General features: G+C 44.7%; 103 protein-coding genes, 1 tRNA gene, 2 pseudogenes, 1 riboswitch and 2 other annotated features (1 of these 109 running past the window's edge). Of the genes and pseudogenes, 14 read left to right on the forward strand and 92 right to left on the reverse strand.

Annotated elements, in window-relative coordinates; all coding sequences use genetic code 11:
- From AXI57_RS12385 to hemA, 7 genes and pseudogenes are all read right to left on the reverse strand, one after another.
- Window positions 1-1,098 (reverse strand): annotated as a pseudogene (locus tag AXI57_RS12385) (hypothetical protein); the annotation flags it as partial.
- A gap of 131 nt (window positions 1,099-1,229) precedes the next feature.
- Window positions 1,230-2,522: a glutamate-1-semialdehyde 2,1-aminomutase gene (hemL, locus tag AXI57_RS12390; protein ID WP_061572651.1), complete on the reverse strand. Its 1,293-nt coding sequence runs from the start codon at window positions 2,520-2,522 to the stop codon at window positions 1,230-1,232.
- Between the two features lie 28 nt (window positions 2,523-2,550).
- Entirely contained in the window at window positions 2,551-3,525 is a 975-nt protein-coding gene (gene hemB, locus AXI57_RS12395) for a porphobilinogen synthase (protein ID WP_003325221.1), read from the reverse strand.
- The gene (locus tag AXI57_RS12400) at window positions 3,522-4,313 is read right to left on the reverse strand and encodes a uroporphyrinogen-III synthase (protein WP_061670254.1); all 792 of its coding nucleotides are present in this window, start codon (window positions 4,311-4,313) and stop codon (window positions 3,522-3,524) included. The genes hemB and AXI57_RS12400 overlap by 4 nt, the downstream gene beginning before the upstream one ends.
- A complete protein-coding gene (gene hemC, locus AXI57_RS12405; protein WP_061670255.1) occupies window positions 4,303-5,244 on the reverse strand; it encodes a hydroxymethylbilane synthase in 942 nt (313 codons plus the stop codon). The genes AXI57_RS12400 and hemC overlap by 11 nt, the downstream gene beginning before the upstream one ends.
- Before the next feature lie 37 nt (window positions 5,245-5,281).
- Complete coding sequence (locus AXI57_RS12410) at window positions 5,282-6,112, reverse strand: cytochrome c biogenesis protein (protein ID WP_061670256.1); 831 nt, start codon at window positions 6,110-6,112, stop codon at window positions 5,282-5,284.
- 7 nt (window positions 6,113-6,119) lie between these two features.
- Window positions 6,120-7,487: a glutamyl-tRNA reductase gene (gene hemA, locus AXI57_RS12415; RefSeq protein ID WP_061670257.1), complete on the reverse strand. Its 1,368-nt coding sequence runs from the start codon at window positions 7,485-7,487 to the stop codon at window positions 6,120-6,122.
- A gap of 228 nt (window positions 7,488-7,715) precedes the next feature.
- Here hemA and AXI57_RS12420 point away from each other — a divergent pair, with 228 nt between their 5' ends.
- Entirely contained in the window at window positions 7,716-8,210 is a 495-nt protein-coding gene (locus AXI57_RS12420; RefSeq protein WP_061670258.1) for a hypothetical protein, read from the forward strand.
- A 24-nt stretch (window positions 8,211-8,234) separates the two neighbouring features.
- Here the strand turns inward: AXI57_RS12420 and yihA are convergent, their stop codons facing one another.
- The 13 genes from yihA to ilvB form a co-directional block, all read right to left on the reverse strand.
- Complete coding sequence (gene yihA / locus AXI57_RS12425) at window positions 8,235-8,822, reverse strand: ribosome biogenesis GTP-binding protein YihA/YsxC (RefSeq protein ID WP_010789392.1); 588 nt, start codon at window positions 8,820-8,822, stop codon at window positions 8,235-8,237.
- Window positions 8,819-11,143, reverse strand: coding sequence for an endopeptidase La (gene lon / locus AXI57_RS12430; RefSeq protein ID WP_061670259.1), 2,325 nt, complete (start codon window positions 11,141-11,143; stop codon window positions 8,819-8,821). Before lon ends, yihA begins: the two co-directional genes overlap by 4 nt.
- A 213-nt stretch (window positions 11,144-11,356) precedes the next feature.
- Window positions 11,357-13,015, reverse strand: a complete 1,659-nt coding sequence (lonB, locus tag AXI57_RS12435; protein ID WP_061670260.1) for an ATP-dependent protease LonB — start codon at window positions 13,013-13,015, stop codon at window positions 11,357-11,359.
- Window positions 13,016-13,167: 152 nt separating this feature from the next.
- Window positions 13,168-14,430 carry an ATP-dependent protease ATP-binding subunit ClpX gene (gene clpX / locus AXI57_RS12440; protein ID WP_003325212.1) on the reverse strand — a complete coding sequence of 421 codons (1,263 nt, stop codon included), beginning with the start codon at window positions 14,428-14,430 and terminating at the stop codon, window positions 13,168-13,170.
- A 272-nt stretch (window positions 14,431-14,702) separates the two neighbouring features.
- Complete coding sequence (tig, locus tag AXI57_RS12445; protein WP_003325210.1) at window positions 14,703-15,977, reverse strand: trigger factor; 1,275 nt, start codon at window positions 15,975-15,977, stop codon at window positions 14,703-14,705.
- 216 nt (window positions 15,978-16,193) lie between these two features.
- Window positions 16,194-17,198, reverse strand: a complete 1,005-nt coding sequence (gene ddcA / locus AXI57_RS12450) for a DNA damage checkpoint antagonist DdcA (protein ID WP_061670261.1) — start codon at window positions 17,196-17,198, stop codon at window positions 16,194-16,196.
- 122 nt (window positions 17,199-17,320) lie between these two features.
- Window positions 17,321-17,920 (reverse strand): 3-isopropylmalate dehydratase small subunit, encoded by a 600-nt coding sequence (gene leuD / locus AXI57_RS12455; protein WP_061670262.1) that lies wholly within the window; start codon window positions 17,918-17,920, stop codon window positions 17,321-17,323.
- A 12-nt stretch (window positions 17,921-17,932) separates the two neighbouring features.
- Window positions 17,933-19,351, reverse strand: a complete 1,419-nt coding sequence (leuC, locus tag AXI57_RS12460) for a 3-isopropylmalate dehydratase large subunit (protein WP_061670263.1) — start codon at window positions 19,349-19,351, stop codon at window positions 17,933-17,935.
- Window positions 19,352-19,402: 51 nt separating this feature from the next.
- Entirely contained in the window at window positions 19,403-20,500 is a 1,098-nt protein-coding gene (gene leuB / locus AXI57_RS12465) for a 3-isopropylmalate dehydrogenase (protein WP_061670264.1), read from the reverse strand.
- A 20-nt stretch (window positions 20,501-20,520) separates the two neighbouring features.
- On the reverse strand, window positions 20,521-22,077 hold the full coding sequence (locus AXI57_RS12470) for a 2-isopropylmalate synthase (protein WP_061670265.1): 1,557 nt from the start codon (window positions 22,075-22,077) through the stop codon (window positions 20,521-20,523).
- Window positions 22,064-23,092, reverse strand: a complete 1,029-nt coding sequence (gene ilvC, locus AXI57_RS12475) for a ketol-acid reductoisomerase (protein WP_061670266.1) — start codon at window positions 23,090-23,092, stop codon at window positions 22,064-22,066. The genes AXI57_RS12470 and ilvC overlap by 14 nt, the downstream gene beginning before the upstream one ends.
- A gap of 22 nt (window positions 23,093-23,114) precedes the next feature.
- Entirely contained in the window at window positions 23,115-23,633 is a 519-nt protein-coding gene (gene ilvN, locus AXI57_RS12480; RefSeq protein WP_003325202.1) for an acetolactate synthase small subunit, read from the reverse strand.
- The gene (gene ilvB / locus AXI57_RS12485; protein WP_003325201.1) at window positions 23,630-25,354 is read right to left on the reverse strand and encodes an acetolactate synthase large subunit; all 1,725 of its coding nucleotides are present in this window, start codon (window positions 25,352-25,354) and stop codon (window positions 23,630-23,632) included. Before ilvB ends, ilvN begins: the two co-directional genes overlap by 4 nt.
- A gap of 117 nt (window positions 25,355-25,471) precedes the next feature.
- Window positions 25,472-25,721 (reverse strand) — a binding site (T-box leader).
- 1,026 nt (window positions 25,722-26,747) lie between these two features.
- Here ilvB and AXI57_RS12495 point away from each other — a divergent pair.
- Complete coding sequence (locus AXI57_RS12495; RefSeq protein WP_061670268.1) at window positions 26,748-27,203, forward strand: GNAT family N-acetyltransferase; 456 nt, start codon at window positions 26,748-26,750, stop codon at window positions 27,201-27,203.
- Window positions 27,204-27,586: 383 nt separating this feature from the next.
- Window positions 27,587-28,432 (forward strand): YsnF/AvaK domain-containing protein, encoded by an 846-nt coding sequence (locus tag AXI57_RS12500; RefSeq protein WP_061670269.1) that lies wholly within the window; start codon window positions 27,587-27,589, stop codon window positions 28,430-28,432.
- A gap of 132 nt (window positions 28,433-28,564) precedes the next feature.
- Here AXI57_RS12500 and AXI57_RS12505 read toward each other — a convergent pair.
- From AXI57_RS12505 to sdhC, 12 genes are all read right to left on the reverse strand, one after another.
- Window positions 28,565-28,638 (reverse strand) — tRNA-Arg (locus tag AXI57_RS12505).
- Between the two features lie 119 nt (window positions 28,639-28,757).
- On the reverse strand, window positions 28,758-29,273 hold the full coding sequence (locus tag AXI57_RS12510; protein WP_003325197.1) for a YfcE family phosphodiesterase: 516 nt from the start codon (window positions 29,271-29,273) through the stop codon (window positions 28,758-28,760).
- Between the two features lie 15 nt (window positions 29,274-29,288).
- Window positions 29,289-29,885 carry an XTP/dITP diphosphatase gene (locus AXI57_RS12515; protein ID WP_117588361.1) on the reverse strand — a complete coding sequence of 199 codons (597 nt, stop codon included), beginning with the start codon at window positions 29,883-29,885 and terminating at the stop codon, window positions 29,289-29,291.
- Window positions 29,886-29,897: 12 nt separating this feature from the next.
- Window positions 29,898-30,635: a ribonuclease PH gene (gene rph / locus AXI57_RS12520; RefSeq protein WP_003325195.1), complete on the reverse strand. Its 738-nt coding sequence runs from the start codon at window positions 30,633-30,635 to the stop codon at window positions 29,898-29,900.
- Window positions 30,636-30,745: 110 nt separating this feature from the next.
- Window positions 30,746-31,831 carry a GerMN domain-containing protein gene (locus AXI57_RS12525; protein WP_061670270.1) on the reverse strand — a complete coding sequence of 362 codons (1,086 nt, stop codon included), beginning with the start codon at window positions 31,829-31,831 and terminating at the stop codon, window positions 30,746-30,748.
- Between the two features lie 140 nt (window positions 31,832-31,971).
- The gene (racE, locus tag AXI57_RS12530) at window positions 31,972-32,790 is read right to left on the reverse strand and encodes a glutamate racemase (protein WP_141292176.1); all 819 of its coding nucleotides are present in this window, start codon (window positions 32,788-32,790) and stop codon (window positions 31,972-31,974) included.
- Between the two features lie 7 nt (window positions 32,791-32,797).
- Window positions 32,798-33,238, reverse strand: a complete 441-nt coding sequence (locus AXI57_RS12535; RefSeq protein WP_003325192.1) for a MarR family winged helix-turn-helix transcriptional regulator — start codon at window positions 33,236-33,238, stop codon at window positions 32,798-32,800.
- Between the two features lie 163 nt (window positions 33,239-33,401).
- A complete protein-coding gene (gerE, locus tag AXI57_RS12540; protein ID WP_003184172.1) occupies window positions 33,402-33,626 on the reverse strand; it encodes a spore germination transcription factor GerE in 225 nt (74 codons plus the stop codon).
- A gap of 122 nt (window positions 33,627-33,748) precedes the next feature.
- Entirely contained in the window at window positions 33,749-34,186 is a 438-nt protein-coding gene (locus AXI57_RS12545) for an acyl-CoA thioesterase (protein WP_003325191.1), read from the reverse strand.
- A gap of 60 nt (window positions 34,187-34,246) precedes the next feature.
- Window positions 34,247-35,008, reverse strand: a complete 762-nt coding sequence (gene sdhB, locus AXI57_RS12550) for a succinate dehydrogenase iron-sulfur subunit (RefSeq protein WP_003325190.1) — start codon at window positions 35,006-35,008, stop codon at window positions 34,247-34,249.
- 2 nt (window positions 35,009-35,010) lie between these two features.
- A complete protein-coding gene (gene sdhA, locus AXI57_RS12555) occupies window positions 35,011-36,771 on the reverse strand; it encodes a succinate dehydrogenase flavoprotein subunit (RefSeq protein WP_003325189.1) in 1,761 nt (586 codons plus the stop codon).
- Between the two features lie 33 nt (window positions 36,772-36,804).
- Window positions 36,805-37,413: a succinate dehydrogenase cytochrome B558 gene (gene sdhC, locus AXI57_RS12560; RefSeq protein WP_003325188.1), complete on the reverse strand. Its 609-nt coding sequence runs from the start codon at window positions 37,411-37,413 to the stop codon at window positions 36,805-36,807.
- A 294-nt stretch (window positions 37,414-37,707) separates the two neighbouring features.
- On the opposite strand from sdhC, the gene AXI57_RS12565 reads away from it, so the two are divergent.
- Complete coding sequence (locus AXI57_RS12565; RefSeq protein ID WP_003325187.1) at window positions 37,708-38,154, forward strand: YslB family protein; 447 nt, start codon at window positions 37,708-37,710, stop codon at window positions 38,152-38,154.
- Window positions 38,155-38,201: 47 nt separating this feature from the next.
- Here the strand turns inward: AXI57_RS12565 and AXI57_RS12570 are convergent, their stop codons facing one another.
- From AXI57_RS12570 to zapA, 14 genes are all read right to left on the reverse strand, one after another.
- A complete protein-coding gene (locus tag AXI57_RS12570) occupies window positions 38,202-39,431 on the reverse strand; it encodes an aspartate kinase (protein ID WP_061670272.1) in 1,230 nt (409 codons plus the stop codon).
- 125 nt (window positions 39,432-39,556) lie between these two features.
- A riboswitch (Lysine riboswitch) is annotated at window positions 39,557-39,736 on the reverse strand.
- 65 nt (window positions 39,737-39,801) lie between these two features.
- Window positions 39,802-41,574, reverse strand: a complete 1,773-nt coding sequence (gene uvrC, locus AXI57_RS12575; protein WP_061572627.1) for an excinuclease ABC subunit UvrC — start codon at window positions 41,572-41,574, stop codon at window positions 39,802-39,804.
- Between the two features lie 139 nt (window positions 41,575-41,713).
- Complete coding sequence (gene trxA, locus AXI57_RS12580) at window positions 41,714-42,028, reverse strand: thioredoxin (protein ID WP_003325184.1); 315 nt, start codon at window positions 42,026-42,028, stop codon at window positions 41,714-41,716.
- A 330-nt stretch (window positions 42,029-42,358) separates the two neighbouring features.
- Window positions 42,359-43,840, reverse strand: a complete 1,482-nt coding sequence (locus AXI57_RS12585) for an alpha-N-arabinofuranosidase (RefSeq protein ID WP_061670273.1) — start codon at window positions 43,838-43,840, stop codon at window positions 42,359-42,361.
- Window positions 43,841-44,069: 229 nt separating this feature from the next.
- Window positions 44,070-45,047 carry an electron transfer flavoprotein subunit alpha/FixB family protein gene (locus tag AXI57_RS12590; protein ID WP_061670274.1) on the reverse strand — a complete coding sequence of 326 codons (978 nt, stop codon included), beginning with the start codon at window positions 45,045-45,047 and terminating at the stop codon, window positions 44,070-44,072.
- A 44-nt stretch (window positions 45,048-45,091) separates the two neighbouring features.
- Window positions 45,092-45,865 carry an electron transfer flavoprotein subunit beta/FixA family protein gene (locus AXI57_RS12595; RefSeq protein WP_061572624.1) on the reverse strand — a complete coding sequence of 258 codons (774 nt, stop codon included), beginning with the start codon at window positions 45,863-45,865 and terminating at the stop codon, window positions 45,092-45,094.
- Window positions 45,866-45,892: 27 nt separating this feature from the next.
- On the reverse strand, window positions 45,893-46,669 hold the full coding sequence (locus AXI57_RS12600; protein ID WP_061670275.1) for an enoyl-CoA hydratase: 777 nt from the start codon (window positions 46,667-46,669) through the stop codon (window positions 45,893-45,895).
- Window positions 46,670-46,685: 16 nt separating this feature from the next.
- Complete coding sequence (locus tag AXI57_RS12605; RefSeq protein ID WP_061670276.1) at window positions 46,686-47,270, reverse strand: TetR/AcrR family transcriptional regulator; 585 nt, start codon at window positions 47,268-47,270, stop codon at window positions 46,686-46,688.
- Window positions 47,271-47,403: 133 nt separating this feature from the next.
- Entirely contained in the window at window positions 47,404-49,092 is a 1,689-nt protein-coding gene (locus AXI57_RS12610) for an AMP-binding protein (RefSeq protein ID WP_061670277.1), read from the reverse strand.
- A 193-nt stretch (window positions 49,093-49,285) separates the two neighbouring features.
- Window positions 49,286-49,690, reverse strand: a complete 405-nt coding sequence (locus tag AXI57_RS12615) for a DUF350 domain-containing protein (RefSeq protein ID WP_003325177.1) — start codon at window positions 49,688-49,690, stop codon at window positions 49,286-49,288.
- A 14-nt stretch (window positions 49,691-49,704) separates the two neighbouring features.
- Window positions 49,705-52,062, reverse strand: a complete 2,358-nt coding sequence (locus AXI57_RS12620; RefSeq protein WP_003325176.1) for an endonuclease MutS2 — start codon at window positions 52,060-52,062, stop codon at window positions 49,705-49,707.
- A 20-nt stretch (window positions 52,063-52,082) separates the two neighbouring features.
- Window positions 52,083-53,795, reverse strand: a complete 1,713-nt coding sequence (gene polX / locus AXI57_RS12625; RefSeq protein ID WP_010789420.1) for a DNA polymerase/3'-5' exonuclease PolX — start codon at window positions 53,793-53,795, stop codon at window positions 52,083-52,085.
- A gap of 121 nt (window positions 53,796-53,916) precedes the next feature.
- The gene (locus tag AXI57_RS12630; RefSeq protein WP_003325174.1) at window positions 53,917-54,450 is read right to left on the reverse strand and encodes a CvpA family protein; all 534 of its coding nucleotides are present in this window, start codon (window positions 54,448-54,450) and stop codon (window positions 53,917-53,919) included.
- A gap of 6 nt (window positions 54,451-54,456) precedes the next feature.
- Window positions 54,457-54,714: a cell division protein ZapA gene (gene zapA, locus AXI57_RS12635; RefSeq protein ID WP_003325173.1), complete on the reverse strand. Its 258-nt coding sequence runs from the start codon at window positions 54,712-54,714 to the stop codon at window positions 54,457-54,459.
- A 133-nt stretch (window positions 54,715-54,847) separates the two neighbouring features.
- Between zapA and rnhC the strand changes: the two genes are divergently transcribed.
- Window positions 54,848-55,789, forward strand: coding sequence for a ribonuclease HIII (gene rnhC / locus AXI57_RS12640; RefSeq protein WP_003325172.1), 942 nt, complete (start codon window positions 54,848-54,850; stop codon window positions 55,787-55,789).
- A 41-nt stretch (window positions 55,790-55,830) separates the two neighbouring features.
- Here rnhC and pheT read toward each other — a convergent pair whose 3' ends face one another.
- From pheT to AXI57_RS12655, 3 genes are all read right to left on the reverse strand, one after another.
- The gene (gene pheT, locus AXI57_RS12645; RefSeq protein ID WP_061670278.1) at window positions 55,831-58,245 is read right to left on the reverse strand and encodes a phenylalanine--tRNA ligase subunit beta; all 2,415 of its coding nucleotides are present in this window, start codon (window positions 58,243-58,245) and stop codon (window positions 55,831-55,833) included.
- Between the two features lie 15 nt (window positions 58,246-58,260).
- On the reverse strand, window positions 58,261-59,295 hold the full coding sequence (gene pheS, locus AXI57_RS12650) for a phenylalanine--tRNA ligase subunit alpha (protein ID WP_003325170.1): 1,035 nt from the start codon (window positions 59,293-59,295) through the stop codon (window positions 58,261-58,263).
- Window positions 59,296-59,654: 359 nt separating this feature from the next.
- Window positions 59,655-60,401 (reverse strand): TrmH family RNA methyltransferase, encoded by a 747-nt coding sequence (locus AXI57_RS12655; protein ID WP_061670279.1) that lies wholly within the window; start codon window positions 60,399-60,401, stop codon window positions 59,655-59,657.
- Window positions 60,402-60,520: 119 nt separating this feature from the next.
- Here AXI57_RS12655 and sspI point away from each other — a divergent pair, with 119 nt between their 5' ends.
- The 4 genes from sspI (at window position 60,521) to AXI57_RS12675 (ending at window position 64,799) form a co-directional block, all read left to right on the forward strand.
- Complete coding sequence (sspI, locus tag AXI57_RS12660; protein WP_003325168.1) at window positions 60,521-60,733, forward strand: small acid-soluble spore protein SspI; 213 nt, start codon at window positions 60,521-60,523, stop codon at window positions 60,731-60,733.
- 83 nt (window positions 60,734-60,816) lie between these two features.
- Entirely contained in the window at window positions 60,817-61,971 is a 1,155-nt protein-coding gene (locus AXI57_RS12665; protein WP_061670280.1) for a CdaR family transcriptional regulator, read from the forward strand.
- A 63-nt stretch (window positions 61,972-62,034) separates the two neighbouring features.
- Window positions 62,035-63,447, forward strand: a complete 1,413-nt coding sequence (gene glcD / locus AXI57_RS12670) for a glycolate oxidase subunit GlcD (RefSeq protein ID WP_061670281.1) — start codon at window positions 62,035-62,037, stop codon at window positions 63,445-63,447.
- Complete coding sequence (locus AXI57_RS12675) at window positions 63,444-64,799, forward strand: (Fe-S)-binding protein (protein WP_061670282.1); 1,356 nt, start codon at window positions 63,444-63,446, stop codon at window positions 64,797-64,799. Before glcD ends, AXI57_RS12675 begins: the two co-directional genes overlap by 4 nt.
- Window positions 64,800-64,856: 57 nt before the next feature.
- Here AXI57_RS12675 and AXI57_RS12680 read toward each other — a convergent pair whose 3' ends face one another.
- The 17 genes and pseudogenes from AXI57_RS12680 to AXI57_RS12760 all read right to left on the reverse strand — a co-directional run bounded on the left by AXI57_RS12680 (window position 64,857) and on the right by AXI57_RS12760 (window position 83,959).
- Window positions 64,857-65,168, reverse strand: a complete 312-nt coding sequence (locus tag AXI57_RS12680; protein WP_371845833.1) for a VOC family protein — start codon at window positions 65,166-65,168, stop codon at window positions 64,857-64,859.
- 232 nt (window positions 65,169-65,400) lie between these two features.
- Window positions 65,401-67,198, reverse strand: a pseudogene (cstA, locus tag AXI57_RS12685) (carbon starvation protein CstA).
- A gap of 124 nt (window positions 67,199-67,322) precedes the next feature.
- Complete coding sequence (gene arfA / locus AXI57_RS12690) at window positions 67,323-68,819, reverse strand: arabinosylfuranosidase ArfA (protein ID WP_061670284.1); 1,497 nt, start codon at window positions 68,817-68,819, stop codon at window positions 67,323-67,325.
- A 21-nt stretch (window positions 68,820-68,840) separates the two neighbouring features.
- Window positions 68,841-69,683 carry an arabinooligosaccharides ABC transporter permease AraQ gene (locus tag AXI57_RS12695; protein WP_010789431.1) on the reverse strand — a complete coding sequence of 281 codons (843 nt, stop codon included), beginning with the start codon at window positions 69,681-69,683 and terminating at the stop codon, window positions 68,841-68,843.
- A gap of 3 nt (window positions 69,684-69,686) precedes the next feature.
- Window positions 69,687-70,628, reverse strand: coding sequence for an arabinooligosaccharides ABC transporter permease AraP (locus tag AXI57_RS12700; RefSeq protein WP_061670285.1), 942 nt, complete (start codon window positions 70,626-70,628; stop codon window positions 69,687-69,689).
- A gap of 36 nt (window positions 70,629-70,664) precedes the next feature.
- The gene (locus AXI57_RS12705) at window positions 70,665-71,966 is read right to left on the reverse strand and encodes an arabinooligosaccharides ABC transporter substrate-binding protein AraN (RefSeq protein WP_061670286.1); all 1,302 of its coding nucleotides are present in this window, start codon (window positions 71,964-71,966) and stop codon (window positions 70,665-70,667) included.
- A 30-nt stretch (window positions 71,967-71,996) separates the two neighbouring features.
- The gene (locus AXI57_RS12710; RefSeq protein WP_061670287.1) at window positions 71,997-73,181 is read right to left on the reverse strand and encodes a sn-glycerol-1-phosphate dehydrogenase; all 1,185 of its coding nucleotides are present in this window, start codon (window positions 73,179-73,181) and stop codon (window positions 71,997-71,999) included.
- Window positions 73,178-73,996 carry an HAD-IIA family hydrolase gene (locus AXI57_RS12715; RefSeq protein WP_141292175.1) on the reverse strand — a complete coding sequence of 273 codons (819 nt, stop codon included), beginning with the start codon at window positions 73,994-73,996 and terminating at the stop codon, window positions 73,178-73,180. Before AXI57_RS12715 ends, AXI57_RS12710 begins: the two co-directional genes overlap by 4 nt.
- A complete protein-coding gene (araD, locus tag AXI57_RS12720) occupies window positions 73,974-74,663 on the reverse strand; it encodes an L-ribulose-5-phosphate 4-epimerase (protein WP_061572605.1) in 690 nt (229 codons plus the stop codon). The genes AXI57_RS12715 and araD overlap by 23 nt, the downstream gene beginning before the upstream one ends.
- Window positions 74,656-76,359: a ribulokinase gene (gene araB / locus AXI57_RS12725; RefSeq protein WP_061670289.1), complete on the reverse strand. Its 1,704-nt coding sequence runs from the start codon at window positions 76,357-76,359 to the stop codon at window positions 74,656-74,658. Before araB ends, araD begins: the two co-directional genes overlap by 8 nt.
- A gap of 11 nt (window positions 76,360-76,370) precedes the next feature.
- Window positions 76,371-77,861 carry an L-arabinose isomerase gene (gene araA / locus AXI57_RS12730; protein ID WP_061670377.1) on the reverse strand — a complete coding sequence of 497 codons (1,491 nt, stop codon included), beginning with the start codon at window positions 77,859-77,861 and terminating at the stop codon, window positions 76,371-76,373.
- A gap of 328 nt (window positions 77,862-78,189) precedes the next feature.
- A complete protein-coding gene (aiiA, locus tag AXI57_RS12735) occupies window positions 78,190-78,948 on the reverse strand; it encodes a quorum-quenching N-acyl homoserine lactonase AiiA (RefSeq protein ID WP_061670290.1) in 759 nt (252 codons plus the stop codon).
- 83 nt (window positions 78,949-79,031) lie between these two features.
- Window positions 79,032-79,229, reverse strand: a complete 198-nt coding sequence (locus AXI57_RS12740; protein WP_061670291.1) for a hypothetical protein — start codon at window positions 79,227-79,229, stop codon at window positions 79,032-79,034.
- A 41-nt stretch (window positions 79,230-79,270) separates the two neighbouring features.
- Window positions 79,271-80,677, reverse strand: a complete 1,407-nt coding sequence (locus tag AXI57_RS12745) for an Asp-tRNA(Asn)/Glu-tRNA(Gln) amidotransferase GatCAB subunit A (protein ID WP_061670292.1) — start codon at window positions 80,675-80,677, stop codon at window positions 79,271-79,273.
- 242 nt (window positions 80,678-80,919) lie between these two features.
- A complete protein-coding gene (locus tag AXI57_RS12750; protein ID WP_061670293.1) occupies window positions 80,920-81,513 on the reverse strand; it encodes a TetR/AcrR family transcriptional regulator in 594 nt (197 codons plus the stop codon).
- A 190-nt stretch (window positions 81,514-81,703) separates the two neighbouring features.
- Window positions 81,704-82,672, reverse strand: a complete 969-nt coding sequence (locus tag AXI57_RS12755) for an arabinan endo-1,5-alpha-L-arabinosidase AbnA (RefSeq protein ID WP_061670294.1) — start codon at window positions 82,670-82,672, stop codon at window positions 81,704-81,706.
- Window positions 82,673-82,873: 201 nt separating this feature from the next.
- The gene (locus AXI57_RS12760; protein WP_013390618.1) at window positions 82,874-83,959 is read right to left on the reverse strand and encodes a M42 family metallopeptidase; all 1,086 of its coding nucleotides are present in this window, start codon (window positions 83,957-83,959) and stop codon (window positions 82,874-82,876) included.
- Between the two features lie 190 nt (window positions 83,960-84,149).
- Between AXI57_RS12760 and AXI57_RS12765 the strand changes: the two genes are divergently transcribed.
- Window positions 84,150-84,548 carry a hypothetical protein gene (locus tag AXI57_RS12765; RefSeq protein ID WP_003325143.1) on the forward strand — a complete coding sequence of 133 codons (399 nt, stop codon included), beginning with the start codon at window positions 84,150-84,152 and terminating at the stop codon, window positions 84,546-84,548.
- Window positions 84,549-84,564: 16 nt separating this feature from the next.
- Here AXI57_RS12765 and AXI57_RS12770 read toward each other — a convergent pair whose 3' ends face one another.
- From AXI57_RS12770 to infC, 4 genes are read right to left on the reverse strand one after another with little or no spacing between them, the layout of a single operon-like run.
- A complete protein-coding gene (locus tag AXI57_RS12770; RefSeq protein ID WP_003325141.1) occupies window positions 84,565-84,834 on the reverse strand; it encodes a DUF1294 domain-containing protein in 270 nt (89 codons plus the stop codon).
- A gap of 54 nt (window positions 84,835-84,888) precedes the next feature.
- A complete protein-coding gene (gene rplT, locus AXI57_RS12775) occupies window positions 84,889-85,248 on the reverse strand; it encodes a 50S ribosomal protein L20 (protein WP_003152495.1) in 360 nt (119 codons plus the stop codon).
- A gap of 31 nt (window positions 85,249-85,279) precedes the next feature.
- Entirely contained in the window at window positions 85,280-85,480 is a 201-nt protein-coding gene (gene rpmI, locus AXI57_RS12780) for a 50S ribosomal protein L35 (protein WP_003325140.1), read from the reverse strand.
- Window positions 85,481-85,492: 12 nt separating this feature from the next.
- A complete protein-coding gene (gene infC / locus AXI57_RS12785) occupies window positions 85,493-86,014 on the reverse strand; it encodes a translation initiation factor IF-3 (RefSeq protein ID WP_071543361.1) in 522 nt (173 codons plus the stop codon).
- A gap of 59 nt (window positions 86,015-86,073) precedes the next feature.
- Window positions 86,074-86,204, reverse strand: a sequence feature (ribosomal protein L20 leader region).
- Between the two features lie 632 nt (window positions 86,205-86,836).
- Between infC and AXI57_RS22085 the strand changes: the two genes are divergently transcribed.
- Complete coding sequence (locus AXI57_RS22085; RefSeq protein WP_238380187.1) at window positions 86,837-87,370, forward strand: hypothetical protein; 534 nt, start codon at window positions 86,837-86,839, stop codon at window positions 87,368-87,370.
- A 28-nt stretch (window positions 87,371-87,398) separates the two neighbouring features.
- On the opposite strand, the gene lrgB is transcribed toward AXI57_RS22085, so the two are convergent.
- The 4 genes from lrgB to AXI57_RS12815 all read right to left on the reverse strand — a co-directional run bounded on the left by lrgB (window position 87,399) and on the right by AXI57_RS12815 (window position 91,173).
- Window positions 87,399-88,094: an antiholin-like protein LrgB gene (lrgB, locus tag AXI57_RS12800; protein WP_003325137.1), complete on the reverse strand. Its 696-nt coding sequence runs from the start codon at window positions 88,092-88,094 to the stop codon at window positions 87,399-87,401.
- Between the two features lie 20 nt (window positions 88,095-88,114).
- Complete coding sequence (gene lrgA, locus AXI57_RS12805) at window positions 88,115-88,552, reverse strand: antiholin-like murein hydrolase modulator LrgA (RefSeq protein WP_003325136.1); 438 nt, start codon at window positions 88,550-88,552, stop codon at window positions 88,115-88,117.
- Between the two features lie 133 nt (window positions 88,553-88,685).
- Window positions 88,686-89,414, reverse strand: coding sequence for a LytR/AlgR family response regulator transcription factor (locus AXI57_RS12810; protein ID WP_003325135.1), 729 nt, complete (start codon window positions 89,412-89,414; stop codon window positions 88,686-88,688).
- Window positions 89,392-91,173, reverse strand: a complete 1,782-nt coding sequence (locus tag AXI57_RS12815) for a sensor histidine kinase (RefSeq protein WP_003325134.1) — start codon at window positions 91,171-91,173, stop codon at window positions 89,392-89,394. Before AXI57_RS12815 ends, AXI57_RS12810 begins: the two co-directional genes overlap by 23 nt.
- A gap of 208 nt (window positions 91,174-91,381) precedes the next feature.
- Between AXI57_RS12815 and AXI57_RS12820 the strand changes: the two genes are divergently transcribed.
- Entirely contained in the window at window positions 91,382-92,167 is a 786-nt protein-coding gene (locus tag AXI57_RS12820) for an HAD family hydrolase (RefSeq protein WP_061670295.1), read from the forward strand.
- A gap of 196 nt (window positions 92,168-92,363) precedes the next feature.
- On the opposite strand, the gene thrS is transcribed toward AXI57_RS12820, so the two are convergent.
- The 9 genes from thrS to AXI57_RS12865 form a co-directional block, all read right to left on the reverse strand.
- The gene (thrS, locus tag AXI57_RS12825) at window positions 92,364-94,295 is read right to left on the reverse strand and encodes a threonine--tRNA ligase (RefSeq protein ID WP_061670380.1); all 1,932 of its coding nucleotides are present in this window, start codon (window positions 94,293-94,295) and stop codon (window positions 92,364-92,366) included.
- 408 nt (window positions 94,296-94,703) lie between these two features.
- The gene (ytxC, locus tag AXI57_RS12830) at window positions 94,704-95,534 is read right to left on the reverse strand and encodes a putative sporulation protein YtxC (protein ID WP_061670296.1); all 831 of its coding nucleotides are present in this window, start codon (window positions 95,532-95,534) and stop codon (window positions 94,704-94,706) included.
- Window positions 95,535-95,622: 88 nt separating this feature from the next.
- Window positions 95,623-96,255, reverse strand: a complete 633-nt coding sequence (locus AXI57_RS12835; protein ID WP_003325129.1) for a TVP38/TMEM64 family protein — start codon at window positions 96,253-96,255, stop codon at window positions 95,623-95,625.
- A 33-nt stretch (window positions 96,256-96,288) separates the two neighbouring features.
- Window positions 96,289-97,221 carry a primosomal protein DnaI gene (gene dnaI, locus AXI57_RS12840; RefSeq protein WP_010789455.1) on the reverse strand — a complete coding sequence of 311 codons (933 nt, stop codon included), beginning with the start codon at window positions 97,219-97,221 and terminating at the stop codon, window positions 96,289-96,291.
- Between the two features lie 27 nt (window positions 97,222-97,248).
- Window positions 97,249-98,667 (reverse strand): replicative helicase loading/DNA remodeling protein DnaB, encoded by a 1,419-nt coding sequence (dnaB, locus tag AXI57_RS12845; protein WP_061670297.1) that lies wholly within the window; start codon window positions 98,665-98,667, stop codon window positions 97,249-97,251.
- Window positions 98,668-98,778: 111 nt separating this feature from the next.
- The gene (gene nrdR / locus AXI57_RS12850; RefSeq protein ID WP_003325126.1) at window positions 98,779-99,237 is read right to left on the reverse strand and encodes a transcriptional regulator NrdR; all 459 of its coding nucleotides are present in this window, start codon (window positions 99,235-99,237) and stop codon (window positions 98,779-98,781) included.
- A 290-nt stretch (window positions 99,238-99,527) separates the two neighbouring features.
- The gene (speD, locus tag AXI57_RS12855) at window positions 99,528-99,908 is read right to left on the reverse strand and encodes an adenosylmethionine decarboxylase (protein ID WP_003223584.1); all 381 of its coding nucleotides are present in this window, start codon (window positions 99,906-99,908) and stop codon (window positions 99,528-99,530) included.
- 234 nt (window positions 99,909-100,142) lie between these two features.
- Window positions 100,143-101,165 carry a glyceraldehyde-3-phosphate dehydrogenase gene (locus AXI57_RS12860; protein ID WP_003325124.1) on the reverse strand — a complete coding sequence of 341 codons (1,023 nt, stop codon included), beginning with the start codon at window positions 101,163-101,165 and terminating at the stop codon, window positions 100,143-100,145.
- A gap of 242 nt (window positions 101,166-101,407) precedes the next feature.
- The gene (locus tag AXI57_RS12865; protein ID WP_061670298.1) at window positions 101,408-101,788 is read right to left on the reverse strand and encodes a winged helix-turn-helix transcriptional regulator; all 381 of its coding nucleotides are present in this window, start codon (window positions 101,786-101,788) and stop codon (window positions 101,408-101,410) included.
- Window positions 101,789-101,974: 186 nt separating this feature from the next.
- Here AXI57_RS12865 and AXI57_RS12870 point away from each other — a divergent pair, with 186 nt between their 5' ends.
- Both AXI57_RS12870 and AXI57_RS12875 read left to right on the forward strand, forming a co-directional pair.
- On the forward strand, window positions 101,975-103,171 hold the full coding sequence (locus tag AXI57_RS12870; RefSeq protein WP_061670299.1) for an MFS transporter: 1,197 nt from the start codon (window positions 101,975-101,977) through the stop codon (window positions 103,169-103,171).
- A 90-nt stretch (window positions 103,172-103,261) separates the two neighbouring features.
- Window positions 103,262-104,104: an aldo/keto reductase gene (locus tag AXI57_RS12875; protein ID WP_061670300.1), complete on the forward strand. Its 843-nt coding sequence runs from the start codon at window positions 103,262-103,264 to the stop codon at window positions 104,102-104,104.
- Window positions 104,105-104,148: 44 nt separating this feature from the next.
- On the opposite strand, the gene coaE is transcribed toward AXI57_RS12875, so the two are convergent.
- The 9 genes from coaE to citZ all read right to left on the reverse strand — a co-directional run.
- Window positions 104,149-104,742 (reverse strand): dephospho-CoA kinase, encoded by a 594-nt coding sequence (coaE, locus tag AXI57_RS12880; protein WP_061670301.1) that lies wholly within the window; start codon window positions 104,740-104,742, stop codon window positions 104,149-104,151.
- A 16-nt stretch (window positions 104,743-104,758) separates the two neighbouring features.
- On the reverse strand, window positions 104,759-105,391 hold the full coding sequence (ytaF, locus tag AXI57_RS12885) for a sporulation membrane protein YtaF (protein ID WP_003325118.1): 633 nt from the start codon (window positions 105,389-105,391) through the stop codon (window positions 104,759-104,761).
- Between the two features lie 175 nt (window positions 105,392-105,566).
- Complete coding sequence (mutM, locus tag AXI57_RS12890; protein ID WP_003325117.1) at window positions 105,567-106,394, reverse strand: DNA-formamidopyrimidine glycosylase; 828 nt, start codon at window positions 106,392-106,394, stop codon at window positions 105,567-105,569.
- Window positions 106,395-106,420: 26 nt separating this feature from the next.
- Entirely contained in the window at window positions 106,421-109,063 is a 2,643-nt protein-coding gene (gene polA / locus AXI57_RS12895) for a DNA polymerase I (protein WP_010789464.1), read from the reverse strand.
- Window positions 109,064-109,315: 252 nt separating this feature from the next.
- Entirely contained in the window at window positions 109,316-111,052 is a 1,737-nt protein-coding gene (gene pnpS, locus AXI57_RS12900) for a two-component system histidine kinase PnpS (protein WP_061670302.1), read from the reverse strand.
- Entirely contained in the window at window positions 111,045-111,767 is a 723-nt protein-coding gene (locus tag AXI57_RS12905) for a response regulator transcription factor (RefSeq protein ID WP_003325114.1), read from the reverse strand. The genes pnpS and AXI57_RS12905 overlap by 8 nt, the downstream gene beginning before the upstream one ends.
- Before the next feature lie 224 nt (window positions 111,768-111,991).
- Window positions 111,992-112,930 (reverse strand): malate dehydrogenase, encoded by a 939-nt coding sequence (gene mdh / locus AXI57_RS12910; protein ID WP_003325113.1) that lies wholly within the window; start codon window positions 112,928-112,930, stop codon window positions 111,992-111,994.
- 34 nt (window positions 112,931-112,964) lie between these two features.
- A complete protein-coding gene (gene icd / locus AXI57_RS12915) occupies window positions 112,965-114,236 on the reverse strand; it encodes an NADP-dependent isocitrate dehydrogenase (RefSeq protein WP_003325111.1) in 1,272 nt (423 codons plus the stop codon).
- A 165-nt stretch (window positions 114,237-114,401) separates the two neighbouring features.
- A protein-coding gene (gene citZ / locus AXI57_RS12920) for a citrate synthase (protein ID WP_061670303.1) crosses the window boundary here: on the reverse strand, window positions 114,402-115,343 show its 3' portion. The gene runs 177 nt beyond the window's last position; 942 of the gene's 1,119 nt are visible here — the last part of the coding sequence; the start codon falls outside the window, past its right edge; its stop codon occupies window positions 114,402-114,404.

Here is a 115,343-nt window from a genome sequence, read left to right on the forward strand (position 1 = left end):
CTCTTCCGCTGCACTCATTTCCGCTGTTTCTTCAGTCTCTTGACGCAGTACTGTTTCTGGCGGCGCGGCAGTGATTTCTCCTGCTTGCTTTTCTGCTTCGGCCTCTTGGCGCAGCTCTGCTTCCGGCACTGACGGCGCGGCCTCTTCCGCTGCACTCATTTCCGCTGTTTCTTCCGGCTCTTGACGCAGTGCTGCTTCTGGCGGCGTGGCAGTGATTTCTCCTGCTTGCTTTTCTGCTTCGGCCTCTTGGTGCAGCTCTGCTTCTCGAACCGGCGGCGAGGCCTCTTCCGCTGCACTCATTTTCGTTGTTTCTTCCAGCTCTTGACGCAGTGCTGTTTCTGGCGGCGCGGCAGTGATTTCTCCTGCCTGCTTTTCTGCTTCGGCCTCTTGGCGCAGCTCTGCTTCTGGCACCGGCGGCGCGGCCTCTTCCGATTCTAGATGCAGACCCGCTTCTGGGGCGAGCGATGCCAAATCTTCCGCTGCATTCTCTTCTGCTTCTTCCGACTCTTGACGAAGTACAGCTTCGGGAGTTGGCGGGGGGGAGTCTTCCGCTTGATTTTCATCAGTTTCTGGCTCTCGATTATTTAGTGACGGCGACTCAGATGTATGGTTATCCTCATCTTTGCCCTGCAAAAATTCCGGCGCAGCATACAGAGGAGCTTCAGGCTGCCTGATCTCATTTTCATCAAGCAGACCCTCAATGGCTAAATCAGCTTGGATGGTTAAAAGGCGTGACTCCGATAATTGATAATCAAACGCATCAATAAACACAAACACATCATTCAAATGGCTCACTTTATTTTTCGGAATGGTGATGTCAACAGGGAAGCAATGGGTCAGCTCTGCCGTTCCGTCCTCTCTGGTCCTGACTTCCTCTACAAACCTCTTTTCCGTAATCAGTTCTTCAAAATCTCTGCTTTGATCTATGTTGTACTCACCTGTAAGTTCTAGCGATCCTCTGATTGATACGTAATCATTTACTTCCTGCACCCTAATATCAGGATCTAATGAAATGGAAAGCAATTCAGAAACTTCCTGTCCTTTTTGGAAACAGATTGATTCTTCTACAGAAAATTGCAAACGATGATTTTGCGGCAAGTTCATATCCTCCTTTCACCTAATCCTTAAAATTAGATGTCACTAAAGGTGTATGTCTGAAGGGGGGGAAATATGAATGGGGAATACAGAAAAAACCGGTACAAGGAAGGCCTTATACCGGTTTTGATAGCTTACGCCCGACTGATATCAGCAAATACTTTTTCAGCCGCTTGGATTGTTTTTTCAATGTCTTCATCAGAATGCGCAGTCGACAGGAAGAGTCCCTCAAACTGTGATGGCGGGAGGAACACACCTTCGTTTGCCATTCCTTTATAATACTTGGCGAACAGCTTCAAATCAGATGATTTGGCTGCCTCATAGTTAACAACAGGGTCGTTAGTAAAGAAGAAACCGATCATCGAACCGGCGCGGTTAAACGTATGCGGAATTCCGTAAGTTTCAGCCGCTTTTGAAATGCCTTCTTCCAGTCTGTCGCCTTTTTTGATAAATGCTTTATAGGAGTCAGGAGTGAGCTGCTTTAACGTTTCAAGTCCCGCGGTCATAGCGAGCGGGTTGCCTGATAACGTGCCGGCCTGATAAATCGGACCGCTTGGTGCAATCTGCTCCATGATTTCCGCTTTTCCGCCATATGCGCCGACTGGAAGGCCGCCGCCGATGACCTTGCCTAAACACGTCAAATCAGGCGTCACGCCAAAATAGCCTTGCGCACACTGGTAGTCCACTCTAAATCCAGTCATGACTTCATCAAAGATCAACAGCGAGCCGTGCTGTTCAGTGATATCGCGCAACCCTTGAAGGAAGCCTTCACGCGGAGGAACAACCCCCATATTTCCGGCTACCGGCTCAACGATGACACCGGCGATATCTTCACCGTACTCTTGAAAAGCAAGTTTAACACTTTCCATATCATTGTACGGCACAGTAATTGTATTTTTTGCCACGCCTTCCGGAACCCCCGGGCTGTCAGGCAGACCGAGCGTCGCTACACCGGAACCCGCTTTAATAAGCAGAGAATCGCCATGCCCGTGGTAGCATCCTTCAAATTTGAGAATTTTATTTCTTCCCGTATAACCCCTTGCCAAACGGAGTGCACTCATAGTCGCTTCGGTTCCCGAGCTGACCATCCGAACGATTTCCAATGAAGGCACACGGTCTATGACCAGCTTCGCAAGTTCATTTTCCACCTCTGTCGATGCCCCGAAGCTCGTCCCGTATTCTGCCACTTTTTTAAGGCTTTCCACAACCTGATCGTTTGTGTGCCCAAGAATTAAAGGACCCCAAGACAGGACATAATCAATATATTCGTTTCCATCAATGTCAAAGATTTTTGATCCTTTTCCACGCTCCATAAAGATAGGGTCCATGTCCACAGATTTAAAGGCGCGCACAGGGCTGTTCACCCCGCCCGGCATTAGTTTTAGAGCTTCCTTAAAAGCGGCTTTTGATTTTTCATAGCTTCTCATCTGCCTCAACTCCCGTCAAATGAAATAATTACTCCGCAAGCCATTTGGCTGCGTCTTTTGCATGGTACGTCATAATAAGGTCCGCGCCTGCACGCTTCATGCTTGTTAAAATTTCTAACACCATTTCTTTTTCTTTGATCCAGCCGTTTTGTGCCGCAGCCTTCACCATCGAATACTCCCCGCTTACATTATAAGCCACAAGCGGCAGGTTATATTGATTTTTCACGTCACGCATGATGTCTAAATAAGACATAGACGGCTTGACGATTAAAAAGTCTGCGCCTTCGGCAACGTCTGATTCCGCTTCACGAAGCGCTTCCAGACGGTTGGCAGGATCCATTTGATACGTTTTACGGTCGCCGAATTGCGGTGTGCTGTCAGCCGCATCACGGAACGGGCCGTAAAATTCACTTGAATATTTTACAGCATAAGACATGATCGGAATATTGACGAATCCTTCTTGATCGAGCGCTTCTCTGATAACTGCGACAAAGCCGTCCATCATGTTTGATGGCGCAATAATGTCCGCACCCGCTTTAGCTTGGCTTACCGCGGTTTGCGCTAACAGCTCAAGCGATTCATCATTCAGAATTTCCCCCTCTTTGACAAGGCCGCAATGCCCGTGATCCGTATACTCACATAAACAAGTATCAGCGATGACGACAAGCTCAGGAAAATGCTTTTTGATTTCGGCAATGGCTTTTTGCACAATTCCGTGATCATGGAAAGCCTGAGTGCCGCAGCTGTCTTTTTCTTCCGGGATTCCGAAAACGATGACAGACTTAATGCCGAGATTGACAAGCTCAGCCATTTCGTCCTTCAGTATATCTAATGATACGTGATAAACGTCCGGCATTGAAGGGACGGCTTTTTTTCCCTCAAGCCCTTCCACGACAAAAATCGGATAAATAAAATCCGACGGGTGCAAACGTGTTTCCTTTACTAATTCTCTCATACTTGCGTTTGCGCGCAAACGGCGGTGTCTGTTAAACGTTTGATTCATCTTAATCCTTCCTTTCTTGACATGCTGCACATCAATGTCAGCATTCCTTCTACCGTGAATGTTTCGGGGATATGAGACGAAATGCCGTACTGCATCAGTGCCTCCTGTGTTAAAGGGCCGATGCTGATATAATTCGTCCTGTCATTCTCCCAGACTCTTTCTCCATTTCCCAGCGCGTGCATAAATGTATGCACAGAGGATGAGCTTGTAAATGTAATATAATCAAATGAAGAACGGCCAGCAGCTTGTCTCAGCTCAGCTATGCCTTGTTCATCGGGAACGGTATTGTACAACACCCATTCTCTGACCTGAAAGCCAAGAGGCTCCAGCTCTGTTTTTATCACACCCCGTGATAAATTGCCTTTTATGACCGTGACCCGATCACTTATTAATGCATGCTTCTTTAATGTATCAGCCAAGCACTCCGCAATATATGTATCCGGCATTACATCCACCGTTACATCACGGGTTTGCAAGTACCTGGCCGTCTTCTCGCCGACAGCGGCAATCTTTTTCTGCGCCGGATGAGGCAGTCCGTTTTCCTTCAGGTAGGAAAAAAAGAATTGAGCGCCATTTACACTGGTAAAGACAAGCCAGCCCGGTTCAGAAAGATCCTTTTGAAGCTTGTTTGCATATTCATTGGGTAAAGCTTTCTGAAATGTAATAAGCGAAGCTGAAACAGCCGATCCGCCGAGCGCCTCTACTTTCTGTTGAAACGAAGCCGCCTGCGCTTTGTTGCGGGTGACAAGCACGGTCTTTCTTTCTAAAGGAAGATCATCACTCCGCATCCTGATCAAGCTCCTGTTTGACACGATCGATTAATGCTTTGGCTCCTTTATCCGACATAAGCGCCGCACAACGTTTGCCGATTTCTTCTGGATCGTTTCCAGCCACCTTCTCTTTGAAAATCGTTTTTCCGTCAGGTGAAGCCACAAGCCCTGTTAACTGAACTTCATCTTGATCATTTATTGTCGCATAACCGGCGATCGGAACCTGACAGCCGCCTTCCATTGCATTCAGAAAGGCTCTTTCGGCTAATACAGTGCGTTTTGTATATTCGTCGGTAAATTGAGAGAACAGCCGCAGCAGCTCTTCATCCGATTCTCTGCACTCAATCGCAAGCGCGCCTTGGCCGACAGCAGGGAGACAGCGCTCCGGCTCGAGAAATTCCGTGACGACATCATCCTTCCAGCCCATTCTGGACAGACCGGCGGCAGCTAAAATGATCGCATCGTAATCTTCTGTTTCCAGCTTATGAAGCCTCGTATCTATGTTGCCTCTAATCCACTTAATTGTAAGATCCGGACGCTCGACTAACAGCTGAGCGCTTCTTCTCAGACTGCTTGTGCCGATCACTCCGCCTTCCTTAATGTCAGAAAGTTTTTGATGACGTTTTGATATCAGCGCATCACGCGGGTCCTCCCGTTTCGGGATACACCCGATAGTAAGACCTTCCGGCAGTGAAGCCGGCATGTCCTTCATGCTGTGGACCGCCATATCAATGTCTTCGTTCAAAAGCGCTTGCTCGATTTCTTTCACAAACAGCCCTTTGCCGCCCACTTTTGACAATGTGACATCAAGGATACGGTCGCCTTTCGTCACAATTTCTTTAATTTCAAATGTATAGGAGGGTTCTATTTCCTCCAGTTTTTTAATCACCCATTTTGTTTGGGTCATCGCGAGTTTGCTCCGTCTGGAACCTACCTTAATCGTTCTCATTTATCTTTCCTCCCGAATCTGTTTGGGAACCGTTATTTTAGCTGAACCAATGGAATTGCGACAGGCTTCCGAGCAGAAAGTAATTAATCATCAGCACGAGAAAACAAGCAGTATTCCACAGCGCTGCTACTTTTCCCTGAAGCTCTTTAATCAATCTGATATATAAGTAGTAGCTGTATAAAAGCAGCACGATAAACGAGCCCATCACCTTGGCGTCAAACCAATATAGCGTTTCAATCGAGACATATGCCCAAATTACGCCGAGAATCAAGCTCAGCAAAAGCATCGGAACCCCGATGACATTCAGAACATATGCCATATAATCGAGCTTTGATAAATCCTCAATCCTCAGCAGCCATTTTCCCCACTTTTTCTTTTTCAACAAATTGTATTGAAATAGGTAAAGCACTGAAAACACAAAGGAAAGCGAAAAGGCCCCGTACGAGAGGATCGCCATTGTAATATGGATAACCAAAAGCTCCGAGACAAGCTGTCCGGAAAAAGCCGCAGAATGTTGCTCCGTCGGTGAAAACGTATGAATGGCTATCATAGAAAATCCGATAACGTTAGTAAAAAACACAATAAAGTCCACACGCAAAAGCTTTGTCAGCACAAGAGACAAGGTGACAAGCACCCACGCGTAAAAATAAAGGGCTTCTGTCACATTTAAGACCGGGAACCTTCCTGTCACCCACATAAAGTAAGTAAGATAGACAGTTTGAAGAGTCCAGACAATAGAAAGCAACCAGAAGGCCATTTTTCCAGCCTTCCGGTTGTGTTGAAGAAAGTCTATAAAATAAAAGAGTACGCTAAGTGCATAAATGACAATGGTGCCCTCATTAAGTCTTGCCATTGCTGTATCAATCATTGAGCCTTCACTCACTTACAAGTGGGGCAAAGCCCGCTTTTGATTCAGCCTGTTTAAACGTATGGACCGGTTGACGGCCATCCGCGCTTTTCTCCGTTTGCCGCCCTGATGCTTCTTCAATATCAAAAATTTGCATGAACAAAGCAAGCTTTTCCTCTGAATCAGCCTCAGCCGCAAGCTCTTTCGCTTTCAAAATCGGATCACGGAGCATTTGATTAATAATGCTTTTTGTATGTTTATTCAGCAATTTCTTCTCTCTCGTGCTCAAATGGGGCAGCTTTCGTTCAATGCTGTTCATTGTATCTGATTGAATGGAAAGCGCCTTTTCTCGCAACGCCGAAATGACCGGAACCACACCGAGTGTATTCAGCCATTGTTTAAACTCAACAATCTCCGCTTCAATAAACAGTTCAACCTTTTCAGCTGTTTCACGGCGCTCCTTCAAGTTGGCTTCGACGATTCCTTCAAGGTCGTCAATGTCATAAAGGAAAACGCCCTCGACATCGCTTAAAGCAGGATCAAGGTCTCTCGGCACAGCGATATCCACCATAAATAACGGACGCCCTTTTCGAAGTTTATTCGCCCGTTCCATCATTTCTTTTGACACGACAAAATCATTCGCACCAGTAGAACTGATTAAAATATCGGCTTTTGATAGCGCGCTTTCAAGCTGGTTCAAGCTTTGCGCTTCTCCGGAAAAACGGTCTGCAAGTTCTTTTGCTTTCATATATGTTCGGTTAATGACTGTCACCTTGCCGATTCCCTGCCCGTGAAGATTTTCAGCGGCCAGCTCGCCCATTTTTCCCGCACCGAGAATTAAAATGTGCTTCCCGGAAAGAGAGCCAAAGATTTTCTTTGCAAGTTCAACGGCAGCATAACTGACTGAAACCGCGTTTGAGCCGATGTCTGTTTCAGCATGAGTCCGTTTGCCCACCGTTACAGCCTGTTTAAACAGCGCATTGAAAACGGTGCCAATCGTTTTCTCTTCTTGGGCCGCCTTAAAACTCGCACGAACTTGACCGAGAATCTGTGTTTCGCCGATGATCATGGAATCAAGTCCGCAGGCCACCCGGAATAAATGCTCTACAGCCGCATCGCTTTCATAAAAGGTTAAAAACGGCGATAGATCTTCTTTGCTTAGCCCAAACCACTCGGCTAAAAATCTTTTTATATAATAACGGCCGGTATGAAGCTGGTCCACGACCGCATAAATTTCAGTGCGGTTGCAGGTCGACACAATGATATTTTCTAGGATGCTCTTTTCTTCTTTTAATTGAAGCATCGCTTCTGCCAGCTCATCCGGCTGAAAACTTACTTTTTCACGTATTTCAATTGGGGCTGATTTATAATCTACTCCCACAACAAGAATATGCATAGCCTTTTATTGCACCCCCAACACCCAACTTTTATTTATAATCATTCTAACATAGAATTCATTATTTATAATGATTATAACATAGTTTCTTTTAGAAAATGTGAACAGATTTCAAAAATGTTATGCTATATTATAAAAAGCTTCACGAAGGAAGCAGGTTCCTATTGAAAATACCAAAAACAGCAGAGATTTACCAAAAATCCGCTCAACAAACAAGAAGGTGATCCAATGAAAAAATCAATTTTAATTCCTTGTCTGCTGCTGGCCTCGTCATTATACGCATGGCTTCAAAGCGGTCAATTAGAATTATTTTCAGGCCAGGATCAATGGCCCGTTCTTCTTATGCTATTAGGCGCCGCGTTTATTTATCAAGGTAAAAAAGAAGCGGCAGCCTCTCATTTCTTTATTGGCATGGTTCTTTTCGGAATCGGTTTGCACTTTTTCGCGAAACCGTCATTAGACTGGTGGCCGGACGATTTTGAAATGATCATATTCGTTATTGGCTTCTCTCTGCTTGCGTCAACCATTCAAAAAAAAGAATATGTATATGAAGCCGTTTCGATGATTTGTTTTTCCCTGTTTCTGTACTTTTTTAAACAGATTACAGCTTGGCTTGATTCTGCGCACATCCCGACGGCGCTTTTTAAAGAGTACTGGCCGTTTGTGTTTATTGCGATCAGTTTATTGTTATTATTAATAAAAAGAAAAAAAACTATACGATAAATAAAAAACCGGCAGAGAAATTCTCTACCGGTTTATCATTTTTTTAATGGCTCCCCACGCTTCATCTTTCCCCTTTTTCGTTTCAGAGGAAAACAGAATCAGCTCGTCTTCCGGCTCGATATTAAGCGTTTGTCTGACCACTTTTGCGTGTTTATCCCATTTCCCTTTCGGAATCTTGTCCGCTTTCGTAGCGATAATAATCACAGGAATGCCATAATGCTTTAAGAAATCATACATTGACACGTCATCTGCTGACGGGGCGTGCCTCAAATCAACGATCTGCACCACTGCTTTCAATTCCTCACGTGTGGTGATATAGGTTTCAATCATTCTGCCCCACGCTTCACGCTCTGTTTTTGAGACTTTGGCAAAGCCATAACCAGGTACATCCACGAAATGAAGTTCATCGTTTATGATATAAAAATTCAAGGTTTGTGTTTTTCCCGGTTTAGATGATGTTCTGGCAAGATTTTTACGATTGATTAATGAATTGATAAAAGATGACTTTCCTACGTTTGATCTTCCGGCCAGCGCAATTTCCGGAAGGCCCCCCTCAGGGTACTGTTCCGGTTTTACTGCGCTGATCACGATATCTGACTTTGTTACTTTCATGTTTTCTCTCCCACTAAAGCATACTCCAAAACTTCGTCTAGATGTGACGCTAACACAAAGGTTAACCCTTCTCTGACGCTTTCGGGTATGTCTTCTATATCTTTTTCGTTGTCTTTCGGCGCAATGATTGTGGTTATACCCGCACGATGTGCGCCGAGCGCTTTTTCTTTCAGTCCGCCGATCGGCAGCACGCGGCCTCTCAGCGTAATTTCTCCTGTCATCCCGACTTCCCGGGATACCGGGCGCCCTGTTAAAGCGGAAACAAGCGCTGTGGCCATTGTTATTCCCGCTGACGGCCCGTCTTTAGGTACCGCTCCTTCCGGAACATGGATGTGAATATCATATTTCTCATGAAAATCAGGTTTGATTCCGAGCTCTTCAGCTTTTGAACGGACATAACTGAATGCCGCCTGTGCCGATTCTCTCATCACATCCCCAAGCTTTCCGGTCAAAATGAGCTTGCCTTTCCCAGGTGATAACGATACTTCAATGGACAGCGTGTCTCCTCCGACCGTCGTGTAGGCCAATCCCGTGACTACTCCCACCTGATCTTCCTTTTCCGCTTGGCCGTATCTGAAAATCCGTTTGCCGATAAAATCCTGAAGATTTTTTTCAGTCACCGTAATCCGCTTTCTTTCCTTTGCTACAATTGATTTGGCAGCTTTACGGCAAATTGCGGCAAGCTGGCGTTCAAGGCTTCTGACCCCTGCTTCTCTCGTATAGTAACGGATGATATCAAGAATCGCCTGATCGCGTATTTGCAAGTTTCCTTTTTTCAGCCCGTGCTCTTTAAGCTGTTTCGGCAGTAAATGATCTTTTACAATTTCAAGCTTCTCTATTTCAGTGTATCCTGATATATTGATGATTTCCATTCTGTCTCTGAGAGGGCCCGGAATCGTTGCCAGATTATTAGCCGTTGCGATAAAAAGAACTTTCGATAAATCAAAGTTTTCTTCGATGTAGTGATCACTGAATGTGCTGTTTTGTTCCGGATCCAGCACTTCAAGCATAGCAGACGAAGGGTCGCCTTTGAAATCCGAAGACATCTTATCAATTTCATCTAACAAGAAAACCGGATTCCGCTTGCCGGCTTTTTTCATTCCCTGAATAATACGCCCCGGCATCGCACCGACATAAGTTCGTCTGTGTCCGCGGATTTCTGATTCATCACGAACACCGCCAAGCGAGATTCTCACAAAGCTGCGGCCCATGCTTTTTGCAATGGACTTTGCCAGAGATGTTTTCCCGACTCCCGGAGGTCCCGCCAGACAAAGAATCGGACCTTTTAATGATTTTGTCAGCTGCTGAACGGCTAAGTATTCCAAAATCCGTTCTTTTACTTTCTCAAGTCCGTGATGCTCTTCATCTAAAAGATCACCGGCTGCTTTTATGTCAAGCTTATCTTCTGTCGCATCCGTCCAAGGGAGCGCAATAAGCCAGTCGATATAATTGCGGATCACAGAGCTTTCCGCGGAACTGGACGGGACTTTTTCGTAACGGCTTAATTCTTTCAGCGCCGTTTCTTTGACATGGTCCGGCATGCCCGCTTGTTCAATTTTTTCTGTCAAGGTTTGGACCTCGCCCGTTTTCCCTTCTTTATCGCCAAGTTCTTTTTGAATCGCCTTCATCTGTTCGCGCAAATAATATTCCTTTTGCGTGCGCTCCATCGACCGTTTGACGCGCTGGCCGATTTTCTTCTCAATTTCAAGCACTTCTTTTTCATTATTGATCAAATCAATTACTTTGTTCAGCCTGTCTTTTACAGCAGCCGTTTCTAAAATATCCTGTTTGTCCTTTAATTTCAGCGGAAGATGCGAAGCGACGATGTCCGCCATTCTGCCGGGCTCTTCAATATCAGTAACAGCGGCATAGGTTTCAGCCGATATTTTTTTAGAAATTTTTATGTACTGGTCAAAATGATCCAACAAGGTACGCATCAAGGCTTCGTCTTCTACGTCTTTCGAATCATCTTCGTGAATGAGCTGAATATCAACTGTTGTATACTCTTCCAGTTCCGTGTATTCAGTGATTTGCGCGCGTTGTATCCCCTCAACCAGAACTCGGATTGTTCCGTTCGGAAGTTTCAGCATCTGTTTGATTTTTGTATAGGTGCCGACAGTAAAAATTTCATTTTCACCCGGTTCGTCTATAGAAATATCCTGCTGAGTGGCTAAAAATATCATATGATCATGCATCATTGCCTGTTCAAGAGCCTGAACCGACTTATCACGGCCCACATCTAAATGCAAAACCATCGTCGGGTACACCAATAAGCCTCTTAAAGGGAGGAGCGGGATGCTGCGTTTTAATTCTTCTGCCATGTGACTGACACCTCCGTGACTTTAGTATGAACCATTATAATACAACTTTTTCATCCTTGTACAATTCCAGGATTTCATAGTTCCGAAATTGACAACATGTATCCATCCGGTTCGATTTTCTAAAAAGCAGTCTCCTCGTAGTATACCCTTTCTTTCTAATCTGAAAAAGGAAAAGATGACCTTCATGAAAAAAACCCTATTATTATAATAGGGTTAAACGGATTCTTTATTGATTTCGATGGGAAATGGTTTTTGCTCAGAAGGCGGATCAATCAACGCCGCATCCAGCACCTCTTGGAACGTTTTGACCGTTATAATAGTGATGCCATCAATTTGTTTGAGAATCGACTGCTTATTGTCATAAGGAATAATGACCTTCTGTGCACCGGAGTGTTTCGCCGCTTTAATTTTAGGAATTACACCGCCGATTGGCTTTACAAGCCCGTTCAAGCTGATTTCTCCTGTCATCGCAACCTTATTGTCGATCGGAATCTTATGAATCGCAGAAAAAATCCCCGCCGCCATCGCTATACCCGCGGAAGGTCCGTCAATCGGAATGCCGCCGGGAAAATTGATATGAATATCATAATCCGTCGGTTTGATTCCCATTGTGCGGAGAACGGTTAACACGTTTTCCACTGAGCCTTTCGCCATGCTTTTCCGGCGAATTGATTTTGACTGGCTGCCGATGCTTTCTTCTTCCGCAATCCCGGTGATGTTAATTGATCCCTTATCCTGAGCAGCTGTTACATTCACTTCAATTTCGAGCAATGAGCCGCTGTTAGGTCCGTAAACAGCAAGTCCGTTTACGATCCCGACTTGCGGGGCGGAACCGATTTTCTGTTCGTGTTTAGGAGTCAGCTGACTGGAATGGACGACCCATTCAACATCTTCAATGGTAATGTCTTTCCGTTCTTCAGTGACTGCCATACCGGCAGCGATTTGAATCATATTGACAACTTCCCGCCCGTTTCGTGTATAGCTCGTTAATAAATCAAGCCCCTTGTCAGAAATGTCTTTTTGAATCTTATCTGCCGCGGTTTTCGCAACTGCTTTCAGCTCGTCTTTCTCAAGTTCCCGGAAAAACACTTCTAAACAGCGGGAACGAATCGCCGGCGGAATCTCGTTCGGCATTCTCGTTGTCGCCCCAATAAGGCGAAAATCAGCCGGAAGCCCGTTTTGAAAAATATCATGGATGTGATTGGGGATTTGCGTATTCTCTTCACTGTAATAAGCGCTGTCCAAGAACACTTTGCGATCCTCAAGCACCTTGAGCATTTTATTCATTTGAATAGGGTGCAGCTCACCAATTTCATCAATAAACAGCACCCCACCGTGGGCATGCGTCACAGCCCCCTGCTTCGGCTGCGGAATTCCGGCCTGCCCCATTGCACCCGCTCCTTGATAAATCGGATCATGCACTGAGCCGATAAGCGGATCTGCAATTCCCCTTTCGTCAAAACGGGCTGTCGTCGCATCCAATTCTACAAAAACAGCTTGTTCATTAAAGGGTGATTGTTTATGTTTTTTTGCTTCTTCCAGCACAAGACGGGCTGCTGCTGTTTTGCCGACGCCCGGAGGCCCGTAGATGATAACGTGCTGCGGATTAGGCCCGCACAATGCAGCTTTTAAAGCTTTAATCCCATCTTCCTGTCCGACAATATCCTGAAAGCTTTTAGGCCGAACTTTTTCTGATAAAGGCTCCGATAAGCGGATAGAGCGCATTTTACGCAGCTGCTCCATCTCCTTTTTCGATTCTTTATCTATTGTAACCTTCTGTGTCCTTTGGTTTTTCAGCAAATTCCAAAAATATAATCCGATGACAATCCCAAAAAACAGCTGTATAAATAATGCGATCCCTGTCCAACTCATGATGGTCCCTCCTGAAAAAACGATTTATGTATCAATTTATTCCTCTGCCTGCTAGTATCTCCCAGACAAGAGCTGAATAAACGTTTTTGAGAAGAGTTTACACGAGAAAAAAGCCTCCTGAATGTCACCACTCAGGAGGCTTTTTAGACGCATTATGCAGATGTTTTATCTTCATTAATAACTGTGCCGTCTTTTAACACAAGACGCGGCGCTTCACCGTCTGCCACTGTTGCTCCGGTGATGACACATTTTTCGATATCATCACGGGAAGGCAGATCAAACATTACATCAAGCATGATGCCTTCAATAATAGAACGAAGTCCGCGCGCGCCTGTTTTGCGCTCGATCGCTTTTTTGGCAATTTCAGCTAAAGCGTCTTCTTCAAACTCAAGCTCAACGTCATCAAGCTCAAGCATTTTCTTATATTGTTTGACAAGAGCGTTTTTCGGTTTAGTTAAAATTTCAACCAACGCTGTTTCGTCAAGCTGTTCAAGGCTTGCAATGACTGGAAGACGACCGATAAATTCAGGAATTAACCCGAAACGAAGCAAATCTTCAGGAAGTACTTTTGAGAGAAGTTCTTCTTTTTCCAGATCTGCAACTTTGTTATCCGATCCGAATCCGATCACTTTTTGGCCTAAACGGCGTTTAATGATCTGTTCGATACCGTCAAAGGCACCGCCGCAAATAAACAGAATGTTTGTTGTGTCGATTTGGATAAACTCCTGATGCGGGTGTTTACGTCCGCCTTGAGGCGGCACGCTTGCCACTGTGCCTTCAAGGATTTTCAGCAATGCCTGCTGCACACCTTCACCGGACACATCACGTGTAATAGACGGATTCTCAGATTTTCTTGCAACTTTATCAATTTCGTCAATATAGATAATGCCTTTTTCCGCTTTTTCGACATCATAATCGGCTGCTTGGATGAGCTTTAATAGGATGTTTTCAACATCTTCACCGACATATCCGGCTTCCGTTAATGATGTAGCGTCAGCAATGGCAAACGGTACATTTAATATACGGGCCAGTGTTTGGGCAAGAAGGGTTTTACCGCTTCCTGTCGGTCCGATCATTGAAATGTTACTTTTTGACAGCTCGACATCGTCCACTTTGCTGTTAGAGTTGATACGCTTGTAGTGGTTATAAACCGCAACAGCCAGTGATTTTTTCGCTTGTTCCTGTCCGATAACATATTCGTTGAGAATTTCACGAATTTCCTGCGGCTTCGGAACGTCCTTAAATTCCACTTCTTCTTCTGTTCCGAGTTCCTCTTCTACAATCTCCGTGCAGAGCTCGATACATTCGTCGCATATATAAACACCAGGTCCGGCAACCAGCTTACGAACCTGGTCCTGTGTTTTTCCGCAGAACGAGCATTTTAATTGTCCTTTTTCCTCGTTGAATTTAAACATTCTTTCACCCCTTAATCTTGTCTCACTTTTTTCTTTTACCAGAAGAGCAAAAGAAAATGATTCTTGAAACGATCGAGTATGTATTGCATTTTACCATACTTTCCAAAAAGACGGTAACGATGTGTTTCTTACTTGCACATTCTATATGTATGACAAAAAACAGCCCGGCATTAACTATCTTGCCCCAAGAAAAAGAGATATATCATAATTGTACAAAACAAGGCACGAATTATTCGCGCCCTGTTTTGTTATAACTATTATTATGCACCATCTTAGCGGTTTTCTACAAGAAAATCAATTGCTTTGCGAACTTTTAAATCTTCTTTCATTGCGTCAGTTGAACCGATCGCTTGTTTGATGTTTTCAACAGGCATGTTGTATGCTTCAGCCATTTTAGTAAGCTCAGCATCTACTTCCTCATCTGTTACTTCAAGATTTTCCGCTTGAGCGATTGCTTCAAGAGTCAGGTTAGATTTTACGCGTTTTGCAGCATCTTCTTTCATTTGCTCTTTTAACGCGTTTTCGTCTTGTCCTGAGAATTGAGTGTAAAGCTCAAGGTTCATACCTTGCATTTGCAGACGCTGTTCGAATTCTTTCATCATGCGGTCAAGCTCAGTGTCAATCATAGCCTGAGGCACGTCAGCTTCAGCATTTTCAGAAGCTTTCAGAACAAGCTCTTCACGCAATTTAGCGTCAGCTTCGTTTTCTTTCGCTTCTTCTAAACGTTTCTTTGTTTTTTCAGTCAATTCAGCAAGAGTTTCAACTTCTTCGTCTACGTCTTTTGCGAACTCGTCATCAAGCTCAGGAAGTTCTTTTGCTTTGATTTCATGGATTTTCACTTTGAAAACAGCAGGCTTTCCGGCAAGGTCTTCAGCATGGTACTCTTCAGGGAATGTCACTTCAACATCCTTTTCAGCGCCAGCTTCAAGGCCTGTAAGCTGCTCTTCGAAACCAGGAATGAATGAGCCTGAACCAACTTCAAGTGAGTAGTTCTCAGCTTTTCCGCCTTCGAATGCTTCTCCGTCTACGAATCCTTCGAAATCAAGAACAACTGTGTTTCCTTCTTCTACAGTGCCTTCTTCTTTTACGACAAGCTCAGCTTGACGCTCTTGAAGTGCTTTCAATTCGTTTTGGACGTCTTCGTCAGTTACAGCCGTTTCATCTTTTTCAACGTTGAGGCCTTTGTAATCGCCAAGCTTCACTTCAGGTTTAACAGTCACTTTAGCAGTGAAGATCAAGCTTTCGCCTTTTTCGATTTTTTCAACGTCGATTTCCGGACGGTCTACAGGCTCGATACCCGCTTCTTCAATTGCTTTAGGGTATTCTACAGGAAGTAAAATATCCAAAGCATCTTGGTAAAGAGCTTCAACGCCAAAGCGCTGTTCGAATAATCCGCGAGGAATTTTTCCTTTACGGAAGCCTGGAATTGATACTTGCTTCACTACTTTTTTAAATGCATCATCAAGAGCTGTTTTAAACGTTTCAGCATCAACTTCAACCGTTAAAACGCCTTCGTTTCCTTCTTGTTTTTCCCATTTTACAGACATGTGTTTCCCTCCAAAAATCTATTCAGGTTGTGTCGGTTCTCCATTCTAAAGCAATGTAACGGCTTCGTCCAACAAAAACAAAGCTGCTAAAGATCAGAATCATTATGTACAATGAAAGCCTGTCCAACCATATTTCCTATTCTTTAACCCGTTATACACAAATACAACCATTATATTATAACATAACACATAACGCTTTCAACTATATGGCGCGATTTACAAATAAGAAATTTCTTCAATATCTTTGATCATCTTACACGCTTCTTCAAGTTCTCTGTCGGTGAACTCATACATCATGTGCAGTTCTTCTCTGTCAATTTCAATTCCGTGCAGCTCATAACCGACTTTATGCAGAGCAGCCGCCCACAGGTCGGCACTAAGCAATTTGGGCTGAAACGGATATAAAACGTACAGATGCCTTCTCCACAGCTCCTCAACGGCAGCGTAAAGGGTCGGATTCTCATTTCCGAGCGTCTCATCAAGCAAGCGGAGCACACGGTGTAAAATAGGCGCGGCTTCAGGCTGTACAGCTTCGCTCGGAAGAGTCGTCATGGATTCGCCAAACTTGGTGATATGGACCGGTTTGTTATAGTCATGCTCCGCCATTAAATGGAGAATCATTGTTTTGATGACCGGATGCGCGGCGGGATCCTGAAGGATTGTTTTTAACAGTCCTGTATGGCTGGCCAGATTGCGGTCTTTTAATGAATGGATCAAATTCATTTGTTCCTCAGGGCTTGATAACAGTTTCTCTGTGTCCAGGCCGTCCTCGTCTTCTTCAGCCCAGGCCTCGTCCTGACGCTCCGGATCAGTCATTTTCCGGCTGAAATCAAGCAGCTTATAAAACTGTTCTGCGCTTTCCGCCGGAAGCTGATTTTCTTCCAGAACGGCTTCAATCGTGCTTTTCACTTCTTCATATTGCTTTAGCTGAATCAAAATGGTCATGTAGACCTGTAAAACGGTAAAATAATGGCCGTATCCTTCTTTCAGCATTTTCTCACACACGTTTTTTGCATCTTCCAGTTCGCCAAGCTCTAAAAAACAGATAGCCATTCCTAAATGAAGATCGGATTCTTTATCTTCATAGTGCATGGCTTCTGAAAACAGCTGAAGGGCTTCCTGATACTTTTTTTCCTTCAAAGCAGCCATTCCCTTATCCACAAGCCGGTCTTTCAGATTAGGAAAAGGAATAATCTTTGCGTTTTTCTTGTCATGCGTCATACCTATATTCCTTTCAGGCACTTATTTTTTTCAAGTGTAACAACACACGTTCATAAACACAAGAAAGGAAAGGCTTGTCATTGATAAAAAAAGCTGCCGATCAAATGTCGGGCAGCTTTTTTTCAGGCTTGAAGCCAAGAACTTCTTTTCGTTTCAAATTGATTGATTTCATCTTCAAGCAAAAGCGTTAATGAAATTTCATCATGTCCGTTTACAAGCATCTCTTTCCAATGCGGATCAACATCAAAGGAAATCTCGTTCCCCTCGCTGTCATGAATCAGCTGATTTTCAAGATCAACAGTCATTGTCAAAGACTGATTTTCATACTGACCGGCGAGTTCCTTCCAGTTTTCATATGGCATACGAATCGGCAACATACCGTTTTTAAAGCAGTTTTGATGAAAAATGTCGGCAAATGACGGTGCGATGATAATCTTAAAGCCGTAATCATCAAGCGCCCATGGAGCATGTTCGCGTGATGATCCGCAGCCGAAGTTTTCTCCGGCTATTAAAATGGATGCTCCCTGGTAAGCCGGCTGGTTTAATTCAAAATCCGGATTCGGCTCTCCGTCAGCTGAGTATCTCCAGTCGAAAAATGCAAATCGGCCGTAACCCGTTCTTTCAATTCTTTTCAAAAACTGTTTCGGAATAATCTGGTCCGTGTCCACGTTAATTCGGTTTAATACGGCCGTTTTTCCTGTATGGGTTTTTAAAGGTTCCATCTCGCGCACTCCTTACACAACTGTTTTTTCCTGATAATACTTCCTTACATCAACGAAGCGGCCGTGAATGGCGGCCATAGCAGCCATTGCCGGGCTGACGAGATGAGTTTTGGCGCCTTTCCCCTGTCTTCCTTCGAAGTTGCGGTTGGATGTCGACGCACAGCGTTCTCCCTCAGGGACAACATCATTATTCATGCTTAAACACATGCTGCATCCTGACTCTCTCCACTCAAACCCGGCTTCCAGGAAAATATGATGAAGCCCTTCTTTCTCAGCCTCCAGCTTTACGCTTTGGGAGCCGGGAACAACGATTGCTCTGACTTTATCAGATACCTTTTGGCCCTTGATCATTTCGGCGGCCTGACGAAGATCCGTCATGCGAGAATTGGTGCATGATCCGATAAACACATGCTCCACTATAATGTCTTCTATTTTTTGATGAGGCGTAACACCCATGTATTCATATGCGCGGATTGCTTCTTTCTTATCGTCTTCCGCCGCAAAGCTTTCAGGCGCCGGGATTTCTGAATCCACAGGAAGAACCATTCCAGGATTGATTCCCCATGTCACCATCGGAGAAATCTCGTTTCCATCCAGGACGATTGATTTATCGTACACAGCACCATGGTCTGTTCTTAACGCTTTCCATTCATCTACCGCTTTATCAAACTCTTCGCCTTTAGGCGTGTACTTGCGGTTTTTGCAATACTCAAATGTAATCTCATCGGGCGCAATCATGCCTGCTCTGGCACCTGCTTCGATCGACATGTTGCAAACAGTCATCCGCTCATCCATCGACATGTTTCTGAATACTTCCCCAGTGTATTCAATGACATATCCCGTGCCGAATTTCACGCCGTATTTACCGATGACGGCAAGAATGACATCCTTCGCCGTTACCCCTTTTTGAAGCGTTCCATCTACACGGACTTCAAGCGTTTTCGGTCGCTGCTGCCAAAGTGTCTGTGTGGAAAGAACATGTTCAACCTCACTCGTGCCGATACCAAAAGCCAGTGCACCGAATGCTCCGTGAGTTGATGTATGGCTGTCGCCGCACACAATGGTTTTACCCGGCAGCGTCAATCCGAGCTCAGGTCCGACCACATGGACAATTCCTTGATCCACGCTGTGAAGATCGGCAAGGCGGACGCCAAATTCTTCACAATTCCGTTCCAGCGCAGTCACCTGACGCTTCGCAACTTCATCCTTAATCTCAAAGCGATTCACGGTAGGAATATTATGATCCATTGTCGCAAACGTATTTTGAGGCCTTCTGACCTTTCTTCCTTTTTGTCTCAAGCCTTCAAAGGCCTGAGGAGATGTCACCTCATGAATAAGGTGCAAATCAATATAGAGAAGATCCGGTTTTTCCTCACCATTTTTTACTACATGCCGATCCCAAATCTTTTCGATGATCGTTCGAGGCATCATCTTTATTTCCTCCCTCTACCTATGAACTAAGACCGCTTATTTTTCAAGCTGTCACACTATAGAAATTGTATTTTCCCCGGCTAACGCAGCCTTAACTTCCTCAGTAATCGTCTGAGTGTTGCTATACTCTTGATTTTTCGTTAAATCTCTTGTTCTTTTGCCAGCAGCGAGTACTTTGTTTACCGCATTTTCTACCGCTTTTGCTTCGTCTTCCAGACCGAAAGATGTTCTCAAAAGCATTGCCGCTGACAAAATGGCCGCAAAAGGATTTGCCATTCCCTTACCTGCGATATCAGGAGCAGAGCCATGGACAGGTTCAAATAAATGAAGACCGGAGCTTGATAAGCTGGCTGATGGGAGCATTCCGAGAGAACCCGTCAGCATGGAAGCTTCGTCACTTAAAATGTCTCCGAACATATTTTCTGTCACGACCACATCAAATTGGCTCGGCTCGTAGATCAGCTGCATCGCCGCATTATCGACGAGCATATGCTCAAGCTTCACATCTGGAAATTCTTTAACGACATCTTCAGCCACTTCACGCCACAAACGGCTGGATTCAAGAACATTCGCTTTATCGACAGACGTTACTTTGCCTTTTCTCCCTTGGGCCATTTTAAAGCCTTCTCTGATCACACGTTCAATCTCTTCCCGCTTATAAAAGAGAGTGTCTACAGCCTCTTGTGCTCCTTCGCTGTTTACGTATCGTTTGCTCGGCTGACCGAAATATAAACCGCCTGTCAGCTCTCGCACAATAACGAAATCAACGTTATCAATGTATTCCTGTTTTAAAGGAGACGCGTCAGCAAGGCTATCAAACACTTTCACAGGACGCAGGTTCGCAAAAAGATCAAGCTGTTTTCTGATGCCGAGCAAGCCTTTCTCAGGTCTAAGCTCTGAAGGGTTTTGATCCCATTTTGGGCCGCCGACAGCGCCCAGCAAAATCGCGTCCGCATTTTTACAAACGGTGACCGTTTCTTCTGGCAGAGGATTGTTATGTTCATCAATCGCGGCTCCTCCAATCAGGCCGTATTCGAATACAAACTCATGGCTGAACCTTTCGGCAACACTTTTCAATACGTCTACCGCTGATTCAAGTACTTCTGGGCCGATCCCGTCTCCGGGTAAAAGAGCAATTCTTTTCTTCAAGTTAACCGTTCTCCTTTCTGCTACGATCCGACAGCTGTATAGTTCTTTAATCCGCTCATATTAGATTGAAAGACCAATTGGCGATTGACTGCGTTTAAATAGGCTTTTGCGGAAGCTTCCAGCACATCCTGTGCGATGCCCCGCCCAGCTGATTCTTTACCATTAACAAGCACTCTCACATAAACTTGCGCAAATGCGTCTTCGCCTTTTCTATTAGACTGAATCCGATAATCAAGCAGTTCTATATCTTTATCCATACAGCGCTCAAGTGTGTTATAGATCGCTTCTACGCTTCCGGCTCCCGTAGCAGCTTCCTGTATCAGTTCGTCAGTTTCTTGATTTTTTAATGACACAGTCGCAGTCGGCACTTGTGATGTTCCATAATGAACTTGAAGAGAAAGAAAGTCATAGCCAATCTTGCGGTCTGTTACTTTTTCTTCTAAAATAAGAGAGACAAGATCCTCATCTGTGATTTCCTTTTTCTTCTCTGTCAGGTCTTTAAACATCGTAAAGAATTTATTAATTTCCTCATGTTCAAACTGGAACCCTAAAGTGACAAGTCTGTCTTTAAACGCATGGCGTCCGGAGTGCTTTCCTAACACTAAAGCGTCAACCGTGACACCGACCAGCTCAGGTGAGATAATTTCATAAGTGGATTTTTCTTTCAAGAAGCCGTCCTGGTGAATGCCTGATTCGTGGGCGAATGCATTGTCTCCAACAACTGCTTTGTTGCGCGGAACCGCCATTCCGGTCAACTTGCTCACCAAATCACTTGTACGCTTTACTTCATTTAAAGTAATAGATGACTCAGCGTTGTAGTAATCTTTTCTGATGTGGAGGGCAACTGCGACTTCTTCAAGCGCTGCATTTCCGGCTCTTTCACCGATTCCGTTAATGGCACATTCAATTTGATCCGCACCGTTTTCAATTGCGGCGAGCGAATTCGCAACCGCCATTCCCAAATCATCGTGGCAGTGAGCGGAAAGCTTCACTTTATCAATGTTCGGAACGTTTTCTTTCATATATTTAAAGATTTTTCCGTACTCTGCAGGAGCTAAATAACCGACAGTATCAGGAAGGTTAATGACACTCGCCCCGGCATCTATCACTTTTTCAACAATCTGCGCTAAAAATGGAAGCTCAGTCCGGCACGCATCCTCTGCGGACCATTGGACAACCGGGAAGCGTTCCTTCGCATATTTCACCATCGCAACCGCTTTTTCAACGACCTCATCACGGGTCATTTTCAGTTTGTGCTTCAAATGGATGTCAGATGTGGCGATAAACACGTGTATCCTTGGAAAAGCTCCGTCTTTTAATGCGTCCCAAGCCGCGTCGATGTCCCCTTTAACAGCGCGGGCAAGCCCGGTGACTGAACATTGCTTAACAGTTCTTGCAATTTCCTGAACAGCTAAGAAATCCCCTCGGGATGAAGCGGGAAACCCCGCTTCGATTACATCTGCCCCGAGTCTTTCAAGCTGCTTTGCAATGGCTAGCTTCTCTTGAGCGTTTAAGTTCACGCCGGGAGACTGTTCACCGTCACGAAGCGTCGTGTCAAAGAAATTAATTTTGCGCAACGGAGACCACCGCTTCCTTCTTCTTGCCTTGTTTGACAAACGGCATCATTTCACGAAGCTTTCTGCCGACGATTTCAATTTGATGCTCGTTTTCACTCGTATTAATTGCGTTGAAGCGAGGGCGGTTCACTTGATTTTCTACGATCCATTCTTTTGCGAATGTTCCGTTTTGGATGTCTTTTAAGACTTCTTTCATAGATTCTTTTACACTTTCGTCTACAACGCGAGGTCCTGATACGAAGTCTCCCCACTGCGCAGTGTCAGAGATAGAATATCTCATTCCAGCCAAACCTTCTTCATACATAAGGTCTACGATTAATTTCAACTCATGAAGACACTCGAAGTATGCAAGTTCAGGCTGATAACCAGCTTCTGTCAACGTTTCAAAACCTGCTTTCACAAGTGCTGATAATCCTCCGCAAAGGACTGCCTGCTCACCGAAAAGATCTGTTTCCGTTTCTTCTTTAAATGTTGTTTCCAATACACCCGCTCTTGCTCCGCCGATTCCTTTTGCATAAGCTAGCGCAGTGTCTTTCGCTTCGCCTGTAACGTCTTGATAGATAGCGAACAATGCAGGTACGCCGGCGCCTTGCTCATATGTTCTTCTTACAAGATGCCCCGGTCCTTTTGGAGCTACAAGGAATACGTCTACATCTGCCGGAGGGACGATCTGGTGGAAATGAACGTTGAACCCGTGGGCGAATACCAATGATTTCCCTGCTGTTAATTCATCTTTGATTTCAGCTTCATATACTTTTTGCTGCTGCTCATCCGGAAGAAGAACCATGATGATATCTGCTTGCGCCGCTGCTTCTTTTACCGAACATACCTTGTGGCCGTCTTCTTGAGCCTGAGTAAAGGACTTACCTTGTCTTACGCCGACTACAACGTCAATTCCGCTTTCTTTTAAGTTCAAAGCATGCGCGTGTCCTTGCGAACCGTAACCGATAATCGCTACTTTTTTGCCATTCAATACGTTTTCTTTGATATCACCGTTATAATATACTTTTACCATTTCAAACTCTCCCTTGTTTGTTTTATACAATAGATATTGTTTTATTGGATGACGGTTTTTGCTGGGTTCCCCTGGCAAAAGCCGTTGTGCCTGTTCTCGCTACTTCTTTGATGCCATAAGGTTTTAACAATTCAATCAGCGCTTCAATTTTATTTGATTCGCCAGTCACCTGGACGACCAAACTGTCTCTGCTGACATCGACAACAGAGGCGCGGAACGGTTCTATTATCCCGTTAATCTCCGTCCTTGTTGACGGCGCTGATACGACCTTGATTAAAGCCAGCTCGCGCTGTACGATAGATTGATTTGTAATATCAGTAACTTTTAATACATCAATCTGTTTGTTTAGCTGCTTTGTCAGCTGTTCAACGTCGTTTTCCCCTTCTACGTGGACAACGAATGTAATTCTTGAGACTCCGGCTGTTTCTGTGTGCCCGACTGTAATGCTTTCAATGTTATAGTGTCTTTTTGAGAAAAGGCCGGTAATTCGATTTAACACGCCGGAGCGGTTAACCACAGTCAGTGTAATAATTCTTTTCAAGGTTTCACCCCCACCATTTCATGCAGCCCTTTACCCGGCGCTATCATTGGAAATACTTTTTCGTCTCTTGCAACCCGGACATCAATGACGACCGGTTCATTCGAGGTTAAGGCCTCTTCCAGTTTTTCTTTCGCTTCCGCTTCAGATGTAATTCTGATTCCTTTGATTCCGTACGCCTCTGACAGCTTAACGAAGTCCGGCTGAGAAGAGAATTTAGACTCTGAATAACGTTCTTCATAGAAAATTTCCTGCCATTGTCTTACCATTCCGAGACACTCATTATTTAAAATGATGACTTTAACCGGAAGATGTAATTGGCGGATGACATCTAATTCTTGAAGGGTCATTTGGAATCCGCCGTCACCGAGCACCGCCACCACTGTGGCATCTTTGTCGGCAAGCTGTGCCCCGATCGCTGCCGGAAGGCCAAATCCCATTGTTCCCAAACCGCCGGATGTCACCCATCTGTCAGCCTTTTGCAAAGGATAGAATTGAGCTGACCACATTTGATGCTGGCCGACATCAGTGGCTACAATCGCTTCGCCTTTTGTAAATTGGTGAATGTACTCAATCAGCTTCTGCGGTTTAAAGCCCTCTTCCTCATTGTCTACGTACCATAGAGGATACTCTTCCTTCCAATCAGCCAGCTGCTTTTTCCATTCGTCTGAATTGCTCTGCTTGCCGTTTTGTTTCATCAGCTCGCTCAAGACAATTTTGCTGTCGCCGACCACCGGGATTTGCGTTTCAATATTTTTTCCGATTTCAGCCGGGTCAATATCGATATGGGCGACTTTCGCGTATTTTGCAAAGTGTTTCAGATTTCCGGTGACACGGTCGTCAAATCGAGCACCGATACTGATCAGCAGATCACAATGATAGAGAGCCATGTTGGCTGTATAAGTGCCGTGCATGCCTGCCATTCCTAAGAAAAGAGGATGATCGGCAGGGAATCCGCCAAGTCCCAGAAGTGTATGAGCAACCGGGATTTGCTGCTGTTCAGCATAATTTTTTAATTCTTCTGACGCTTTTCCGTGCAAAACGCCCGCGCCCGCTAAAATGACTGGCTTCTTCGCGCTGCTTACGGCTTCTACCAGCTTGCGGATCTGTAAATAGTTAGGCTCTTTCGTCGGCTGGTATCCCGGGAGGTCAAGTTCATGATCGTAACTGAATTCACCTTCAATTGAAGCGACATCTTTCGGTATGTCGATCAATACCGGTCCCGGTCTTCCCGTTGTTGCGATATGAAAAGCCTCTTTGATGATTCTCGGCAGATCTTCCGGCTCACGCACTTGGTAGCTATGTTTTGTGACCGGCATCGTAATTCCCAAAATATCAGCTTCTTGGAAAGCATCGCTTCCGATAACAGAAGTCGCGACCTGGCCGGTAAAGACCACCAAAGGCAAGGAATCAATCATAGCGTCCGCAAGCCCTGTAACTAAATTTGTCGCTCCCGGCCCTGAAGTCGCGATGACAACACCAGGTTTGCCTGATACTCTCGCATAGCCTTCTGCCGCATGAATGGCCCCCTGTTCGTGACGGGGAAGAATATGTACCATTCCCGAGTTATAAAGCTTGTCATAGATCGGAAGGACGGCTCCGCCCGGATACCCAAAAATCATTTCAACTTTTTCTTTCTTTAATGATTCAATCAGCATCAGTGCCCCGTTCATCGTCTGTGTACATTTGGCAGAGGCAGAATCCACCTGTACATTTGTCCCCATTTGATTTCCTCCTTTTAGTTGCGAATCCTCCATAGATCAACATCTATTGATATAGCTGATTATTCAAATAAAAAAGCCTTTCCGCCCACAATTGGTCACGCAATGCCTGCGTTAGCCAAAAGGGGCGAAAAGGCTTTTCTTTCCGCGGTACCACCCTTGTTTACGGCCGTAAAATAGCCGTCTCATGGATATTTCTATCCGTTTTGGTAACGAGTAAACACCAATGTTCACTCGGCCAAGTCCTACTCTCATTTCAGACCGGCACTCTGAGGCGAGTTCACTCTGTGAAGTTCCGCCGGTTCTCAGCAATTCCCGGCTCTCTGTGGAAAACTTTTTCAAAGCTACTTATCCTCATCTACGTTTTGATTATTCAGACTAATTGGATAACATGTTCTCAAAGGTTCAAAAAGTTAATGTGTATGGTTTGTTTTACAGCATCATATTAAGGTCTTTCAAAGTGTGAAACATGCATTTATCTTTTGTTTGAACTCATCTTACGCCGCTTTGAACGCAGTGTCAACAGCATTTTTAAAATTATTAGACAATTTAGATTAATCAATCTTATTTGTATACGCTTACATTATTGATGTATAAGGACCTATAAAAAGTAAAAGTTTTTATAATTTTTTTATTAATCTATTAACATTACCTCATCATTTTTCAAATTCCTATCAATATGTCACATTTTATAACGCAATATATAGCATTAGAAACTTTTCTGACAGATACAAGCAAAAAGATTTTCAAAAAGAAAAGCTCTTCGTCAGAAAATAGGCATAAACTGTTGTTATCTTGTATAGAAAAGGTAATTTTATGAATAAAGCGTATGCAGATATCCACGGATTGCCGGCCGGCTTCCCTTCTTTTCCAGGCGGATATCAGCAGGGATATCATCCTTGCGGTTCCCGTACAGTCCATACAGTGGTGGCCAGCTTCAATCTCAACTCCTTTATGGCTCAGAATGCTATGGACAGCATTTCGGAGCTATGGATTTTCGGCCCCACGGCGGGGACGGACACAGCTTCGCGGAGGGCATGGCGGGTTTAGGCAGGTTTTCGGTTAACAAACTTCGGGAGAACCACAGAAAACTTTTCTTATCGGACACATAAAAAACTGAAAACGCCAAATCGTCCTCAACAGTTTAGAATTTTTTACATATATTTCAACTGAAAAATAGATAATAAATGACCTCCTAGTAGAGATTCTGAACTCCCGACCGATGGGCTTAGAAGGCCGCTCTTTATATAGATGCCATATGTAAACCGATAGTTTTGTGAGTTTTCCTGTCATCATGCTTGGAAGTAAGATTGTATATATATAGATTTAATTTAACATGTAACAGTGTAATCCAATTTACTGCTTACCAAATGGAGTATTACGGAGGGATTTTGTTATGAATATTAAAATAGATGATGTAACCAGTTTTGAAGTGGCAGAATTAGTGAGAGAACATTTACATAGCATGTCGCTAATTTCTCCGCCGGAAAGTATACATGCATTAAATCTTGATGAATTGAAAAGGCCGGAGATGACCTTCTGGAGCGCATGGGAAGAAGATGAATTAATTGGGTGCGGGGCGCTTAAGGAACTTGATGGTCTGCATGGAGAAATAAAATCAATGCGAACATCTTCGTCACATTTAAGAAAGGGTGTTGCAAAACAACTTCTTCAGCACATCATTGAAGAGGCCAAGCAACGCGGCTATCGGCGGTTAAGTTTGGAAACGGGCTCAATGGTCTCTTTCGAACCGGCAAGAAGCCTTTATGCCAGTTTTGGGTTCCAGTATTGCGAGCCGTTTTCGGACTATACTGATGACCCCAATAGTGTCTTTATGACAAGGGAATTATGAGCTTGTTTTTAACTAAAAGGAACGTACTTTAATAGCTTAGACATAAAATTGTCGCAGGAAATCGTACAAAAAAGGAGAGATAAAGCAGGTAATCATTGCTTTATCTCTCCTTATCTTTTATCTATAACCGTATACGCGCCAGCGCTTTCGTATCTAGTTCACCAGACTATGATGAATCGGCCGCGCAAATGTGCTTTTCATGCCGTTCCAGTTCTCTTAAATACGGTGCAGAAGACCATACTAACCTTTTAATTGAATTAATAACGTTCTATAAAAATTCGGACAGTATGCTGTTATGTTTTTTATTTTGTTTATTTTAAAGAGTAACGGGAATTAAAGACGACATGAACGATAATATTTAAAATTTAAAGGAGGAGATCCATATGACTAAAAGTGTAGTAGGTATCTATGAAACGCCAAGAGAAACGGTTGCAGCCATTGAAGGATTAAAGACCAGAGGGTATGATTCTGACAATATTTCTGTCGTTACGAATCGTAAAGATACAGATTATTTAGAGTCTCAGACAGGGACACAAGTAAAGCAAGCAGCTGATACAAATGATAGCGACTCAGAATCATTTTTCGATAAACTAAAAGATTATTTCACTATGGACGACTCTGGAACAAATCAAAACAAATTATCCGATTTAGATATTGCAAATGAAGATGCAGAGCGGTATCAAGAAGAATTAAATGACGGGAAAATTTTATTAGCAGTTGATACAGATGCAGAGTTAGACAACTCAACTATTGATAATGGACATGTTCTTTCAGGCGGATTTTCAAATGCACGCACATCTGATGAGATGACAGATTATACGACTAAAGAAGAAAAAACAATGCCGATCAGAGAAGAAGAATTAAATGTAAATAAGGAAGATGTTCAAACTGGTGAAGTAGAAATAGGCAAAGACGTCAAAACAGAACAAAGGGATATGGATATACCTGTGAAGCATGATGAAATTTATGTAGAACGCCGTCCAGTGAATGATAATACTGGTGAAGCTTCTCCTGTAAATGACTCAGAAACAATCAGAGTCCCGATCGTTGAAGAACAAGTAGAAGTAACAAAAAAACCGGTTGTAACCGATGAAGTCGTTATCGGAAAACGAACTGTGGAAGAGAATGAGCATGTATCAGAAACAGTGAAGAAAGAAGAGCCTCGTCTCAATAAAGAAGGACATGTCCGGAATCTAGATGATGATGACGATGCTTTAAATCATAAATAACTCTGTATCAGCGTAAAAAGACTGATCTAAAAGATATTTTAGGTCAGTCTTTTTTTAGGATAAACATTCATATCTATACAAAAAACCTCAAACCCTTGTTTAACCAAGAAGTTTGAGGTTTTTCTTTCGGTACGTCCCAGGAGAGATTCGAACTCCCGACCGACGGCTTAGAAGGCCGTTGCTCTATCCTGCTGAGCTACTGGGACATGTTTTTGTTTTTTTTGCTTTAAGTATCAGCGACAAGATTTATTATATTAGGATTACAACAATAAGTCAACAGGTTTTTAGAATTTTTTTCATGAGGAAGAAATATTTCTCCCTCATGCTATGTTTCAAATGTAAAATGGCTTTGTAAGCCGGTGATTTCTTGCCCTGTTTGGTCGTAAAATGTTACTGTCGCTTCGTTTTCTGCTAGAGTCAGTATAGCATAGCTTTTTACGTTCCGCACCCGCGGCAGACGTATGCTGCCCGGGTTGATCATGAGTTTTCCGCGCAGCATTTCGCTTCCTGCGATATGTGAGTGTCCGAAGCAGATAATGTCTGCTCCCAGCTCCTCGGCACGATAGTAAACGGTTAAGAGAGACTGTTTAATGCCGTGCAGATGGCCGTGCACAACCAGAATGCGCTTTGACCCGGCTGACAGGATCAGCTCTTCCTCAAAATTACCGGTAAAGTCGCAATTGCCTTTCACAACGGAAAAAGGCCCTAATGCCGGATTCTCCGATTCAAGCTCAGAGTCGCCGCAATGAATCATGAGATCAACTTCTTTTTCATGGCGTTTTGCGATCATGTTAAGCTCTTCTTCCAGCCCGTGGCTGTCGCTGATGATCAGAACTTTCATTCTGCAAGCTCCCCCTTATCCCTCAAGCAGCTGTGACAACTTTTTCAGTGCGTTGGCTCTGTGGCTGATTTTATTTTTTTCATCGCTGGTCAGCTCTGCCATTGTTTTATCTTTATCCTTTACGATAAAGATCGGATCATAGCCAAAGCCGTTTTCGCCTTTCGGCTCCTCTGCAATGTAGCCCTCGACATGCCCTTCGACTGTTTTTGTCTCTTCACCCGGAATACTGACGGCAAGCGCGCAGCGGAATCGGGCCGTACGCTGTTCTTTTTCAATGCCTTTCAGTTCCTGAAGCACTTTATTGATATTGGCCGTGTCATCTTTTTGTTCGCCTGCATATCGGGCCGAATAAACGCCCGGGCTTCCGCCTAGATTGTCCACAGATAAACCCGAATCATCAGCAATGACCATTTTGTTCACTGCCTTGGCGACGGCTTCAGCTTTGAGAACCGCATTTTCTTCAAACGTGTGGCCGGTTTCTTCGATTTCTTCCAAAAATCCGATATCCGCTAACGATTTGACGTCGTACCCTTTTGGCGCAAGAATGTCTTTGAACTCTTTCACTTTTCCCGGATTGTGCGTTGCAATAATCGCTTCTTTCATGATGATCAAGCCTTTCTGTCTTTATTTCAGTTCTGGCAGGTAATCCCCCAGCACCGCTTTTTGCTTGTCAATCAGCTCTTGGATTCCTTTTTCTGCGAGGCTGAGAAGCCCGTCCAAATCCTCGCGTGAAAACGTCGCTTCCTCTCCGGTTCCCTGAAGCTCAACAAAGCGGCCGCTTCCCGTCATGATGACGTTCATATCTACTTCCGCGGCGGAATCCTCCGTATAATTTAAATCTAACAGAAGTCCCTGCTCCTTATCAATTCCGACAGAAATCGCTGCTAAAAAGTCAGTGACTGGAGTCTTTTTGAGCACACCTGATTTTACTAGTTTTCCGATTGCGATACCCATTGCAAGAAACGCGCCTGTAATGGAGGCTGTTCTTGTCCCGCCGTCCGCCTGAATGACATCACAGTCTATCCAGATCGTCCTTTCACCGAGCTTTTCCAAATCGACGACCGCACGCAGCGCACGTCCGATCAGACGCTGAATTTCCATCGTTCTTCCGGTAACTTTCCCTTTTGAAGATTCTCTGATCGTCCTTTGATTGGTTGCCCGCGGCAGCATGCTGTATTCCGCCGTAATCCACCCTTTGCCTTCTCCGCGCAAAAATGGCGGAACGCGGTCTTCCACAGATGCATTGCAGATCACTTTCGTGTTTCCCGCTGTAATTAAAACAGAACCTTCCGGATGGCTGATAAAATCCAGATCAAATGTGATCGGCCGCAGCTCATCGTGTTGTCTTCCGTCGTGTCTCATGTTTTACCTCCGATTGTATGTACATAAACCTTTTTTGTCCCGGAACTGAATAAAGAAAGAGGCAGCCGGAACGCTAACCTCTTTCTTACTAGTATATCAAAAATCCTAAATTAAAAACTACCCGTATTCACTTGCGACGGTCTTGATACCGGTTTTGAGAGCTTTTCACCTTTTTCATTGACCAGCTCCGCCTTACCATTCACTTTTACAGACACGCTCTTCACATCGGGTTGCTCCGTTAATGTCAACACGATGCTGTTTAAGACCTCTGATGAGATCATCTTTGTCTTTTCGTCGGCACTTCCGTAAATCGAGCTGTTAAAATCAAGCGTAACATGGCCCTCTTTGAGCTTTGGTTTGCTCACGAGCTTCACGTTTTCTTGGAAATCCGTTAAAAGGCCGCTTGCCTTGCTCGGGCCATCCGCCAGCTCATTGATTGCGGCTGTAATGTCATTTGTCTCTGAATTGTCGATTCGTTTTGTCACAGGCACATAGTACTCGCTGTCATCTGTTTCTGCTAAATAATAGACTGTCACCGGGTGTGTAGCCGTCATGTCATTGACCCCGGCTGTCTCGATATTAATGCCGTCTTTTCTGCTTAAATCGTCTGAAATCGGAGTGCCGCCCACAGGCATTTCTTTCAGCTCATGCCCGTTAATTCTCATCTTCACTTTATCTACTGAACTAAACTGAGTGAGCGTCCATGTCACCGATTGGACAATTTTTTGTTCATCTTCTTTTTTATAATTTTTAAATTCATTGGAGAAATCAGCTACCGCAGTGCCGTCTTTTTTGATATCAACATTTACCGTTGTATCAGCCGGCAGAACAGCTCTGAACCCATTCGGCAGCATTTCTGTCACAGGTCCGCCTTGAACGAGGTATTCAAGGGCCTGTTTAGCGGTTCCCTCACTTTTTGGAAGGGGCAGCGTCTGTGCTACGACATATCCATTTTTATCAATCAGATAAAGCTCCCTCATGACTGTGGATGATTCTTGATCCGCTTTAGAGGTATCGCTTTTTTTGCTGTCGGTTTTATTTAAATCCGCCCCTGCTTCATCCTTTACATATGAAACATCTTGCGGCGGATCAATTTCCTCGGCTGTTTTATCGGATTGAAACAAACCGCATCCAGATAAAAGCAAGGCAGAGGTGAGACATGTTGCGGCGATGACAGTAGATCCTTTTTTCAGCATACTTTTCCCTCCTAAGGCTGTTTGTACTACTATGTATACGAGCCCTTTCGGGAAATAGACCGTAATCTTTGAATTTATGGCATAAGAAATAAAAAGAAGCGGCAAAAACCCCGCAGCACTTATGCTGCGGGGTATACAAACTATCTATTTACCGGTTCTTGAAGAGAGATGCATTCTACATGACCCACTTCATGGCCGAACCAATCATCAGCAATTTTTGCAAAACGGCTGCGCTCTCCGGTTGTGAGGAATTGATGTTCCGCCGCAAACGGAGACTGATTTAATAAGCCTTTATACGAAAGGATCGTGCTCACTTCCCGTGCGGTTTCATCGCCGGAAGAAATGATTTTCACATGCTCTCCCATGTATCTCTGAATCGGATCTTTTAAAATTGGGTAATGAGTGCATCCTAAAATAAGCGTATCAATGGTTGTGTTTTTCAGCGGGTGCAGTGATGTCTCGACAATTTCATCAGCTGTTTTGTCAAGAAATTTCCCGCTTTCTACAAACGGCACGAGCAGCGGGCAGGCAAGATTTTCTACCTTTAGCTCTGTATTTAAAGCCACAAGCGCTTCTTCATAGGCGCCGCTTTTAATCGTATTCTCCGTGCCGATCACACCGATTGTTTGATTCTTCGTTACTTTGATCGCCGTTCTCGCTCCTGGCTGAATGACGCCGACAACAGGAATATCCACTTCACGTTTAATCGTGTCTAAAGCGATCGCTGTTGCGGTGTTGCAGGCAATTACAAGCATCTTAATATGATGGCTGTTTAATAAGTACTGCGTTAATTCCCGCGTATATTGTAATACTTCTTCTTCAGGACGCGGGCCGTACGGGCAGCGTTTCGTATCCCCTACGTATATGATATTTTCTTTTGGTAGCTGTCTTATGATTTCCTTAGCAACGGTTAACCCGCCAACCCCGGAATCAATGACTCCAATTGGTTGATCCAACAAAATCGCCTCATTTTCTTTTCATTTCTTGCTGCAGTTTCAACAATGATGTTTCGAAAACGACCACTTCGTCTTCTGAAAACGTCTCAAACATATCGCACAGGTATTCCTGTCTTTTTTTGATCACTTCTTGAATAATGCGTTCTCCTTCAGGCAGCAGGTGAATTCTGACGACGCGTCTGTCCGACGGGTCCTTTACCCGCTCGACAAGCGCATTTTTTTGCATACGGTCAATAAGGTCTGTTGTCGTGCTGCATGCCAGATACATTTTCCCCGACAGCTCTCCTATTGTCATGTCTCCAAGCTCATAAAGCCATTGCAGACCGACAAATTGAGGCGGTGTGATCGCATATTGATTAAGGATTTCTCTTCCTTTTTGTTTAATGATCGCGGCAATGTGGCGGAGTGACTTTTCAATGTCCGCAACATGCTCCAACTGTTTTGATGTCATATGTCCATCCCTCACTCAAGGATTTCTTGACGCAAATAAGCGTTCCGTGTCTATTTTCCTTCTTTTTTAAATAAAATGCAAGACTGATGAAGAAAAAGACGGGGTTTTCAGACAAATGACAAATAACCGGTTCCCTCTTGTAAAGAAGGAATACCGGCAAGAATTAGAGCTCTAGCTCACCCATTCTAAGAAGCTCAACAACGGCTTGCGAACGCCCTTTCACACCCAATTTCTGCATGGCATTTGAAATATGGTTACGAACGGTTTTCTCACTGATAAATAGCTCGCTTGCAATCTCCTTTGTTGTCTTATCTTGAACGAGCAATTCGAACACTTCTCTTTCTCTTTTTGTTAGCAGCGGCTTTGATTGAAATTCTTTCTCCTTCAAGTATTGTAACCCTCCTTGCTAAGGTGAGAGCGAATCTGAAACGAATGGGTTTTGATATAGTCAAGATATCTTATGTAAGGAGCGCGCGGGAGGTGACGTTTACACGAGAAATAGTTCATTGTTTATGCAAGGAGGTTTGCTTTTTCATCTTCTGTCCAGCTGACAGCCTTGCCGCTTTTCTTGGAAATCTGCACCATGACAACTGAACCCGTAAAGCAAGGCTCGCCTTCTTGATTTTCTCCGAGGTAATGCAAGGTAAGAGATGCATTGCCGACAGCGCTTGTTTTCACAAAAATACGCAGCGCCTCATAAGGCATAACCTGCCTCAAATAATCGCATTGCTGGCTGGCTACGACAGTCATTGTTTCTCGATTTTCATTCATCATGTGCAGCTTCTTGAAATAGGAAATCCTGGCTTCTTCAAAATAAATGAAAGGGGTTACATTATTCATATGGCCAAACATGTCTGTTTCTGAAAACCGAACTGATACTTCATCATAAAAGGAAAAGGACGCTCTCCATTGTTCAAACGGTCTATCTATATAAGCCGGCAGTTTCACTGCATTCATCTCCTTTTTATCAAAAATAAGCCTCTTCCATGCGGAAGAGGCTTATAATTCTTATACTCTGTCGCTTCCGAAGAAATTGCGGAATGCTTGTAAATTCGTATCTCTGTTTAAGGCTGCAATAGAAGTTGTCAGCGGGATGCCTTTCGGACAGGATTGAACACAGTTTTGTGAGTTCCCGCAGTCTGCAAGACCCCCGTCTTCCATGAGCGCTTCCAAACGGTCGGATTTATTCATCGCCCCTGTTGGATGAGCGTTAAAGAGGCGAACCTGAGACATAGGAGCCGGCCCCATGAAATCAGATTTGCTGTTTACATTCGGGCAAGCTTCAAGACAGACGCCGCATGTCATGCATTTAGATAATTCATATGCCCATTGGCGGCGTTTTTCCGGCATTCTCGGACCGGGTCCTAAATCGTATGTTCCGTCAATCGGAACCCACGCTTTTACTTTTTTCAATGAATCAAACATTCTGCTGCGGTCTACTTGCAAATCGCGCACAACCGGGAATGTTTTCATCGGCTTTAAGCGGATCGGCTGTTCAAGCTGGTCAACAAGCGCCGTACAGGACTGGCGCGGCTTTCCGTTAATGACCATTGAGCATGCGCCGCATACTTCCTCAAGACAGTTCATGTCCCATGTGACAGGAGTTGTTTTTTCCCCTTTCACGTTGACCGGATTTCTGCGGATTTCCATTAAAGCTGAAATCACATTCAGATTCGGACGATAACCGATTTCAAATTCTTCATCATAAGGCGTGCTGTCGGCTGTATCTTGACGGGTGATAATAAACCGTATTGTCTTTTTTTCACTCATGATTATTTCGCCACCTTTTTCTTCGAGTAATCCCGTTTACGAGGTGTGATCAGTGAAACATCGACATCCTGATAATCAAATTCCGGCGCCTCAAACTGCCCAACGTGCTTAGCCATTGTTGTTTTGAGCCACTCATCGTCGTTACGCTCAGGATAATCCGGTTTATAATGCGCACCCCTGCTTTCGTTACGGTTATAAGCGCCGAGTGTAATGACCCTGGCCAGCTGCAGCATATTCGAGAGTTGGCGGGTAAACATCGCACCCTGGTTGCTCCATTTTGTGGTGTCATTGATATTGATTTTTTGGTACCGTTCCATTAATTCCTGAATCTTGTCATCGGTTTTCAAAAGCTTGTCATTATGACGGACAACCGTTACGTTGGCAGTCATCCATTCACCAAGCTCCCTGTGAAGCACATAAGCATTCTCGTCGCCGTCCATGCTCATAATATTGGCCCATTTTTCTTCTTCTTTTTTCGTGTGGGCATCAAATAAAGCTGAAGACATATCTTCGACTGAAGATTCCAGGCCGTTTACGTATTTAACCGCATTCGGACCTGCTACCATGCCTCCGTAAATGGCGGAGAGAAGAGAGTTCGCCCCTAAGCGGTTTCCTCCATGCATAGAGTAATCACATTCACCGGCTGCAAAAAGGCCCGGGATATTTGTCATTTGATCGTAATCCACCCATAATCCGCCCATTGAGTAATGGACTGCAGGGAAGATTTTCATCGGAAGCTTGCGCGGGTCGTCGCCCATAAATTTTTCATAGATTTCAATGATGCCGCCAAGCTTGATATCAAGCTCTTTCGGATCTTTATGAGATAGGTCGAGATACACCATGTTTTCGCCGTTAATGCCGAGTTTTTGATTGACGCATACATCAAATATTTCGCGTGTCGCAATATCCCGGGGCACAAGGTTTCCGTACGCCGGATATTTTTCTTCAAGGAAATACCACGGTTTCCCGTCTTTATATGTCCACACACGTCCGCCTTCACCGCGCGCTGATTCACTCATCAGTCTCAGCTTATCATCACCCGGTATTGCTGTCGGATGAATTTGGATAAATTCTCCGTTCGCGTAATATGCACCCTGCTGATACACGATTGAAGCGGCAGAGCCTGTGTTGATCATAGAGTTCGTTGACTTTCCGAATACAATGCCCGGTCCGCCCGTTGCCATGATGACAGCGTCTGAACGGAACGACTCAATTTGCATATTTGTCAAATTTTGCGCGACAATCCCGCGGCATGTTCTGTCATCATCTAAGACAGCGCCAAGGAATTCCCAGCCTTCGTATTTCGTAACAAGGCCTGCGACTTCATATCTGCGGACCTGCTCGTCCAGCGCATATAACAGCTGCTGTCCAGTCGTCGCGCCCGCATATGCAGTTCTGTGATGCTGAGTGCCTCCAAAACGGCGGAAATCAAGAAGTCCTTCAGGCGTACGGTTAAACATAACGCCCATCCGGTCCATTAAATGGATGATTGACGGCGCCGCGTCACACATTGCTTTTACCGGCGGCTGATTCGCGAGAAAGTCTCCGCCGTACACTGTGTCATCGAAATGCTCCCATGGAGAGTCGCCTTCCCCTTTTGTATTAACCGCTCCGTTTATTCCGCCTTGCGCACAAACTGAGTGTGAGCGTTTGACGGGAACTATAGAAAAAAGCTTAACTGCCGTTCCGGATTCCGCTGCTTTAATTGTCGCCATAAGGCCGGCCAGACCCCCGCCGACTACGATAATACTTGATTGACTCATGATAGCCCCTCTCCCTCTAGTAATCTAATACTCTTATACAAATGCCAAAATCGCTTTTAATCCTACGTAAGACAATGCAACAAAAATGATCAGCGTTACGTACGTCGAAATTTTTTGAGAACGCGGTGTTACAGTAATACCCCAAGTAACCGCGAACGACCATAACCCGTTCGAAAAGTGGAAAATGGTAGATATCACACCTACAATGTAGAAGCCCAGCATAAAAGGAGAGCTTAAGATATTCGCCATCATATCGAAATTGACTTCAGCGCCAAGCTGTGCCGCGATGCGCGTTTCCCATAGGTGCCAGCTGACAAAAATAAGAGTGATGATACCGGTTACACGCTGCATGACGAAAAGCCAGTTTCTCATATAACTGTACTGGCCTGCATTGTTTTTTGCAGTAAATGCTATGTACACGCCGTAAACCGCATGATAAATTAAAGGTAAGAAGATAATAAAAATTTCCAAAGCATACCTGAATGGCAGGCTATCCATAAAATGAGCCGCATTGTTGAATGCTTCCGCTCCCCTTGCGGCAAACTGGTTGACAACTAAATGCTGAATTAAAAATATGCCGACCGGTATGACGCCGAGCAAGGAATGCAATCTTCGAAAATAAAACTCTCTGTTCCCAGACATTACTTTACCCCCTAGTTTGATAAGTGCGAAATGTGATAAATCTCTGTCCCCCGCTTCTTTCAATTGTAAGCACTTTATTAAGATTTATTGACAATTTCATTTTACTCCTCCCTCAAAAGGTCGTCAAGAAAACGCGTACATAAATTACAATTTTCCGAATTAAATAGTTGGTTTGAAAATTTTATTTTATTAATATATGTTTCTCCTTTATTTTTCACGAGAAATAAAGGATCATTCTGTCAACCTTACCCCTGTTTAAGCTATAATAAACGAAGGAGAGAGGGGAGACATGTTATGAAGAATAAATATGAAGAATCATTACAAAACCTAAAAGAAATTGAACTCAACGCCTACGCCTACGAACTGATCCGAGAGATTGTCCTCCCAGACATGCTTGGCCAAGATTATTCATCTATGATGTATTGGGCAGGAAAGCATCTAGCCCGTAAGTTCCCTCTTGAATCATGGGAAGAGTTTCCGGCTTTCTTTGAAGAAGCCGGCTGGGGAACCCTCACAAATGTCAGCAGCAAGAGACAGGAGCTTGAGTTTGAGCTGGAGGGCCCGCTCGTTTCAAATCGCCTTACATATCAAAAAGAGCCGTGCTTTCAGCTTGAAGCAGGTTTTATCGCTGAACAAATTCAATTGATGAATGACCAGATCGCTGAATCATATGAACAAATCAAAAAGCGGGCAGACAAAGTGGTTCTGACCGTGAAATGGGATATGAAAGATCCTGTTTGATCAAAAAAGGGCGAAGACTTTACAGTCTTCGCCTCTTTGCTTGTCCTTTACACGACCGACGCCTGCTTTGATAGTTCAAACGCATCGTGTAACGCTTCTACCGCTTTCACCATGTCATTTTCGCTTATCACCGTTGAGACTTTAATTTCAGAAGTGCTGACCATTTTTACTTGAATATTCTTTTTCGCAAGGACCGCGAACATCTCAGCCGCTACTCCCGGGTTAGATACCATACCGGAGCCGACGATTGACACTTTGGCCAATTTGCTTTCGGTTTCGATTTGGTCGAATTTCAGCGCATCTTTATACTCATCAAGCACGGCCACAGTATTGTCAGCGTCTTCCGATTTTACGGAGAAGGAAATGCCGGTTTTATTGTCGCCTGCCGCTGTTTGAATAATGATATCCACGTTAATGTTCCGTTTCGCAAGTGCGGTGAAAATAGTTGAAAGTGTCGTCAGGCCGTTTGCCAGACCGGAGACTGTAACCCTTGTAATCTGATCCTCAAATGCGATGCCTCTGACAATTAAATTCTGTTCCATGGATGGTTCCTCCTCAATTAATGTTCCCGCTTCGGTTTCTGTACTTGAACGCACTTCTAAAGGCACTTGATAATTCTTCGCAAATTCAACGGCTCTCGGGTGAAGCACGCCTGCTCCTAAGTTGGCAAGCTCCAGCATTTCATCGTATGAGATTCCCGACAGCTTTCTCGCCGATTTCACGTAACGCGGATCGGTTGTAAATACACCGGGCACGTCCGTATAGATATCACACTTATCCGCTTTTAATGCGGCTGCCAAAGCGACAGCGGTTGTGTCTGAACCGCCCCGTCCCAGCGTTGTGATTTGGCCATCTTCTGTCATGCCCTGAAATCCGGCGACAACGACGATCTTGCCTTCACTGAGCTGATCTTCAACGGCAGATGTGTTGATATCCGTAATTCTGGCGTTGCCATGGACATGTTCTGTGCGGATGCCGGCCTGCCAGCCTGTATAAGAAACCGCGTCATAGCCTTGTTCCTGAAGCGCCATGGAAAGGAGTGAGATTGTAACCTGCTCTCCTGTCGCAAGCAGCATATCCATTTCTCTTTTGCTCGGCTGAGCGGTAATCTGCTTTGCAAGGCTGACTAATGAATCTGTTGATTTGCCCATAGCTGACACCACGACAACGACTTGATGACCTTGTTTTTTTTCAGCAATGGCGCGATTGGCTGCATTTTGAATTTTTTCGGCTGAGCCGACAGAAGTACCTCCGAATTTTTGTACGATGAGACCCATACATACCACCCTTTACATTTTGGTTCGTGCGGATGAGGAGAAAGAGCGCTTTGTTCACAATAAAAAAAGCAATGAGAGGAATTCGCTCTCATTGCTTATCAATTAATCATCACGATGATTATGAACAACGAGATAGCCCTCCAAGAAAATGATTTCTTGACAGCCTTACATTTGTTCAATGCACGGCCAGCAAATAAAACAGATGGGGTTTTATTTACTTCGGCGACGCTCCCCTTTCAGCCTTTTTCACAGAAACCATCTTTCTCCAAAGGCTTACTCTTGAAGTTCGCACCTCTATCTTCACCATATTACACGATCTAACTTATGAAATTAGTTCACATTTTATCAGACTTCTTTAAAAAGGACAACGTTATTTTTTCAATTTATCATAAAGCAGCTGCGCCGCCGCGGAAGGAACGCCCGCCTTTTGGATGTCTTCAAGGCTTGCTTCCTTCATTTTTTTGACTGAGCCAAAATGCTTTAATAGCGATTTTTTTCGTTTTTCGCCTATGCCCGGGATGTCGTCCAATACAGATTGAAAAGCGCTTTTCCCCCTGATTTGCCTGTGGAAACTGATCGCAAACCGGTGAACTTCGTCCTGAATCCGCTGAAGCAGGTAAAATTCCTGGCTGTTCCGTTCAAGGTAAATGGCCTCCAGCGGATCGCCTATTAATAAATTCGATGTTCTGTGTTTATCATCCTTGGCCAAGCCGGCAATCGGCACATCCAAGCCAAGTTCATTTTCGAGCACGTCTTTCGCGGCGTTAATTTGGCCTTTTCCTCCATCAATGATAATCAAATCAGGCAGCGGCAGGTTTTCACGAAGCACTCTCGAATACCGCCTTCTGACGACTTCTCTCATTGAGCCGTAATCATCCGGACCTGTAACCGTTTTGATTTTGTATTTGCGGTATTCCTTTTTGTTCGGTTTTCCGTCAATAAACACAATCATGGCCGATACAGGATTTGTTCCTTGAATGTTTGAGTTATCAAATGCTTCAATTCGGTGAGGCGTATAAATATTTAACGCTTCTCCCAATCTCTGAACAGCCCCGATCGACCGCTCCTCATCACGTTCTATCAGAGAGAATTTTTCCTTCAGCGCGATTTTCGCATTTTTATGCGCGAGCATCAGCAGCTCTTTTTTCGCACCTTTTTTCGGCTGGTGTACGCTTGTTTCCAGCAGCTGCTCAATCATGGTTTGGTCGACACTGTCAGGCACTAAAATTTCCTTCGGCAGGAAGTGATTGTTTTTGGAATAAAATTGGCCGATAAAAGTGAGGAATTCTTCATCCGCTTCCTGATACATCGGAAACATGCTGACATCACGTTCAATGAGCTTGCCTTGCCGGATGAAAAAGACCTGCACACACATCCAGCCTTTGTCATACGCATAGGCGAACACATCACGGTCAACAAGGTCGTTCATCGTCATTTTTTGTTTTTCCATCGTTGATTCAATATGGGCCATTTGGTCGCGGAGCTCCTTCGCCCGTTCAAATTCAAGATTTTCAGCCGCTTCGTGCATTTTTTCTTCCAGTTCTTTTTTGACTTGATTGTAGCCTCCCTTTAAAAAACGGGTAATCTCGTCAACCAGCTGTCTGTTCGTCTCCTCGGAAATATCTTTTACACACGGAGCGAGGCATTGGCCGAGGTGATAATACAGACAAACACGGTCCGGAAGCTTCGAACACTTTCTGAGCGGGTACAGGCGGTCGAGAAGCTTTTTCGTTTCCCTTGCTGCCTGCACGTTCGGGTAAGGGCCGAAATAACGCCCTTTGTCTTTTTTTACATTGCGGGTGACAATCAGTCTCGGATGGCGTTCATGAGTGATTTTAATAAACGGATAGGTTTTATCATCTTTGAGCATGATATTGTATTTCGGATCATGCTTTTTGATTAAATTCATTTCTAAAATCAGCGCTTCCAGATTGGAGGAGGTTACGATATATTCAAAATCCTCTATTTCCGTCACAAGCCGTTGGGTTTTCGCATCATGAGAACCGGTAAAGTAAGAACGCACTCTGTTTTTGAGCACTTTCGCTTTCCCCACATAGATAATCGTTTGCTGGCGGTCCTTCATTAAATAACACCCGGGCTGATCGGGAAGGAGGGCTAGTTTCTCTTTTATATGTTTGTTCATGCGGTACCCTTCCTTATATTAGTCCTGATTTTTCATTTATATTAAGTGTAACACGAACATTTGTTTTTCACCATTTTCATAATCTGAATATAAAAAAAGCGATCCCGAGTTGGAATCGCCCTGCATCGCCGCAGCCGAATTACATATGTTTGTTTACAAGCTCTTGAAGCGCTTCTTTCGGTTTGAAACCGACAGATGTTTCAACAACCTCGCCGTCTTTTAATACTAGAAGCGTCGGAATACTCATAACGCCGTATTTGCCGGCTGTTTCTTGGTTTTCATCTACGTCGATTTTGACGATTTTCAGTTTGTCGCCCATTTCTTGATCAAGCTCTTCAAGAACAGGTGCAATCATTTTACAAGGTCCGCACCAAGGCGCCCAGAAATCTGCCAGTACGACACCTTCGTTTGTTTCAGCTGAGAACGATTGATCAGTTGCTTTTACGATAGCCATTATTTAATTCCTCCATTTGTGAAATGATGATTTTTAGTATAGCATCTCCCATTCGTTCTTGCTAATTAAATGCTTGAAAATTATGTTTCCCTGTTCAATATTGATTTACTCAGCTTTTAAGCTGCAAGATCAGATGTATTTAACTTGTTTAAAAAACGAATCTAATAATAGCTCCAATCACTACGATGGCTCCGATAATCATTAAAATGGTGCGAAGCATAGGACAACATCCCTTCTATATAAGCATGATACTTTATTATGCCCCGTTCCATGATTTTCAAAACCTAAAAACCCCTGAGCGCTATGACAGGGGTTTTTGGAGCTGCAGGGTTATGCCCCGACGGTGATTAAAACGATTGACATCGGAGGAAGCTTCACTTTCAGCCGGCAGTCTTCGATCGTAAAGCGGTCAAATGCTTCCGGCTTGATGCTGTCCGGCTTGTCGAATGTATTATGGGCGTTCATGTGCTTCGCATGGAGAATGACCCCCGAGCTTTCGTTTATGTTCTCTAGCCCTCTGAGCTTTATCTCCGCATCAGCTTTGTTTTGATGATCAATATTGCAAATGGTGATATTGATGGCGCCCTTTTTGTTTTTCGAGGCTGATATATTGATTTGGGGCATTCTTTCCCCCTTCCATTCATACTCAGCAGCCGTGACGTCTGTCGCCAATAGAGACGCGTCCTGATGCACTTTAAACATCTCGAATACATGGTACGTCGGAGTCAGAAGCATATTTTCTCCATCAGTAAGAATCATGGCCTGAAGCACGTTTACGGCTTGTGCGATATTTGCCATTTGAACACGGCTGCAATGCTTGTGGAAAATATGAAAATGTGAAGCGGCAACCAGAGCGTCACGAATGGTATTTTGCTGGTACAAGAAACCGGGGTTGGTGCCAGGCTCAGGATCAAACCAGGTGCCCCATTCGTCGATGATCAGTCCGACACGCTCATCGGGATCATATCGGTCCATGATCGTGCTATGCTTTCGGATCAACTCGTCCATATAATCTGCCTTTTTCATTGTAATGAACCATTCATCTTCAGTGAATTCTGTCGCAGAGCCCTTTCCCTTCCAAAAGTCTCCCGGAATAGTGTAATAATGAAGGCTTAATCCGTCCATGAGATTGGCCGCCTTGCTCATGAGTACTTCTGTCCATTTAAAATCATCCACATTCGCTCCGCCGGCAATTTTATAGATTTCATTTCCGCTGTAATTGCGGACATAGGTTTGAAAGCGGCGATATAAGTCAGCGTAGTACTCAGGATGCATATTGCCGCCGCAGCCCCAGTTTTCATTTCCCACACCGAAATATGTCAGCTTCCACGGGTCCTCTCTTCCGTTTTGTTTTCTCCAGTCTGACATCGGTGTACCGCCTTCAAACGTCATATATTCCACCCATTCTGACATTTCTTGAACGGTTCCGCTGCCGACATTTCCGCAAATATACGGTTCACACTCAAGCATGTCGCACAGCATCATAAATTCATGGGTGCCGAATTCATTTGACTCAATCGTTCCGCCCCAATGAGTGTTCAGCATGGATTTACGATCGCCTACTCCGTTAGCCCAATGATACTCATCCGCAAAGCATCCGCCCGGCCACCTCAGAACGGGAATTTGCAGCCGTTTTAAAGCTTCCAGCACATCTTTTCTTACGCCGTTGACATGAGGAATCTCTGAATCTTTTCCAACCCAAATTCCCTCGTATATCCCTCTTCCTAAATGTTCAGCAAACTGGCCATATATGTTTTTGTTAATGGTTCCTTTTTCAATATCCGTTTGAATAACCGCAGTATTTTTTTTCATCGCCTGACCATTCCTCTCATGTATAAAATGAAGAAGCACCCTAGTGATCTGTCAATCTGCTTTATGTTTACCACAGTTTTACTTGAAGTTTTTGTAAGCGATTTCGCAAATCTATCCTATTATATATATTCGTACATGTCAATTAAAAAAGTTAAATTTATATTATTTGTACGTATGTATTTCCAAACACAAAAAAACCCCCAGACTCTACAGCCCGGGGGTTTTCTTCTTATGAATGAATATTGATATTTTTAAATTCTTCAGTTAATAAAGGAACGACTTCAAACAAATCACCGACAATCCCGTAATCCGCAATTTTAAAAATTTCAGCTTCTGGGTCTTTATTAATCGCAACAATAATCTTACTGTTCGACATTCCCGCCAAATGCTGGATGGCGCCAGAAATACCGCATGCAATATAGAGATCTGGTGTAACGACTTTGCCAGTCTGCCCGATTTGCAGCGAATAGTCACAGTAATCAGCATCACATGCGCCCCGCGATGCGCCTACAGCGGCTCCTAAAACATCGGCAAGCTCTTGAAGGGGCTGAAAGCCTTCTTCGCTTTTGACTCCCCGTCCGCCGGCGACAATGATTTTAGCTTCTGATAAATCGACGCCTTCTGCGGTTTTTTTGACCACATCTTCAATGATCGTACGCAGATCGGCAATGGCTACCTGAACGCTCTCTATGTCGCCTGACCTGCTTTCGTCTTTTTCCAAAGCTTCAATATTATTCGGCCTGATGGTCGCGAACATAAAAGCGTCTGTAGAAATGACGCGTTCAAACGCTTTTCCTGAATAAATCGGCCTCGTAAACACCACATTCCCTCCGGTAACGCTTACATCGGTGGCATCAGAAATCAGACCGGTTTCGAAGCGAGCGGCAAGTTTCGGCGACAAGTCCTTCCCCATTGCCGTGTGCCCCAATATGACGGCATCTGGTTTTTCTTGTTCAATGATTGTACGCAGCGCTTGACTGTAGCCGTCTGAAGTATAGTTTGCAAGCTGCGGGTCCTCTGCGGTCAGAACCTTATCCGCTCCATAATGAATGAGCTGAGGCGCATGATTGGAGACGTTATCTCCGATGAGTACGCCGATGACTTCGCCATTATCAGAAACGGTTCTGCCTGCTGAAATGGCTTCAAAGGTCACATTCCGCAATTCACCGTCTCGAATTTCTCCCAATACGATCACTTTTTTTCCCATCCTAACATCCCCCTGTTTCATTGAATATACGGTTTGCTGGCATTCTAAATGACTTTGGCCTCACTGCGAAGCAATGATACAAGCTCTTTTGCCTGCTCAGCCGGTTCTCCTTCTAAAAGCTTGCCGGCTTCTTTTTTCGGCGGAAGAAAACGCTCGATCGTTTTAATTTTTGCAGAGACATCGTCCTCGTCTAAATCCAGATCGTCAAGTTCAAGCTCTTCAAGCGGTTTTTTCTTCGCTTTCATAATTCCCGGAAGCGACGGGTAGCGTGGTTCGTTTAAGCCTTGCTGCGCGGTGACAAGCAATGGAAGCGATGTTTTTATTTTTTCGACATCCCCTTCTACGTCCCTTTCCGCGTTTGCGTCTTTGCCGTTAATCTCAAGCTTCGTAATCGTTGTTACATAAGGAATATTCAGCAATTCAGCCAGCCGGGGCGCCACTTGCCCAGAGCCTCCGTCAATTGCTACGTTTCCGCCGAGAATCACATCGAATTCCTGATCTTTCATATAGTGATACAAAATCGTGGACACTGCATATTGGTCCGGTTCTTCCAGATCATCCTCAATATTGATCAAAACCGCTTGATCACATCCCATTGCAAGCGCTGTGCGAAGCTCTTTTTCAGCCTCTTCCCCTCCCACGGTGACAGCGGTGATACTTCCCCCGTGCTGTTCTTTTAGCTGCATCGCTTCTTCGATTGCGTATTCATCGTACGGATTAATGATAAATTCCGCTCCCTCATCCTGAATCTTTCCTGCTTCAATGGCGATTTTTTCCTCAGTGTCAAACGTCCGTTTCATCAGTACAAATAGATTCATGATCATATCCCCTTTGCCGCTGCTTTTTTATTCGCCTCTGAATTGAGGCTTTCTTTTTTCAAGAAACGCTTGGATTCCTTCTTTAGCGTCCTCTGATTCAAACGCTTCTCCAAACCTTTTCGCTTCAAGCTTCAGGCTGCCGTCATAGGAGTACACCTTGTTTGAATACAGCAGCTCGATGATTGCTGCCATCGTTTGCGGGCTTTTTTCTGCAAACTTTCCGGCAAGAGCCTTTGCTTTTTCAAGCACTTCTGTTTCATCTTTGGCGCCGATTGACACGAGGCCGAGATCAAGTGCCTCCCGTCCGGTAATCGGTTCTGCAGTACCCATCATTTCAAGCGCTTTTGCCGGTCCTACATACCGCGGCAGCCGCTGTGTACCCGCAAACCCCGGAATAATGCCGAGATTCAGTTCCGGAAGCCCGAGTTTGGCGTCTTCGGCCGCAATCCTGATATGGCAGGCCATCGCCAGTTCCAGTCCTCCTCCTAAAGCGGCCCCGTGAATGGCAGCAATAATCGGTTTGGAGAAACTTTCAATCCGCTCCATCAGCTGTTGGCCGCGATCCGCCAGAAGAGAGGAGTCTTCACTCGATCTGAGTGAAGTAAATTCTTTAATATCAGCGCCGGCCGAGAAAAACTTGCCCTCTCCGTGTATAATGATACTTCGCACATTCGCGTCGGTCTCAAATTGATCGAGGCAGGTTGACAGTTCGTCTAAAATGCGGCTGGAAAGCGCGTTTGCCGGCGGATTGTTAATTGTCACTACAGCAACAAATTGATCGACTGCTAATGATATGGTATTCATATGACAGACCTCCTTTTTATTCTTTATGAAATCCGAATACTAATAAGTCTAATACTCTGTCCGCCAGGGAGGTAAGATCGTATTTTTGATCGTTCATCACCCATGTCGTCACTGTTTCATCAATTGTTCCAAAGACCATCTGCCGGGCGAGGCGAATATCAAGATTTTCCTTAAATTCACCTGACTCGATTCCTTCTGTCAGAATCGATTCTAAAATATTTAGATAGCCTTTTAAAATATCATTAATTTTCTGCCGGAGCTGTAAATTGGACTGGCGGAGCTCAAGCTGAGTCACAATGGCGAGATGGCGGTCATCGGCGAGCAGTGAAAAGTGCTTCGTGATCACCAGTGCGAGCTTTTCTTTCGCAGTCTGTTTTTCTTTGATCTCCTCTTCCATACGCTCAATGAATTGTCCCATTTTTTCTTTAAAGAGTGAAATCAATATATCTTCTTTGTTTTTAAAATAAAGGTAGATGGTGCCGTCTGCGACTCCCGCTTGTTTTGCGATCTTGGAAACTTGTGATTGGTGGTAGCCGTTTTCCGCTATTACTTCTACTGCTGCGTCAATAATCTGCATATACTTGGGTCGTTTTTGTTTCAATGGTCATCGTTCCTTCCTATCTAAATGAATGACTATTCATTCATACCCTTATGATAAAAAGGATTTCTTGCTTTGTCAAGTGATTCCTTTCTTTATGTACCGCCGCCTGACTGAAAACGGACGGCGCTGTCTGTTACGTGATGCGGTTATAATTCGCAGTGTCTTCGCCTGCGACCAGATTTCTTCTTAAAATTTTACCGACTGCGGTTTTCGGAAGCTCCGCTCTGAATTCATACAATTTCGGCACTTTGTAGGGAGCGAGGCGGGCTCTGGCGAAAGCATCCAGCTCAGAAACATCGGCTTTTGCGCCCTTCTTTAATACAACAAATGCTTTGACTGTCTCTCCCCTGTACGAATCGGGCACGCCCGCTACGACAATCTCTTGGATCGCTTCGTGTTCGTACAGCGCCTCTTCGACTTCGCGCGGATAAATATTGTAGCCGCCTGCAATAATGACATCCTTCTTCCGATCAGCGATATAGAAAAACCCCTCTTCATCCATATAGCCCATATCCCCGGTGAACAGCCATCCGTCTCTGAGCACCGCAGCCGTTTCTTCGGGATTATTCCAGTAGCCCTTCATAATTTGCGGGCCTTTTACAATGATTTCCCCATGTTCATACGGCCCGACGAATGTGCCGGTTTCTTCTGAGTATATACCAGCATCTGTATTCGGCCAAGGACAGCCGATGCTGCCGGCTTTATTTTTTCCCCATAGAAAATTGGAATGTGTGACAGGGGAAGCCTCGGACAGACCGTATCCTTCGACAAGCTTGCCGCCCGTTACTTTTTCGAATTGCTGCTTCACCTCGACAGGAAGTGCCGCCGACCCGCTTAGACAGCTTTTAATGGAAGACAGATCATAACGCTGCAGATCGGGATGATGCAAGAGCCCGATATAGATTGTCGGCGCCCCCGGAAACAGCGTCGGCTTTTGTTTGTCAATTGTTCTGAGTGTGGCCTGCGGATCGAACTTAGGCAGAAGAATCATTTCATAGCCCATTTTCATTGATAAATTGAGAACGGCGGTTAAACCGTATACGTGAAAAAACGGGACGACACCAAGCACTTTTTCGGTCCCTTTTCCCATTTTATACATCCAGGCCGCAGACATCTCGGTATTTGCCTGAATGTTTCGGTGAGTGAGCATGACGCCCTTGGGCGCACCGGTCGTTCCCCCGGTATATTGAAGAACGGCGATATCATGCTCCGGATCAATCTCCGGTTCAAACACGAGCTCTGATTCCTCCGGCTTTAACACGGACGCAAACGTGTGAATGTTCTCATTTTCGTGATAGTCAATATACACTTTTTGCTTTTGGGTGAGCGGATAGAGGATATTTTTCGGAAACGGCAAATAGTCCTTTATGCCGCTCACAATGATATGCTCCACGATTGATAACGTTTTCATTTTTATCGCTTTCGGAAAGAGCAAATCAAGTGTGATGATCATTTTTGCCCCGCTGTCTTTGAGCTGATATTCCAGCTCATGTTCTGTGTATAGCGGATTCGTTTGTACGACGATGCCCCCTGCGTATAAAACGCCGTAATAAGAAATGACCGATTGCGGGCAGTTCGGCAGCATAACAGCCACTCTGTCTCCTTTTTCCAGGCCGTTTTTTTGCAAAAAGGATGCCAGCTTCAAAGCGTCTTTGAACACGTCTTGATAGGTGAGTCTTTTTCCGAGAAAATAAATGGCGGTTTGTTCAGAGAATTGTGCGGCGGAGTTTGTCAGGATGGATTGCAGCGTTTGATTGGGAATATGAAGTTCATGCGGAATGTCATCAGGGTATTCAGAAAGCCATGGCTTTTCAGACTGCATAAAACCTCTCCTTTCTGTTTTGGGTGCGCCCTATTATTATATCAGATGACTGCTTAAAAAAGGAAAAAGAAAGGCAAAACCTCACCTTTCTTTTCTTACGCTATAATGAACAGATAAATAAGACCGATTAACAAAAAAAGTCCCGCTGCCGCGAGCAGCATTTTTGCAAGCTTTTCCATTCATTCCTCGCCCCTTATATACCGGCTGCCACAACAAATGAGAGCCCGACGGATATGACAAATGAGATAAAGCCGACAGCCCGGTTATCATTCTCGATTTCTTTATCAATTTTAAAACGCGGCGTCAGAAATTCAAAAATAAAATAGCTGACAAGCAGCATAATAAAACCGTATACGCCCCAACCGATCATCTGCAAAAGAGAATTGTGCTGCGCAATGGAGTGCTGAAACACATTCGCAATCCCCAAAATTTTTCCTCCGGTTGCCATTGCCACAGCGAGATTCCCTTTTTGGATTTCTTCCCAGTTTTTATAGGTTGTCACCAGCTCAAAGATACTCAAAAAGAGAACGAGGCACAGTACGGCCACACTGTAATAGGCAGCGATTTCAACAAGCTCGTTTTCCCAAAAATCACTCATGACGATACTCCCTTTTATTTTAATTCAACAATGGTAATTCCGGACCCGCCTTCTCCCGCTTCACCGAATCGGGAGTTCTTCACACTGCGGTGGTTTTTTAAAAGGTTCTGTACCCCTTTTCTTAAGGCGCCGGTTCCTTTGCCATGAATAATGGACACTCTCGGATAGCCGGCCAGAACCGCGTCGTCTAAATATTTTTCGACCCGGCTGAGGGCATTTTCGTAGCGTTCTCCGCGCAGATCCAGCTCCAAGGCCACATGGTAATCTTTCCCTTTGACCGCAGCGATTGTTTTTTCCTTTTTAGGTTCAGGAGAAGATTTCATAAACTCTAAATCTTTTTCTTTCACTTTCATTTTGAGAATGCCGATTTGGACATTCCATTCGCTGCTGCCTGTTTTTTCGAGCAAGGTACCTTTTTGTCCGAAAGTCAGCACCTTCACTTCGTCTCCCGGCTTCAGCTCGCGTTTTTCTTTTTTCTGTTTTGGCGGCTGCTTTGATTTTTCAAATGCGGGCACGGCGTCTTCCAAGCGTTTTTTGGCGTTGATCAGCTCATGGTCCTTGAAGGATTTATGTTCTGATTTGATCAACCGCAGCTCATGAATGATGTCTTCCGCTTCTTTTGTCGCCGCATTTACTTTTTCAATCGCTTTTTGTTCCGCTTCTTCGAGCAATTTATCTTTTTTGCTGTTCAGCTCAATGATTTGCTGCTGGAGTTCTTTGTGAAGCGTTTCCGCTTCTTTTCTGATTGATTCTGTTTCTGATAGCTCTGCTTCTGCGCGCTTTTTGCTATGCTCAAGAGAGGCAATCATCGTATCGACTTCATTATGCTCGGCCGTCATTTCTGATTTCGCTTGTCCGATAATATGCTCCGGAAGGCCGAGACGCCTTGAGATTTCAAAAGCATTGCTTCGCCCGGGAACGCCGATTAAGAGCTTATAGGTCGGCGACAGTGTTTCAATGTTAAATTCAACGCTTGCGTTCATGACGCCGTTTCGATTATACCCGTATGCTTTTAATTCGGGATAATGGGTTGTCGCAATAACTCTGGCGTTTGTATGGTGCACCTCATCGAGAATGCTCATCGCGAGCGCCGCGCCTTCTTGCGGGTCCGTCCCCGCTCCAAGCTCGTCAAACAGCACAAGGCTGTTTTCATTGACACGCTCTAAAATGCCGACAATATTCACCATGTGGGATGAAAAGGTACTTAAGCTTTGTTCAATCGACTGCTCATCGCCGATATCTGCAAATACATGTTCAAAGACCGCCGCTTCCGATCCTTCTTCCGCAGGAATATGAAGGCCGGACTGCGCCATGACCGTTAACAACCCGAGTGTTTTTAAAGTAACGGTCTTCCCTCCGGTATTCGGCCCCGTAATCACGATTGTCGTGAAGTCGCCGCCCAGTTCAATGTCATTGGCAACGACTTGTTCTGGCGGGAGCAGCGGATGGCGCGCTTTTTTCAAACGAATAAAGCCCCTGTCATTGATAAGCGGTTTTGTTGCTTTGGATGCTTTGGCGTATTTCGCCTTTGCAAAAATGAAATCCAGCGTTTGCAGCACTTGCAGATTTTGAAAGAGCTCATGCGTGTGTTCTGCCGTATGCTCTGTCAGCTCCCGCAAAATTCGTTCGATCTCCTGTTTTTCTTTTACTTTCGCCTGCTGAAGAGAGTTATTCATATCGACAATCGCCTGCGGTTCAATGAATAGTGTCGCGCCTGAGGAGGAGGTGTCATGAACGATTCCTCCGTAGCTGGATCTGTATTCCTGTTTCACCGGTATAACAAATCGGTCGTTTCGAATCGTGACAATCGTATCCGACAGCATTTTAGACGCGGACGAGGAACGCAGCATAGACTCGAGGCGGTCTCTGATTCTTGACTCCAGCGTTCTGAGCTGGGTACGGATGCCTCTTAATGTTTCTGAAGCATGGTCGAGCACTTCACCGTAATCATCGATACACGAATTAATTTCCCGCTCTAATTCGGACAATCCGATTAGTTGTTCCGTATATTGATTCAGGAGAGGAATCTCTACACCGTCCTCATACATTGACCCGAGGAAATTCTTCATCTGTTTCACGGCATACAGCAACCCCGAAATGTCCCGGAATTCCGCAGGGCTCAGCACGCTGCCGATTTCTGCGCGTTTTAAGGCGGCTCTGATATCTGTGACTCCGCCAAACGGAGCCTGTCCTCTCAGACGGATGACACTAGAAGCCTCGTCAACTTCCTCCAGCTGTTTTGTAATCTCTTCTATCGCCGTTGAAGGTTTTAATTCAAGGAGCTTCTCTTTTCCAAGCGAAGAAGCCGCATGCTGGATAACCTGTTCTTTAACTTTATGAAATTCAAGCGATGATAAAACTTTCTGCTGCACGGTTGTGTGAGCCTCCTTACTTAATCGTTGCGCTTCAGGAATGCCTTTACCTCTTTAAGTGACCGGGCATTTAAGACATGTTTCTTTTCAGTCCAGCCTTTGCGCGCGGCGGTTACGCCGGTTTTCATATCATTCAGCATATCTATATTATGGGCATCGGTGTTGATCACCAATGTAACCCCATTGTCATTCGCCTTGATTAAATGCTCTGTCCGCAAATCGAGCCGCGCGGGATTCGCATTTAATTCCAAAGCCGTATTTGTTTTTTTCGCAAGTTCAATCAGCTGGTCGATATCAATCTGGTAGCCTGCCCGTCTGCCGATCAGACGCCCGGTCGGATGCGCGATAATATCTACATGCTTACTCGTCAGGGCCTGTTCGAGCCTTTTCATAATGACGTGCTCCGGCTGATTAAAGCTTGAATGAATAGAAGCGATGACAAGGTCCATTTCTGATAACATGTCATCGTCATAGTCAAGCGTCCCATCAGGAAGGATATCCATCTCGACACCTTTGAAAATATGGAAGTTTTCAAATTCAGCGTTCAGTGCGTCAATTTCCTTTGCCTGCAGCCGCAGCCTTTCCGCCGTCAGCCCGTTTGCGACTTTCAGATATTGTGAGTGATCGGTAATCGCCATATACTCATAGCCTTTTTCCATACAGGCTTTCGCCATTTCTCTGATGGAAAACGCCCCGTCGCTCCATGCCGAGTGCATGTGAAGGTCTCCCTTTATATCATGCGTCTCTATCAGTTCAATCCCATCATGATAGGTATCCACCTCTTGTCCGCTCTCACGAATCTCCGGCGGAATCAGCGGCAAACCGAAATGCGCGTAAAAGGCCTGTTCACTCGGAAAAGTTTTAACCTCTCCGGTTTCGACTGTTTCCACGCCGTATTCACTGATTCTTTCGCCGCGTTCCTTGGCAATCTGGCGCATTTTAATGTTATGGTCCTTTGAGCCGGTAAAATGGTGAAGCGTTGTCGGAAACTGTTCCTCCGTGACAAGGCGGAAATCCACACTCGTTTCATATTCAAAAGAAAGAATGACAGAAACCTTGGTGTCTCCGCTTGCGATGACACTCTTAATAGTTGGAAGCTTCAGCAGCTGCTCTCTTACTTCAGCGGGATTGTCAGTCGCAATAATATAATCAAGGTCTTTTACTGTTTCTCTCGCTCTGCGGAGGCTTCCGGCGCGGGAAAATTTGATAATGTCCGTAAAACCGGACAAGTGCTCTTCAATTTCACCAGCCACACTGAGCGCGTAGCCGATCGGAAAGCGTTCAGGCTGTGTGCCCGCTTCTCCGAGTGCCTGCAATATTTTTTCTTCGGTTTTTTTACCGAATCCGGCAAGGCCTTGGACCTTCTGCTGCTCGCATGCTTCTTTCAGCGAGTCAGCATCATGAACGCCCAGCTCTTTATAAAGCTTGGCGATCTTTTTTCCGCCCAGCCCCGGAAGTTTCAATAAAGGCACCAATCCTTCCGGAACTTCTTCTTTCAGCTTCTCAAGAGTGCCCGACGTCCCTTCATCCATATACTCTTTGATGACGCTGTATGTTCCTTTTCCTATGCCTGAAAGCGACATCATATTGTCCATTTCCGACAAACTGCGGTCATCCTGTTCTAAAGCGGCCGCCGCTTTTCGGAAGGCGGCTATTTTAAACGGGTTGTCCCCTTTTAGTTCCATGTATACTGCAATCGTTTCAAGCAGCTTAATAATATCTTTTTTATGCATTTTACAACCCCCAGACATTCACACGTTTCCTGCTTCTCATCATACAAATTTTTTTCATATGGCACAACAAACTTACAATACAAAACCGCTTTAAAAAAACTTCTCCGGGCAAGAGAAGTTTTTATCCGCCGTATTGCGCCCACAGCTCTTGTACAAGCCCTGACAAATACGGTGTATGGTGTATAATGACGTTTGCCAGAGACGATTGCCCCATCATTTGCTGAACGGCATCCACAGGAAGAACCGATGCCACATAAAGCAACACAAACGTAAATAGATAGATTTCCAAAAAGCCGAGAACCGCGCCAAGCGCTTTATTGATTTGTTTAATAACGGGTATACTCGCGACGATATTTAAGAACGACCCGATGATTCTGAGCAAAATCTTGGCGATAATGAATAGAATCACAAACGCGATCGCATTATAATACGCCGTTTCCAAATTCCCCGAGAAAAAGGAGAGCGCCTCTTGGCCCCCGGTAAAATCAGGCGCGGGTATCCATTTCAGATTCGGCGCTACATTTTTGTAAAAAAGCGCCGCGAACGCAATCGAGAGGATAAAGCTCGTTAAATAAATAAATTGAAGAATAAATCCTCTCCTCAGTCCCATAAATGTGCCCATCAGGAGCAAAATCAAGATGATGATATCTATCATAGTTGTTCAATCCTTTTCTTTAAGCTGACGCTCCAGTTTTTCGTATTCCTCTTTTAATTTAATGTAATCATGCACAACATTTACCGCCGTCAGCACAGCGAGTTTATTTATATCCAAATATGGATTTTTTTCATTCATTTCTCTCATTTTATCATCGACAATTCCAGCCACATGCCGCATGTGCGCCTTGCTTTCTTCACCGATAATGGTGAAGTGCTGACCGTAAATGTCAACTGTCGTTTTCGCTTTTCTGCCGTCAGACAACGTTTCTCCTCCATTCCGTGAGAATCCTAGTTCTTATCATACCATGTTTATCAATTGAATGGAAAGACGAGCCTCGCACTGTTATGATACACTGGTATATACAGTGAAAAGTGTAAAAAAAGGAGATTGCTACGTGTCCCATTCAGTGATAAAAGTATCAAAATCTGTTATTGAACAAATGAGAGCGTCTTATGGCAGCTCTCTTAGCCCATCTGTCCCTCAAGGAGCCGTTTTTCAGGCAAAGCCCCCCGGCTGTACCATTACAGCTTATCAATCCGGCAAGGTTTTGTTTCAGGGAAAAAACGCCGCCGCAGAATCCGGACGCTGGGGAACTGCAGAAGCACCGAAGGAAAAAAAGACAGCCGTAAAAAAAGCGGCAGATCCGCGCTACGTACCGCCTCAAACGATCGGAATGATGTCAGTCATCGGCTCTGATGAAGTCGGGACAGGCGATTATTTCGGCCCTATGACTGTCGCTTGCGCGTATGTTGATAAATCCAAGCTCGCTTTAATGAAGGAACTCGGTGTAAAGGATTCAAAACACTTAAAGGACCCGCAAATTATCGAAATCGCCAAAAGCCTGATCAAAACCATTCCCTACAGCCTGCTGATTCTGAACAATGAAAAGTACAACAAGCTGCAGGAAAAAGGCATGAGCCAGGGAAAAATGAAAGCACTCCTGCACAATCAGGCAATCGGACATCTATTAAAAAAAATGGACGGCATAAAGCCGGAAGCGATTCTCATTGACCAATTCGCAGAGCCTAGCATTTACTTTAAGCATCTGGCCGGCAAAGACATCGTGAAAGAACGGACTTATTTCAGCACAAAAGCGGAGGGCATTCACCTGTCCGTCGCCGCTGCCTCAATTATCGCGAGGTACTCCTTCTTAATGGAGATGGATAAACTCTCGCGCGAAGCAGGAATGGTGATTCCCAAAGGAGCCGGCCCGCACGTTGATGAAGCTTGCGCAAAACTGATATTGAAAAAAGGAGAAAGCGCGCTCAGGACGTTTACAAAGCTTCATTTTGCAAATACACAGAAGGCGAAGCGCCTTGTTGAGCGTAAACGCTGACCGCATAAAAAAGCTTGCAGATTTCTCTGCAAGCTTTTTATTTAGCCTCTTAAAACAGCCTGATACTTTTCTTCCAAAGCTTTCAGCACTTTTTCATGTGCTTTTGTCACTTCTTCTTCAGTCAATGTTTGTTCAGGGTTTAAGTATTGAAGCGAGAAGGCGACGGATTTTTTGCCTTTTTCCATATGCTCACCTTCGTATACATCAAAGACGGATACTTCTTTCAGAAGCTTTCCTCCCGCTTCTTTAATGACACTTTCAAGCTGTCCGCTTGAGATCGCTGTGTCTGTGACGAGCGCGATGTCACGTGTAACGGATGGATATCTCGGAATAGCCGTGTACACAACAGGCTCTGTTTCCGCTGTTAACAGCGCGTGAAGGTCAAGCTCGAATACATATGTTTCTTTCAAATCAAGTTCTTTTTCCATTGTCGGATGCACTTGGCCGATAAAACCGACCAGCGAGCCGTTCAACAAAATATTCGCCGTCCTGCCGGGATGCATGTTTTTACGCTCTGACTGGACAAATTCAATGCTCGTAAGCATATTTAATTTATCTAACAGCCCTTCTACGATCCCTTTCACCACATAGAAATCAACCGGCTTTTTCTCGCCTTGCCATAGATTTTTATGCCACAATCCGGTTACCGCTCCCGCGACGCGTTCTTTCTCCACCGGCTTTGTGTTCTCCTCCTTCGTTAAGAACACGGAACCGACTTCGTACAGCGCTACTGAATCAGTCTGTCTCGCCAAGTTGTAAGAAACGGATTCAAGCAGATTCGGAATCAGGCTGTGTCTGAGAATGCTTCTTTCTTCACTCATCGGAAGAGACAGCTTGGTGTGAAGTGATTTTTCAATCGCAAATGCGGCTGCTTTTTTTTCATTGGTTAATGAGTATGTCGTCGCTTGTGATAAGCCCGCTCCTTCAAGGAAACGTCTGACTTTTCGGCGTTTCGCCTGATATGGCGTCAATCCGCCTGTCGTTCCCTCCGTTTCAGGAAGTGTCGACGGAATATTATCATAACCGTACAGTCTTGCCGCTTCTTCAATAAGATCCTCTTCGATTTTAATATCGCCCCGGCGTGAAGGAACCGTTACAATCAGCAGGTCTTGTGCTTCTCCGACTGCAAAGCCGAGCCTTTGGTAAATACTGATCATTTCTTCTTTGCTGATCGTCATGCCGAGCACATTGTTGACTTTTTCAACAGAAACATGAATGTTATTGGCTTCGATTGTCAAATGGTTTTCTTCCGCTGTGCCTGACAGAACTTCTCCGCCTGCATACAGATGGATAAGCTGCGCAGCACGTTCAGCGGCAAGCCGGACACGCGCCGGGTCGATTCCTTTTTCAAATCTTACGCTTGATTCGCTTCTCAGGCCAAGATCTTTAGACGCTTTGCGGACCGTCTGCCCATTGAAGTATGCGGCTTCTAGCAAAATCGTGGTTGTATCGTCCCGAACCTCTGATTCCGCTCCGCCCATAACGCCGGCCACAGCCTGGGCTTTTGATCCGTTTGTGATGACAAGGTGATCTGCGGAAAGCTTTCTTTCTTGATCATCCAGCGTGAGAAGTGTTTCATTTTCAGCCGCCTTTCGAATGACAACTTCCTTTGAGCCGAAGCGGTCATAATCAAAAGCGTGGAGCGGCTGACCGTATTCCAATAGAACAAAGTTGGTAATGTCAACTACGTTATTGTGCGGGCGGATGCCTGCATTCATAAGCTTCGTCTGCATCCAAAGCGGTGACGGAGCAATTTTTACATTTTTAATGATTTTTGCCGTATATAACGGATTCGCTTCATGGTCTTCAATTTTCACTGAAATATAGTCAGCTGCTTTTTCAGCACCTTCTGCATAATCCGTTTGCGGAAGTTTGACCTCAGCTTCTAAAATCGCCGCGACTTCATATGCGACACCAAGCATATTCATTGCGTCTGCGCGGTTTGGTGTAAGTCCGAGCTCTAAAATCGCATCGTCAAGCTGAAGGGCTGCTAATGCGTCGCTTCCCGCTTCCGCCTCATTCGGAAAAACGAAGATGCCTTCCGCATATTCCTTCGGCACAAGCTTGCCCTCAACGCCAAGCTCCTGAAGAGAACAAATCATTCCGTTTGACTCTTCACCGCGCAGCTTCGCTTTTTTAATTTTAAAATTGCCCGGAAGCACCGCACCGACTGTCGCGACGGCAACTTTCTGCCCTTTCTCGACATTTGGCGCTCCGCAAATGATTTGTACAGGTTCGTCTGCGCCGATATCCACAAGACACTTATTCAGCTTGTCAGCATTCGGGTGCTGTTCGCGTTCAAGCACATGTCCGATGACAACGCCTTTGATGCCTTCCCCCTTGTACTCGATGCCTTCTACTTCAATACCTGTTCTCGTAATTTTTTCAGCAAGAACAGACGGGTCCATGCCTTTTAGATCAACATAATCTTCTAACCATCTATAAGAAACAAACATCCTTACATCCTCCTCTTACGCCTGTTTAAACTGCGAAATGAATCTGACATCGTTTGTATAGAAATGGCGGATATCATCAATGCCGTATTTCAGCATGGCGATCCGTTCAACGCCCATTCCAAAAGCAAAGCCTTGGTATTCTTCAGGGTCAAAGCCGGCCATTTGAAGCACGTTCGGATGAACCATTCCGGCTCCCAAAATTTCAATCCAGCCCGTACCTTTACATACCGAGCAGCCTGTTCCTCCGCATTTAAAGCACGTCACATCCACTTCTACCGAAGGCTCAGTGAAAGGGAAGAAACTTGGGCGAAGTCTGATTTCACGATCTTCCCCAAACATTTTTTTAGCAACCAATTCAAGGGTTCCTTTTAAATCGCTCATTCTGATATTGCGATCAACGACAAGCCCTTCAATCTGCATAAATTGGTGGGAGTGTGTCGCGTCATCATTATCGCGGCGGTACACTTTACCCGGACAAATGATTTTCACAGGGCCTTTTCCTTTATGCTTTTCCATCGTGCGTGTCTGAACGGGTGAGGTCTGCGTTCTCATCAGCGTCTCTTCTGTGATGTAAAAGCTGTCCTGCATATCGCGTGCAGGGTGTTCTTTCGGAAGATTGAGCGCTTCAAAGTTGTAATAATCCGTTTCCACTTCAGGACCTTCTTCAACGGTATATCCCATGCCGATAAACAAATCTTCAAGCTCTTCAATGACCACTGTGAGAGGATGCCGCCCGCCGCTTTTGGCCGGATTTCCCGGCAGTGTGACATCAATCGTCTGGCCTGCCAGTTTCTTTTTCATTTCTTCTTCTTCAAGGGCGGCGTTCTTTTCAGAAATCGCGGACGCGATGCGTTCTCTTACTTCATTGGCGAGGGCGCCCATTTTCGGCCGTTCCTCAGCAGAAAGCTTTCCCATTCCGCGAAGCACTTCTGTGATCGGCCCTTTTTTTCCGAGGTATTGCACCCGAATGTCGTTGACATCTTTTAATGAGCTTGCTGCTTCTACTTTTTCTACAGCTTCAAGTTCAAGCTGTTTTAGCTTTTCTTCCATCATGTATCCTCCTTTTATGTAAAACCGTACTCGTGTCATATGTCTATAGAAAACAAAAAAACCCGCCCCTTATACAAGGGACGAGTTGTGGCCGCGGTACCACCCTTTTTTGGACAGACTGATCTGTTCTTAGCTTCATTGACATAACGGAAACTCAAGTTCCGGTTCACCTTTACGCGCGTATGGCGCGGTCCCGGCGACAACTCAAGAGGTGAAATCATTCCCGGCTGCAATAAAAATGCTTTCAGTCAGCGGCATTTTTTCCCTGTAAGGCAGCTTTGTAAGAAATGGATGTCCTCTGTCACGGTTTTTAAAAATATTACTACCTATTATAGTGAAATTCACGCATCAGCGCAACACTATCCTCGTAAGTGGTACAGCAGGACGGCAGCGGCAATCGCCACGTTCAGCGATTCGGCCTGTCCGTATAGAGGCACGTACAAGTTCAAGTCGGTTTTTTCTAAAATAGCTGAGTCGACGCCTGCCCCCTCATTGCCGACAATTAAAGCGAATGAGCCTATCGGCGCGGTCTCCTGAAAGGCTGATCCGTTTTGAAGCGATGTCCCGTACACCTTAACGCCGCTTGCTTTCAATTCCTCAATGAAAACGTGCAAATTCCGTTTGACAATCGGAATATGAAAATGGGACCCTTGTGCGGATCGCAGTGTTTTTCCATTATAGGCGTCTACTGTGCCGTCTCCGATCACCACCGCATCCATCCCGGCGGCATCAGCCGTGCGAATCATCGTTCCAAGATTGCCAGGATCTTGCACGGCATCTATCAGCAAAAGCCGCTTATAAGAAGTAAGGCTATCCTCAGGCATGCGGCACACAGCGGCAATCTGCTGCGGCGTTTCAGTCTCTGTCACAGCGGAAAACGCGTCTTCACTTAAGATGTAGCAATGAATGGACATGTCCAGATCGGGGGGAATTTCCCCTTCGTCCTTGACGAGAATTTCCTTTACAGCGCCCTCAGTTTTCAGCGCTTCTTCTACAAGGTGTTCCCCTTCTATAAGAAATGTATTTGTTTTTGTTCGTTCTTTTTTCGTGTGAAGCTTTTTCCAGTCCTTCACTTTTTGGTTTTTGGCCGAATCAATTCGTTTCACTGTCTGCTGTGCTCTCCTTTTTTTAACATGATGTTATTATATCGCAAGAAACGCACATAATAAACCGGGTGCGGGGTTAGAATATACGTATCAAATTTTAGGAAAAAGGAGTTTTTGATATGGATCTTAATTTACGAAATGCCGTTATCGCCAACGTGACCGGCAATAATCAAGAACAGCTTGAGCATACAATCGTCGACGCGATTCAAAGCGGTGAGGAAAAGATGCTTCCGGGGCTTGGCGTATTGTTTGAAGTTCTTTGGCAGCATGCATCTGAAACGGATAAAAATGATATGTTGAAAACACTGGAAGGCGGACTAAAGCCTGCTTAAGGTGTAAACCGGGTGCAGATGCCCGGTTTTTTTATTTTCGCCCTGCGGCTCATTGTATAATAGTGGCTAGGGGGGATCGTTATATGTTATTACAACCTGCTCTGGCAAAAAAAATCATTGCGGAAGTAAAAAAGATGTACGACCGGGAAGTCATTATCGTGAATACGGACGGCAGCATCATCGCAAGCACAAATGATGAACGCATCGGCGGATTCCATGAAGGGGCGCTGATATGTGCAAAAGAGAAACGCAATGTCATCATTACAAAAGAAGATGAAAAGAGATTAAGAGGCGTAAAATCCGGGCTGAATCTCCCTGTCTTTTCAGGCCATCATGTGACTGCTGTTTTCGGCTTGACCGGTGAACCGGAAGAGATACAGCCATACGGGGAGCTGCTGCGGAAAATGACCGAACTGTTCATTAAAGAATCACGGCATCTTGAGCAAATCCAATGGCAGGCCAGAACGCTGGAATCCTTTATGATTGATTGGCTGCAATTGCGGGAATGGTCACCTGGTTTTTTAGAAAAAGCACAGCTGTTGGGCGTCGATCTGACATCGCAGCGGCGCATTATCTTAATTCAAGGGGAAGAAGAATTTACCCGGCATGACATAGAACAAATGACGCATTTATGGAAAAACGACTGTCCTTCCGATCTTTTTGTACGTTGGGGAAATGAAAGGATTCTGATCAATCACGAAGTTTCGGAAAGCGATAAAAAGGAACAGCTGTTACGGCACATTAACTCCCTCTGTTCGTTTGCTGAGAGCGCGGGAAATGGGCAGCATGTCTCAGCCGGCGTCGGGCAGGCTGTTATAAGCTCACGTGTGGTACGGTCATACGAACAAGCCGAAAAAGCGCTCTCTGTCAGTATCAAACGCCGTACTGCCGTATGTGAGGAGGATCTTAAGCTGGACATGTGCCTTGCTGAAATCAGGCCGGCAACCCGGGGTGAATTTTCCAGAAGGGTGCTACAGAAGACAGTGGACAACGAAGAGCTCATGAAGACCGTGCGCACACTGTTTAGCAGGCACTTGTCTTTAAAACAGACGGCAGAAACGCTTCATATCCACATTAATACATTGCGCTATCGTCTCGAAAAATTGGAAAACTTAACTGGATGCAGCTTTAACCGGACAGAAGATATCGTTACCTTATATTTGGCGCTATATTTTTTAGATGATCATACAAATCAAATAAATACAGAGGCCAATTTTTCAGATGTTTCTCCATATTAAACACTTCTTTTTTTCTTTACAATAGATTGAAAGCGTTTTTCTGACCAGAGGGGGAAGGACATAGTGATATCTAATGAGGTAAAGAAACAGTTGATAGAGGTGGCAGGAGAGGAAAACTATGATGATTCAAAATCGGGCCGCCTCGTGTATTCCTATGATGCGGCTCCGCAATTCCAGTCAATGCCTGATGCTGTCATCGCGCCGCGTGACAAATATGAAGTCTCGCGTATTTTAACCATTTGCAATAAGCATCGCATACCGATTGTACCGAGAGGCTCAGGCACAAATCTGTGCGGCGGCACTTGTCCGACTGAAGGAGGCCTTGTTCTTTTATTTAAACACATGAACCGAATTCTTGACATTGATGAAGAAAATTTGACCATCACTGTCCAGCCGGGCGTGATTACGCTTGATATGATTCTACTGGCGGAAAGCAAGCAATTGTTTTATCCGCCTGATCCGAGTTCTATGAAAATATCTACGATAGGCGGAAATATTAACGAAAATTCCGGCGGCCTTCGCGGGTTAAAATACGGCGTCACCCGTGACTATGTAATGGGCCTAGAAGTCGTGCTGGCAAACGGGGATATCATCCGCACAGGCGGAAAGCTTGCAAAAGACGTAGCGGGATATGATCTGACGCGCCTTTTTGTCGGATCAGAAGGAACACTCGGCATCGTAACGGAAGCCATATTGAAATTAGTGCCAAAGCCGGAAACGAAGAAAACATTACTCGCACTCTATGAAAATATTGATGCCGCCGCTCAGACGGTATCCGCCATTATTGCGGAAAAATTGATACCGGCCACACTTGAATTTCTCGATCAGCCGACATTACAGGTCATCGAGGATTATGCCAAAATCGGGCTGCCCACAAATGCCAAGGCCGTCCTTTTGATTGAACAGGACGGGTCTTATGATACTGTCGCACGTGACATGGAAAAAATTGAGGCGATTTGCAAAAAAGGCGCAGCCGTATCCGTTCAGGCCGCTCAAACGGAGGAAGAAGCGTTCGCCCTGACCGAAGCGCGGCGCTCCGCCCTTTCCGCACTTGCCCGATTGAAACCGACAACCATCTTGGAGGATGCCACCGTTCCGCGGTCAGAAATCGCAAATATGGTCAAAGCGATTAACGATATCGCCGCTAAATACGACCTATCCATTTGCACATTCGGGCATGCGGGAGACGGCAACCTCCATCCGACCTGCACGACTGATTTAAGAAATACGGATGAAATGGAACGTGTCGAACGGGCATTTGAAGAGATTTTTGAAAAGGCCATTGAACTCGGCGGAACCATTACCGGAGAACATGGGGTCGGGGTTGTGAAAGCCCCTTACTTAGAGATGAAGCTGAAAAAAGAAGGCATTTCGGCGATGAAGGCGGTAAAAACCGCGTTTGATCCGCACAATATCTTAAATCCGGGCAAAATGTTTGCAAGTGATTCCAGAAAACGAGTGGTGGTAGAGAGATGACAACGGCAAAAGAAATGGAGCAGATACAAACAGAATTCAAGGAACGCATGGATGAAGGAGAGCTGCTGAATTGCATGCGCTGCGGTTTCTGTCTCCCGTCCTGCCCAACATATATTGAATCAGGATTTCAGGAATCCCACTCGCCGAGGGGCCGCATTGCTTTAATGAAGGCTGTAGTTGACGGCAAGATTGAGCCTGATGAGGATGTCGAACGATCGCTTGCGCTTTGCCTCGGATGCCGCGCCTGTGAACCTGTCTGTCCGTCAGGCGTCAATTACGGCCAGCTTCTTGAAGAAGCGAGAGATATCATTAATCAAAATAAAAAACACTCGCTCGGTGTGCGGCTTATTAGAAAAACGGCTTTTAAAGAGCTGTTTCCGCATCAAAACCGAATGCGTACCGCCGCCGGCCTTATCGGTTTATATCAGCGGTCGGGATTGCAGGCAGCGGTCCGAAAAACAGGGATGCTCCGTATATTGCCGGAACATCTGCGCACGATGGAAAAGGTTCTGCCGCCTGTGCCTAAAAGCAAAGAAATGAAAAATCGCCCCCGTATACTGCCGGCGATCGGCCCGGCTAAAAAACGTGTCGCCTTTTTCTCCGGCTGCTTAATGGATACGATGTTTTTGCCAACCAACGACGCTACCGCCAAGCTGCTGCAGCTGGCCGGGTGCGATATCGTCATACCTGATGACCAGGCGTGCTGCGGAGCACTGCACGGGCACAGCGGTGAAAAAGAATTGGGGAAAGAGCTGGCCAAACGAAATATCATGGCCTTTGAAGCGCTTGAGGCGGATTATATCATTACCAACGCCGGGGGATGCGGCGCCTTTCTCATTGAATATGACCATTTGCTGAAAGACGATCCTGAGTGGTCAGAACGCGCTGCGGTATTTGTCCAAAAACTAAAAGACTTTTCATCCGTGCTGGTCGAGCTTGATTTTGATAAAAAAGGGTTGAAGCTTGAGACACCTCAAGTGATCACCTATCAAGACTCCTGCCACCTGCGAAATGTCATGCATACATCCAAAGAACCGCGCAAGCTCCTAAAAAGCATTGAAGGAGCGGAATTCAGAGAAATGGAAAAAGCGGATAGCTGCTGCGGCTCAGCGGGAATTTACAATATTGTTGAATCAGACATGTCTATGAAAATCTTAGACAGCAAAATGCGCACCGCAAAAGCAACGCATGCCGCTGTGATTGTCACGGCCAATCCAGGCTGTCTTTTACAAATGAAGCTCGGCATTGAACGGGAAGGCTTGGGCGGACAGGTTCGGGCGGTCCACCTTGCGGATTTATTGCTGGAAGCCGCTGAATCAGAACCGATAACTGACAAAAGCCAACACATTTAACACGAGTCGGCTTTTGTCATCCTTTAAATGGGGCTGTCTCACGTATTTAGGGATGATTTATTCTACAGGGCTGCAAATTTCAATATAATGGCCGTCGGGGTCCGCAACATAGGCGACCGTCTGGCCCCACGGCTTTACTTTTGGCTCAGACAGAATGGAGACGCCTTCTCCTCTTAATTTCTCAATCACTGCGCCCACATCTTCAGTCACAAACCCCAATTCAAATGTTTGTGAATATCCCGCTTCCTCCGGTATTTCCAGCGGGGTAATTTCCCTCACATTCTTTCTCGTATTAAAAGCCAATACCTGAGAGCCTGTATCAAACTCTACATACGTATCATGCTGGGCTCGAACCGTCAGCCCTAAAATATCTTTGTAAAAATGCAGCGAGCGTTCCCCGTCCGACACATAGAGAATAACGTACCTCATGGATAGATTCATATTCTTCTTGCCTCCTTTTATTGTTCTATCATTCTGCTTCTCCCCCATCTTCTCCTTTTTTATTTTTTAGTTGAAAAATCAGATGCAGAAAGATACTCCCCCACATGAGTTAGAGCCTGTTTAGAAAACAGGCTCTTGGTCAACTTGGTATTCACGCTCATTATCCCGGAATGGATGCTTCCATTCTTAAACTCGGATCACGCCACATTTGGGCCCATTTTTTCACAGCCGCAATGATGATTACCAAACCTAACAGGAGCATAATGATGGATAAAGCCCCATTCAGAACACTGTATCCCGCCGCTTCCGGATTTAAGTATACGTAACGCACCATCCAATACCCTGCATAGTTGACGGTGACATATAAATAGGCTAGCGGAATCAGGCATGTCAGGATATAACGCCGCTTATCAGCAATTTTCAGCACAATCGTCGCGCCGATAATTAATCCGACAGATGCCATGAGCTGATTGGAAACGCCAAACAGCGCCCAAATGGAGCCGATATCGCCTGAATAAAGAAGGTATCCCCACATCAAGCAGGCCAGTGCGCTGGCAAATACAGATCCGGGAAGCCAGTCTGTTTTTTTCAAAGGCTTATAAACCTCTCCGAAAAAGTCTTGAATTAAATAGCGGGCCACACGGGTCCCTGCATCAATAGCCGTTAAAATAAAGACCGCTTCAAACATAATGACGAATTGGAAAAAATATGAGGCCAGATGGCTGAAAAACGGCATTCCGGTAAAAATATAAGTCATGCCGACAGCAAGTGTAACGGCGCCTCCTGTTCTCCCTTCTAAATCCAGGCCGATTTCACGGCTTAATTCAGGCAAGTGTACAACATTCATTCCAAGCGTACGAAATACTTCCGGCGTGCTGTTGATCGCAAAATAATCAGCAGGCTGCAAGGCGGTGGCCGCGATCAGCGCCATGATGCCGACAAGACACTCCACAAGCATCGCGCCAAAGGCGACCGGCTTCATGTCACTCCATTTATTAAGCATTTTCGGCGTTGTTCCCGAACCGACAAACGCGTGAAATCCTGAGATCGCCCCACAAGCGATCGTAATCGAAATAAACGGCCAGACAGGTCCCGCAAGCACCGGCCCTCCGCCTTTTACAAACTCCGTAAACGCCGGAAACGGAATAGCTGGATTTACAATAAACACTCCCGCAATCAGTGCGATAAATACCCCTATTTTCATAAAGCTGCTTAAATAATCCCTGGGAGCGAGCAGAAGCCATACAGGAAGCGCCGCCGCAAAGAAAGCATAGACCGGCAGCGCAATTGCAAGCGTTTTCGTTTCAAGGGTCAGGATATCTCCCAGCGCGGTTGTCTGCACCCATGGACCAATAAATACCCCTGCCAATAAAAAGAGGAATCCCACAGTGGAAGCGAGCTTTAGATTTCCGGTTTTTTTATAATAAATACCGACGCCCATCGCTATTGGAATGGTAATACCAACGGCAAATGTCCCCCAGGGATTGCGTTCCAAAGCATGGAGCACAACCATTGACAATCCTGCCATCGTGATTGTGATAATAAACAGCATTGAAAGCCCCGTACAAAAACCCGCGACAGGCCCAAGCTCGTCTTTCGCCACTTCTGACAGCGATTTTCCGTTTTTCCGCATGGACGCGAACAAGACGACTATATCATGAACGGCTCCCCCGATAACCGCTCCGATTAACAGCCATAACAGCCCGGGCAAATAACCGAATTGCGCTGCAAGTATCGGCCCGACAAGAGGACCGGCAGCGGCTATGGCGGCAAAATGGTGGCCGAAACGTGACCCATTTATTCGTAGGCACATAGTCTTTTCCATCTTCGTGTGTGTGAGCCGGCGTCGGTTTGTCATCATTCACTTTCAGTACCTTTACCATCATAAAGGTTCCATATAAACGATAAGCGATCGCCAATATACACATTGACGCTATCACAATTGTAACCGCATTCATTTTTCCCCATCCCCTTTGCTGTTTTTTACAAATATATCACAATTCAGGGACTAAAGGCGGTGGTTTTTCCATTTCCCATGAGAAAAAGCCGGCTGATGGTGCCGGCTTACTTGAATGTGCATGATTACTTTTGAAGACGGATCACATTCCATGAAAGCGGTGTGAAATGAACTTTCAGTTCGCCTTCTGACTTAGAAGATGTTCCATTGGCATGCGGTACGACATTTTTTCTGTTTTTTTGATTTGTTGCTTTGATATCTTCATGTTCAAGCACAATATGCTCGATGATGCGATAGGATTCAAACCCCCTTAACGACATGTCTGTCTCCATCGGTTCCTCACTCTTATTCACAGCAAAAACCGTCAGTGTCTGATCCTCATCATGATAAACGGCAGCCGCATCCACATATGGCACATCCGTAAAGTCTGCACAGTCATACTTTGGAGAAGAGATAATCGGCTTAAGCGATTCCCCTCTTCCGTAAACAGAGGCATGCATGTACGGATAGAAAATCGGCTGTCTCCATGCTTCTCCGCCTTTTTCAGTCATAATAGGCGCAATCACATTCACAAGCTGTGCGAGACATGCAATTTTCACACGGTCAGCGTGCTGCAAAATCGTAATGAGAAGCGAGCCGATCAATAAAGCATCTTCGAAATTATAAATATCTTCCAAAATCGGCGGCGCTTCCATCCATGGCTCTACTTTTTTATCAGCTTCGTTAGAGTGGTACCACACATTCCACTCATCTAATGAAAGATGAATGGTTTTTTTACTGCGTTTTTTCGCCTTCATATAGTCGCATGTCGCGGCAACAGACTTAATAAAGTGGTCCAGATCCATGGAGCGGGCTAAATAGTTTGGCAGGTTGTTATCCCGGTTTCCGTAGTACGTATGAAGGGAGATGTAATCCACATGATCATACGTATGCTCAAGCACCTTCGCTTCCCAATCAATAAATGTCGGCATACTGCTGTTTGAACTGCCGCAGGCAACCAATTCAATCGAAGGATCCACCCATTTCATGACTTTTGCCGTCTCAGCAGCAAGCCTTCCGTATTCCTCTGCTGTTTTATGTCCGATCTGCCACGGGCCGTCCATCTCATTTCCTAAGCACCATGTCTTAATTCCGTAAGGTGCTTCATAACCGTGGGACCTTCTCAAATCACTCCAATAAGAACCTGACGGATGATTGCAGTATTCCACGAGGTTGCGGGCTGCGTCCATGCCTCTCGTGCCAAGATTGACAGCCATGTTGACCTCGGTGTTCACCTTTTTGGCCCAGGATAAAAATTCATTCGTACCCACTTGATTTGTCTCCGTCGTTTTCCATGCCAGATCAAGCCGCCTTGGACGGTCTTTAACAGGGCCTACGCCGTCCTCCCAGTTGTAGCCGGATAAAAAGTTGCCGCCCGGATACCGAATCAGAGGCACCTGCAATTCTTTAATGAGCGACTGGACGTCCTTTCGAAAACCTGATTCATCTGCTTGAGGATGATCCGGTTCGTAGATGCCTTCATATACCGCCCGGCCCATATGCTCGATAAATGAGCCGTAGATACGCTTATCTACTTGACCGATTTTATACTCTTTATCTATGATCATTCCCGCTTTTTTCATATTGTTTCCTCCTAATTTATATTATCCTTTTACCCCGCCCACTGTCAGTCCGGAGATAAAATACTTTTGGAAAAACAAGAAGATAATGATTACCGGTAAAATCGCAAAGACTGAGCCGGAAATCAGCATGTCATAGTTGTTGCCGTATGGACTGAGCAAACTTGACAGCCCGATTGGAAGCGTAAACATTTCTTTTGACCGAAGCACAATGAGCGGCCAGAGGAAGTTATTCCAGCTGTTCAGGGACTGAAGGATAATCATCGCCCCAAAGGCCGGCTTCATGAGCGGCGCCATAATTCTGAAAAAGATGCCAAATTCCGTACACCCATCCATCCGCGCCGAGTCCAGCAGGTCTTTCGGCAGTCCGAGCGCATATTGCCTGAAAAAGAAAACCGCGACAGGCGAGACAATGAAAGGCAAAATCACACCCGTATAGGAATCGATCAGATGCAGCCCCACTGTCAGCTTAAATAACGGAAGCATCATAACTTCAAGCGGCACCATCATAATGATGAGCACCAGAACAAAGATCAGGTTCCTGCCTTTAAATTCATATACCGCAAGCCCGTAACCAATCATTGAAGAAAAAAACAGAGTTAACACCGTTGTTAATAAACCCAAAACAATGCTGTTAAAAAACCATTTGAAATAAATGCTGCCGCCATGAAATAAAAACGTGTAATTATCAAAACTCAGCACATCCGGATCTATTTTCAAATTCAGCCCGATCCGCAAAAGCTCTGACGACGGCTTTAATGAACCTAACAGCAAACAGAGCATCGGAAAAATATACAGCAGGCTCAGCATGATAAAAAACAGAGTCAGAGCGATTCTGTAAACGGCAAACCGGTTGCTGTTCTGCATAGATTACCCCTCCCCCTTAAACGAACCTGACAGTTTTAAAGAAATCAGGCTGACAATAAGAATAACGAGCAAAAGCACAATCCCGATCGCCGCTCCGTACCCCATTTCATTGTAAGCAAGCCCTTGCTGATACAAATACCCGACAAGCGTGAGGCCGATATTACCCGGGGAATTATTTTGCCAAAGAACATAGCTCTCTTCGAACATCCTAAATCCGCCGATAATGCTGATCGTCAGGACATATACCGATACAGGCTTTAAGAACGGCAAAGTGATATGGCGAAATTTTTTCATTGTATTTGCTCCGTCGATATCAGCCGCCTCATACAGCTCTTTCGGCACATTTTGCAGCCCCGCTAAAAAGTACAGTATATTAATACCCATCCATCTCCATGAAGCAAGCATGACCATCAGAAACATGCCGGTGTGCTCATCGTTCAGCCAATTTCGCGGAGAAACGCCGATTTTAATAAGGAATGAATTGGCCAGTGACGTATCCATTTCTCCGTAAATCAGGCGAAAAATAATCCCTGCAACAATGGTGGATGTCAAAGCCGGGATAAACAGCGCCGATTTAAATACGTTTCTGAACTTTACTAATTTTGAATTCAGAAGGATGGCCAGAAGCAATGGAACCGGGATCAACACAATCAGTGTCCAAACCGTATATTCCAGCGTATTAAAAAGAGCTGTATAGAATGTCGGATTAAGAAGTGAGGTGTAGTTGGAAAGTCCGACAAACGAAACCTCCCCCGGCAGTATTCTTTGAAAGCTCATGATGAAAACACTGATGATAGGGTACAGAAAGAAAATAAGAAATGAGATGACAAATGGAGCTGTAAACAGATAAGGCGCCGCTTTTTTCGAGTACAAGACACTCCGCCAGACGGATTCCTTCGCCGTTGAGGGAACGGGTTGAACCGTCCCCGTCTTCACAGGTTTCATAGAGAACCTCCCCGCTTTCATGTTTTGAATACGAGTCTATTTATCTTTTAATTCACCTGCCGCCCTGTCTAAGGCTTCTTCAGGCGTTTTTTGCTGTGTCTTGAGCGCGTCGAACAGCACATTCCTGATCATGAGATCAGATGCCTTGGCGAAATCCTCATCTAAATAGATCGGATTAATTTCATCCTTAATATCGAGAAGCACAGAGAAAATGTCAGTTCCGTTTTGAAAGTAATCTGTGTATTGATTTTTCTCTTTTAATTCTTTCGAATCCCACACATCCCACCGGAGCGGATCAAACCCCAGCACACTCCAAAGCTTTTTATTCCCTTCCTTGGAGCCTTTCGCAAAGACCAGGAACTCTTTTGCCAATTCTTCGTGTTTCGCTTGTTTCGGCACGACTGTGGCCGTTCCGCCAAGACCTGCTGAGCGGTCGCCGCCTTCTTCCCACGCCGGAAGCGGCCGTATCGCCATCTTCCCTTTTAAATCCGGCATATAATCTATAAACCTTCCCATATACCAGATAGGCATAAGAACGGAAGCCGCTCCTCCCTGATTCATAAATCCGTAGTATTCTTCACTATGATGTCCGCCGCCGGGTGCAGCGATCGTCGTTTTATCATTGATCATGTCTTTTAAAAATTGAAGAGTTTTTGCATTTGTTTTGTTATTGATGATCAGCTTTCCATCTTTATCAAAGTAACCTGAGTTTTGCTGTGAGATCATGGAGAGGAACGTGCCGGAATCATTCGTTTCCACCGTTCCCATCGGCTTGCCGGTCGCCTTGCGTACTTTCTGGCCGGCTTTCCGGTAATCATCCCACGTTTTGATATCATCGGGATTGACACCCGCCTTTTTCATAATGTCCATGTTATAAAACATCACTGTCGTCCCTACATGTGTATCAAGCCCGTAAAGCTTTCTGTCTTTACTGTATAAAGTAAGCCTCGCCTCAACGAACTTGTCCCGGTCCTTTTGGATAAGAGGCGTTAAATCGGCAAGCGGAATGTCCGAGCCTTTCAAAAAGTTCGAAAACCGTGCTAATTCAACATCCGCGATATCCGGCAGGCCCTCTCCCGCTATTAATGAAATGGAGAGATTGTCGTGCATTTGGCCGTATGGATAAACAACCGTGTTTAATTTAATTTTTCGATCTGGATACTTCGCATTCCACTCTTTCACCATTTCCAGATAAAACTGTTCATGAAGTCCGTTAAATGTCCAAAAGGTCAGCTCCGTTTCACCCGAATTCCCGGATGACCGTTCTGCTGCGCACCCGGCTAATAATGATGTGAGGAGCATAATAAGCAAAAGAAAACAGGCAGTCATTTTTTTCATCTTGTTACCCCTTCCGCTGGAGGTGCGGGCTTATTGGTACAGGCCATTTTTTAAAAGCGTTTCGTTTTCGTTTATGATTCTCAGGCCGGTATAACGCTCTCTTAGTGTATGTGCGTGTTTTAAGGCGTTTTTTACAGACTCTCCGTCTACACCGATTTCGTCAAAATACGCGGGGCCTCCGGCTGATTTCAGCCAGCCAGCCAGTGTCTTTCCTTCCGGGAGTCCTTCATAAATTGATTGAATGATGTCCCTGCGGTCTGGAGAGAATTCGCTCAGGTTCTCATGTTTGGCAAGTTTTCTGTACGTATCAGTCAGCAATACAGCCGCGCAGCCCACCTTTGCCCCATGAAGGATTTGGGGCTTGTTCTTCTTCATTAACTCCATTTCAATCCAATGTGATACATGATGTTCTCCCCCTGAAGCCGGGCGGGAATGGTCTAAGGCGAGCATGACAAGGCCCGATACAATCAAGGCTTCCATCAAGATACGGATGCCGGATTCAGTTTTAGAGACAATTTCCTTGGTGTTTGCAATACAGTTGTTAAGCGATACCTCTACAAGACGCGCGCCCGTATGAGAGTAAGGCTCATCAGCCAGCTGATGCGATATTTTCCAATCCGCTAAAGAGGTGATTTTTCCGAGCATGTCACCGAATCCGGCTGCCACCATCGGCTGTGGTGCTGATTTTAACAAGTCGACATCGGCGAATAACGCAATCGGCGCCTTCGTCTGAACCGTTGTTTTTGTTCCGTGCAAAATGACAGGCGCCCCGGCTGATGTAAATCCGTCAACAGAGGGAGCAGTCGGAAATGAGATAAAAGGCAAATCCCGGTGAAAGGCGGCAAAACGGACAATATCATGAATGGTTCCCGATCCGACAGCAATAAAGGAATCAATTGTTTTCGGGGCTTGAATGAGAGTATGAATAAGCGATCGTTCGTCTGCCGTCACATCACCCGCTTCATTGTCAGGAATGGCAATGCTTTTCACTTGAATGCCCTCATGATCAATGGCGAGCTCCAAATTGCGGCCTGCAATGCTGTAGGTGGTTTGGTCGCATATGATCGCAATGTTTTGATAGCCTTTCCTTTTCAGAAAATGAACCAGGTCCTGAGCTGCTTGTTTTCCCAGTACAATTTCCTCTACTGCCAAAGGCGATACAGTCTCGCCCGCTTTTTCGAAAGTCTGCTGAATGTCTGACGCGAGCTGTTTCATAAGAGAATCCCCTCCTCAGCCAATTTGTTCAGATCCTTTATAGATTCCAGCACAAAATCAGGCTCATAAAGTCGCGCTTCTCCAGGTTTGCTTGAGCCTGTAAGAACTAAAGCGCTTCTCATTCCGTACAATTTTCCCATCGCAATATCTGATTCGATGCTGTCTCCGATGATCATACATTCACCGGCAGTAAGCTGCATCGCATCACAAGCGGCTTCCGCCATCAGCCATGACGGCTTCCCGACAACAAGCTCTGTTTTTGCCTGAGCGGAAGCTTCAATTGCGCCAATCATGCCAGCAACATCAATTGCATTGCCGTCTTCTCTGGGAAAATAACGATCTTTGTTGGTGGCGATGATCCGCGCACCAGAGGCGGCCGCTTGAAAAGCTTGATTCAAATCTTGATAGGTAAGCGATTCATGAAGAGAGATGATGAGCCAATCCGCTGCCTTAGGTTCATTTGCCATTTGAATGCCGGCCGCATTCAGCTCGTCAATCAAGCCCTCTTCTCCAAGCACCCACACGGCTGAATCGCTGTAATGTTTTTTTAAAAACGCTGCTGTGACGCTTGAGGACAGCACGATTTCACTTTCCACTGCGTCAATCCCGGCTTCGAGCAATTTTTTTCTGCACATGTTTCTGGAAATGTTTCCGCGATTACTTAAGAATACGACCTTCTTATTCATTCTCCGGAGCATACAAATCGCTTCTTTGGCTCCTTCGATCAGCTCATTTCCCCTGAAAATAGTTCCGTCTATATCAATAAGAAATCCGGACGGTGATACGAAGGCCTCATGACTGGCCATAATACGCATTCGCTCCGTGTTTCCGATAAAAGTGCTTCTCATGCAGCACTGTATTAATCGGGCTGATATTCTGATTCAGCATGATTGAATGAAAAGCCATTTCGGCAACCGTTTCTAGCACGACGGCATTGTGAAGGGCATTAAGTGCGTCTGTCCCCCAGCAGAATGGGCCATGATTATTGACCAGAACACCGGGTACCTGCTCATACTTTTGGTTTTTGAACGTTTCGGCGATGACTTTGCCGGTATTATGCTCATAATCTTTCACAATTTCTTCGTCATACATTTCCCTCGTACAGGGAATCGCGCTGTCGAAGTAATCTGCATGTGTCGTTCCGAGAGCAGGGATATCTCTTCCGGATTGAGCCCAGCTGGTCGCCCAATGTGAATGTGTGTGAACGATGCCGCCAATATTCGGAAACGCTTTATATAAGTATAGGTGGGTCGGGGTGTCAGAGGACGGCTTTAACGAGCCTTCTATGATTTCCCCGTCCAAATTGAGAACCACTAAATCATCAGCTGTTAACTCGCTGTATTCAACCCCGCTCGGTTTAATCACAATTCTTTCATTTTCTCGGTCTATTCCGCTTACATTCCCCCACGTAAAGGTCACAAGCCGATGCTCCTGGAGCTTTAGATTAGCGGTCAGCACTTCTTTTTTTAACGTTTCAAGCATGGTCATCCCCCTTTTGATTTCTTTTAGCGAGAGAGGCAAAATGGCCGTTCTTTAACGTTTTAAGTCGCTTCATCACATGATTTTCTTTTCCGAAATATTGAACCAATTCTTTATATTCCGCGTACAAGGTATCATATATTTCGGCATGCTCAGCGTTAGGTTTATAGAAATGGTCTTTCAATTTGCCCATATGCGCAGCTGCCTCTGTGATGCTTTCGCAGCCCCCGTTTTCTTTCCCGGCAGCAAGCGCGCCGAATATCGCAGATCCTAACGCCGGCGCTTGCGGGGAGCCAGACAATTTAATTTCCATATTGGTGACATCCGCATAAATTTGCATAATAAATGGATTTTTCTCGGCAATTCCTCCTGCGGCGTAAAGCTCTTCAATCGGTACACCGTTTTCTCTGAAGGTTTCGATAATCATTCGCGTGCCGTACGCTGTCGCTTCAACCAAAGCCCTGTAGATGTCTTCCGGCTTCGTCAAGAGTGTCATGCCAAGCAGCATCCCCGTTAAATCAGCATCAACTAAGGTTGAGCGATTTCCGTTCCACCAGTCAAGCGCAAGCAGACCGCTTTCTCCCGGCTTTTGAAGATCGGCTTTTTGACTCAGCAGCTCGTGAATGCCTGTATGTTTCTCCTTTGCTTCTTTCTTGTAATCTTCCGGTACATGATGGTTCACAAACCATTCAAAATGGTCGCCTACACAAGATTGACCGGCCTCGTATCCTGCGTATCCGGGGAGAATTCCGTTATCTACCACTCCGCACATGCCCGGAACAATATTCACTTTTTCACCGAGCAGCACATGGCATGTCGATGTTCCCATAATCATCAGCATCTTTTTAGGCTCTGTGATGCCGACTGCAGGAACAGATACATGGGCGTCCACATTGGCGACCGCAACAGCCGTGCCCGGAAGAAGCCCGGTCAGCTGCGCCATTTTTTCCGTTAGCCCGCCCGCTTTTTCTCCTACTGAATAAACAGAACCGCTTAATTTATCTTCTGTAATCGTTTTCATTAAAGGGTGTAAAGCATTAAAGAATTCAGCGGACGGATATCCTGTTTTCTCACTCCATATCGCTTTATACCCTGCTGTACAATTGCTTCGTTTCAATGAACCGCACAACTGATACACAATCCAATCGGCTGCTTCGATGATCCGGTCGGCCGCATGATAAATATGCGGAGCTTCTTCGGCAATCTGCATGATCTTAGGAATCATCCACTCAGAAGAAATCTTTCCACCATATCTTTGTAAGAAAGGCTCTCCATTTTCCGCTGCTATGGCATTGAGACGGTCCGCGTATTTTTGAGCCGCATGGTGCTTCCACAGCTTTACATAGCTGTGCGGCTCCGCTTCGAACTCCGGCTGCATACATAGCGGCTCTCCATAACGGTCTATTGGCAAAATGGTGCAGGCCGTAAAATCGATGCCGATGCCGATGACGTCCTCAGGCTGAATCCCCGTCTGTTCAAGAAGTGACGGAATTGTTGTCTCCAATACTTCAAGGTAATCGCCCGGATACTGAAGCGCCCAATCACGCGGGAGCTTTTCCCCGGTCTTCGGCAAAGCCGTATCAATCACGCCGTGCTTGTATTCCTTAACAGCGGCTGCCAGCTCTTCGCCTGTTTTGACATTTACCAGCACCGCTCTTCCCGATAATGTACCAAAGTCCACACCTATCGTATATGTCATACATGTCCCCCCTATCTTTGAAGCCGGTAAAGCGCCTCATTCCATTTCAGTTCATTTTTCAGCTGATGAATTGAAGTATCATGAGAAATCAGAATACTTTCAATACCGGCCATTTCAGCCCAGTCCATCATTTGATCGGCTGTCAGTTGATATGATAAACACGTGTGATGCGCACCTCCCGCCAAAATCCAAGCCTCAGCAGCCGTTTTTAGTGAAGGTTCAGGCTTCCACAAAACACGTGCGACCGGAAGATACGGCATTTCTTTTTCAACTTCCTGCCCGTTTACTTCATTCAGCACCAGACGAAAGCGCCCGCCGATATCAATCAGGCTCGCTTGTATTGCTGTGCCGCCTATTCCGTTAAACACCAGCCGAGCCGGATCTTCTTTATCTCCTATAGACAAGGGATGAACCTCTATTTTCGGCTTATCAAGCGCGACAGTTGGACAAACCTCAAGCATATGCGATCCCAGAATCATTTCCTTCCCCGGTTCAAAGTGATACGTATAATCTTCCATGAAGGATGTCTTTTTCCCATCTGCCATGATTTTCATCATCCGCACGAGCGCCGCCGTTTTCCAGTCTCCTTCACCAGCAAACCCGTATCCTTTGCCCATCAAACGCTGAACGGCCAAGCCCGGAAGCTGTTTCATTCCGTGGAGCACTTCAAATGAAGTTGTAAATGCGGTATACCCGCCTTTTTCAAGGAAAGAGCTTAAGCCCAGTTCAATTTTGGCCTGTTCCTTAATGGATGCGATCTTCGATTCGTCTTGTTTCGTTTCCTCACTGATGTCATAAAGCCTGTCATATTCATTGAAAAGCGCCTCGATTTCGTCCTCCGTAATACCATTCATGACATCAACGAGGTCGCCTATGCCGTAGCCGTCAACCTGCCAGCCGAATTGAATATGCGCGCCGACCTTATCTCCGTCCGTTACAGCTACATGACGCATGTTATCCCCGAAACGGGCAACCTTTATATTCCGGCTTTCGTTTAATGCAGCCGCCGTATTCATCCACTGAGACATATCGTGTTTCACTTCTTCGTCATCCCAATAGCCGACGACGACTTTTCGGATTTGCCCCATTCTTGAATTCATATAGCCATATTCCCGGTCGCCATGGGCGGATTGATTGATATTCATAAAATCCATGTCAATCGATTCCCATGGAATATCCCGGTGATATTGAGTGTGCAGATGCATAAGCGGTTTTCGGTAAGACGTAAGACCTTCTATCCACATTTTAGCCGGAGAAAATGTGTGCATCCAAGTGATGATTCCGGCGCAATTCTCATTGAACTCCGCTTCCCTTAACAACTGTCTGACAGTCTGAGACGAGGTCACCACAGGCTTATGCTTAATCGTATATCTTGAAGACAGGGCACTAAGCCCTTCACAAATCGCTTTTGCATGTTCATCAACAATTTGTAATGTTTCCTCCCCATATAAATGCTGACTTCCCGTTACAAACCAAAATTCATACTCCTTCGTCGGCAGCACATTCATTTCCCCTCTCTTTTCAAAATAAAGCGGTTTCATTTTTATCAAAAAGTACGGATCAATAATCAATAAATTAATATATAAAATAATTCGTACGAACAAATTCATTATATTAATAAGGTACATTTACTGTCAATCATTTTTGTATTCTTTTTTAATAAAAGCATCAGAGTTTCAGAGCGTTGCAGGTTAGAAGTAACACGTATCAGCCATAAACACCACAAAAAAACGCCCAGCTGCCAATTTCACATATTGAATCGGCAGCTAAGCGTTTAGATTGGAAGCACTCAGTTTTCTAGCGCTTGAAGCCAAACACGATGATTCTCTTTTATAGAAAGTCAGGAAAAACCTTTGCTTCGCGCGCCTGAACACGGTCATGCCCAAAGAAAACCTTTGACGGCTGGACTTTTTCGATAAGCCCTTTCATTCGTTTTATAGATCTGACAGTCGATTCAGAATCATAGGATAAGAATGGAACGCCATTGTCAAAATTCTCTCTTGTATAAGCTACATCAATAGTCAGCAATATGGGGCCTGAATGTTCTGTTGTGACGAGAACCGATTGGTGGCCCGGCGAATGTCCTGGCGTAGAGAAAATTTGAACGCCGGGCGCCACTTCGCGGTCACCTTCAATTATTTGGTACTGTAAGTCTGGCAATCTGCATTCTTCGGGTGAATAATCATCATTTCCCATAGCGGCATCAAATTCGGCTTGCTGAATGAAAATAGGCGTTTTGGGAAAATGTCCGTTTCCTCCTGCATGGTCGAGGTGTAAGTGTGAGCTGATCACCGCTTGAATATCACCTGCATGATAACCGGCAGACTTTAAAATATTCACTATTTTATCGTTTGCCGTCATTTTCGGAACAACCCGGCCTTCTCTTTTTGTTCCTTTGAAATACTCAGGATTGTTGACAAAAGCATCGGGCATTCCTGTATCAATTAAAATGGGCCCGTCAGTTGTTTCCAACAAAAAAGACCAAACCGGCATTTCGAGTAATCGGCCTGGCGCAAGGTTTTTGTTGACAGCTGACTGATCAAGATAACAGGAGCCGGCAGGCAAAAAATAAAGCTTTTTGACAGTCATTCATATCATCCTTTTATTCAATAAAATGTAATACTGTATCAAAACGAGTGAAGTATTCTTCTTTTCCACGGCATATTCGTTATTCATTTGTTTTTATAGCGCGCTTCTTTAAACGTCGGAGGCAGAATCGGTTCAATACCTTCTAAGTCCAGTTCCTTCAAACTTTGAAGAGAAGATATAAAGTGCTTGAACGCCTCTTCAGCTGTGTCCGTTTCTTTATTGTCTCTGCCATTGTTCAAGTCGGCGTTTGTTAAAGATGAATTCCCTTGCTTTTGTCCCATTGATTTATCCCCCTCTAATGTTAAGCAGTTCATCATTCTTCTTATTTTATTGATAACTCCGGATGCTTCTTATGCCAATCAGTGTTTAACTCATAGGCGTAACCGATGCCGAGCACAGTTGCCTCGTCAAAAGGGCGGCCGATTAGCTGCAGATTAATTGGCAGACCTGAAGGTGAAAAACCGCACGGCATTGATAAGCTGGGGAGGCCGGTTAGATTAGTCGGCGCGGCAAAATGAGTTAGACGTAGTGACTTTTCGTAAAGTTCGTCATCGTCTGCCCGCGGTGCAGTCAGCGGCATTGCCGGAGTCAATAAAACATCGATTCCGGTCAAAGCTTTTAGAAAATCATCTGTAAGCAGATGGCGGGCCCGCTGTGCTCGTAAGTATGCGGAAGCCGGAACATACCTGCCATTTTCAAGCATCATTTTTACGTCCGTTCCATAATCTTCCGGGTGTTTATCGAGCCATTGCTCATGAGCTGAAAACATTTCTCCTAACATGATGGCCATCGTCGCACCTTGAGCATGCTTCATAAGCTGCATACTGACTTCAACAATTTCTGCTCCCATTTCCCGGAATTTATTAATTGCCGCCTGCATAGCAGTTTCCACCTCCGGGTCCAGATTGTCGTAATAATAGTTCGCCGGCAGACCAATCTTCACTCCCTTAAGACCATCGGAATACATCCGAATACCGGGCGGAGGCAAATCAACCGTTGATTCATCTTTTGGATCGAAACCAGACATCACATCCAGACACAAAGATGCGTCTAACACACTGCGGGTCAGCGGACCGGCATGATCCAGCGACCAGGCCATAGGAATGATTCCGTATCGGCTGACACGACCATATGTCGGCTTCATGCCGACAACTCCGCAGCATGCAGCAGGAATACGGATTGAACCGCCCGTATCTGATCCTGTTCCTAAATAAGCCATTCCTGCCGCTACAGCAGAACCTGATCCTCCGCTTGAACCGCCCGGAACCACATCGGGATTCCAAGGGTTAAGGCAAGGACCAAAATATTCGCTGTTAGTCGTCATTCCTGCCGCGAATTCGTGCGTCTGCACTTTCCCGAGTAAGACGGTCCCTGCATCCGCCAGTTTGGCTGCAACGGTTGAATCATAATCGGGAACAAAATCCTTTAAAATTTTTGAACTTGCCGTCGTCCGTATCCCCTTTGTGTAATAAAGGTCCTTATGCACGATCGGGATACCATGCAAAGGCCCTTTATACCTTCCCTGCATGATATCTTTTTCAGCCTGTTTTGCCTGTTCCGCTGCCAGCTCAGCGGTTTGAGAGACAAATGCGTTTAGCTTAGGGTTGAAGCGTTCAATCCGCTTCAGCATCAGATCTGCAATTTCTACTGGTGACACTTCACGTTCCTGAATTTTCTCTGCCATTTCATGAATCGCGGCAAAGGAAAGTTGAGAATTCAATGTTCTCATTTAGATCGGCCCCCCATATTTGTTTACTATGTACATTCCTCATTCGGACAAAATGTCCGTTTTAAACGAATAAAAAACGGACATTTTGTCCGGTTTCGATTACATTATAATGGAAACAATGTCCGTTCGTCAATCAATTAATTTTCACAAAGAATGATTCAGAACTATAAAAGTGATAAATCAGCATGATCCCTTTAAACAGCATCTTTGCTATCATCAAAAGGGATCATCAAGGCTGCCGATCAATTTTTCAATCCATCTATAAAAATCCGCTGCAATCCTTGCAAAATTTGTTCAGTGGAGAATCCCTGATCTTTCAGATGAAAATCAATATTAAAAAGTGTAGCCAGCAGTGTTTCAACCGTATAGGGAACATCTACGGCAGAAGCTTCTCCCGTATCAACAGCCTCCTGCAACAGCCTTCTGCATGTAATACGCATCCATTGGTAGAGCGGTGATTGAAATGGACGATATCCTGATGATGCCCGGCTTACGGAGCAAAGCCAAGGTACCCGCTTCTCAAGAAAAGCAATAAATTTCATTATCACTTGATATAAACGCTCTAAAGCTGTTTCTTCTGAAGTCTGATCAAGATAGGAATCTATTTCTTCAAAGAGGGGCTGACACTCTTCACGCACGACTTCTATACAAATGTCACCCTTTTCTGTGTAGCGCCGGTATAAGGTCGCCTGTCCGACCCCTGCCATTTTTGCAATCTGGTGCATGTTAACTGTCTCAACACCATGTTCGATGAAAAGCTCTTTTGCCGACTCCAAAATTCTTCTGCGGTTTATCTCCTCTCTTGGAAGTTTTAAAGATGTAGGTTTTTTTTCCATTAAACATTCTCTCCTCACAACACAACTCGGACAAATTGTCCATTTCAACATTATGAATGATTTTGCCGGCTAAGGCAAATACCACAGAAGATCATCCACATTCTACACTTAAAATAAGAAAAAGCCCTTTTATAAAAAAGAGCTTACTACGGAATAAACCTATTGTGAAAGGGCTTCGCGGCGTGTATTTTTAATAGGATGGCCAGCCCGAGCTCCAATTGAGATCATTGATTAAAAGCTTCGGAATGCCGTTGTTATTCGCGTCATACGCATGGCGCACTAAAATGTTGCCGTTTACGATATCTTGTCCGCCCGGGCCTTTCCATTGCCCGTTTCCTGAATCAAGTATCGTGCCTCCGCCGTCAAGCATACTTTTACCGCTTTTATCAAGATAAGGGCCCGTGATGTTTGCAGATCTTCCATAAGCGATTTTATAGGTGCTGTTTACGCCCGCACAGCATTTATCAAATGATACCATTAAATGATAGTAGCCGTTCTGATACGTAATGGTCGGAGCTTCGAGTGCGCCGCTGTTATTCGGTCTGGCAGCTATGGAATAAAGTGAGCCGGTCGGTTTCATTGTATCTTTGTTCAGCTTCGTTAGTTTAATGCCGCTCCAAAACGATCCGAAAGCAAGCCATGGATTCCCGTCCTTGTCAATCGTCAGCTCCGGATCAATGGCGTTGTAATTATTGGCGCTGGTCGAACGGATGACAAGCCCCTCATCTTTCCAGCTTCCCGAGCTGACGCTTGTTGTGGAAGCGAGGCCGATAGCAGATGTGTTGCTGCCGAAAGTGGAAACGGAATAATAAAGCCAGTACTTTCCATTGTAATACTGAATATCAGGAGCCCACTGGTTTTTCTCATAATTCGGAACGTAATTGCCCCACCATGATAAAGGCGTGCTGAAAACTGATTTTTGTACGCTCCATTTTTTCCCGTCCGAGGATTTTAAAACACGCAGACCTTTTTCTTCGGTCAAACCAGTTCCAAAAGCGTACCATGAGCTTCCTTCTTTCACCATGGTCGGATCATGAAGCAGCTCATTTGACGCTCCCCAAAATGCAGCAGATGCCGGAGAAGCGGAAGTCAATAACAAACCTGCTGTCAGAGCAGCGCATGAAAAGTGAAATAACCGTTTAAATCTTCTCTTTTTCATTTTAGCAAAACCTCCTGTATTCATTTCAGAAAACGCTTACAAAATTGTGCTGATCCCCCTTTCTTCATAGATGATTTCTATAAATACTGTTAGGTAAAATGTACGGACAATTCTGCGTCTCCCCTTATTGTAGCCACTCGCCGTAAATTTGTACAGACAAAAAAATAGAATCCGCCATTCAAGACGGATTCTTACGCATCTTTATTGATAAGTGATTTGATCGACAGTTTTGCGGTCTAATTTTTTAATGACCTCTGTTATCAATTTCACGGCATTTTCATAGTCATCACGATGCAGCATTGCCGCGTGGGTATGAATATAGCGGCTTGCAATGGTGATAGATAAGGCAGGCACACCGTTAGCCGTTAAATGGATGGAGCCTGAGTCAGTTCCTCCGCCGGAAAGTGATTCAAACTGATATGGGATTCCTGCTTCTTCAGCTGTATTGACAACAAAATCACGCAAACCTTTATGAGAGATCATTGAAGCATCATACAGCATAATTTGCGGACCTTTGCCCATTTTGCTTTGCGCCTCTTTTTCCGAAATGCCCGGTGTATCACCGGCGATACCGACATCAACGCCAAACGCGATGTCCGGCTGAATCGCATGCGCCGCGGTTTTTGCGCCGCGGAGTCCCACTTCCTCCTGAACCGTTCCTACACCATAGACGACATTAGGGTGGTCGCTATTTTGCAGGCCTTTCAGAACATCAATCGCAATCGCGCACCCAATCCGGTTGTCCCACGCCTTTGCAAGCAAGTGCTTTTCGTTGTTCATCACCGTAAATTCAAAATAAGGAACAACTTGATCTCCAGGCAGAACTCCCCATTCCATGGCTTCTTCACGGCTGGAAGCTCCGATGTCGATAAACATATCTTTGATTTCCACAGGTTTCTTTCTCGCCTCAGGAGGCAATATGTGCGGCGGTTTTGAACCGATAACCCCTGTAATATCCCCTTTTTTCGTTACGACAGTGACACGCTGGGCAAGCATAACCTGTGACCACCAGCCTCCCACAGTCTGAAAGCGCAGAAAACCTTTATCGCTGATTTGCGTCACCATAAAACCGACTTCGTCCAAATGGCCGGCCACCATGATCTTCGGACCGTTTTCCAAGCCCGTTTTCTTTGCGATTAAACTGCCTAATCGATCTGTTGTGACGTCATCAGCAAATGGCTCTATGTATGATTTCATCACTTGTCTGACTTCTCTTTCGTTCCCCGGAATGCCTTTTGCGTCTGTTAATTCTTTAAGCATGGTTAACGTTTCGTCTAGCTTTGCCATGTTGCAAACCCTCCTTCATCTTTCCTACATTCTTATTATACAAAACCTATCGGTAACCATACGAATATTTCACATGAAATGGGGTAATTATTTTAGACAGCCGAAACATTTCTTTTAAAAAAAGTGAAACCTTTTGCTTCACTCTTCGTATTACATCAGATAATGATTATGAGGGAGGTGCCTTCAACCAATGATTATCATCATTCTCCGGCTTGCTTTGCTCGCCTTTCTTGCCTATTGCATATATGTCGCGGTCAGATTTTACACAAATCCAAAAAGAAGGCTGAAGCTGGCCCAGTCAAAAGAACATTTTTATATTGTCGATGAACAGAAAAATGCAAGAAAGAATTTTCAGCTGACTTATAAAGGCGTGCTTTTTGAAGGAGAAAAGCATATTCCTTCCAAGGATCATCCGCTCTTTATCCATACCATCTTTGTGTGGACGGAATCTCCAGAAAAGCTGGCTGCCTTTTCAGCGAAAGATTTTAAGGATATAGAACAAAAGGTGAATGAACGTTATCCGGATTGTAAGATTGATTGGGACCAGCCGATAAAGCTGGCTAAATCAAAAAAAGCAGAAGAGCGATAATCGCTTTTCTGCTTTTTTACAAATCAAACGGACTATAATAAATAGCGACAAAAACAGCTTCAATCACTAAAAGCAGCGGCACGCCGTACATAAAAGACCGGTGCTTTGTTTTATGTCTGAAGGTTTGCATCCCCAGCCAAACACCTAAAGCTCCAAACGCAATCGCCACAAGCCAGATTCGTTCCTCAGAAATCCGCCACCTGTGCTGCTGCGCCCTTTTTTTATCGGCGCCCATGATCCAAAATCCGCAAACATTGATCAGCATGATATATATTAAAACAGCCATTCTTTATCTCATCCTTTATATAAAAAGGCCGCTCTGAGAGAGCGGCCCGGCATATTACTTGTCTAACTGAGCTTTAGCAGCATCAGCAAGCTGGTTGAATGCAGTAAGATCGTTTACAGCAAGATCAGCAAGCATTTTACGGTTTACTTCGATACCAGAAAGCTTAAGACCGTGCATCAAACGGCTGTAAGAAAGACCGTTCATACGAGCAGCAGCATTGATACGAGTGATCCAAAGCTTACGGAAATCACGTTTTTTCTGACGACGGTCACGGAAAGCATAGTTTCCAGATTTCATGACCTGCTGGTTAGCTACTTTGTATAATGTATGTTTTGAACCGAAATAACCTTTTGCTAATTTAAGAACCTTTTTACGACGCTTACGTGTAACAGTTCCGCCTTTTACTCTTGGCATTAGATTTCCCTCCTAATTGTTCCTTGTCCGATTACTTGATGTTAGCAAGCATTTGTTTGATGCGTTTGAAGTCTCCTGCGCTTACTACAGCACTTTTGCGCAGCTTACGCTTTTGCTTTGTTGATTTGTTGGCAAATAAGTGACTTGTATATGCATGAGAACGTTTTAACTTCCCAGAACCTGTCTTTTTAAAACGTTTAGCAGATCCGCGGTGAGTTTTCATTTTTGGCATGGGATTTCCTCCTTATTGCTTTTCGTTTTTCGGCGCAAGCATCAAGAACATGCTGCGGCCGTCCATTTTTGGTTTTGTTTCAACTGTCGCAACTTCAGCACACGCTTCAGAGAAACGGTCCAATACGCGCTGTCCGATTTCTTTATGCGTGATCGCGCGTCCTTTAAAGCGGATAGAAGCTTTCACTTTATCGCCTTTTTCAAGGAATTTAATCGCATTGCGCAACTTCGTGTTAAAGTCGTGCTCATCGATTGTCGGACTTAATCTAACTTCTTTTAAGTTAATGATTTTTTGATTTTTGCGTGCTTCTTTGTCCTTTTTCTGCTGCTCGAATCTGAACTTTCCGTAGTCCATGATGCGGCAGACAGGCGGTTTTGCATTTGCTGCAACTAACACAAGGTCAAGATTTGCGCGGCCGGCGATTTCAAGTGCTTCCTGACGGGACTTGATTCCAAGCTGGTCGCCATTTTGTCCGATTAAGCGGACCTCACGTGCACGGATACCCTCATTAACCAATTGATCTTTGCTAATAATGAGCCACCTCCATAGTTTCTTCGAATTGATTCACAATTCATTTTGACTTGCATTCTACAGGCAAACAAAAAGTGTGGGTATGATTACACACCCACACTACGAACATCTGCATAAATAAAAATGTACGGTCAACCTGCCAACTACATGAATGTGTCAATCAGGTGAGAAGCGGGTGCTTCTTCTTGTGATTTATATTCAATTCAATAACTATTCTACACAATGCCGGATATTTAGTCAAGAATGACTTCTCCGGAACAACTTTTTCATTGTAACATGTGGTTATGAGTTGCGCAAGGCTAAAATCAGAGAATTTCAGCTTCTGTTTCTTACTTGATACTCCATTCTTTCGGTATGTCACCCCGAAAAAACCACTTTTCACCATTTCATTAAATAATTCCGGCTGTGCGAGCGGTGTGCCATGCCCCGTACCCGGAATCATCACGCATCGGCAATTCGCATTTTTATTGCCTATTTCCCGTGCAGACGTTTTTAAGATTCCTCTCCTTTTCGCCGACAGTTACCAATATATCAGCACTCGCTTCACTAAACCGCGCAGGAAGTTTAAAAGACATATTCTCCTTCAATATCCGGTAAAGTGTGCCGGCGCTCATCCGGCAGCTATCTTTCGTCGTTTAAGGTGACTGTTTTTTCAGATTCTCTCTCAATATCGTAACATCAAAATGGAAATCGTGAATTAAAAATGGATTAAAAAGTAATAAAAGAAAATAAAAGTATTAACTTTAAACCGCAAAGACCGATAAAGTAAATAGATTCCAGTTCCCTTTATATTACGCATGTATCAAAACAAAAGGAGAAACACGCATGAAAAAACAAACAAAATTAACGATTTCTTTGTTATTGCTGGGGGCTTTATCAGCAGCCGGCTGTGCTCATGACAAAACAACTGCCAGCCCAAAGGAAGAAAAATCTGAACCTGTAGCTTTAGACGTCGAGAAGCCCTCTCCAAAATCGGATAAAGACAAGCTTGAGGAAGAGCACAAAAACTTAAAATTGCTTGAGACAAAAAGACATACTGAAGAGCTTGAGAAGATTGAAGCAGCCAAAAAACAGGCTGCAGAAGAAGCAGAAATCCAGAGACAGGAAGAATTAGCTGCACAACGAGAAGCTGAACGGCAAGCGGAAGAAGCCAGACAGCAAGAACAAGCAAAAACAGCGGAATCTGCTAATAGCTCTGCTTCCTCAGCAAATCGATCAGATGCGGCACAAGCCCAAGAGCCGGCGGCAGATCTGCCGGAAAACGATGGATATGGATATGCAGAACGAAAAAAATGGCATGACGATCAAGTTGAATGGGGCATTAAACAAGGCTATATTGATCCGGAAGATGCTCCTTAAGAAAAAAGCCAAGGAACCTATCCTTGGCTTAACCCCCTATCAACTGCACAAACACCGGTATGACCAGCACTGTCACAATCCCTACTACAACGACCGCGATACTCGCCATCGCTGCTTCAACTTCCCCCATCTCGATTCCGACCGCCACGCCCAGCGCGTGACCGGAAGTGCCGAGAGCCAATCCTTTAGAGATCGGATTTTTCACTTTAAACAGCTTTAAGAACAGAGCGCCGAGCGCGTAGACGATAACGGCGTTAAAAATAACGGCAAAGGCTGTGATGTCGCTGATGCCGCCGATACCTTTTGATAAAGGAAGAGCGATTGCTGTTGTCGCCGCTTGCGGAAGCATGCTTTTCATGACTGCTTCATCAAGATGAATTCCTTTTGCAAGGAGATAAACAATCGTAACGGAGCAAACTGACCCGACAATGATGGAAGACATGATTTGCCACCAGTATTTTTTCAGCTTGTCTCTTTGCTTGTACAACGGAATGGCAAAGGCGATGGTCGCCGGTTCAAGGAAAAATTTAATGATTTCTCCCCCATTGTTATAATCCGCGTAAGAAAAACCGCCGATTTTCAAGAATGCGATGCCCAGCACCATTGCGACAAATAAAGGCGTGAAAAGGAAGAAGCCTTTTGACTTTTTGAATAGAAATGTGCCGATGCCGAATGCGGCAAGTGATACCACGATGCCGAAATAAGGACTCATTGTACTTTCCATTTGATTACCCCCTATGCCTCTTAATGATGAGCGAGCTTGTTTTCCTTATGCGGATGCTGCACCGTTTTTTCTTTCTGCTGCTTGTCAGCGGCTGTCTGTTTTCCTCTTATGATGAATTGGGAGAACAAACCTGTCGCCGCTAATAAAATGATGGTTGCAAGCAGAATGACAAGCACGATTTGCAGGCCGTAATGCTGCATCACACCAAGTGAATTCATAACAGAAATGCCTGACGGGACAAATAAAAAGCCGATCAGAGATGTTAAAGACGTTCCCAGGGTTTCTACTTGTTCAAGTTTAATAATGTTTAAGCATAATAAGAGAAATAATAGAACTAATCCTACGACTGACGCAGGGATAGGAATTGGAACAATCGCGGCAATCATATTTGATACCAGCATAATTGCGGCAAAAATAAATGCTTGTGTTAAAAAACCATACACTTTTTTAGCACTCATTTTCTTCACCTCTTTCTCTTTGTTGTCCTCATTATAATAAATGAAAACCCTTTATTAAGCGCTTACATCTAAACTTGCTGAATAATCGGGATGAGATGCAAAAAATGAGGGATGAAATACAAAAACCGCTTCATCAAATATGAAGCAGTTTCTTTAATTCCTTAGCATATGTGCGGCTGACCGGTATTTTTGATCCGTCTTTCATAATGAGATTATATGTCGAATTAAACCATGGCTGAATCTCTTTAATATACTCAGTATTGACGATATAACTGCGGTGGACGCGGATGAAGTCTGCGTCGGGCAGCTTCTTCTCAATAACCGCCAGTGTATCGCTTACACTGTAAGATGTTTCATGCGTTTTAACCTCGGTGTGCCCATCGGCAATTCCGGCAAATATAATTTCTGACACATCTAAAATCACAATCGATTCACCGACAGATACGGCAAGCTTATGATGATTCACTGAGCCTGTCTGCTCCATCGGTTCTCCGGTATCCGGTTTTACCTTTTTATATTTCTTAATTGTCTGCTGAACGCGCTCCTCATCAAAAGGTTTGGTCAAATAATCAAGCGCGTCCACTTCAAAGGCTTTGAGCGCATATTGGTCATAGGCGGTCGCAAACACAACAGCAGGCGGATGCTTCATTTTATTTAACCGCTTTGCGATATCAAAGCCGTTTTCCCCGGACAAATCAACATCTAAGAACAGAAGATCCGGCTTTTGATCCATCATCCGGTCAAATGCCGATTCAATGTTTTCAGCTTCATCTATTTCGTCTACCTCATTCGTACGTTTGAGCAAATAGGCTAATTCATCTCTTGCCAGTATTTCATCATCAACGATTAACACCCTCAGCATGTTCTTCTCCCTCTTTCATTTGTTTCAAAGGCACCTGAAATGAAACCTCTGTTCCGTTATCGATTCCGCTCGTTATTTGCAGGGCGGCTTGCTGGCCAAACAAACCAACCAGCCGCTGATTCAAGTTATAAAGAGCCGTTCCCGTCCCTTCTTTTGACGGCAGAGGCTTGTTTCCTAATTGAGTTACGATCTCCTCTGCAATGCCCCGTCCATTATCTTTTACCTTCATATAGACAGACGATTCAGCAGATAAAACTTGCACTTCCACTTTATATCTGTCTTGTTTTTTCGGAAAAGCGTGTCGAAGCGCATTTTCAACAAGAACTTGCAAGACAAATGGCGGGATTTCGATTTGATCCAGACTGTCTTCTATGTCTATCTCAATCTCATATTTCCCGGGAAAACGTGCCTGCTCTAATGATAAGTAAGCGTGAAGATGGTTCAGCTCCTTTGACAGCGGTATGAGCAACTGTCTTGCCCCTTGCAAATTGGAACGAAAATAAACACTGAGCTGAAGCAAAAGCTTACGGGTTTTTTCGACATCTGTTCTGCATAACGCGGAAATCGTGTTGATGGCGTTAAACAAAAAATGCGGATTGACCTGTGCTTGAAGCGCCTTAATTTCTGCATCCTTCAGCAGCTTGCTTTGAAGCTCGGCTTCTCCAAGCTCAAGCTGTGTGGAAAACAGCATGGCCAGTCCCTCAGCAAGCTCTTCCTCCACCTGGCTGAGTCCGGCCGGGCTTTTGAAATACATTTTCAGCGTTCCGATCGTTTTTCCGTTTGATGTAAGCGGCAGGACGATTGCCGCATGTAAAGGACATTGGGCATGCGTACATTCGATCTCTTCCTGTGAAGTGGCTTTCATGATATACCCTGTTTTGATTACTTTTTTGGACAGCCCTGTAATGAGACTTTTTGATGGGATGTGATGATCGGTTCCCGCACCGACATGAGCAAGAATTTTTTTATTATCGGTGAGGGAAACAGCGTCCGTTCCCGTCAATTTATGTATGATGGCCGCCACGCTCTTGCATGAATTTTCGTTTAAACCTTGGCGGAAATAGGGCAGTGTTTGATCGGCAATCATCAGCACTCTGTGTGTTTCAAGCGCTCTGGCCTGCTCTTCTTTCCGAATAATCGACTGGATGATCGAGAGAAAAATAAAGCTGCCTGAACCGTTTATCAGAATCATCGGAATCCCGATCATACTCACAAGCGCCCATGCATCAGCAAACGGCTTCGCCATCAGAAGGATAATGAGCATCTGCAAAGCCTCCATGCCGATTCCCACAAGCGCAGCTGCACGAGGTGTCGGAATCCGGTAGCGCTTTCTGAAATAGCTGCCTATCCAGCCTGCCAAGATTCCCGCTAATATGGAGGATACAGCACAGCTGAACGCGGTGCTGCCGCCCAGTGACAACCGATGAAGTCCGGCCAGCAAACCGACTCCCGCGCCCACAATCGGACCTCCCAAAAGCCCGCCGATTTCCACCCCCATGATCCTGGTATTTGCAATCGAGCTTGACGGATCAATTTCAAATACCCAGTCATTGTTTAAAATAATGTTCCTTTGAATTTCAATCCCCGTGTAGTTGCTGATGATGCTGAAAAGGGAAAAAATCGTAATCAGCACAGCCTTTCCTTTATAGCTTGCCGGCTGTTGCAAGGCTTGTCTGAATAATTTTGTATGTGCCAATATAAATCCCAATATTACGATGATACCGACTCTTTCCAGCATCATGATCATTAAATGAATCATTTTATTCACCTGATCTTTCAAATTTTATTTTATCATTTTTTATAGTTGGTTTTCATTTCTCTCATTCATCTGCCTGTTTTTTTAAAATCATCTGAAAACATTTCTTTATCAAGGCTTTTATCTATTGTAGAATAAACGTGAGCCTTTTGGCAGAGAAAGAAAATGATTTACATATGGCAAAATCGAATAAGAAGCAGAGGAGAAGATCATGAAAGCCGTATTTTTTGATTTAGACGATACACTACTTTGGGATGAAAAAAGCGTAAGCACAACATTCACTGAAACATGCTTGCAGGCGGAGAAGGAATACGGGCTTGATCCGAAAGAATTTGAAGCAGCTGTCCGGGAAGCGGCAAGACAACTGTACATGTCTTATGAGACATATCCATATACAGTGATGATCGGCATTAACCCGTTCGAAGGACTGTGGGCCAATTTCACAGAGCCGATCAGTGATGGCTTTAAGCAGCTGAACAAAATTGCGCCGGAGTACAGGCGGAACGCGTGGACGAACGGATTGAAGGCATTCGGTATCGAGGATGCGGCATATGGTGAGTATTTGGCTGAGTTTTTCGCGGCAGAGCGCCGGAAACGCCCGTTTGTGTATGATGAAACATTTGACGTGCTGGACCAATTAAAAGGGAAATACGAATTGCTGCTTTTAACAAACGGCGATCCGAGCCTGCAAAAAGAAAAATTAGCCGGGGTGCCTGAGCTTGCTCCTTACTTTAATGAAATTGTGATTTCAGGCGCTTTTGGAAAAGGAAAGCCCGATGCTTCTATTTTTGAACATTGCCTCGATTTGCTTCATATCTCAAAAGACGATGCGATCATGGTCGGCGATAATGTGAATACAGATATTCTCGGTGCCGGTCGGGTCGGGATGAAAACAGTTTGGGTGAACCGGACCGGGAAGAAAAACGAAACAGATGTGAAGCCTGATTACGTGATCAGCGATCTTCATGAGCTGTTTGCGATTTTGGAAAATAATTAAAAGAAGATTGTATCTTTTAGAGGAAGATTAGTGCAATAGCTAATCTCCTCTTTTTAATAGAAAAAAGGATATTATGAGAAGTATGGTTGGGCTTATATAAAAAACGGTTATATTTTCAACGGTGAACCTGCCAAGATATATAAAAAAGCTGTTGAACCTATTAGTGAGCACTAACAAGCCAACAGCTTTTTTTATGTTATTTCTTCGCTTCAGCCACAGCCTTCTTCACAAAATCATCAAGTGAAATCGTCTCAGACTTCTGCTCTCCGTATTTACGGACGTTTACTGCGCCGTTTTCAGCTTCTTGGTCACCGACCACAAGCATGTACGGGATTTTTTGCATTTGAGCTTCGCGTATTTTGTAGCCGATTTTCTCGTCGCGGATATCAACTTCCACGCGCAAGCCTTCACGCTGAAGACGCTCCTGCACTTTTTTTGCATAATCGAGATGCACGGACGATGATACAGGGATGACCTGGAATTGAACAGGTGCAAGCCACGTCGGAAGCGCACCCTTATGCTCTTCAATTAAGAAAGCCACAAAGCGTTCCATTGTAGATACGACACCTCTGTGAATTACGACAGGACGGTGCTGTTTGCCGTCTTCACCGATATAAGTCAGATCAAAGCGCTCAGGCAGTAAGAAATCAAGCTGTACAGTAGACAGTGTTTCTTCTTTTCCGATTGCTGTTTTGACTTGGACATCAAGCTTAGGGCCGTAGAATGCCGCTTCGCCTTCTGCTTCGTAATAATCGCTGCCGATCTCGTCCATTGCGTCTTTCAGCATGGATTGCGCCTTGTTCCACATCTCATCGTCATCAAAATACTTTTCTGTATCTTCCGGATCACGGTATGATAAACGGAATGTATAATCGTTCAAGCCGAAGTCCTCATATACGTCTTGAATCAAACGCACAGTACGGATAAATTCATCTTTAATCTGATCCGGGCGCACAAAGATGTGAGCATCATTTAATGTCATACCGCGGACGCGCTGAAGGCCTGAAAGCGCTCCTGACATTTCATAGCGGTGCATCGTTCCGAGTTCAGCGATCCGAATCGGAAGTTCACGATAGCTGTGGATGTCATTTTTGTAGATCATCATATGATGCGGACAGTTCATCGGACGCAGCGCCAGCGTTTCATTGTCCAATTCTATCGGCGGAAACATGCCATCTTGATAATGGTTCCAGTGTCCTGATGTTTCATAAAGCTCTTTACTGCCAAGCACCGGTGTATATACGTGCTCATAGCCAAGGCTTAACTCTTTATCTACGATATAACGCTCGATTACGCGGCGGATTGTCGCCCCTTTTGGCAGCCAAAGCGGAAGCCCTTGGCCGACTTTTTGCGAATTGGCAAAAAGCTTTAATTCTTTGCCGAGCTTTCTATGATCACGCTCTTTTGCCTCTTCAAGCAATCGCAAATGCTCTTCAAGATCAGCTTTTTTGAAGAAAGCTGTTCCGTATACGCGCTGAAGCATTTGGTTGTTGCTGTCTCCGCGCCAGTATGCGCCTGCAAGGCTTAACAACTTAAATTCTTTAATTTTCCCTGTTGACGGAACATGAACGCCGCGGCACAAGTCAAAGAATTCGCCCTGCTCGTAAATCGAAACGGTTTCTCCTTCCGGAATCGCATCGAGCAATTCAAGTTTCAGGTCATCGCCGATTTCCGCAAAGCGGGCTTTCGCTTCTTCACGGCTGACTTCTTTACGGACGATCGGAAGGTTTGCATTGACGATTTTTTTCATTTCTTTTTCGATCTTCGGCAGATCCTCCGGTGTAATCGCTTCTTCCATTTCAACGTCATAATAAAAGCCATTTTCAATAACAGGTCCGACGCCGAATTTCACATCTTTATATATGCGTTTAATCGCTTGAGCCAATAAGTGAGCCGTGCTGTGTCGCATAATCTGAAGTCCTTCTTCTGAGCCTTCTGTAATGATCTCCACTGTGCCGTCTTCGTTAATCGGTGTTCTAAGATCTATTTCTTGCCCGTTCAGTTTTCCGGCTAATGATTTTTTCTTCAATCCCGGACTGATGGATGCCGCGATATCTTCTGTTGTCGTGCCTTTCGCAAACTCCTTGACTGCCCCATCAGGAAATGTGATTTTTACCATATCTGACATCTTCGTCACTCCTTTTTTTTGCATATAAAAAACCCCGCCCCCTGTGAAAGGGACGAGGTTAACAAACGGAATCGTGGTTCCACCCTTTTTTCCGCACACGCAAAAACAACTCATGCGCATGGCGGCTCTAGACTCTGTAACGGGAGTTCCCGTCAGTCATTACTTGGCAGAAAAGCCGTTCACAGCTGAGGTTCAAAGGCGGTAAAGTGAATGGTCCTTAGCTGGGAAGCTTGCAGCCGGGGGCTTCCCTCTCTTCAAAGCCGGTATCATTCCTTCGTGTCCTTATCAGTACGTTTAACTGATCAATAATCTTCTATGTATTATAAAAGGTTTGCCAAAAAAAATCAACACAAGCATTTTTCTTTTTTCTGTCCAAACAGCCTTACTTACCTGTAAGGCTGTTAACGGCTATCCTTTCGACTTCTCGGCGACAAACGCGCTCAGCGGAAACATCTGCATCCGTTCTTGAAAGACGTTCTGTATGGTCCTGACCATCATATGCTCAGGCTGGTCAGTATAAAGCACGAGCTTCTCCGGCGCGATGGATATGAGCGGTGCGAGCAAATGCGAATCTATATACATCGGGTGTTCCCTTACAAAGCGCCTGTCTATGTATTTTTTTTGCTCCCGTTCAGAAACATAGCGCAGCTCCCACAGTGTAAATGTTCCGTCATGGACGATATGAACCTTTTCCATTCGCGGTGTGTTAGAGGTGACGTAGTCTCTCAGCGTTTGAATAAAGTTTTGGTATTCCTGCTCCATTTTGTATTCATCTATCGCAGCTTCCACATACTCTCTGAGCTGTTCGTAATAATTCCCAAGACGAAATGTTTGAAAAGAACGCACTGAAAAAACCCCGGTCTCTAAAGAAATCGTCTGCAGTTGCTCTAAAATATACTTTGACCGAGGAAGTTTTTTTTGTTTGAACGGCAAATCATCAAGGTCCCCTTCAATGATACTGTGGGCGAGCTGAAGGATTTGCTGCTGTTCATCCGGATCAGAGAAGCAATACGATCCTTCAATCAGCGACAGCATATGCTCGTCTTCTTTACATTCTAAAAAAAACCTGACCAAGACCGGCTCGATGAAACGCTGAATTGAAAAATCAGCTTCAGCTTGTGCGATTGCGATTTTTTTTATGTCTGTACGGACAATCACTTTTTTCCTATCGTCCGATTGCTGAATGAGATGTAAAAAAGCGGCTGTGTCTTGGTCATCTTCAAAGATCATTTCAAGCATGTTTGTCCCCCCTTACGGCATCTGTTACAAGTATATGGGGGAGACTTTTAAAATAGACGTAAAGCTCAATGCCAAATCTTAAACTTCGTCAGTGAAACAGGCTCGGCATCTTCTTTTTGAAAACAAACGGCAGTGTTAAAAAAATGATATAGATGACAATCACGATGGAGAACACAAGGACATTGCCCGTAAAAAAGCTTGCGCCAAGCACATTGAGCGCGATGGTGCCGGGGATGATCCCCGCGGCGGTGGCTGCAAGGTATGTCCATGGTTTAATATTGGAGATACCTGCAGCGTAGCTGATCAGATCAAAGTTAATCGGCAGGATTCGGAGCATAAAGATATAAAAAAATCCGTTTTTCTCCATTTGTTTCTGAATGTTTTCAAGTCTTACATGATGGCTTTTTTTTCTTGCGGCAAACAGGCCCGCCGCAAGAAATGAAACAGCCGCGGCGCACATCGATCCCATTAACGTGTACATCGTTCCGAGCATCGGGCCGAACGCGAGTCCGCCGGCTACTGAAATTACCGAAACAGGGAACAGCACAAAGGGCCGAATAATAGATATCCCGATAAAAACAAGCGGAGCAAATACACCAAAAGATAAAACCCATAATCGGATCTCTTTTGGCGACACATTGAAATATCTCCGATTAGCATAAAACAACAGCCCTGCTCCGGCTATAACGGCAAGCCATTTGACAACTCTTTTTGTCTTCATTCCTTCAGATCCCTTCCCCTTTGGGCCGTAAACCTACTGATGGCGGCGATTCTCTCCGTCAAGACGGATCGGCGCAGCCAAATATAAAATGCGCTCCATCAGTCTGGCCGCTTTTACTTCTTCCTTTTCACCTCTTTGAGAATACGTGAAATGATGCTTTAATTCATCCGGCGAAAAATTGGAGGAGAAAAACGTCGGCAGCTGCTGAGACATTCTGTGCTGAAGCACCGTTCCGATCACTTCGTCCCGCACCCAGCTCGTCATGGATTCCGCTCCGAGATCATCCAGCATCAGGACGGGGGTTGATTTCACCATATTGAGCTTTGCTTCCAACGATTGATCTTGCATCGAGTTTTTCAGTTCTCTGACAAATTCAGGGACATATACGATCATTGAAGAATATTCTTTCTCTGCAAGTTCATTGGCGATTGCGGCCAGAATAAATGTCTTTCCTACACCGAATTTCCCGTGAAGATAAAGTCCCTTTCCTTTGCCCGTTTCATTGTATTGTTTCAAAAAATCTGTGACGTGCTGAAAAATGCCGAGCCTGCTCGGATCGTTTATATCAATTTGCTGGAATGTGGCTCCGAGAAGGTCCTGCTGAATGTACATACTCTTCATTAAGGAGCGCTGTTTTTTTTGCTGATCAAGCCTGCGTTTCACCGGGCATTCATAATATTCAATATCAATGGACCGCCCGTTTACAACAAGCTTCGGATGATAGCCTTCTAAAAGATTGTTGCAATTTTCATCCTCTGAACAATAAGCGCAATTTTTGCTTTGCTGGGCATATTCATAAAGCTTATTTAAGCTGCGTTCAATCATGCTTTGGCTGATATCGCCATGCTCTTTTAAAAAAGCTTGTACGTCTTGGTCCTTCATTACTTTTTCTTTCATTTGTTCCAGGCGTTTCTGGAAATCCGGTCTGCCTGTTACTCCTTGCAGGGAACGGCTGATTGGCTCCATGTATCAATTCACCCCGCTTCTCTGCCTTTAATAGGCAGAGTATTTTTTGAGTTTCTTCATTTCTTCCATCATTTTCTTCTTTTGTTCTTCCAGATCATTCTGGCTTAACTTCTGTTGTCCATCAGCAGATTTCGGCTTCTCTGTTTTGTCTTTCAGCCAGTCAGGGAGCTTTTCTTCGCGTATAACTTTCTTGTTTCTGTTAGATGGCTGATTTGCTTTTCCGTCAGCCCATTCTAAATACTGGCGATGCTCTTCTATTGCAAGTTTCATCGCTTCTCTAACTGTTTTCACTTTTTTTCGAGCCCAGTGTGAAGCGATTTTCTGGATATAATTTTTTGACAGCTTCATATCAGTTTTGAGCATAACATAATAAATTAAAACATTTGTTACACCTGGCTCAAGCTTCTGTTCGAACATAATATCTTCAATAATTTTCAAATCAGCTTTAGACGGCTCTGTCCCGTCCCCGATATCTTGAAGAAGCTTTCTCGGAGAAATCATTTCAAGCTGTGCAATGAGCGTGCCGTCCAATGAGTCCTGTTCTGCCTGTTTTTCGCCTTCACGCAGGCGCACCGGCTGTGTCTTGTCAATCAAGTCCGGCAGCTGTCCGTTCCGCTCAATCTGATACCAATCGCTCGCCGCTTTTCTCAAGGCTTCGGTTGTAATGACATCCTGTTCATTAATGGCGCTCATGACAACATTTTGCATCTGCAAAGGATCAATTCCATAAAGATACGACAGCTTCTTAATAGATTCTCGCACCAGCTTTGTGATGGATTTCCGAGGGATCATCGTTTCTGAAAGCCCTGCTAAAAACAGGTCAAAATCAAACACGTCCTCTGTTACGGTATAAGAGGGCGCTTGTCCGACAGATGTATATTCCTCTCCTTGAGGAAGCTCCATCGTTTCCGCCATGTCGGCCGAAAGCTTCCATTCACTCGGCTGCAAGGCTTCAAACGCATGGTTGAACGGGCGTGTAATCTCCTTCGCCTCCTCTGGGACAGACGGATGGGCGAAAAATTGTTTCAATTGCTGATACGTCGTTTTGCCGACTCTGTTATATAAAAAAACGTTCAGCATTCCATCTTCAAAAAACTCATCCGGCCTGAGGGGAGGAAGCAGCTCATATATAAACATCCGCTCTTGATCAGCCTCTTTTACATATACCTTTAATAATCCGATCCCTTCAAGTTTCCCTTGCTCTTGATGGATTTTCTTTAAATTCGACTGAGTAATCCCCATCAGCTGCCTGTGAGTGGATTCGGTTCCCCACAGACGGTTTTGTTCAAGCTCTCCCCACAATGTCATATATAGAGAGTATGCAAAAGGGCCGATTAAGGGCTGATACAGTTGTGTAATGATTTGTCTGTCAATGTCCTGCAGCATGGAACGGCTTTTCACCATATAAGGGTCTACAGGCAATACATCTTTCCAATAGTCAGCCATACATTCTCAAACCTTCCGAATTGTTTCTACTTCTCATTTTACACCGTTTCTCATATCTATCAAATGCCAAATTTGCTCATGAGAAAAGAGCTAGAAGATTCCTTTTAGCTCTTAGCGCTCTTTCTTTATTAAATCTTTTAATTCATCAATAAATACATTAATGTCTTTAAACTGGCGGTATACGGACGCGAATCGGACATAGGCGACTTCATCAACCTTAGCCAGCCTGTCCATCACCATTTCCCCGACAAGTTCGCTTTTCACTTCAGAGACGCCTTGGTTTCTCAGTTCTTTTTCAATGTCAAAGCACATATCTTCAAGGGTTTTCAAAGGAACCGGTCTTTTTTCACAGGCTTTAATTAAACCGCGCAGCATTTTTTCCCGGCTGAATTCTTCGCGTAAGCCCTCTTTTTTCACGACGATAAGCGGAATCTCTTCTACCTTTTCAAAAGTTGTAAAACGGTAATGGCAAGATTCACACTCCCGCCTTCTGCGAATTGATTTTCCGTCGTCCACAGGCCGCGAGTCGAGAACGCGCGTGCCGTTATGCTGGCATGAAGGACATTTCAATATAATCAGCTCCCATCTATTTCGTTGCTATGATGTCTGTTCGGCAGCTTCCGGCTAAAATGTCGTAAATAGATGATGACGATTGCCAAATCTGTCGGGAGAGCCGTTTGTGCGGGCTGGTTCGGACACCCACCTTGCTATCAATGATTATTCCCTTTCTTATTTTACAAAAAAAACGGAAAAAGAAAAAGCTGACTGCCATTATTTGCTTTACAAATATAAAAGGAGCGTAAGCTAAAAAGCGCGTAATGGCTTTTTAACTCCAGCTCCCTTTGTGTACGTGTTTAAAATTATAATACTTTGGCTTGAGCCTGTTTAATTTGAACAGGTCCCATTCCTCTTGGTATTTCAATGTTTTCTCTTGTATCAGCATGTAATGCCTCTGCAATGTAGTCAGCAGCGACATTAGGATCTAAGTCTCCACAAGTATAAACATCAATGCTCGCATATCCGTGCTCAGGAAAGCTGTGAATCGTTAAATGTGATTCAGAAATAATCACGACTCCGCTTACGCCCTGCGGTGCAAATTTGTGAAATGCAACCTCGCGCACCTCAGCTCCTGATTTTAAAGCAGCATTTACAAACGTTTTTTCAATAAAATCCATGTCATTCAGCTTATCAAAATCGCATCCCCATAGCTCGGAGATAACGTGACGCCCCATTGTTTCCATAGTCATGGACCCCCCTTAACAAGAATTAAAAAGTGAAATTCCAACAACTGGGTCGGCTATTTACCACGGGGGAAAGTTAGTCCGGAGAGGTCCTAACCCTTTAAGTAATCCCGAAACAGTCTCGAGCAAGAAGTTCACGAAAAATAGTATACTTCGTTTAAGTCTATTTTGCAAGGCGAGTTTTTTCAAAATTGCAGGTAAGGGTTTTTGTTAATGAGTGCCCATGACTTTATTTTATACAGCTGAAGGGTGTTTCATTCTCGCGGCAACATGGCGGATGAGATCAACAACCCTGCAGGAATAGCCCCATTCATTATCATACCACGCGAGAACCTTTACTTTACGGTCCTCCATCACCATCGTCGTCAGTCCGTCAATGACCGCAGAATGTGAATTTGTATTATAATCAGAGGAAACAAGCGGTTCATCGGAATAATCAAGCACACCGTACATTGAACTTCTTGCTGCCTGCCTGAAAGCTTCATTCACTTCTTCAGCCGTTACATCTGTTTTTAGATCGACAACAAGATCAACTAATGACACATTCGGAACCGGCACACGCAAAGCAAGCCCATGCAGCTTTCCTTTCAGGTGCGGCATCACTAATGACAGCGCCTTGGCAGCGCCCGTGGTCGTCGGAATGATGGATTCTCCGCAAGCTCTGGCCCGGCGCAAATCCTTATGCGGGTTATCAATATTTTTTTGGTCATTCGTATATGCATGGACGGTTGTCATTAAACCGCTCTCGATGCCGAACTCGTCATCAAGCACTTTGACAACCGGAGCCAGGCAATTCGTTGTACATGAGGCATTGGAGATGATGACATGCTCCTCTGCATCGAATTGATCCTCATTAACGCCCATCACAATGGTAACGTCTTCATTTTTTCCCGGAGCAGTTAAAATGACTTTTTTTGCGCCGGCTTCTATGTGGCTCATCGCCTTTTCTTTTGCATTAAACTTCCCTGTTGCCTCCACCACGATATCGATATCATATTCTTTCCAAGGAAGCTTGTGCGGGTCTCTGCTGTTTAATAAAAGCACTTTTTTGCCATTCACAATAAGACTGTTTTCCGCAGCTATTACTTCTTTTTCGTACCGTCCGTGAGTCGTGTCATACTTTATTAAATGGGCCAGCGTTTCTGCGGAGTAACTCGCATTAATTGCCACCACTTGAATTTGATCATCTAACATTGCTTTTCTGAATACCATTCTTCCGATACGTCCAAACCCGTTAATTGCTACTTTCACCTTCATAAGGTCACCCCTCATCAATTATGTCATTCTAATTTGTTGTTATCTGAAATTAGTATAACACATTAAAGCTTTTTTGCCAGTACATCTTGATAAAAATCAACGTTTGTCATGATAATTTATGATGTACAGTGGGCTTTTTTGCATCCTAAATTGATTTTTATTGTGAATCCGCTTAAAAATCATGGCATCAAAAAAAGAGCAGACATAAAGATTCTGCTCTTTTTTTGATGTTCCGGAATTTTTTAAAGTTCCTGTTTTAATTTATCATTCAATACACTCTCTTCTAAAACAGAAAAGGTTTCGCCATATACTTTTGTGATATGTTTTGCTCCCCACGCACAAAGAGAATCTAAAATACTTTCCAGACTTCTCCCATAATCACTCAGTTCATATTCGACTTTAGGAGGAACTTGATTGTATACGATCCGGTTGATCACTCCGTCCGATTCTAACTCGCGCAGCTGCTGAGTCAGCATTTTCTGAGTAATATCCGGCATAAGACGTTTTAATTCACTTGTTCGTTTTTTGCCATGTGTGAGATGGCAAAGGATCACACATTTCCATTTCCCTCCTATCACTTCCAGTGTCGCTTCTACTGAAATATTGTATTTTTTTTTCTGCATATTCAATTCATCCTCCTCTTCTATAGGAACAAAAAAGTACCTATAGCACTTTTAAGTACGTACTTTTCTTTAATGCGTATATCTCTCATAATAACATTTGCCGCTCGATATTGAACATACTCTCATTATTTATATGCTTGCTCGGCAGAATTTCAATCATACAGCACCTAATAGGAGGAGAGGAAAATGACTTTAAATAAAAAACGCAGCACACTCGCGCTTCTGGCGTTAGCCGTGAGTGCATTTGCCATCGGAACAACAGAATTTATCAGCGTTGGCCTTTTGCCGCTGATCGCGGATGATTTACACATCCCTGTCACGACAGCCGGCTTGACCGTTTCCCTCTATGCTTTAGGGGTCACATTCGGCGCGCCGATTCTGACATCCTTGACATCCAGAATGCCGCGGAAAACTTTATTAATTTGGATCATGTTGATTTTTATTGCCGGCAATACAATGGCGGCCAGCGCAACGAGTATTGGAGTTTTACTGGCCGCTCGGGTGATTTCGGCATTTTCTCACGGTGTATTTATGTCAATCGGCTCCACGATCGCAGCGGATCTTGTACCTGCACATAAAAGAGCGAGTGCGATTTCGATTATGTTCACAGGACTTACCGTTGCAACCGTTACCGGGGTTCCTTTCGGGACATTTATCGGACAGCAATTCGGCTGGAGACTTGCATTTATTGTCATTATTACAGTCGGCGTTATTGCTCTTGTCACAAACGGCATCCTTATTCCATCGGATTTGCGTAAAGGAACCCGTACAACGTTTCGCGATCAAATCAAGCTGGTGACCAATGGACGCTTGCTGCTTTTATTTATCATTACAGCATTAGGATATGGAGGAACCTTTGTTGTCTTTACTTATTTATCCCCATTGCTTCAGGAGGTAACAGGTTTTAAGGAAGGCACTGTAGCTTTTATTTTGCTTATTTATGGCACTGCCATTGCAATAGGCAACATGATTGGCGGAAAACTGTCTAACCGGAACCCGATTACTGCTTTATTTTATATGTTTATTGTGCAAGCTATTGTGCTTTTGGTCTTAACATTTACGGCTCCTTTTAAAATAGCGGGCCTCCTGACCATTATCTTTATGGGATTTTTGGCTTTTATGAATGTGCCTGGACTCCAAGTATATGTAGTCATGCTGGCCGAGCGCTTCATTCCAAGCGCCGTCGATGTGGCGTCTGCCATTAATATTGCTGCTTTTAACGCAGGCATTGCGATTGGTTCATATTTAGGCGGAGTGATCACAGATTCGATTGGACTTATTCATACGGCATGGATCGGATCATTGATGGTTTTAGGAGCGGTGGGGCTGACAGGATACAGCCGTCTTCTCGAAAAACACGACCAAAGAAAAACAGTACAATAACTATCTTTGAAAGTAGGTGATACGCTTCTTTTTAGACCGGATTATTTTTAACTACCAAATACATGTAGCAAATTAAGGAGGAAATCAAAAATGGCAACACATTTACAGGATACAGCAATACTTCATAACGGAGTGAAAATGCCTTGGTTTGGCATCGGAGTTTTTAAAGTTGAGGAAGGTTCAGAGTTAGTGAATGCCGTCAAAACAGCCATTTCCCATGGCTACCGCAGCATTGATACAGCCGCGATTTACGGAAATGAAGAAGGCGTTGGAAAAGGAATACGTGAAGGGATCAAAGAAGCCGGGATCTCAAGAGAGGACTTATTCGTCACATCAAAGATCTGGAACGCGGATTTAGGATATGAATCAGCCATCGCAGCATTTGAAGAAAGCTTAACAAAACTCGGATTAGAGTATCTAGATTTATACTTGATTCACTGGCCCGTGGAAGGGAAATATAAAGATGCATGGAGAGCGCTTGAAACCCTTTATAAAGAAGGACGGATTAAAGCGATCGGAGTAAGCAATTTCCAAATTCATCATCTGGAAGACTTGATGAAAGATGCTGAAATCAAACCGATGGTCAACCAGGTGGAGTACCATCCGCACTTAACCCAAAAAGAACTGCAGGCATTTTGCCTGACTCACGGAATTCAGCTTGAAGCATGGTCTCCTTTAATGCAGGGTCAATTGCTGGATCACCCCGTGCTGAAAGAAATTGCACATCAATATAACAAATCTGTTGCACAAATCATTTTGCGCTGGGATCTGCAAAACGGTGTCATCACCATTCCCAAGTCAACAAAAGCATACCGGATTTCAGAAAACGCAAACGTGTTTGATTTTGAATTAACAAATGAGGATATGAAACGAATTGATGAACTGAATCAAAATGAACGAGTCGGTCCGGACCCAGACAATTTTGATTTCTAATATAAAAAAAGAAACACCGTTCAGAAAAGATGAACGGTGTTTCTTTATGACCAGCCAGAGATGATGTCATCGAGCCGGCGTTTTGTTTGCTCTAAACTGCCGCTGTTATCAATGATCTTGTCGGCACGTTTGATTTTATCTGCTAACGGCATTTGTGAATTAATCCGGCTCAAGGCTTCTTCCTCTGTTAGCTGATTTCGCTCTTTCAGCCTTTTGAGCTGAAGCGCTTCTGTTACACTTACGACCAGCACCTTGTCTACCAAATGCTCCAGCTTGCTTTCAAACAGCAGGGGAATATCTAATACGACGAACGGCTCGTTATTTGATACTGCCAAATCCCGTTTGCTAATCATTTCCGCTCTTACAGCGGGATGCACAATACCGTTTAATGTAAGGCGTTTTTCTTCATTATTAAATATAATGGCCCCAAGCTTTTTTCGGTCTATGTCACCATTATCCAGCAGGATGTCTTCAGCAAAAGCGTCAATGATTTGCCGGTAGGCCGGCATCCCTTTTTCAACCGCTTGTTTTGCAATGATATCCGCGTCTATAACAGTGATTCCTTTATTCTTCAGCATATTGGCAACCGTACTTTTGCCGCTTGCGATGCCTCCCGTTAAACCAATGACTAAGGTCAAGAACGCCACTCCTTTTTTACAGTTTCCACAGACCGATCGTGATAAGCAAGAGCCCCGGCAAAAACGCCATTTTATCAATCCAGCTCCATTTTGATAACACATGGCCTGCATATATACCTATTGATACAAACAGCGAGCTCATGATTGCAACAGCAAAGCTCAAGGTGATAGGGGAAAATCCGAGAATTGCAGCGCCGATCCCCGCTCCGAATGCGTCAATCGACAAGGCAAAGCCGAGCAGGAGCGCTTCTATACCGTTAATGGTACCGGACCTGTCGATATCAGCGCTTGTCGGTTTCCTTAAAATATGGATCACAATCCCCAATGACTTAACCTCTAGATTAAGTAAAGTTTTTTCGTGCAATAAGTAATCCTGTTCTTTTGTCGGCCTGAAAAATTGGTATAAGACCCATGCGCCGATTCCGACTAAAATCAGTCCGCCGAGCTTTTCTGTCACATACACGGGGAAAAACTTTGTGAGAAAGCCCCCGATCAACATAGACAAAAACATGACAGCGCCTGAACAGCAGGCAATCACGATAATGGCTTTCAACGGGATCTTCATTTTTCGCAAACCGTACGTAAATCCGACCGAAAAACTGTCCAAGCTGACTGCCAATGCCACTAGCAGCAAAGAAACCATTTGCATATCCGTTTCTCCCTTTCTGTTGGTGCGCGATAATCAGAGTCTTTTTAAACCCCAGCATTTATTACATGGGCTCTTTATATATATGGGAAAGATGAAACATTCGTGTTATACAAACAAGCGTTTTCTTTCCTAAAAGACTTTGATCATTCACACCGCCAGCTTGAACAGTTAACCTTTATTGTTTCTGGCATTTGGCACAAAAGTGTGTGCCTCTTCCCCCGACGACGATTTTAGATATCATGGTACCGCACGTTTTGCATGGTTTGTCTTTTTTTCCATAAACAAAATGGCGGAGCTGAAACATTCCGATTTCACCTTGGGAATTTATATAAGAACGAACGGTGCTTCCTCCCGCATCAATGGCTTCTTGAAGCGTGTTCTTAATTTCCTCATGGAGCTTTTTGATTTTTTTTGCTGATAATTGGTTCGCTTTGGTCTCCGGGTGAATGCCCGCTCTAAAAAGCGCTTCATCTACATAAATGTTCCCGAGACCGACAACCGCCTTCTGGTCAAGCAGCGCGGTTTTCACGGCGCGGTTTGTTTTCATCAGCCGTTCTTTCAAATACGCGTCTGTAAATTCTTTGTCATCCGGTTCAGGGCCAAGCTGAGAAAGCGGCAGCTCTCTCATTTCCTCACCCGGATGAAATAAATGCATCGTTCCGAATTTCCGGACGTCGCGGTAGCGCAGCTGGGTGCCGTCAGTCATCGTAAATACAACATGAACATGCTTATCGTCCGGGTCCTCCGCCTGATGCAGCCCGTATTTTCCTTCCATTCGCAAATGCGAAACCATCACAAAGTGATCCAGATGAAAAAGTAAAAACTTTCCTCGTCTCCCGATGGATTGGATGGTTTCCCCTATTAAGTTTCGCGCAAATTCCTCCGGTTCGGCAGGCCTTTTAATAATATTCGGCCATCTGATTTCTACCGATTTGATCGTTTTTCCTCTCACAAGCCCGGTCAGAGTGCGCCGGACTGTTTCAACCTCTGGTAATTCCGGCACATCCATCACTTCCTTTATCTATTTGTTTATTTTGCATCATACCAAGATGGGCCTGATGCGAAGTCTACTTTTAGCGGAACATCTAAGTTAAGAGCATGTTCCATCACTTCCGGCACAAGCTTTTCAAGCAATTTGATTTCTTCTTTCGGCGCTTCAAAAATCAATTCATCGTGCACTTGAAGCAAGAGCTTTGCCTTCAGCTGTTTTTCTTTCAGCTTGGCTGCCATATCAATCATTGCTTTTTTAATAATATCCGCGGCGCTTCCTTGAATCGGCGTGTTCATCGCCGTCCGTTCAGCAAAGCTTCTGAGATTGAAATTTCGGCTTGTCAGCTCAGGGATGTAGCGGCGGCGCTGCATAAGCGTCGTCACATAGCCCTTTTGCTTCGCTTCCTGAACTGATTCCTCCATGTATACTTTTACGCCTTTAAAGCTTTCCAGATAGCGCTCAATAAATGCCGCGGCCTCTTTGCGTGTGATGCCGAGATTTTGGGACAGCCCGTAATCACTGATGCCGTAGACAATGCCGAAGTTCACTGCTTTTGCCTGGCGTCTCATTGCGGGTGTCACTTCATCTTGTGCCACATGGAACACATCCATCGCCGTTTTTGTATGGACATCCATATCATTTGTAAAGGCTTCGATTAAATTTTCATCCTTTGAGATGTGGGCCAGCACTCTTAGCTCAATCTGCGAATAATCAGCGGCAAATATCAGCCAGTCTTTCTCAGACGGGACAAATGCCTGACGGATTTTGCGGCCTTCTTCCAGCCGAATCGGAATGTTTTGCAGATTCGGATCGGTGGAGCTGAGCCGCCCTGTTTGCGTTAAAGCTTGATTAAAGCGTGTATGCACCTTATGCGAATCTTTTCTGATGACCTTTAAAAGCCCTTCAATGTACGTGGATTGGAGCTTTCCGATTTGTCTGTACTGTAAAATATAGGACACGATGTCATGCTGGTCCGCAAGCTTTTCAAGCACGTCAGCAGAGGTTGAATAGCCGGTTTTTGTTTTTTTCACAACCGGAAGCCCGAGTTTTTCAAATAAAATGACGCCAAGCTGTTTCGGAGAATTAATATTAAACGGTTCTCCCGCAATTTCATGGATTTTTTCTTCATACTCCTTCAGCCTTGCGCCAAGTTCTTCTCCCATTCGCTCGAGCCGGCCCACGTCCACTTTTACACCGATTGACTCCATTTCTCCAAGAATCAATGCAAGCGGCAATTCAAGTTCTTCATACAGTTCAAGCTGATCGTTGTTTTCAAGCTCCTGGAGAAGCTTTTCACGAAGGCTGTCAACTGCCGCAGCCTTTCTGACAAGATGCATGGCAAGCTCATTTTCATCGGGAACCGCGCGTTTTGCCCCTTTTCCGTAAACGGCTTCATCGCTTGATACAATGTGTAAGCCATAATCCTTGGCAACGCTGGCGACATCATCATACGTATTTGCCGGGTTGATGATATACGCCGCAAGAAGCGCGTCAAATTCTGCTCCTTTCAGTTCAATGCCCTGCCAGCGCAATGCGACTACCGAACGTTTGCTGTCAAATACCCATTTCTTCTGAGATTCGTCTTCCGCCCACTTTTTAAATATCTCTGACTGCACGGCAATTTCTTTAGGGATATAATAATGTCCCGTTTCATTGACGAGAGAAAAACCAAGAATCGGTGCTTCGTGGTAATTGTCGCCAATTTGTTCCACAACAAATGCAGACGGTGAAACGAGCATGCCGCTTGTCACTTCTTCGACCTTATGAATATCAACATCTTCAAACTCCTGCTGCTGTTCAGCTTCTCCGCTCTCTTCTCCTAGCCTTTCAAGCAGCGTATTAAAACCAAGATCTTTAAAAATAGAAATGACCTGTTCCCGATTAAAGCCGTCATAATCCAGTTCAGCAAGTGAAATGTCAATTGGCGCATCGGTCATGATCGTCGCCAGTTCCTTGCTCATAACGGCCTGATCTTTAAATTCCTCAAGCTTCTCCTTCAGTTTTTTGCCACTCACTTCGCCGATGGATTCGAGCAGTTTCTCAACGGAATGGAATTGCTTCAAAAGTTTAATGGCTGTTTTCTCTCCAACTCCCGGCACACCCGGAATGTTATCTGAGGAATCACCCATCAAGCCTTTCATATCAATGATTTGTTCAGGAGTAAGCCCGTATTTTTCTTCTACATGCTGAGGTGTATAAAATTCGACATCCGTAATTCCTTTTCTCGTAATAGCAACGGTTGTATGCTCTGTCGCAAGCTGTGTCAAATCTTTATCTCCTGAAAATATCTTTACTTCAAATCCGTCTTTTTCAGCAGACTTAGCAAGCGTGCCGATAATATCATCCGCTTCATACTGCTCAAGTTCATAGCGGCTGATTTGATAAGCGTCAAGCAGCTCGCGAATAAACGGCATTTGCTCCGACAGCTCCGGCGGTGTCTTTTGTCTGCCGCCTTTATATTCCTTAAATGTGCTGTGGCGGAACGTGGTTTTACCCGCGTCAAAGGCCACAAGCATATGTGTCGGCTTTTCGTCCTCCAGCATTTTCATTAAAATCATCGTGAAGCCGTATACCGCATTTGTGTGAATTCCTTTATCATTACTTAACAGCGGCAAGGCAAAAAATGCTCTGTATGCAAGGCTGTTTCCGTCTACAAGCACTAACTTTTTTCGTTCCGTCATTCATATATCCTCCTAAGAAGCGCAAGCTCCCTTTCATCTCATTTGATAGTCTTTTGCTTCTCTTATTTTAACAAAGTTCAATTTGAAAGGAAAATAAGCGAACCTGGGGAGTAGACATAAAAAAGGACGGGAACACATATAGGTTCCCGCCGTCAAATTGGCTCCTTGGATGAAGGGGTTCTACTACATCCTAACAGCATAGGTTTAACAGTGCATGAAGATATTGTTAACACTTTGTAAAGATTGCCCAAGCTAATTGAGCGCCCGTTTCAGTGCCACGATAAAAATCGTTCCCTGCCCCTGTTCGCTTTTTACTTCTATTTTGCCTTCATGGGCTTCTATCAAGTGCTTGACGATCGCAAGCCCGAGGCCGGTGCCTCCTGAATTCCTGCTTCTGTCTTTATCGACGCGATAAAAGCGCTCGAAGATTCGGGGAATTTCTTCTTTTTCAATCCCGATTCCCGTATCTGCGACTTCTATCTGAATATCCTCTTCTGCCAATTTTGCAGAAATGGTGACCGTTCCATGCTCAGGCGTGTAGGTCAGCGCATTGTTTGCCAGATTAAGAAAAACCTGCTTCAGCCTGTATACATCTCCTTGAACATAGAGAGGATCTTTCGGAATGTTCAGTTCAAATCGAATATCTTTTTCTGATGCCTTATGCTGAAGGAGCGTTTCAATCTCACCAAGCATTTTCGCCGCATCAAACGTCTCAACACTGAGCGTGAAGTTTTGCTGTTCAATTTTAGACAGATCCAGCAAATCTTGCACCAATGATTGAAGCCTCTCACTCTCCTTTAAAATAATAGAGAGGAATTCTAAAAGTGCTTCCCTGTCGTCCAATGCTCCGTCCAATAATGTTTCAGTAAAGCCTTTGATTGACGTAATCGGCGTTTTCAATTCATGTGAGACATTGGCAACGAAATCTTTTCTCATTTGCTCAAGTTTTTTTGTCTCCGTCATGTCATGAAAAACAAGAACGATTCCCTTCCATTCATCATCAGGTCCCATGATCGGAACGCCGTCCACTTCAAAATAACGTCTTTCAATATTGATCGGAAGCCTGAACAGTTTGCATTTTTTTGTTTCAGTCATGAAGATTTCTTCGACAAGCTGTATGATTTCCTCATGTTCAAATGCATCGTGGTAAAGGCGGCGGAGCAAGTGGTTTGGCTGGGTATGGAACTGCTTCGCATACGCCCTGTTTACAAGGTTTATAAATCCTCTGCCGTCAATCAGTATCAAGCCTGATCCGATATTTTCAATGACAGTCAAAAGGCGGTCGCGCTGCATTTCTTGTGTTCTTGTCATCTCCATCAGATTGAACGCGAGGCTGTTCATCGCGCGTCCGAGCTTATCGGAGCGGCTTATGTATCCGCCGTATGTGCGGGAGTCGTAATTTCCCTTAGACAGCTCTGTCGCCATTCCTGTCGCTGCTTCAATGGATTTTTTATAACGGGAGGTCATGTTGGTATAAAAGAATACAATAACAATAAAAGCGGTACACAGACTGGCTGCCAGCATGCCCCACATTTCCCCGCTGACGCCTGAGCTGCTTTCCGCCCGGGACGACAGCAAAACATAACCCGTTTTATTATCGGCGTTTGTCAGCGGAAGCCCGTAATAAAGTCTGGAAGCGTCGTCCGATTTAACCAAAGTTCCTTTGTCTGCATGGAGATGGGTAATCACAGAAGAAACATTCGTGTTTTTGCCTGAACTGTATAACACGCGCCCTTCGTCATTCACCACCGCCGCGCTTACATCAAGCGCGCTGCCTGCTTCTTTAATTACTTTCTCGTTCTCTTTAGCTGTCAAATCTCCGGCATTAAGGAGAGAAGCCATGTATTTGGCTTCCTTTTCCATTTGGTCAGCTGCTTTTTCTTCATTAGCCGATTCGAAAAGCTGTTGTAAAAAAAGACCGAGTACACTAAACACCAAGATAATGAATACGGCGAGTACAGCAAAAAGACGCACACGGTAATTATTCATTCATTTTAGGCTCCTCCAGTTTATACCCCAATCCTCTGATCGTTTTAATATAGATGGGTTTTTTTGTATTTGTTTCGATTTTGTCGCGAAGGTGGCTGATATGCACATCAACAATCCGGGTATCTCCGGCAAAATCGTAATTCCACACAGCGCTGAGCAGCAAATCTCTAGTTAAAACTCTGCCCTTATGTTTTCCGAGGTAGAGAAGCAGTTCAAATTCTTTCGGTGTCAGCTCAAGCTGGTTTGACTTAAAATAAGCTTCGTAATGGTCCGGGAGAATTTTAAGATCACCGATGATCAACTGGCCGTCCTTGACGTCATTCTGCCCGTCAAATGAGGGAGAAGCTATTTCAGAACGCCTTAAAATCGCCTTTACCCTGGCATTTACTTCTCTCGGGCTGAATGGCTTGGTCATATAATCGTCAGCGCCAAGTTCAAGACCGAGCACTTTATCAAACTCTTCATCTTTAGCCGTGAGCATTAAAATAGGAAACATCAGCTTTTGCTGTCTCAACTGCTTACACACTTCGATCCCATCCAATTTAGGAAGCATGAGATCAAGCACAATTAAGTCAGGTTTTTCTGTCTCCGCCTGTTTTAAAGCTTCTTCACCGTCTGATGCGGTGACAACCTCGTAGCCCGACCGCTCCAAATTATACTGCAAAAGAGTAACGATAGATTCTTCATCATCCACAACTAAAATTTTTTTGCTCATGCTGTGCCTCCATTATCAAAATTCCCCGACATCCTATTTCTCTATTTTATGTCATCATAACACGTTTCATGATTTCATTTTAACGAATGGAAGCCGGTTCGACAATTCGCCTTTTTAATCATTTTGAAAAGAACACATCATATAGGATGGCACAAAAAAGACAGCGCTTACATTTTTGTATAAAAACAGGAAGGCTTCGTAACAAAGCCCTCCCTGTTATTATCTTAAGATAAAACTTTCATGACATTTTTAACAGATTCAGCAGATTTGTTCAACTGTGTTTTTTCGTAATCTGTTAATTCCAATTCAATAATCTGTTCAAGGCCGTTGCCTCCGACAATTGTCGGAACACCTAAGTAAATGCCTTCATAGCCGTATTCTCCTTCGAGATAGGCAATAGTCGGCAATACACGGCGCTGGTCTTTTAAGATCGCTTCAATCATTTCTACAAGTGATGCGGCAGGAGCATAATATGCGCTTCCGTTTCCAAGCAGGTTGACGATTTCACCGCCGCCTTTTCTTGTCCGTTCTACGATTGCGTCAATCCGATCTTTCGGAATAAGTGTTTCTAACGGAATACCTCCGGCGTAAGAATAACGCACAAGCGGCACCATATCATCTCCGTGGCCTCCAAGAACAAATCCCGTTACATCTTTAACAGACAGATTCAATTCCTCAGCCACAAACGTTCTGAATCTCGCAGTATCCAGCACGCCTGATTGTCCGATGACGCGTTCTTTCGGGAATCCTGATTCTTTATACACGGCGTAAGTCATTGCATCCACCGGGTTTGTCAAAACGACAATGACACAGTCAGGAGAATGTTTTACGATATCACGCGTCACACTTCTCATGATTTTCTCATTCGTAGACACGAGATCATCCCGGCTCATCCCAGGTTTTCTAGCAATTCCCGCCGTAATGACTACAATGTCAGATCCGGCAGTGTCTTCATAGTTTGACGTTCCGGTAACTTTTGCATCAAACCCTTGCACAGGGCTTGCTTCTAACATGTCAAGCGCTTTTCCTTTAGTCGGATTTTCTAATTGCGGAATATCGACTAATACAACATCCGCCAATTCTTTTTGAGCCGTCAAAAATGCAGTTGTTGCACCGGTAAAACCGGCTCCGATTACAGATACTTTTTTACGCTTGTTCGCCATTTGCTTTTTCCCCTTTAACTTATAAGTTTAAGAATTAAGACAAGTTTTTGATTAATTCGTCAGCAAATTCCGAGCACTTCACTTCTGTGGCACCGTCCATTAATCTAGCAAAATCGTAAGTTACGACTTTAGATTCGATTGTTTTTTCAACGGATTGAACCACAAGATCAGCAGCTTCCTGCCATCCAAGGTGCTCAAGTAAAAGCACGCCTGAAAGAAGAACAGATGACGGGTTCACTTTATCAAGTCCCGCGTATTTAGGCGCCGTTCCGTGAGTTGCTTCGAAAATAGCGTGTCCAGTTTCGTAATTGATGTTAGCCCCAGGAGCGATACCGATTCCGCCGACTTGCGCTGCAAGTGCATCGGAAATGTAGTCGCCGTTTAAGTTCATTGTAGCTACCACATCAAATTCGCTTGGACGCGTTAAAATTTGTTGAAGGAAGATATCAGCAATGCTGTCTTTGATAATGATTTTGCCGGCAGCCTCAGCTTCGCTTTGCGCTTTGTTTGCTGCATCTTTCCCATCCTGTTCTACAATACGATCATATTCAGCCCATGTAAAGACTTTATCTCCAAATTCTTTTTCAGCCACTTCATAGCCCCAGTTTTTAAAGGCTCCTTCAGTGAACTTCATGATGTTGCCTTTATGAACCAATGTGACTGATTTGCGATTTTGGTCAATTGCATATTGAATGGCCGCTCTTACAAGACGCTGTGTGCCTTCTTCTGAAACAGGCTTAATACCGATGCCTGATGTTTCAGGGAAACGGATTTTGTTGACACCAAGCTCAGTTTTTAAGAAGTTGATTAATTTTTCCACTTCTTCAGAGCCTTTTGCGTACTCGATTCCAGCGTAGATATCTTCCGTATTTTCACGGAAAATAACCATATCCGTATCTTGAGGGCGCTTAACAGGCGAAGGTACGCCGTTAAAGTATCTGACTGGACGAAGACATGTAAACAAGTCTAATTCCTGTCTGAGCGCTACGTTTAATGAACGGATTCCGCCGCCGATCGGAGTTGTAAGCGGGCCTTTAATGGCGATTAAATATTCGCGGATGTCTTCAAGCGTTTGGTTAGGCAGCCATTCACCCGTTTTGTTAAATGCTTTTTCACCTGCATAAACTTCTTTCCAAGTGATTTTCTTTTCGCCTTTATATGCTTTTTCTACAGCTGCTTCCAGAACTCTTGAAGCCGCTTTCCAAATATCAGGGCCGATGCCGTCACCTTCGATAAACGGGATAATCGGATTGTTCGGTACATTCAATACACCGTCAGTAACTGTAATTTTTTCAGCTTGTGCCACAAATATTACCTCCCAGTATGTAATTCATATTTAGAAAACATTTTATTTTTCTGATATAAAAAAACAAAATGATTTTTCTTAACTTTCAATTAAAATTGTAAACCAAGATCACTGTTCCAAACAAGAGGCTAACTTCATTAAATCCAGCCAGCCCCCATTGGTTCTTTAGGCTCTTTCGTTAATCGGAATAAATTTTTGCTTGTCAGGGCCCGTATAATCTGCGCGCGGACGGATCAAGCGGTTGTTGTCATATTGCTCAAGAATATGCGCAAGCCATCCGGACATTCTGCTGACCGCAAAGATTGGCGTGAAGAGATCGTGATCAATACCAAGGCTGTGATAAACCGATGCCGAATAAAAATCAACATTTGGCGGAAGCTTTTTTTCTGATGTGACGATGTCTTCAATTGCGATCGACATCTCATACCATTTGCTTTCACCCGTTAAGTTTGTTAATCGCTTGCTCATTTCTTTCAAATGCTTGGCGCGCGGATCTCCATGCTTGTATACACGGTGTCCGAATCCCATTACTTTTTCTTTCTTTTCCATTTTGGCGCGGATGTAAGGTTCAACGTTTTCCACTTCTCCGATCTCCGAAAGCATCTTCATAACGCCTTCATTTGCACCGCCGTGAAGCGGTCCTTTTAAGGCTCCGATTGCTGCCGTAATACCGGAATAAATATCAGACAGCGTAGCGACACATACCCTTGCTGTGAACGTTGACGCGTTCAGTTCATGGTCAGCATGGAGAATGAGCGCTTTATTAAACGCTTCCACTTCAATCGGCGAAGGATCTTCTCCGTTTAACGTGTAAAGGAAATTCGCGGCGATCCCCAGATCTTCTTTTGGTTCAACCGGTTCAAGACCTTTGCGAATTCTAGAGAAAGCGGCAACCAAACCAGGCACCTTCGCCTGAAGGCGTATCGCTTTTCTGTAATTGGCATCCGGATTCATAACATCCGCTTCATCGTCGAGCAGACCGAGTAAAGATACAGCTGTCCGGAGCGCAGCCATAGGATGAACTTTTTCGAGGGAATAAGATTTGAAGTGCTCAATAACTTCTTTAGGAACGGAAGCTTCCTGTGCAAGCTGTTTTTTAAATTCATT

This window comes from Bacillus atrophaeus (assembly GCF_001584335.1).
GTDB classification, from domain to species: Bacteria; Bacillota; Bacilli; order Bacillales; family Bacillaceae; genus Bacillus; species Bacillus atrophaeus.

Excerpts from the sequence above, each read along its gene's own strand:
- hemL (WP_061572651.1), bottom strand. The coding sequence starts at position 2,522 with ATGAGAAGCTATGAAAAATCAAAAGCCGCTTTTAAGGAAGCTCTAAAA.
- hemB (WP_003325221.1), bottom strand. The coding sequence starts at position 3,525 with ATGAATCAAACGTTTAACAGACACCGCCGTTTGCGCGCAAACGCAAGT.
- AXI57_RS12400 (WP_061670254.1), bottom strand. The coding sequence starts at position 4,313 with ATGCGGAGTGATGATCTTCCTTTAGAAAGAAAGACCGTGCTTGTCACC.
- hemC (WP_061670255.1), bottom strand. The coding sequence starts at position 5,244 with ATGAGAACGATTAAGGTAGGTTCCAGACGGAGCAAACTCGCGATGACC.
- AXI57_RS12410 (WP_061670256.1), bottom strand. The coding sequence starts at position 6,112 with ATGATTGATACAGCAATGGCAAGACTTAATGAGGGCACCATTGTCATT.
- hemA (WP_061670257.1), bottom strand. The coding sequence starts at position 7,487 with ATGCATATTCTTGTTGTGGGAGTAGATTATAAATCAGCCCCAATTGAA.
- AXI57_RS12420 (WP_061670258.1), top strand. The coding sequence starts at position 7,716 with ATGAAAAAATCAATTTTAATTCCTTGTCTGCTGCTGGCCTCGTCATTA.
- yihA (WP_010789392.1), bottom strand. The coding sequence starts at position 8,822 with ATGAAAGTAACAAAGTCAGATATCGTGATCAGCGCAGTAAAACCGGAA.
- lon (WP_061670259.1), bottom strand. The coding sequence starts at position 11,143 with ATGGCAGAAGAATTAAAACGCAGCATCCCGCTCCTCCCTTTAAGAGGC.
- lonB (WP_061670260.1), bottom strand. The coding sequence starts at position 13,015 with ATGAGTTGGACAGGGATCGCATTATTTATACAGCTGTTTTTTGGGATT.
- clpX (WP_003325212.1), bottom strand. The coding sequence starts at position 14,430 with ATGTTTAAATTCAACGAGGAAAAAGGACAATTAAAATGCTCGTTCTGC.
- tig (WP_003325210.1), bottom strand. The coding sequence starts at position 15,977 with ATGTCTGTAAAATGGGAAAAACAAGAAGGAAACGAAGGCGTTTTAACG.
- ddcA (WP_061670261.1), bottom strand. The coding sequence starts at position 17,198 with ATGACGCATGACAAGAAAAACGCAAAGATTATTCCTTTTCCTAATCTG.
- leuD (WP_061670262.1), bottom strand. The coding sequence starts at position 17,920 with ATGGAACCTTTAAAAACCCATACAGGAAAAACGGCCGTATTAAACCGA.
- leuC (WP_061670263.1), bottom strand. The coding sequence starts at position 19,351 with ATGATGCCTCGAACGATCATCGAAAAGATTTGGGATCGGCATGTAGTA.
- ilvC (WP_061670266.1), bottom strand. The coding sequence starts at position 23,092 with ATGGTAAAAGTATATTATAACGGTGATATCAAAGAAAACGTATTGAAT.
- ilvB (WP_003325201.1), bottom strand. The coding sequence starts at position 25,354 with ATGGGGACAAATGTACAGGTGGATTCTGCCTCTGCCAAATGTACACAG.
- AXI57_RS12495 (WP_061670268.1), top strand. The coding sequence starts at position 26,748 with ATGAATATTAAAATAGATGATGTAACCAGTTTTGAAGTGGCAGAATTA.
- AXI57_RS12500 (WP_061670269.1), top strand. The coding sequence starts at position 27,587 with ATGACTAAAAGTGTAGTAGGTATCTATGAAACGCCAAGAGAAACGGTT.
- AXI57_RS12510 (WP_003325197.1), bottom strand. The coding sequence starts at position 29,273 with ATGAAAGTTCTGATCATCAGCGACAGCCACGGGCTGGAAGAAGAGCTT.
- rph (WP_003325195.1), bottom strand. The coding sequence starts at position 30,635 with ATGAGACACGACGGAAGACAACACGATGAGCTGCGGCCGATCACATTT.
- AXI57_RS12525 (WP_061670270.1), bottom strand. The coding sequence starts at position 31,831 with ATGCTGAAAAAAGGATCTACTGTCATCGCCGCAACATGTCTCACCTCT.
- AXI57_RS12535 (WP_003325192.1), bottom strand. The coding sequence starts at position 33,238 with ATGACATCAAAACAGTTGGAGCATGTTGCGGACATTGAAAAGTCACTC.
- sdhB (WP_003325190.1), bottom strand. The coding sequence starts at position 35,008 with ATGAGTGAAAAAAAGACAATACGGTTTATTATCACCCGTCAAGATACA.
- sdhA (WP_003325189.1), bottom strand. The coding sequence starts at position 36,771 with ATGAGTCAATCAAGTATTATCGTAGTCGGCGGGGGTCTGGCCGGCCTT.
- sdhC (WP_003325188.1), bottom strand. The coding sequence starts at position 37,413 with ATGTCTGGGAACAGAGAGTTTTATTTTCGAAGATTGCATTCCTTGCTC.
- AXI57_RS12565 (WP_003325187.1), top strand. The coding sequence starts at position 37,708 with ATGAAGAATAAATATGAAGAATCATTACAAAACCTAAAAGAAATTGAA.
- AXI57_RS12570 (WP_061670272.1), bottom strand. The coding sequence starts at position 39,431 with ATGGGTCTCATCGTACAAAAATTCGGAGGTACTTCTGTCGGCTCAGCC.
- uvrC (WP_061572627.1), bottom strand. The coding sequence starts at position 41,574 with ATGAACAAACATATAAAAGAGAAACTAGCCCTCCTTCCCGATCAGCCC.
- trxA (WP_003325184.1), bottom strand. The coding sequence starts at position 42,028 with ATGGCTATCGTAAAAGCAACTGATCAATCGTTCTCAGCTGAAACAAAC.
- AXI57_RS12585 (WP_061670273.1), bottom strand. The coding sequence starts at position 43,840 with ATGAAAAAAAATACTGCGGTTATTCAAACGGATATTGAAAAAGGAACC.
- AXI57_RS12590 (WP_061670274.1), bottom strand. The coding sequence starts at position 45,047 with ATGGGAAAAAAAGTGATCGTATTGGGAGAAATTCGAGACGGTGAATTG.
- AXI57_RS12595 (WP_061572624.1), bottom strand. The coding sequence starts at position 45,865 with ATGAATCTATTTGTACTGATGAAACGGACGTTTGACACTGAGGAAAAA.
- AXI57_RS12600 (WP_061670275.1), bottom strand. The coding sequence starts at position 46,669 with ATGAATACCATATCATTAGCAGTCGATCAATTTGTTGCTGTAGTGACA.
- AXI57_RS12610 (WP_061670277.1), bottom strand. The coding sequence starts at position 49,092 with ATGCAGTCTGAAAAGCCATGGCTTTCTGAATACCCTGATGACATTCCG.
- AXI57_RS12615 (WP_003325177.1), bottom strand. The coding sequence starts at position 49,690 with ATGAGTGATTTTTGGGAAAACGAGCTTGTTGAAATCGCTGCCTATTAC.
- polX (WP_010789420.1), bottom strand. The coding sequence starts at position 53,795 with ATGCATAAAAAAGATATTATTAAGCTGCTTGAAACGATTGCAGTATAC.
- AXI57_RS12630 (WP_003325174.1), bottom strand. The coding sequence starts at position 54,450 with ATGATAGATATCATCATCTTGATTTTGCTCCTGATGGGCACATTTATG.
- pheT (WP_061670278.1), bottom strand. The coding sequence starts at position 58,245 with ATGTTTGTTTCTTATAGATGGTTAGAAGATTATGTTGATCTAAAAGGC.
- pheS (WP_003325170.1), bottom strand. The coding sequence starts at position 59,295 with ATGGAAGAAAAGCTAAAACAGCTTGAACTTGAAGCTGTAGAAAAAGTA.
- sspI (WP_003325168.1), top strand. The coding sequence starts at position 60,521 with ATGGATCTTAATTTACGAAATGCCGTTATCGCCAACGTGACCGGCAAT.
- AXI57_RS12665 (WP_061670280.1), top strand. The coding sequence starts at position 60,817 with ATGTTATTACAACCTGCTCTGGCAAAAAAAATCATTGCGGAAGTAAAA.
- AXI57_RS12675 (WP_061670282.1), top strand. The coding sequence starts at position 63,444 with ATGACAACGGCAAAAGAAATGGAGCAGATACAAACAGAATTCAAGGAA.
- arfA (WP_061670284.1), bottom strand. The coding sequence starts at position 68,819 with ATGAAAAAAGCGGGAATGATCATAGATAAAGAGTATAAAATCGGTCAA.
- AXI57_RS12695 (WP_010789431.1), bottom strand. The coding sequence starts at position 69,683 with ATGCAGAACAGCAACCGGTTTGCCGTTTACAGAATCGCTCTGACTCTG.
- AXI57_RS12700 (WP_061670285.1), bottom strand. The coding sequence starts at position 70,628 with ATGAAACCTGTGAAGACGGGGACGGTTCAACCCGTTCCCTCAACGGCG.
- AXI57_RS12705 (WP_061670286.1), bottom strand. The coding sequence starts at position 71,966 with ATGAAAAAAATGACTGCCTGTTTTCTTTTGCTTATTATGCTCCTCACA.
- AXI57_RS12710 (WP_061670287.1), bottom strand. The coding sequence starts at position 73,181 with ATGAAACAGCTCGCGTCAGACATTCAGCAGACTTTCGAAAAAGCGGGC.
- AXI57_RS12715 (WP_141292175.1), bottom strand. The coding sequence starts at position 73,996 with ATGCGTATTATGGCCAGTCATGAGGCCTTCGTATCACCGTCCGGATTT.
- araD (WP_061572605.1), bottom strand. The coding sequence starts at position 74,663 with ATGCTTGAAACGTTAAAAAAAGAAGTGCTGACCGCTAATCTAAAGCTC.
- araB (WP_061670289.1), bottom strand. The coding sequence starts at position 76,359 with ATGACATATACGATAGGTGTGGACTTTGGTACATTATCGGGAAGAGCG.
- aiiA (WP_061670290.1), bottom strand. The coding sequence starts at position 78,948 with ATGACTGTCAAAAAGCTTTATTTTTTGCCTGCCGGCTCCTGTTATCTT.
- AXI57_RS12740 (WP_061670291.1), bottom strand. The coding sequence starts at position 79,229 with ATGGGACAAAAGCAAGGGAATTCATCTTTAACAAACGCCGACTTGAAC.
- AXI57_RS12745 (WP_061670292.1), bottom strand. The coding sequence starts at position 80,677 with ATGAGAACATTGAATTCTCAACTTTCCTTTGCCGCGATTCATGAAATG.
- AXI57_RS12750 (WP_061670293.1), bottom strand. The coding sequence starts at position 81,513 with ATGGAAAAAAAACCTACATCTTTAAAACTTCCAAGAGAGGAGATAAAC.
- AXI57_RS12755 (WP_061670294.1), bottom strand. The coding sequence starts at position 82,672 with ATGAAAAAGAGAAGATTTAAACGGTTATTTCACTTTTCATGCGCTGCT.
- AXI57_RS12760 (WP_013390618.1), bottom strand. The coding sequence starts at position 83,959 with ATGGCAAAGCTAGACGAAACGTTAACCATGCTTAAAGAATTAACAGAC.
- AXI57_RS12765 (WP_003325143.1), top strand. The coding sequence starts at position 84,150 with ATGATTATCATCATTCTCCGGCTTGCTTTGCTCGCCTTTCTTGCCTAT.
- AXI57_RS12770 (WP_003325141.1), bottom strand. The coding sequence starts at position 84,834 with ATGGCTGTTTTAATATATATCATGCTGATCAATGTTTGCGGATTTTGG.
- rplT (WP_003152495.1), bottom strand. The coding sequence starts at position 85,248 with ATGCCAAGAGTAAAAGGCGGAACTGTTACACGTAAGCGTCGTAAAAAG.
- rpmI (WP_003325140.1), bottom strand. The coding sequence starts at position 85,480 with ATGCCAAAAATGAAAACTCACCGCGGATCTGCTAAACGTTTTAAAAAG.
- AXI57_RS22085 (WP_238380187.1), top strand. The coding sequence starts at position 86,837 with ATGAAAAAACAAACAAAATTAACGATTTCTTTGTTATTGCTGGGGGCT.
- lrgB (WP_003325137.1), bottom strand. The coding sequence starts at position 88,094 with ATGGAAAGTACAATGAGTCCTTATTTCGGCATCGTGGTATCACTTGCC.
- lrgA (WP_003325136.1), bottom strand. The coding sequence starts at position 88,552 with ATGAGTGCTAAAAAAGTGTATGGTTTTTTAACACAAGCATTTATTTTT.
- AXI57_RS12810 (WP_003325135.1), bottom strand. The coding sequence starts at position 89,414 with ATGCTGAGGGTGTTAATCGTTGATGATGAAATACTGGCAAGAGATGAA.
- AXI57_RS12815 (WP_003325134.1), bottom strand. The coding sequence starts at position 91,173 with ATGATTCATTTAATGATCATGATGCTGGAAAGAGTCGGTATCATCGTA.
- AXI57_RS12820 (WP_061670295.1), top strand. The coding sequence starts at position 91,382 with ATGAAAGCCGTATTTTTTGATTTAGACGATACACTACTTTGGGATGAA.
- thrS (WP_061670380.1), bottom strand. The coding sequence starts at position 94,295 with ATGTCAGATATGGTAAAAATCACATTTCCTGATGGGGCAGTCAAGGAG.
- ytxC (WP_061670296.1), bottom strand. The coding sequence starts at position 95,534 with ATGCTTGAAATGATCTTTGAAGATGACCAAGACACAGCCGCTTTTTTA.
- AXI57_RS12835 (WP_003325129.1), bottom strand. The coding sequence starts at position 96,255 with ATGAAGACAAAAAGAGTTGTCAAATGGCTTGCCGTTATAGCCGGAGCA.
- dnaI (WP_010789455.1), bottom strand. The coding sequence starts at position 97,221 with ATGGAGCCAATCAGCCGTTCCCTGCAAGGAGTAACAGGCAGACCGGAT.
- dnaB (WP_061670297.1), bottom strand. The coding sequence starts at position 98,667 with ATGGCTGACTATTGGAAAGATGTATTGCCTGTAGACCCTTATATGGTG.
- speD (WP_003223584.1), bottom strand. The coding sequence starts at position 99,908 with ATGGAAACAATGGGGCGTCACGTTATCTCCGAGCTATGGGGATGCGAT.
- AXI57_RS12860 (WP_003325124.1), bottom strand. The coding sequence starts at position 101,165 with ATGAAGGTGAAAGTAGCAATTAACGGGTTTGGACGTATCGGAAGAATG.
- AXI57_RS12865 (WP_061670298.1), bottom strand. The coding sequence starts at position 101,788 with ATGCAGAAAAAAAAATACAATATTTCAGTAGAAGCGACACTGGAAGTG.
- AXI57_RS12870 (WP_061670299.1), top strand. The coding sequence starts at position 101,975 with ATGACTTTAAATAAAAAACGCAGCACACTCGCGCTTCTGGCGTTAGCC.
- AXI57_RS12875 (WP_061670300.1), top strand. The coding sequence starts at position 103,262 with ATGGCAACACATTTACAGGATACAGCAATACTTCATAACGGAGTGAAA.
- ytaF (WP_003325118.1), bottom strand. The coding sequence starts at position 105,391 with ATGCAAATGGTTTCTTTGCTGCTAGTGGCATTGGCAGTCAGCTTGGAC.
- polA (WP_010789464.1), bottom strand. The coding sequence starts at position 109,063 with ATGACGGAACGAAAAAAGTTAGTGCTTGTAGACGGAAACAGCCTTGCA.
- pnpS (WP_061670302.1), bottom strand. The coding sequence starts at position 111,052 with ATGAATAATTACCGTGTGCGTCTTTTTGCTGTACTCGCCGTATTCATT.
- AXI57_RS12905 (WP_003325114.1), bottom strand. The coding sequence starts at position 111,767 with ATGAGCAAAAAAATTTTAGTTGTGGATGATGAAGAATCTATCGTTACT.
- mdh (WP_003325113.1), bottom strand. The coding sequence starts at position 112,930 with ATGGCGAACAAGCGTAAAAAAGTATCTGTAATCGGAGCCGGTTTTACC.